Consider the following 97,838-nt stretch of genomic DNA (forward strand, 5'->3'; position numbering starts at 1 on the left):
TCACCCCGGAGTTGCTCGATCTCCCCCAAGTCCACACGGGCAGCCTGCCGGACTCGGCACCCAAGATCAAATCAACCTAACGAAGTACTACTAGAGGGAGATGAACCAAGATGCAGACCCTGGCGAGCTGGGACGGCGGCCCCGGGCCGTGGATCCTCTTCTTCCCGCTGTTCTGGGCGACCGTCGCCGTCGGCGTCGTCACCCTGCTGCGCCGTACCGTCCGGCGCGGCCGCGGCACCCCCTGGCGCGCCCCGGACGGGCGCCCCGCCGCCGACTCACCGCTCGCCGTCCTCGGCCGGCGCTTCGCCTCCGGCGAGATCGACGAGGACGAGTACTGGCGCCGCCTGTCGGTGCTGGAGGAACACTTCGGCCACACCGGAAACAGCGGCGCCCGGTGACCCGGTCACAGCCCCACCGCCCCCGCCGCCGCCCGGCTGGGCGACGGCGGGACGTGGTCAGCCGACTGCGGCTGAGCCGGCCGGGGCGTGGACGGGTAGGACGGGGCGTACGCCGTCGAGCGCGGAGGCGGCTTCGGCCAGGCGGCGTGAGGGGTGCTCCCCGGTCACGAGCGCCGGTACCCGGGCCGGCACCGCGATCGAAGGGGCGGCGGTCGGCAGGGTGAACCAGACGACCTTCCCCTGCTCGCCCTCCGGCCGCGCGCCCCAGCTCTCGCTCATCGCGGCCACCATCGCCAGCCCCCGACCTTCGGTGGCCAGCGGCGCGATGGCGCCCATCTCCTCCACCACGGGAAGACGCGGGTCGTGGTCGCGCACGGAGACCGTGAGCCGCTCCAGCAGCAGTTCGAGCTCCACGGTGCACAGCTTGTCGGGCCGGGCGTGCTGGTGGACGTTGGTCAACAGCTCCGTCACACCGAGCGCGGCCCGGTCTATCAGAGCGTCCAGATGCCAGTAGCGCAGATGCGCCGATACGATTCTGCGGACCTGGCCGATCCGCGACGGCAGGGCTTGGAGCTCCACCGTGCAGTGCCTGCTTGGGTGACTGATCACGGCTGCGACTCCCCGACGTTGAAGGTCCGGAAGAACACGACGTTTCGGATGCAGCAGGACGCCTGCGTGACATTGCCGCCTGCTGTCTGACCGGCGGGCTGGTTCGCAGCGTTATCGCCGGTAAACCCTGAGTGACGTGAGACCAGCGTGACCCACGGGGTGATGTCACGCAACTCGCCTCACTCAGCCGCCGCGCCCGGCCGCCCGGCGGACGGCCTCGACGAACCGGCGGGCCGCGGGCGGCCCCGGTTCGCCCGGTGCGGGGTCGTGGTCGCCCAGGGTCAGCAGGTAGCGGTTGCCGTCCAGGTCGGCCAGCGCCCGGTCGTCCGGGGCGTACCAGGGCTGGGACGCGCGCACCGACTGCACCGGCGCGCTGTCGATCTCGCTGCCGTAGCTGGTCAGCAGCTCCAGCCTGCCGTCGCGGATCCGGACCCGTCCGGCCCGGGTGAGTGAGCGCAGCCGCTTGTCGATCCGTACGCCCGTGGCCGTGAACTCCGGTTCGGCCATCTCCTCGCCCCTTCGTGCGTGTCGCCGGCTCCCGTCCCGCCCGGTCCACGAGCCGGCCCGGCTCGGTCGAGATTGCTGTGCCCGCCGGGCCCTTTGTCCCGACGCGGTGCAGTCTGCACGCCTTCGGCACGCAGCACCAGATGCGCGGGGAGCGCTCGCGGGCGGCACCCGGAGCACTCCCGCGAACGCGCCCCCCGGCCCGTGCGCCCCCGTGCCGTCGGCCAGTCCGGGCGAGAGGTGCTCCCAAGCATCGCCTTGAGCCGCTCAAAGGTGCGTTTATGCAGGTGAGAAGCGTGTTGAAGGTGTCTATCATCGAGGGCGTCCGGCCGCGCGGGCCGCCGCCGGCGCACAGCGTAAGGAGCCCCGCCGTGAGCACCACCGAGCAGCGCCGGACCGGCGCCACCCTCGACGTCGACCGCAGCGACAACGGCTACCGGGACTGGCTCAAGGAAGCCGTCCGCAAGGTGCAGGCCGACGCCAACCGCTCGGCCGACACCCATCTGCTGCGCTTCCCGCTGCCCGAGGAGTGGGGCATCGACCTCTACCTGAAGGACGAGTCCACGCACCCGACCGGCAGCCTCAAGCACCGGCTTGCACGGTCGCTGTTCCTGTACGGCCTGTGCAACGGCTGGATCCGTCCGGGCCGCCCGGTCATCGAGGCATCCAGCGGCTCGACGGCCGTCTCGGAGGCGTACTTCGCGAAGCTGATCGGCGTGCCCTTCATCGCGGTCATGCCGCGCACGACCAGCGCCGAGAAGTGCCGCCTGATCGAGTTCCACGGCGGGCGGTGCCACTTCGTGGACGACCCGCGCACCATGTACGAGGCCTCCGCAGCCCTCGCGGCCGAGACCGGCGGCCACTACATGGACCAGTTCACCTACGCCGAGCGGGCCACGGACTGGCGCGGCAACAACAACATCGCCGAATCCATCTTCCGGCAGCTCGAGTTGGAGCGCTTCCCGGAACCGGCGTGGATCGTCGCCACCGCGGGCACCGGCGGCACCTCCGCGACCATCGCGCGCTACGTCCACTACATGCAGTACGACACCCGTATCTGCGTCGCCGACCCCGACAACTCGTGCTTCTTCGAGGGCTGGACCACCGGCGATCCGGACGTCACCTGCGACAGGGGCTCGCGCATCGAGGGCATCGGGCGGCCGCGCATGGAACCGAGCTTCGTGCCCGGGGCCGTCGACCGCATGATGAAGGTGCCGGACGCCGCCGCCGTGGCCGCCGTACGCGCCCTGGAGGGGGCCATCGGCCGCAAGGCGGGCGGCTCCACCGGGACGGGCCTGTGGAGCGCCCTGAAGATCGTCGCCGAGATGCTGCGGCAGGGCCGCAGGGGCAGTGTCGTGACCCTCCTGTGCGACCCCGGCGACCGCTACCTCGACAAGTACTACTCCGACACCTGGCTGACCGAACAGGGCCTGGACAGCGCCCCCTGCACGCGGACGCTGGAGTCGTTCCTGGCGACCGGGGTGTGGCCGGCCTGACGGGGCCCTCGACGACGGGCCCTCAGACGCCGGTCTCGTCCTCGGGCTCGCCCGCCACCACCAGCCGCAGGTGCTCCGCGATCTCGGCGCGTGCCTCCGCGGGCAGCCCCGCGTCCGTCACCAGCGTGTCGATCCGGTCCAGCGCGGCGAAGGAACTCAGTCCCACCACACCCCACTTGGTGTGATCGGCGACCACCACCACCCGGCGCGCGGACTGCACGAGGCGCCGGTTGGTCTCGGCCTCCGCCAGGTTCGGCGTGGACAGGCCCGCCTCGGCCGATATCCCGTGCACCCCCAGGAACAGCACGTCGAAGTGGAGCGCGGCGATCGCCTGGTCGGCCACCGGACCCACCAGCGAGTCGGACGGCGTACGCACCCCGCCGGTCAGCACGACCGTCGCCGCGCCCTGCCGCTGACCGGAGGTGCGCTGCGCCGAGTGGAAGATGTCGGCGACCCGGACCGAGTTGGTGACCACCGTCAGATCCGGCACGTCGAGCAGATGCTGGGCCAGCGCGTACGTCGTCGTACCGCCCGAGAGGGCGATCGCCGTGCCCGGTGCCACCAGCCGGGCCGCCGTCCGCGCGATGTCCTCCTTGGCCGTCAGCTCCAGACCCGACTTGGCCTCGAAGCCCGGCTCGTGCGTACTGGCCTCCACCACCGGGACCGCGCCGCCGTGCACCTTCTCCAGCACGCCCTGCCGGGCCAGCGCGTCCAGGTCGCGGCGCACCGTCATGTCCGACACGCCGAGCTTCCGGGTCAGCTCGTTCACCCGGACACCGCCGCGGCGCCGGACCTCGTCCAGGATCAGTGCGCGCCGCTGCTCCGCGAGGAGGTTCTGATTCTCACTCACGTGTGCTCCGGTTCCTTTCGCCTCAAGCCGTCCGACCCGCCCGCGCGCCCGCCGGCGACGAGGAGGCCCGTCATGTCCTCCGGGGCGTGGACGTCCCATCCTGTCATGGGGCGGTTCCCACCGCGCCGCCGCCCGACCGGCGCGCACTTCCGCTCCCCTCCACATCCGGCTCCCGTCACCCGGATCGGGGAGATTCGGTGACGAGGGGTGTGCCGTGTGCCGTGCGAGGCGATCCTGGTGTCCGCACGGACACGGACCGACGGACGCGGCATGGGAGAAGTGCGAACAGTGGAACGTGCGCAGCGGCACCCGGAGACCGCCGGGCCGGACGCCCCCGCCGCACCCGGCGAACCGACCGGACGCGCCCTGGAGCTCCTGGTCCACGGCGTCGGCGGCACCACGCCGGAGAAGATGCTCGACGCCTCGCGCACGGTGCGGATCACCGGCGCCTGGGGCCGGCGCGCCTACAAGGACGCCTCCGCCCGGCGCACCATCGGGATCCTGTGGGACGTCGGCACCTTCTGGCCGCGCGCCGCCCACCCCTTCGCCCCGCCCTGCTACGCCGAACGCGCCGTCCCCGACCTCACCTGGCGGATGGCGACCTGGATCCGGGCCACCGGCGGACGCCTCGTGCTGTCCGGGCACTCCCAGGGCAGCGTGCTGGCCGCCGCCGCGGCCTGGCAGCTCACCCCGCCGGTCCGCAAGCGGGTCGCCCTGCTGACCTACGGATCCCCGCTGGAACGGCTCTACGGCCGCTGGTTCCCGGCCCACTTCGGCTCGGCCGCGCTCGGCGCCCTGCACCGGGACGTGGACTGCTGGCGCAACCTGTACCGGCTCACCGACCCCATCGGCGGCCCGGTCCGGCTGCCCGGCGACTGCGGCCCCGAGGTGGACCGCGCCCCGCTCGAGGACCCGCTCGCCTATGGCCGCACCGCACGCCATCCGCTGCCCGCCCCGATCCTGGGCCACTCCGACTACCAGGCGGACCCGGCCTTCGACGAGGAACGCCGGCGACTGCTCGCCCGGCTGCGCCCGGACCTGCCGGCACCCCGCGGCGGACAACCAGGCGACCCGGCCGGAGCACCGCGCACCGGCCCCGAGCCGCCGGACGATCCCGCCGCTCAGGGCAGCGCGGGCAGGTCCTCGGCGTAGAGCAGCGTCAGATCGTCCGTGCTCGGCTCGGCGAGATGGGCGACCCGCCCGGCGTGCCGCTCCACCATCGCCTCGAAGGTCTGCCGCGCCGTGCGGCCGTTGCCGAACGCGGGGCCCTTGGGGACCGCCGAGAAGTACGCCAGCAGGGCCTCGGCGGTGTCCGGGGCCAGCCGGTACTCGTGCTCCTCCGCCTGCTGCTCCACGATCCTCAGCAGTTCGTCGGGGCCGTAGTCGCTGAAGGTGATGGTGCGGGAGAAACGGGAGGCCACGCCCGGGTTGACGGACAGGAAGCGCTCCATCTCCGCCGTGTAGCCGGCGACGATCACCACCACCGCGTCCCGCTGGTCCTCCATCAGCTTCACCAGCGTGTCGATGGCCTCCTTGCCGAAGTCGCGCCCGGCGTCCTCCGGGGAGAGCGCGTACGCCTCGTCGATGAACAGCACGCCGCCACGGGCCCGTTCGAAGGCCTCCTGGGTGCGGATCGCGGTGGAGCCGATGTGCTCGCCGACCAGGTCGACGCGGGACACCTCCACCAGATGGCCCTTCTCCAGGACACCGAGGGAGGCCAGGATCTCGCCGTACAGCCGGGCGACCGTGGTCTTGCCGGTGCCGGGGGAGCCGGTGAAGACCAGATGGCGCTTGACCGAGGCGGCCTTCAGACCGGCCTGCTGACGGCGTCGGCCCACCTCGATCATGTCGGTCAGGGCGCGCACCTCCCGCTTGACGCTGTCCAGGCCGACCAGTGTGTCGAGTTCGCCGAGGACGTCCTTCGCCGTCCGCGCGGGCGCCGCCGGCTCGGCGACGGCCACCAGCGGCTCCTGCTCGGTGGTGCGCTGTCCCGGGATCGCGCCCAGCAGGCCGGTGGTCGGGAGCGCGGTCTGCACGGCCGTCTCCCTGGCCGCGGGCGGACGCACGCCGCCGCTCTCGTCGCTGGTGCAGTCCTCGACCACGGGGCCCGACCCGTTCCCGGCGTCCGGCCCGCCGTCCGCGAACTCGTAACCCCCGCGGGCGCATCGCTCCGTACGGCACTTCCTGAGCGTCGTACGGCAGCCGTCGATCACATGGAAGCCGTAGCCGCCGCTGCCCGTCACCCGGCAGTCCAGGAAACTGCCGCGGCCCCCGGCGGAGACGTAGAAACCGGCCTCGGCGGGAGAGGCGACCGTGCACCGCTCGATGGTGGGGTCGGCGCCCTTGGTGACGATCACTCCGGTCTGGATGTCGTCCAGGGTGCAGTTGTTGAGGGTGCCGCCGCTGCCGTGATCACGGAACCAGGCGCCCGTGGCAGCGTCCTTGATCCGGCAGTCGTCGAGCTGCGCGGTGGCGCCGTCGCTCACCGACACCGCCGTGTTGCGCACCTGCGACAGGTCGCTGTCGACGACGTCCGCGCGGGAGCCGCGGTCCAGCACGAACAGCGCGTCGGGCACGTCGTGCACCCGGCAGGAGTCGAGCACCGCGGTGGCGCCGTCGCTGACCCACACCGCCGGGTAGTCGCCGGTGCTGTCGAAGATCTCGCACTGGTTGGCGTCCACGCGCGTGCCCGGGTCCCACACCGAGAGGCCGTTGCGCCCGAACTGACGCACCGTCGTCCTGGTCAGCGTGAGCACGGAGCGGGAACGCAGGTCCACCGCGTTCTCCGGGATGTCGTGGATGCGGCAGTCGGCCAGGGTCAGCACGGCGTCGGTGTCGAGCGTGACGCCGTCCCCTGCGATGCGGTGCACATCGCAGTCCGTGAGATGCGCGGTGGCGCGGCCGGTGATCTGGACACCGCTGCCCCGAACCTCGTAGACCTCGCAACCCACCGCCTCCAGGGCGGAGTTGTCGCCCGTCGCGGTCAGGCCCGCGCCGGATACATGGTGGACACGGCAGTTCTCCAGCCGGGGGTGGGCGCCCCCGCGGACCGTCACGCCCGACTGCCCGGCCGCGACGACCTCGCACTCCTCGTACACCCCACCGGCCCCGTCGAGTACGGCGATGCCGATGCCGGCCGGGTTGTCGACCGTGCAGCGGCGCACGGTGGGCCGGGCGCCGCCGCGCACCTCGATACCGGCGGCGGAACGGGTCACGATCCGCACGTCCCTGAGTTCCGGGGCGCCCTCCTCCACCAACAGGGCGGGCGCGGCGGCGTCCTGGCCCTCGACGTGCAGGTCCTGGACCACCGCCGAGGCGCGCACGGTCAGCGGCACCCCCTCCGTGGGGGCGATGCGCACCGAGCCCGGGGCGCCCTCGGGGCCGCGCAGGGTCACCGCCCGCTGTACGACGAGGTTCTCCCGGTAGGTCCCCGGGGCGACGGTGAGCACGTCACCGTCGGCCGCGGCCTCCAGGGCGGCGGCGAGCGATGCGTACTCACCCGTGCGGCGCCGCCACCGCGATGTACCGGTGTGCGTCACCTGGACCGTGCCCTGTGCCATGGCGCTGCTGTGCCCCCACCTCGTGGTACGCGGGTTGGTTGATGCCGATTGCGTCGGCCGGTCCACCGTAGCGTGCGAGCGGACGCTCGGTTGACCAGAGCCCAAAGGCCGTCAGCTGCCGGTGCCGGTACGGCCCCAGTCCGGGCCCGCGCGGTCCCAGGCCTGGTCCCAGAGCGCGTACCGCCGGCGGTCCAGGCGCCAGACGATCAGCCGGCGTATCCCCTCCACCAGGAGCGCGGTCAGCATGCCCGCGCCGCAACCGGCCAGCACGGCGTGGGTCGTGGCCGTCGTGGAGTCCAGGGGGCGGGTCACCATCCGGCCGTGCTCGTCCGTCCACAGCGTGAAGTGGTCGCCGGGGCGGGGGGATCTCAGGGACGTCGTGACCGGGCCGTGCTGCCGGGTGCCGTCGGGGGCGGTCCAGTCGGCGAGGACGCGGCTGCGCGGGTCCCGCCCCGTGGTGATCTCCGGGTCCGGGTCGAGCCGGTTCAGCCTCTGCACCACCGTCGCCGCCACCGGGTGCCGGGACCGGACCTGTTCGCGCACGGACTGCTGAAGGGCGTCCTGGGCGAGGAATCCGGCCAGGCAGCCGATCACGGGGGCGGCGACGAGGACGAGCAGCAGCGCGACCAGGGCCACCCAGGCCTCGGCGAGATCGGTCCCGCGCCGCAGCGGGTTGCGCCGCCAGCGCCAGAGTCCGCCGATCACCCGCACCGTTGTCGCACCCCCCTTCCCCTCCGCGATGCCTCCGGTCCGTGATAACCCCGGCCGGAACCGTTCGCCCCCTCGTCGGCCGAAGAGAGAGGGAAATCACCTCGGGCCGGTGAATCCCCTCCATTCCTCACGAAAGCCCAACGGCCGGGCCCCGCTCCCGGGTTCCCGCCCGCGGCCGCCGATCATTCGAGGACGGTGACCGGATCGCCGAGCCGGATGGTGCCGGTGGACTCGGGCACCAGGTTCTGGCCGAAGATCAGCTCGCCGCCGAAGCGCCGGTGGCGGCCGAGGGTGCGCAGCGGCTCCTTGCCGCGGACGCCGGTGGCCTGGTCGGTGGTGGTCACCACGCAGCGACCGCACATCTTGACGACCCGGAAGGCGACCTCCCCGATCGCGATGCGCGTCCAGTCGTCCTCGGCCCAGGCGGGGGTGCCGGCCACCACCACGTTGGGCCGGAAGCGGTTCATGGGGAGCGGGCCCTCGGCGGCGTGATCCCCCTCGGCGATCAGGGAGTTGAGGGAGGCCAGGGAGGAGACCGCGGTGAGCAGCAGCGGGAAGGCGTCGGCGAAGCTCACCGTCTCGCCCGGCAGGGCGAAGTCCGGGTCGACGGGCCGGCGCGTGGCGGGGTCGTCCAGGTGGACCAGGCGGACTCCGTCCCCGGCGAGGGCGGCGCACCAGGCGTGCGCGGCCTCGTCCGCCGGGACGGCCTCCACCTTCTCGCCGAAGATCTCCACGGTCACCGTCTCGCCCGGTGAGGGGACGGCGACCGTGACCGGGGCCCGTCCGGGCGCGGAAAGACGCAGACCGCCGCCGGGCTCGGGCTCGGCGGCGGCCAACGCGATGTGTGGCTGCTGGCGTTGCGTGACGACCTTTCCCCCGTCGTCGATCAGCGCCCAGCGCCGGTCCCCGGCCAGCCCCCAGGGCTGGACGACGGCCTCCGCGAGCGCGACGGCTCGCAGCGCCTTGACCGGGTGGATGTGCAGCGCGTGCAGGTCCGCGTTCCCCATGACCTCATCCTGCCAGGAGACACGGACAGCCGGGGAGCGGATCAGTAGCCGCGGTACTGCTGGTTCTGGTTCCCGTACGGGTCCTGGTAGGGCGCCGGGGCGGGCCGGGGCGTGGCGGGACGCATGGCCTCGTAGCCGGTGCCGTTCCCCATCGGGCGCGGTGGCTGCGGCTGCTGCTGGCCGGGGTACCCGCGCGGCGCGGAGGCCTGTTGCGGGATGTAGGCCGTGGGCGGCTGCGGGGGGACGGGCTGCGCCGCCTGCGGGTAGCCGTAGGAGGGCTGGGACGGGGCCGCCGGGAGGGCGGGCAGCGCCGAGGGCAGCGCGGGCAGGTGGCTGCCGGTGCTCATCTGGCTGCCCGGGCTCAGGTGGCTCCCCGTGTCGTACGGGGCCGGAACACGGATGGGGGCGATCTGCGGGGTTCCTCGCTCGGCCACGAGCGAGTCGTAGATCGGGGTGTCCGGGAAGGAGGCGGAGTAGTAGCCGCCGCCATAACTGGAGCGGGGGGAGGTCATGGCCATAAGTAAAGCCCACGATGTGCTGGTTGGGGAGACCGATAAGAGGGTTGTTTTCCGTGTCGGCGGTGACGTGAGGTCGCCAATCTGAGCGAACTTGGCTAAAAAGGGGCATCGGGTGATGGCCGGATGGTGTATGGGCCGATCTTGGGGCCGGGTTACCGGCGGTCGGCCAGCGAGTTCCGGTGCTTGTCATGGGAGTTCGGCGGGACCGGGACTAGGTTGGTCGGGTAGCGAGCCGACGGACTGCCGGGCACGGCCTGTCCGACACGTGATGGGGGCGAAGGATGTCCATGCCGAAGGGGTCGAACACGCCGGTGCCCGCCACCGCCCTGCGCGTCGAGGTGGGCTGGCGCCGCGGTCCCGGCGTTCCCGACGCGGACGTCTCGGCGCTGCTGCTGGCGGGCGGAAAGGTGCGTTCCGACGCGGACTTCGTCTTCTACAACCAGCCGGCCCACCCCTCCGGCGCGGTCCGGCACGAGGGCAAGGACACCCTCGGCGACCAGGTGACCGACACCCTGCTCGTGGACCTCGCGCGCGTGGAGCCCTCGATCGAGAAGGTGGTGCTCGCCGCCTCCGCGGACGGTGGCACCTTCGGACAGGTGCCCGGCCTCCACATCGAGGTCCGGGACGCCGCCGCGGGGACGGTGGCCGCGCGGTTCGACAGCACCGGCGCGACCGTGGAGACCGCGTTCGTGCTCGGTGAGTTCTACCGCCGTCAGGGCGCCTGGAAGTTCCGGGCCGTGGGCCAGGGCTACGGCAGCGGACTGGAGGGCCTGGCCACGGACTTCGGCATCACCGTGGACGAGCCGCAGCACACGCCGCCGCCCCCGGCGCCGGCCACGCGGGCACCCGGCATGGCGCCGCCGCCACCCGCGCCGGCCCCTTTCCCGGTCACGCCCCCGCCGCCGGTCGGCCCGCCCGTTCCCCTGCCGCCACCGGCCGCGGCCCCGGTCACCATGCCGGCCTCCGGCACTCCCACGTTCCCGGCCGGCACCCCCGTGCCCGCCGTGCCCGTATCCCCCGCGCCCGCGCCTGCCGCCGCTCCGGTCCGCCTGAGCAAGGTCACGCTCACCAAGGCTGCCCCCACGGTGTCGCTGGCCAAGCAGGGCGGAACCGGGGGCGCCATGCGCGTGAACCTCAACTGGCAGGTGCGCAAACAGTTCTCCGGCTGGGGCAGCAAACGCGGCCGGGCGGTCGCCATGCACAGCGATCTCGACCTCGACCTGTGCGCCCTCTACGAACTGTCGGACGGCCGCAAGGGCGTCGTCCAGGCCCTCGGCAACGCCTTCGGCGCGCTGCACCGGCCGCCGTACATCCACCTCGACGGCGACGACCGCACCGGCGCCGCCGCCGACGGCGAGAACCTCACCATCAACCTCGACCACAGCGGCGACTTCCGCCGCATCCTCGTCTTCGTGACCATCTACGAGGGTGCCCGCTCGTTCGCCGACCTGCACGCCACGGTCACCCTCCAGCCGCAGCACGGCGCCCCCGTCGACTTCTCCCTCGACGAGTGCACGGTGCCCTCGACGGTGTGCGCCCTCGCCCTGATCACCAACAACGGCGGCGACCTCGTGGTCCAGCGGGAGGCCCGCTACCTGGTCCCCGAACGCGGGGTGAGCCCGCAGCGCACCATCGACCGCGCCTACGGCTGGGGCATGAACTGGACCCCCGGCCGCAAGTGAACGGCCGGCGGCTCACCCCTCGTCGGGCACGGCGTCCGGACGCGCGTACGTGCGGCCCTTCCAGGCCGCACCGCGGCCCCGGTAGTGCTGCACCGCCGAGTCGACCGTCATCAGCAGATAGAGGAACGCGGTGAACGGCAGCAGGGGAGCGAGCCACAGGCGCTGCCGGTAGTGACGGAGCATCGGGACGTACGTCGCCGTCATCACCAGCCAGGCCGCGCCGCCGGCGCCCGCCGTCACCACGTCGCCCGCCGCCAGGCCCACGGCCAGGGCCACCGGCGGCACCAGGTACACCAGCGCCAGTCCGGCGACCGTGCCGAGCACCAGCAGCGGGTTGTGGCGCAGCTGCGCGTACGCGCTGCGCGAGACCATCCGCCACAGGTCGCGCAGCCGCGGATAGGGGCGCACACTGTCCACCCGCTCGGCCAGCCCCAGCCAGATGTGGCCGCCGCCGGCCTTGACGGCCCGGGCGAGGGCCACGTCGTCGATCACCGCCTGCCGGATCGCGTCCGGGATCCGCGCCCGCTCGGCGGCCTCGGCGCGCAGCAGCACACAGCCGCCCGCGGCCGCCGCCGTCCGCGCGCCGCGGCGGCCGATCCGGCGGAACGGGTACAGCTGCGCGAAGAAATAGACGAAGGCCGGTACCACCAGCCGCTCCCACCGGCTCTCCGCCCGCAGCCGGGCCATCTGCGAGACGAGGTCGAAGCCGCCGGTGCGCGCCGCAGCGACCAGCTCGCGCAGGCTGTCCGGGGTATGGGCGATGTCGGCGTCCGTCAGCAGGAGGTAGGCGGGGCCACGTGCGCGTGCCAGGCCGATGCCGTGCCGTACCGCCCACAGCTTGCCCGTCCAGCCGGCGGGCGGCTCACCCGGGGAGGCCACGGTCAGCGGCAGCCCGCCGTGCCGCCGCGCCAGTTCGCGGGCCAGCTCCCCGGTGCCGTCCTGGCTGCCGTCGTCGATCAGGAAGACCTCCGCGCGACCCGGATACTCCTGGGCGAGCAGGGAGGGCAGGCTCTCCGGCAGGACGGCGGCCTCGTCCCGCGCGGGGACGACGACGCACACCGACGGCCAGTCGCCGGGCGGTGGGTCCTCGCGGGGCGGGAGCCTGACGTCCGTACGCCAGAAGAAGCCCTGGCAGAGCAGCAGCCACAGCCAGGCGGCGAGTGATCCGACGGCACTCCACTCGATCACGCTCACCCGCGCAGTCTGCCCCACCCGGGCGGCCGGTTCGAGGGGATCGACTATCGTGGCCGGGTGAAGATCGCGCTCATGGACTCCGGGATCGGGCTGCTGGCGGCCACGGCCGCGGTACGGCGGCTGCGCCCCGACGCGGAACTCGTGCTCTCCCTTGACCCCGCGGGCATGCCGTGGGGCGCGCGCACGCCGGAGAACCTGACCGAGCGCGCCCTGGCCGTCGCCGAGGCCGCCGCCGCGTACGGCCCGGATGCCCTGATCGTCGGCTGCAACACCGCGACCGTGCACGCGCTCACCGCCCTGCGCGCCGCCCTGGAACCGGACCTGCCGGTCATCGGCACGGTGCCGGCGATCAAACCGGCCGCGGCCGGCGGCGGACCCGTCGCCATCTGGGCGACTCCCGCCACCACCGGCAGCCTCTACCAGCGGAACCTCATCCGCGACTTCGCCGACGGCGTGCCGGTCACCGAGGTCCCCTGCTGGGGCCTCGCCGAGGCCGTGGAGCAAGCGGACCAGACGGCGATCGACGAGGCCGTCGCCGCGGCCGCGGCGCTCACCCCCGGGGACGTGAGGACCGTGGTCCTGGGCTGCACCCACTACGAACTGGTCGCCGAGCGTATCCGGGCCGCGGTCCGGCGACCGGACGGCCAACCGCCCGCCCTGCACGGCTCGGCGGACGCCGTCGTCGCCCAGGCGCTGCGCCGGATCGGAGCCCGGCCCGAACCGGAGGACCGGACCGAGGGCCGGGTGACCGTGCTGCTGAACGGGCGGGAGAGCGCCCTGCCCGCCCCGGCCCTGGCCTACGCGGAAGGCCGCCTCCTCCAGCAGGCCGCCCCCGTCCGCTGACCCGGGCCGGCCACCGGGCGCGTCCGTCCGGGCGCGGCCGCCCCTGTCCGGTCACTCTGTGCGACACGCTACCGGCGCAGCGAAACCTGAGTAACCTCATGGGTATGAGGGACCACCCCCAGAACAGTTCCCATTCCGAGGTGTGGACCGGACGGGCCACCAATCGGATGCAGTGGCTGCTGGCGCTCGTCGGCGCCGCCTGCATGGCGCTGGGCATCGAGCTGGCCGTCGACTCCGCCTGGACCTCGGGCGTCGCCCCGCTGGTGATGTCCGTCGTGGGCTGCATCGCGGCCGGACTGCTGGTCCTCTTCGGCACCCTCGCCTTCGTGCACGTCGCCGTGCGGGTCGATCACGAGTCCCTGGAGGTGCGCTGCGGGCACATCGGCCTGCCGCGCCGTCGCATCCCGCTCGCCCAGGTCGCGGGCGCCGAGTTCGTACCCCACGTGACCCCGCGCCACTGGGGAGGCTGGGGCTACCGGTGGCGGCCCGAGAAGGGCACCGCGGTCGTCGTACGACGCGGCGAGGGCGTCGTGCTGCGCCTGTGGGACGGCCATACGTTCACGATCACGATCGACAACGCCGAGACGGCGGTGCACGTGATCAGGGACCGTCTGCACCCGTCGGCCTCAGGACGGGCCTGACCTGCCTGACCAGCAGCGGACGACGACCGGCCTGACCGGAACGGCGAGGACGGGCGGCCGTACACTCCCGGAGTGACCGTCACCGCAACTTCCGTCGACGCGTCGGACCCGCTGCGACCGCAAACCGCGCCCGCGCCCCTGAGGGCGAGGCTGCTCCGGCTCGTGCCCGCCGCCGTGTCCGCCCTGTCCGGCGTCCTGCTCTACCTCAGCTTTCCCCCGCGCCCCCTGTGGTGGCTGGCCCTGCCCGCCTTCGCGGTCTTCGGTGGGGTGCTGCGCGGACGCACCTGGAAGGCGGCCCTCGGCCTCGGCTACCTCTTCGGCCTGGGATTCCTGCTGCCGCTGCTGGTGTGGACCGGCGTGGAGGTCGGTCCCGGTCCGTGGCTGGCGCTCACCGCCGTCGAGGCGGTCTTCGTCGCGCTGGTGGGAGCGGGTGTCGCGGCCGTGTCCCGGCTGCCCCTCTGGCCGCTGTGGGCGGCGGCCCTGTGGACCGCCGGCGAGGCGGTACGCGCACGCATGCCGTTCCACGGCTTCCCCTGGGGCAAGGTCGCCTTCGGGCAGGCCGACGGCGTGTTCCTGCCGCTGGCCGCGGTGGGCGGCACCCCGGTGCTGGGCTTCGCGGTCGTCCTGTGCGGCTTCGGCCTGTGCGAGGCCGTGCGCCTCGCGGTGCGCGGGCGGCGCGGAGACGCGGTACGGGGTCCGGCCGCGGCCGCGGCCCTGCTGAGCGTCGCCGTCCCGGTGGCGGGCGCTGTGGCCGCCCGGCCGCTGGTGAGCGACAAGGCCGAGGCGGGCACCGCCACCGTCGCCGTCATCCAGGGCAACGTGCCCCGGGCGGGCCTGGAGTTCAACGCCCAGCGACGCGCGGTCCTCGACTACCACGCGCGTGAGACGGAGCGGCTGGCCCAGGCCGTGAAGGCGGGCAAGGCCCCCAAACCGGACTTCGTGCTCTGGCCGGAGAACTCCTCCGACATCGACCCCTTCGTCAACCCCGACGCGAGTGCCGTGATCAGCATGGCCGCCAAGGCGGTCGGGGTGCCGGTCTCCGTCGGCGGCGTCGTGGAGCGGAACGGCGAGCTGTTCAACGAGCAGATCCTGTGGGATCCGGCCAAGGGGCCCGTCCAGACGTACGACAAACGGCAGATCCAGCCCTTCGGCGAGTACCTTCCGCTGCGCCCCCTGCTCGGGGCGATCAACAAGAACTGGACGTCGATGGTCCGTCAGGACTTCAGCCGGGGCACCAGGCCGGGGGTGTTCACCATCGACGGCGCGAAGGTGGGCCTGGCCACCTGTTACGAGGCGGCCTTCGACTGGGCCGTGCGCGACACCGTCACGTCCGGCGCGCAGATGATCTCCGTACCGAGCAACAACGCGACCTTCGACCGCAGCGAGATGACCTACCAGCAGCTCGCCATGTCCCGGATCCGCGCGGTCGAGCACAGCCGCACCGTCACCGTCCCGGTGACCAGCGGCGTCAGCGCGATCATCATGCCCGACGGGCGGATCACGCAGAAGACCGGCATGTTCGTGCCCGGCTACCTGGTCCAGAAGGTGCCGCTGCGCTCCTCCGAGACGCCCGCCACCCGGCTGGGCACCCTGCCGGAGATCGCCCTGGTACTGGTCGCGGCCGGAGGACTGGGCTGGGCCGCCGGCGCGGGACTGCGTCGGCGCCGCGCCGGGACCGTGTAACACCGAAGCGGGGGGCGGCGTGCCCGGAACGTGCAGCGTGCGCCGGACTGCGCCGGTGGCGTGCCGAGCACGAGTTGCGCGCTGGACCGTGCGGTCGCGTGCCCGGAACGTGTGGCGCGTTGGACTGCGCGGGTGGCGCGCCCGGAACGTGTAACCGTACGCCGGACGTACGCCCCCCCGGATGCCCCGGACCAGGCCAAGGCCCGGAGCGCCCGCCCGTTAGGGTCGGCCCCATGGCCATTCCCGACTTCATCCGTACGCTCCGGGCCTCGGCCGGCAGTCAGTTGCTGTGGCTGCCCGGGGTCACCGCCATCGTCTTCGACGACGACGGCAGAGTGCTGCTGGGCCGCCGCTCCGACACCGGCAGGTGGTCGGTGATCGGCGGCATCCCGGACCCGGGCGAGCAGCCGGCCGCCTGCGCCGTGCGGGAGGTCCACGAGGAGACCGCGGTGCACTGCGTCGTCGAGCGGGTGGTCCTCGTCCAGGCGCTGCAGCCCGTCACCTACGGCAACGGCGACGTCTGCCAGTACATGGACATCACCTTCCGCTGCCGTGCCGTGGGCGGCGAGGCACGCGTCAACGACGACGAGTCGCTGGAGGTGGGGTGGTTCGCGGTGGACGCGCTGCCCGACCTGGACGAGTTCAGCGTGTTCCGGATCAAGCAGGCCATGTCCGACGCACCCACGTGGTTCAACTCCATGGAATTGGCCTGAAGTATGGGCCGTGCCCATATGTGGTGCGGCGGACGACCTGCCTAGGGTCGCCCTATGACCTCGCCGCTCCCCGCCCCGCACACTCCCTCGCTCGACCTCGGCGGCCGCACCGCGCTCGTCACCGGTGCCGCCGGCGGCATCGGCCGCGCCTGCGCGCTGCGGCTGGCCGCCGCCGGGGCGAGGGTCAGAGCCGTCGACCGGGACGCACCGGGCCTGGACGCGCTCGCCGAGCGAGCGGACGGGCTGGCCGGCTCCCTGGAACCGCTGGTGCTCGACCTCACCGACCTCGACGCCGCCGAGCGGGCGGCCGCGGGCACCGATGTGCTCGTCAACAACGCCGGGCTGCAACTCGTGCGCCCCATCGAGGAGTTCCCGCCCGAGGTCTTCCACACCGTGCTCACCGTGATGCTGGAGGCGCCCTTCCGGCTCATCCGCGGCGCTCTGCCGCACATGTACGGGCAGGGGTGGGGCCGGATCGTCAACATCTCCTCGGTGCACGGCCTGCGCGCCTCCGCCTACAAGTCGGCCTACGTGGCGGCCAAGCACGGCCTGGAGGGACTGTCCAAGACCACCGCCCTCGAAGGCGCCCCGCACGGCGTCACCTCCAACTGCGTCAACCCCGGCTATGTGCGCACGCCCCTGGTCGAGGCGCAGCTCGCCGACCAGGCGCGGGCCCACGGCATCTCCGAGGAACGCGTGCTGTCCGAGGTGCTGCTGAAGGACAGCGCGGTCAAACGGCTGCTCGAACCGGAGGAGGTCGCCGAGGCCGTGGCGTACCTGTGCGGCCCGCAGGCCTCCTTCGCCACCGGCACCTCGCTGCTCCTGGACGGCGGCTGGACCGCGCACTGACCGGCCGCCCGCCCGCTGACGGCCCGCCCGCTGACGGCCCGCCCGTTGACGGCCCGCCCGGCTCTCCGACCGGCCGCCCCGGTTCCTCTGCGCGGCCGGGTTATCCACAGGCTCCAGCGGAGAACCGACCGATGGGTGATCCTGTGGGCATGTCCAGCGATCACGTGCAGTCCGCCCGGCCCCCCGTCGCCCGGACTCCGGCCGGCAGCGCCGAGACCCCGTTTCTCGAGCTGCTGGCCCGGGGCGCGCCCACCGCCGCCTACGAACAGCCCATGCTGCTCGCCCGCGCCGAGGGCCGGCCGGCCGAGTGGATCGACGCGCTGGAACGGGCCGGACGGCTCGCCCTGCGCGTCCGCGCGGAACTGGAGGGCAGGCGGCGCCGCGAGGCGGAGCTGTCGGCGCTGTTCGAGACCGCCCACGACCTGGCCGGCCTGCGCGACCTGGACGCGGTTCTCCCGGCCATCGTGCAGCGCGCCCGCTCGCTGCTCGGCACCGACGTCGCCTACCTCACCCTCAACGACCCCGCACGCGGCGACACCTACATGCGCGTCACCGAGGGCTCGGTGGCCGCCGGCTTCCAACAACTGCGCCTGGGCATGGGGGAGGGGCTGGGAGGCCTGGTCGCGCAGACGGCCCGCCCCTACGTCACCGACGACTACTTCAAGGACGCCCGCTTCCAGCACACGGGAACCATCGACGCGGGCGTGCGGGACGAGGGCCTGGTCGCGATCCTCGGTGTGCCGCTGATGCTCGGACCGCAGGTGATCGGCGTACTGTTCGCGGCCGACCGGCGGGCCCGCGTCTTCGAACGGGAGCAGATCGCCCTGCTCGGCTCCTTCGCCGCCCTCGCCGCGGCGGCCATCGACAGCGCGAACCTGCTCACCGAGACCCGCTCGGCACTCGCCGGGCTGGAGCGGGCCAACGAGATCATCCGCGACCGCAGCGGCGTCATCGAGCGCGCCTCGGACGTCCACGACCGGCTCGCCGAACTGGTCCTGCGCGGCGGCGGAGTGCACGACGTGGCCGCCGCCGTCTCTCAAGTGCTCGACGGCACTGTCGAGTTCACCGAGGCCGCTGCCGCACCCGCCGACGCCCTGGAGGCGTCCCGGGCCGAGGGACACGCGGTGCCGCACGGCCCGGACTGGATCGCCGCCGTCGCCGCGGGCGGCGAACTGCTCGGGGCGCTCGTGCTGCGCGGCCACCCCGGCCTCGATCCCGTCGACCAGCGCACGCTGGAGCGAGCCGCGATGGTCACCTCGCTGCTGCTGCTCGCCCGGCGGTCCGCCGCCGAGGCCGAACAGCGCGTCCGCGGCGAACTGCTCGACGACCTCCTGGACGCCCGCGACCGCGATCCCCGCCTGCTGCGCGAGCGCGCCGCCCGGCTGCACGCCGACCTCGGCGCCACGCACGTCGTGCTCGCCGCCCGCCTCGGCGCCCCGTCCGGCGACGCCGAGCAGGAGGCCGCCGCCCGCCACCGGCTGTCGTCGGCGGCCTTCCACCTGGCCGCCACCCGGCACGGACTGGCAGCCGCCCGCGACGGCGGCACGGTCCTGCTGCTGCCGCTCCGCCACGGGGACAGCGCGACCCAGCTGGCCCGCCGCACCGCCCGTCACCTCGGCACCACGGTGCGCGAGGCGGTCACCGTGGGCGCCTCCGCCCCCGTCGAGAACCCCGCCGCGTGTCCCGAGACCGTCGCCGCCGCCTACGAGGAGGCGCGGCGCTGCCTCGACGCCCTGCGGCTGCTCGGCCGCACCGGCGACGGCGCCGCCGCCCGGGACTTCGGCTTCCTCGGCCTGCTGCTGGCCGGCGACCGGGACATCGCCGGCTTCGTCGACCGCACCGTCGGCCCGGTCGTCGCCTACGACGAGCGGCGCGGCACGGAGCTCATACGCACCCTGGAGGCGTACTTCGCCTGCGGCATGAGCCCGGCCCGCACCAAGGACGCACTGCACGTCCATGTGAACACCGTGGCCCAGCGCCTGGAACGCGTCGGCCGGCTGCTGGGCCAGGACTGGCAGACCCCGGCCCGCGCCCTGGAGATCCAGCTCGCCCTGCGCCTGCACCGCCTGTCGGCACCGACGCGGAGCTGACCCCCCGTACGCGGGCGGGCGTGCGTGTGGAGGGCGGCCGGCCCGGGGGAGCGGGCGGGATCAGACGGGACCCGCGCCCGCGACGCGGTCGGCCGACGGCGGGGAGTGGCCGGCGTCCGGCGGGTTCAGCAGATGGGCGACGTCGCGGGCGGCGGCGGTGACCTGCTCGTCGGTCGCGTCCAGTCCCTGGGCCGCGAAGAAGGCGAGGTTGACGCTGAACAGGGCCATGCGGATGCGCAGCGCCTCCTCCACGGAGGCGTCCGGGCCGGTGAGGGCTTCGAAGAGGGCGGTGAGCCGCTCGAAGACGTTCTCCCGGCCGGGGTGCAGTTCCTTGACGACGTGCTGGTTGGCGAAGGCGAAGCGGACGGCCTGCAGGCCCTGCCGGGAGACCAGGTCGATCATCCGGTCGATGACCTGTTCGCGGAGCCGCCGGCCGGGAGGCTGTGTGCGGGCCCACTCGACCAGGTCGTCGAGGGCCTCCAGGTGTTCGGTGAACAGCGAGCGGACGATGTCTTCCTTGCCGTCGAAGTGGTAGTACAGCGCCGCCTTGGTGATGCCCAGGCGCTCGGCGATCTCCCGCAGGGAGGTGGCGTCGTAGCCCTGGGCGGCGAACAGTTCCAGGGCCACCTTGCGGATCTCGGCCTTGGTGTCGCTGCCTCGCCGGTGTCCCGCGCCCGCCATCTCCATCCGCCTTCTTCCTGCTGTGCCGCGTCCGCCGATCGTCGCTGCCGGGGGATCTCGCTTGCCAGCTTACCGCCCGGCAAGTAAGTTACTTGACGGCCGGTAGGTGACTCGTCGTCGGCCGCCGCTGTCGCACACCGACGCTCCCCCCGGCCCTCCCCAGGCCCCGGGAGCGAGGTTCTCCCCGTGCGCCGTCCGTCTTCGCGGGCGCTGAGGGCGGTGTGCCGCGTGTGGCCCGCTACCTGCCAGAACTCCAGCTTTCAAGAAAGGCAGTCCCATGTCGTCGACCGCAGCCACTCCCGACCAGGAGTCACCGCCCCGCTTCACCCACCGCGAGATCATGGTGACGATGAGCGGTCTGGTCATCGCGCTGCTGCTGGCCATGCTCGACAACATGATCGTGGCTCCCGCCCTGCCGACGATCGTGGGCGACCTCGGCGGGCTCAATCACCTGGCATGGGTGACCACCGGCTACATCCTGGCGTCCACCGTCGCCACCCCCATATGGGGCAAGCTCGGCGACCTGCTCGGCCGCCGGATCACCTTCCTGTCCTCCATCGTGATCTTTCTTGTCGGCTCGGCGCTGTGCGGCATGTCGCAGAACATGGGCGAGCTGGTCGGCTTCCGCGCGCTCCAGGGTCTGGGCGCGGGCGGCCTGATGGTCGGCGTCATGGCGGTGGTGGCCGAGATCGTGCCGCCGCGTGAACGCGGCAAGTACCAGGGCGTGATGATGGCCGTGATGCCGGTCGCCATGATCGGCGGTCCGCTGGCCGGCGGTTTCATCACCGACCACCTCAGCTGGCGCTGGGCCTTCTACGTCAACCTGCCGCTGGGCGTGGTCGCCCTGCTGGTGTGCTGGTTCACCCTGGCCAGGCTGCCGCGCGGCACCGGCCGCGTGCGCATCGACTGGACCGGCGCCGCCCTCCTCACCGTCTGGATCACCGCGCTGGTCCTGATCACCAGCTGGGGCGGCAACGAGTACGACTGGTCCTCGGCGATGATCATCGGCCTGGCGGTGGTGACCGTGGTGGCCTTCGCCGCCTTCGTGCTCGTCGAACGCCGTGCCGCCGAGCCGATCATGCCGCTGTCGGTCTTCGGCAATCGCAACTTCTCCCTGGCCGGGGCGCTCAGCTTCATCGTCGGCTTCGCCCTCTTCGGCGGCGTGACCTTCCTGCCGCAGTTCCAGCAGTTCGTGCAGGGTTCCTCCGCCACCAACAGCGGTCTGCTGCTGATGCCGATGATGCTCGCCTCGATGGTGCTCTCGCTGGCCGGCGGCGCCGTGATCAGCCGCACCGGCCGCTACCGCGCCCTGCCGATCGCCGGCAGCGTCCTGATGGCCGTCGGTCTCGGCCTGTTCGCCACCATGGACACCGGCACCTCCCGCACCGTCACCTCGCTGTACATGGTCGTCCTCGGCGCCGGCATGGGCTGCCTGATGCAGACCACCATGCTGATCGCGCAGAACAACGCCCCGCTGAAGGACATGGGCGCCGCCACCGGCGCCGCCACCTTCCTGCGCAACATGGGCGGTTCCCTGGGTGTCTCCCTGCTGGGCTCGCTCTACGCCACCACCCTCACCGACTCCGTCGTCTCCCACGGCGGCATGACGGCCGGGTCCGGCGGCTCGGCCTCGGTGTCGCAGATGACGCCGGAGGTGCTCAAGAGCCTGCCCGAGGCGGCCCGCCATGTGTTCCAGCAGGCCGTCACCGACGGTGTCAGCTCCGTCTTCACCTGGGGCGCCGTGGTGGCCTGCGCGGGTCTGCTGATCGCCCTGTTCATCCGCCACGTGCCGCTGCGGGGCTTCGACGCCCCGGCCGGTGGCGACACCGCCGGAAAGCCCGGCGCGGCCCTGGACGACCAGGCGGCGACGGCCGGCGCGGCCCCGGCCGGCGGCTGAGGGTCCCTCACCGTCGCACGGTGACGCACCAGCGCGAGAGCCCTGCGGTCCGAAAGGAACCGGCAGGGCTCTCGCACTTCCTGCCCGCTCGACGGGGGCGGTCGCAGGGGGGGGCGGAAACTCGGAGGCGCCGCCGCCCGGTGTCTCGTACGATCGGCGCGCACCGACCGTCGAGTGCCACGCCGAGCACCACCAAGGATTTTGTGAACCACTCCGATCTCCGCGCCAAGGTCCCTTCGCTCGCCGCCGGCATGGCCGCCGCCGAGCACAGCCCGGACGTCCAGTTGTCCCAGACGCGCCACCGCGCCGCGCTCGTGGCGAGCTGGCACATCGCCCCCGGCTCAACCGTTCTCGAACTGGGCTGCGGGCAGGGCGACATGACCGCCGTCCTCGCGGAGGCGGTCGGACCCGAGGGGCGCGTCGTGGCCGTCGACGTGGCCGAGCCCTCCTACGGGGCGCCGGTCACGCTCGGGGAATCGGCGGCCCGGCTCATGGCGGGCCCCCTCGGACCGCGTATCGACTTCCGCTTCGCCACGGACGTACTCGACCCGTCGGTCGGCTTCCCCGAGGGCTCCTTCGACCACGTGGTGCTCGCGCACTGCTCCTGGTACTTCGCCTCACTCGGGCAGCTGCGGGACACGCTGGCCCGGGTGCGTCCGTGGGCGCGTCGGCTGTGGTTCACCGAGTGGGACATGACGCCGGCCTCCGACGTCCAACTGGCGCACCTGCTCGCCGTGCTGATCCAGGGCCAGGTCGAGGCGGCGGGCTCGCGTGGCCAGGGCAACGTCCGCACGCCCTTCTCCCGTGAGGCGCTGCTGCGGCTCCTGCCCGAGGTCGGCTGGACGGCCGACGGCAGCGTGCCGGTGGACACCGCGGAGCTTCAGGACGGCGACTGGGAGGTCGCGGCCTGCCTCGAACTGGTCCGATCCGAGGAGCGCCTGGCCGTGCTGCCCGAGCCGGTGCGGCAGCTCGTCCTGAGCCAGACCGACGTCCTGCGGGCCCTCGCCGAGCCGCGCGGCAACCGTGCGCTCGCCGCGTACGCGGTCACCGCGCACTGACAGATCGCGTTTTCCTCAACTCCGCCGCGTGTCAGTCCCGTTGACGCCCCCTGTGCTCAGCACTACCGTTTGAGAGCGCTCTCACGCCGCGTCCGCCCGCATCCCCCAGCACCGCATCGCACCGCACCGGGCGGGATGCGGGATCACGACCCAGACAGGGACACCCCTCCGGCGAGTCCGGACCTCCGTCGTCGCACGGGAGTGGGTCGACCTGCCGCTCTGAATGTCATGTGCAGGACATCGCTGGCGCATCAACCCCCACAGCACACACCGGGAGTGACAACCGTGGCGAGACGCCCGACCCCCCTGAGGTTCCCGTTCCCCCGCCCGCGGCAGGCTCTGCGGCGCCTGGCGGCCTGCGGCGCGGCGCTGCTGGTGGCCGCCGCCGTGCTCGTCGTGGACGGCGCGGCGCCGAGCCGTGCCGCCACCGCGGCCTGGTCCCCCAAGACCGCCCCGATGACGACACCCTGGACCAACCAGGTCCCGGTCGGCACCCCGCTGCCGGAATACCCCCGGCCGCAGCTCACCCGCCCCGACTGGCTCAACCTCAACGGCATCTGGGACTTCGCGGTCACCTCCCGCGACGCCGGACAGCCCGCCGTCTTCGGTGAGCAGATCCGGGTCCCCTTCGTCCCCGAGTCCGCGCTCTCCGGTATCCAGCGCAAGATCACCCAGAACGACCGGCTCTGGTACCGGCGCACCTTCACGGTGCCCACGGGCTGGAACGGCCGGCGCGTCCAGCTCAACTTCGGCGCCTCCGACTGGGAGACCACGGTGTGGGTGAACGGCCAGCAGGCCGGATCCGTCCACCGCGGCGGCTACGACGCCTTCACCTACGACATCACTCCTCTGCTCAACGGCGGCACCAACACCATCGTCGTCTCCGCCTACGACCCGACCGAGGCCGGTGGCCAGGCCATCGGCAAGCAGCGCATCCAGGACGTCACCCCGCACTCCGGGCACAGCATCGTCTACACGGCCTCGTCGGGAATCTGGCAGACGATCTGGCTGGAGCCCACCGCGGCGGCCCGGATCACCCGGCTCGACATGGTGCCGCGCCTGGAGGACAACACCCTGCGGGTGACCGTGCGCGCCGGCGGAGCCGACGGGGCCGGCGTCAAGGTCACCGTCTCCTCCGGCGGAACACCCGTCGGCAGCGCCACCGGCACGGTCGGCTCCGAGTTCGCCGTGCCCGTACCCGGCGCCCACCTGTGGACGCCCGAGGACCCCTTCCTCTACGACGTCACCGCCGAGCTGACCGGCAGCGCCGGCGGCGACCGGGTCGGCAGCTACACCGGAATGCGGTCCATCGCCGTCAAGGACGTGAACGGCGTGCGCCGGCCGGTCCTCAACGGCCAGTTCGTCTTCCAGACGGGCACCCTGGACCAGGGCTTCTGGCCGGACGGAATCCAGACCGCGCCCACCGACGACGCCCTCCGCTTCGACCTCCAGAAGCACAAGGACCTCGGCTTCAACATGGTCCGCAAGCACATCAAGGTCGAACCGCAGCGCTGGTTCTACTGGGCGGACCGGCTCGGGCTGCTGGTCTGGCAGGACATGCCCTCCATGGACAGCTCCAAGAGCCCGGACAGCGCCGCCCGCACCCAGTGGGAGAACGAGTACCGCGCCATCATCGACCAGCACCGCAGCTCGCCCGCGCTCATCCAGTGGGTGGACCAGAACGAGGGCTGGGGCCAGTACGACCAGGCCCGCATCGCCGACATGGTCAAGGCCTACGACCCGTCCCGCCTGGTCGACAACATGAGTGGCGTCAACTGCTGCGCCGCCAAGGACGGCGGCAACGGCGACGTGATCGACAACCACAACTACGTCGGCCCCGGCAACACGCCCGCCGAGACGGTGCGGGCCGCGGTGCTCGGCGAGTACGGCGGCCTCGGCTACCGGGTCTCCGGCCACGAGTGGTACCCCGGCGGCGGCTGGGGCTACGAGGACCAGCCGAACCAGGCCGCCCTCAACGACCGGCTGGTCGGGCTGCTGGACGGAATGCGGGAGAACTCCATGCCCGCGGCCGGTCTTTCGGCGGCCGTCTACACGCAGATCACCGACGTCGAGAACGAGACCAACGGCCTGATGACCTACGACCGGCAGGTCGTCAAGGTCGACCAGGCCCGCGTCCGCGCCGCCAACCAGGCGCTCATCGCGGCCTCCCGCACGGCGGGTCCGCCGGTCGGGCTGCCGGTGGGGCAGTACGTGTCGATCCGCGTCACCACCAGCGGCTACACGAACCGCTACATCCGGCACTACGACGGGCTCGGCTACACGGAGGCCGTGGACGCGGGCAGCGGGACCGTGCTCAAGCAGGACGCCACCTGGAAGGTGACGCCGGGACTGGCGAACAGGCTCTGCTACTCCTTCGAGTCCCGCAACTACCCGGGCGAGTACCTGCGCCACCGCGACTTCCGCGTCCGGCGCGAGGGCGGCGGCGACACCGTCTACCGGGAGGACGCGACCTGGTGCCCGGTCCGCAACGGCAGCGGCGTCCGGCTGGCGGCGTCCAACTTCCCCGGGCAGTACCTGCGGCACATCAACGCCGAGCTGTGGCTGGCCCAGGCCGGCGGATCGCACACCTGGGACAACCCGGCCACCTTCACCGAGGACACGACCTGGGCGATCGAGGCGCCCTGGGCCCCCTGAGTCCGGCCACCGCCCCGACGCGAAGAGGACGGAACCGACATGTCAGTAAGTCAACACCGCGTGCTCTGCGGGCTGGTGGCCCTGGTGCTCGCCCTGTCCGGGCTGCTCGCCCTGCCCTCCCAAGCGCGGGCCGCGACGCCGGTGTGCGCGCTGGCCTGCGACACCCTCGACCCCTCCAAGGCGGCCCAGGAGACCTTCCCGGTGCCCGACCGGAACATCAACGGCCGGATCCTGAGACTGCACGTCTCCGAGGCCGACGACATGGCCTGGGCCAGCATCGACAACGGCGTCACCGGTGACGCGGTCTGGCTGGACCGCTCCTGGGACCGGGGTGCCACCTGGGACGGACTGCTGGGCAAGGCCGCCGTCCCCGGCACCTGGACCGGCACGCGCACCCTCATGTACAACGTCACCGACCCGGTGGGGCACCGGCGCGGCTGGCTCCGGGCCTGCGGCGACGCGAACGCGGTCACCTGCACCGACTGGTTCCGCCCGCAGGTCTGCGACGGCAACTCCTGCGACGGCGCCGACCCGGCCACCGCGGCCGGCGACGAGCAGCCGGTGCCGGCGACGACCCTGTTCGGGCGAGCCATCAGCCTGCACATGGACCAGCGGGGCGGCATGGCCTGGGCCGTCATCGGCAACGGTGGCGCGGGCGACGAGATCTGGCTGGACCGCTCCTGGGACGAGGGCGCGAGCCGGCCCGAGGGCTCCTCCCTGGGCCGCACCTCCGTACCGTCGGGGCGTACGGGCACCCGGACGGCCATGTTCGCCACCCGCGACCCGCGCGGCCTGCTCTACGGCGGAGCGGTCCGCGCCTGCGGCCGTGAGGCCACGCACCAGGAGGGCAGTTGCACGGCGTGGGCCAGGCCGGTGCCCACCCGGGCCGGTGCGGCGGCCGATGCGCTCATGGCCTCGTACCAGACCAACGAGGGCTGGTGGCGGAGCAGTTGGTGGAACTCGGCGGTGGCGCTCACCGCGGTGGTCGACTTCGCCGAGCACACCGGGCGGCACGACTACGACTGGGCGATCGCGCGCACCTTCGAACAGAACAACGGCGTCTTCCCCGCGGGCGGGCGCAGTTCGGACCCGGTCGAGGGGCACTTCGTCAGCCGGGCCGTCGACGACGCGGCGTGGTGGGCGGTGGCCTGGGTGGCGGCCTACGACCACACCCACCAGCGGCGCTATCTGGACGAGGCGGTCACCATCACGTCCTACGTGCAGCAGTACTGGGACCCGGGCACCTGCGGCGGCGGTGTCTGGTGGGACCGGGAGCGCACCTACAAGAACGCGGTGACCAACGGGCTGTACCTGTGGCTGACGACGGCGCTGCACCAACGGCTCGCCGGTGACGCGCTGTGGGGCGGCCGGTCGCGCACGGCGGCGGACTGGTACCTGAACAGCGGGCTGATCAACGCCTCCGGTCTCGTCAACGACGGACTGACCTCGGGCTGCGTCAACAACGGCCAGACCGTGTGGAGTTACAACCAGGGACTGGCCATCGGCGCCTTCACCCAGCTCTGGCGCAGCACCGGCGAGAGCCGGTACCTGACCACCGCCCGGCGCCTCGCCGACGCCGCGCTGTCGGCGCCGGAGCTGACGCGCGACGGGGTGCTGACCGAGTCCTGCGACACCGGCACCCGCGCGTGCGACGACAACCAGAAGCAGTTCAAGGGCATCTTCGTCCGGCACCTTGCCGACCTCGCGGACGCCACCGGCTCGGCGGCCTACCGGGCGTACATCGCCAAGCAGGCCGACTCCCTGTGGCGCAGCGACCGGGACCCGCTGAACCGGCTCGGGCAGCGCTGGGCGGGCACCGGCCCGAACCAGTCGGACTGGCGGACCCAGGCCAGTGCCCTGGAGGCGCTCACGGCGGCGCAGTAGGACCGGCCCGGCGCGGTCCGTCCACCCATGACGGGCCGCGCCGACCGTCGCACGGCACCGCGGCCTTGTAGCGTATGCGGGTAACTGCACGGAGTGATCACGGCCGGTGAGTCGCACGGAGACCCACGGCCGGAAGAAACGAGGTTGCGATGAGCCTGACGAAGCCCGAGGTCGACTTCCCCGGAGGCGACGCTCCCGACGACCTGCAGATCAGGGACATCGTCGTCGGTGACGGGGCCGAGGCGAAGGCCGGCGGCATGGTCGAGGTCCACTACGTCGGCGTCACCTTCGCGTCCGGTGAGGAGTTCGACGCCTCCTGGAACCGGGGTCAGTCCTTCAGCTTCCCGCTGGGGGCCGGCCGGGTCATCAAGGGCTGGGACCTGGGCGTCGAGGGGATGAGGGTCGGCGGCCGACGCGAACTCATCATTCCCCCGCACCTCGCCTACGGCGACCAGTCGCCCAGCCCGCTGATCCCGCCGGGCTCGACGCTCATCTTCGTCGTGGACCTGCTCGGCGTCTGACGGGCCGTCACCACTGCCCTGTCACCACTGCCCGGTCCCCGCGCTTCGAGCCGGGCCGGGCAGTGCCGTGCCGGCCCGTCGCGAGGCGGGCCGGCCGGACCGCTCCTCAGCAGCAGGGGGACCGACGCGGCCTTGAAGATGGTGGTCATCCGGAGTTCCTCTTCCTCACTGGTGGGTGTTCGAACGCCCATGTGCACCAGGCGATCGAGGCCGGTGTCCCCCGGGCCGCGGTCGAGGCGATCGCCGCGAAGCGCGAGGCGGACTTCGGCGACGAGGCGGACCAGGCCTTCTACCAGTTCTGCCGGGAGGTACTGGAGGAGCACTTCGTCTCCGACGAGACGTTCGCCCGCGCCTGGAGCACTTCGGCGCGAAGGGGCTGGTCGACACCATCGGCGCCCTCGGCAACTTCACCATGCTCGGCATGTGCCTGAACGCCTTTCAGGTCGACCTCCAGGCCGACCGTGAGCCGCCCTTCCCGGACGTACGCGGCTACGCCCGGGTGGCCGCGGCCGGCGGGGACGGACCGCGGCCGTGACGGCGGCCGGGAAAACCCAGGGAGGCGCCGTCATGACCTCGGCCGACCGCTCCGCCGGCCCGGCGGCTGTGCTCCGCGTCCGCGGTGTCACCAAGAGCTTCGGCGGGGCGGCCGCGCTCAAGGGCGTCGACCTCGACCTGTATCCGGGCGAGGTGCACGCGCTGATGGGCATGAACGGCGCCGGCAAGTCGACGCTGGTACAGGTCCTCTCCGGCGTGCACCAGCCCGACGGCGGGACCGTCGAGACGGGCGGCCACCTCCACCCGGGACTGACCGTGCGCCGGGCCCGCCGCCTCGGCATCGCCTCGGTGCCGCAGCGCCGGGAACTGGCCATGGGGCTGACCGTCGCGGAGAACATCATGCTCGGCGACCTGCCCGCCACCGGCGGCGCCGTGCGCTGGCGGACGCTGCGTGCCGAGGCGCGCGAGGCTCTCGCCGGCCTGGGCATCGACATCGACGTCACCCGTACCGCGGGCTCGCTCACCGTCGCCGAGCAGACGATGGTGGAGGTGGCCCGGGAGGTCCGCCGCGGCGGCCGGGTCCTGATCCTCGACGAGCCGACCGCATGTCTGAGCGCCAAGGACGCCCAGCAGATCGCAACCTGGTACGTACCCTGCGCGACGACGGCGTGGCCGTGGTCTACAACAACTTCGCCAGGACCGTCACGGCCGAGTCGCACCAGAACGCCGCAAAGGAACTGTCCAACATCGAGGACATGATCGCGCGTCACGTCGACGTGATCATCCTGCAGACCGTCAGCACCCAGGCGCTCAAGAAGGACATCGCCAAGGCCGAGGAGGCCGGCATCCCGGTCTTCCTGACCTCGGTCGGCGCCGATCCGTCCGGCATCCTCGGCGCCGTCGTGGTCGACCTGAAGGCGGTCGGAAGGCTCGACGCCGAGTGGATCCGCCATGACGCTGCGGGGCGCGGGACCGAGGCCGGCGTCATAGCCGGAGCACCCGGCGCCGCCTCCGACCTCCTCGTCGAGGGATTCACCGGGGCGTCGCCGGCCAATGTGCGGGTGGTGGACAACCAGCCGGCCATGTTCGACCCGGCCAGGGCGCGGCAGGTCGCCGCGGCCATGATCCAGGCCCACCCCGGCCTGGACTACGCCTTCGTCGCCAACGAGGAGATGGCCTTCGCCGTCCGCAAGGCCTTCGACGAGGCCGGAGCGAAGGGCGTCAAGATCGTCACGGTCAACGGCACCGACGAGGGCCTGGCCGCGCTCAAGGACGGGCGTTTCGCCGCTACGGTCGCCAACTCCGCAGCTGACACGGGCCAGTTGGCGGTCGAGAACGTCATCTCCCTGCTGCGCCAGCAGAAGGCCGAGAAGATCGACAAGACGCCGATCCGCCTGGTCACCAAGGAGGACGCCGACACGGCCCCGCTGTACTGCCCCCGGCACGAATAGGCCGACTACCGCCGCCCGCGGTCACCGGCCGGCTCCGGAGTGGGTGTGGCCGCCGGTTCGGGGGCTGCGGCCACCACACTCAGTCGTTCGCGTTACCTCGGGTGACGGTCGGGCGCTTTCCGTGGCTCACCGGCCGCCGGGCGGGTCGCGGACGCCGCCGCGGCCTCGCGTCGGCGTCTGATGGGTTCTCCCACGCGGTGCAGGTGGGTGAGTGCCTCGCGGTAGGACCGGAGCAGGCCGGTCTCGTGGTACGGCACGCCGATCTCCGCGCAGTACGCGCGTACGACGGCCTGGGCCCGCCGCAGATGAGGGGTCGGCATGCTCGGGAACAGGTGGTGCTCTATCTGGTAGTTGAGCCCGCCGAGCATCACGTCGGTGAGCCGGCCGCCCCGCACGTTGCGGGAGGTGAGCACCTGGCGGCGCAGGAAGTCGGAGCGGTCGTCGCCGGTGAAGGTGGGCATGCCCTTGTGGTTCGGGGCGAACGTGCAGCCGAGGTACACACCGAACAGGCACTGGTGCACGACGACGAACGCCACGGCCCTGCCGGGGGAGAGCGTCAGGAACAGCGCGGACAGATAGGCCGCCATGTGCAGGAAGAGCAGAATGCCCTCCAGCAGGCGGCTCTTCATCGACGGTGAGCGCAGTGCCCGCACGCTCGCCACATGCAGGTTGAAGCCCTCCAGCGTCAGCAGCGGGAAGAACAGGAACGCCTGGTGGCCGCCGACGAGACGGGCCAGGCCGTTGCTGCCGCGGGCCTGCTCGGTGGACCACACCAGGATGTCCGGGGCGACATCGGGGTCGAGTTCCTCATGGTTGGGGTTGGCATGGTGGCGGGTGTGCTTGTTCATCCACCAGCCGTAGCTCATGCCGATGCCGAGGTTGCCGAAGAGCCGGCCCCAGATCGCGCTCGCGCGACGCGTCCGGAACACCTGCCGGTGCGCCAGGTCGTGGGCCACCAGGGCGACCTGGCCGGACATCAGGGCCATGAAGGCGGCGACCGCCAGCTGCCACCAGGTGTCGCCCAGCACGGCGAAGGCCGCCCAGCCCGCCGCCAGCAGCCCGATCACCAGACCGAGCCGCACCGTGTAGTAGCCGGGGCGCCGCCGCAGCAGACCCGCCTCGGTGATGCGCTGCGACAGCCGGGCGAAGTCGCTGCCGGCGTCGGGGCGGGCTCTGCGGGGGCGCACGGCGGCCGGTGCGGTCGTGACCGGGGCGTCGGGGGAAATCGTCATGCGGGCGAGTCTGGCTACGACCGACCTGTCGTCACCAGCCTGTCAGCCGTAGACCTCGTGGGGGGCCGGGCCCCCGTCACCCCGGGGGGTTGTCCCCACCCCTGCACGCCCTGAGCTGGGCATTCGCCGGTCCGTCCGGGTCACGGGGGCCGGTCTGGCGGACCCGGGCGATCAGCAGCGCGACGTCGTCGTGGGCGTCGGGGCGGCGCAGGGCGTCCAGGAGCAGGTCGCAGCGGGTCGTGCCGATGCGCGCGGACGCGTCGGCGATACGGGCCAGACGCTGCCGCGCCGCGACGGAGCGCGCCCGACAGCGAGGGTAGGCCTCCGACCGGCCCGAGGTCGGCCCGGACGGATTCGGCGACACCCATGCCACCACTCCTTCCGCCCGCCGCGGCGGGGGCTCTCGTGCTGGTCGGCCCGTTCCGGCCCGACACCTCCCTTCGTCCCTCCGGACCGGCCGCCCCGCGGTTTCCCCGAAGCCGTCCCACGGCCGCCGCACGGTCGGCCGGGCCGGGGAGCGCACGGGGAACGCGCCGCGACTCCATGAGACCGTGGACGTCAGGGCGCCGGACCCCGGCCGCCGCGCGCCGAACTCACCCTTCTCCGGAGCGACATGGTGACGACGCCCCTCCGACTCTGGCGGCTTCTGGCCGCCGTCGACCTCTCCCGTCCCGACGGCCCCCGGGAGGCACTACGGCTCGTGGAGGACCTCTACCACGGCGGGGACTGCGGCGACCTCGGAGAAGATCCGGGCCCGGACCCGCGCGACGACGGCCTGCGCGTCGCCCGGGCCCTGCTGGACCGTGAACTGCCTCCGGACGAAAGGGCGTTGGTCACCGACTTCTGCGTGGGAGCGCTGCTGGAGCGCTACCAACGGCACCACGCGCTCCAGGACCTCGCCCGGGCGTTGGACGTCCAGCGCGGGACGGCGGAGACGGCCGACCCGGCGGGAGCCTGCGCGGCCTGGGTCAACCTGGCCGTCGGCACCCAGGGCGACCATCGTCTGCGACCCGGGGGAGGGCGACGGCCATCTGCCCGCCGTCGAGGCCGAGGCCCATCGGATCGCGTCCTGCTACGTGGACGCGAAGAAGCATGTCGCCGCGTCGGCGGGTGCGATGAGGCACGGACGCGCACTGCGTCGCGCCGAGGTGTCCGAACCGGGCGCGGACCCCCGCCCCACCGAACGCCCGGACGGCGAGGCCGCCGCCTTCCTCTCCGGACCGCTTGGCGTGAGCACGGCGGTCCGACGGGTCCCGGTCAGGCGGTCGACCGGCCGGGGCTGTGGGGGTCCGGTTCCTCCTGCTCCGGCTCCGCCTGGTCCCGATCGCACACGGTGGTTCCGAACAGGCGCCCGGACTTGTCCTCCTGGGCGAGGCGGCGCAGGGCGAGCAGGGCGGGCTCCAGGAGGACGGACACCACCACCGCGCGTTCGGCCTGCTCCAGCGGGCCGGACATGCCGCTGAGCTGCTCCAGGTCGAGCTTCGACATCTTGTCGACCAGTTCCGCGTACGGCAGCAGCGTCCGCCAGTCGATGCCCGCCCCGAGGTCGGCGAGGGCGGCCAGCACACCGCCCAGCTCCCCGATCGCGGACGTCTCCTCGTCCACGTCCCACCCCATCTCGGCCACCAGCCGAAGCGCGTCGGCGGCGCCGGGCGGCGCGGGCTGCGGCAACTGTTCCTCCTCGGCCGTGAGCTCGGCGGGACGGGCGTTGATCACGATCCCGAGGACCTGATGCAGGTCGCCCTCGTGCGTGACCGCCGACAGGATCTCCTTCGTCGCGCCGACCGACAGGTGCCGCACGGTGATCAGGGTGCGGATCAGCCGGAGCCGGCGCAGGTGGTCCTCGTCGTAGACGGCCTGGTTGGCGGCCGTCGCGTGGCCCGGGGGCAGCAGCCCGTCCCGCAGGTAGTACTTGATCGTGGGGATGGTCACCCCACTGCGTCGGCTGAGTTCCGAGATCTTCATCGAGCCACTCACTCACGGATTGAACGGGACAACGGATCGCGCGACTATCCAGTATGGCGGTGATCGCCGGGGGAACTGTTCGGCGCGGATGGGGCACATTGGAACCATGCACATCCGGCAGCACCTCGCCCAGCCGCGGCAGCCGTGGCGGTCGCGGCCCGCGTTGGTGGCGATTCCGCTGGTGCTGATCGTCGCGATCACCCTGGCGGACATCCACTCGCCGGAATCCGTCCACCTCGGCCCGCTGCTCGTCGTGGCCCCTGCCCTCACCACCTCGTTCGGCGGCTACCTGCTGACCGGGCTGATCGGGGTCCTGGCGCTGGGGGCGCAGATTCTTCTCGCCGTCCTCCACGGGGGAATGACCGCCCCCAACCACATCTCGCAGCTCATCGCGCTCACGATCCTCTCGGCCTTCTGCATGGTCGTGTGCTTCTTCCGGGACCGGCGGGAGGCGGAACTGGCCCAGGTGCGGTCCGTCTCCGAGGCCGCCCAGAGAGCCCTGCTCCGCCCGCTGCCCGACCACCTCGGCGACCTGCACATCGCGTCCTCGTACCTGGCGGCCGAGAAGGAGGCGTGCATCGGCGGCGACCTGTACGCGGTGGCGCGCACCGGTGACCGTACCCGTGTGATCGTCGGTGATGTACGGGGGAAGGGGCTGGCCGCGATCGGGGAGGCGGCCACGCTGCTCGGCGCGTTCCAGGAGGCCGCCCACCACCACCCCACGCTGCCCGCCCTCGCGGAGGCCCTGGACCGCAGCGTCTGCCGCTACCTCACCGAATTCCCGGAGGCCGACGGGGAGGGCCAGGAGCACTTCATCACCGCGCTGCTGCTGGAGATCCCCGAGCACGGCCCGGTGGCCCGGGTCGTCCACTGCGGGCACCCGCCGCCCTTCCTGATCAGGCAGGGTCACATCGTCTCCCTGACGAGTCCCCGTCCGGCGCCTCCGCTGGGCATGTCGGGACTGCGGCCGGGCGCCTACGACACGCACGCCTTCTCGTTCCGGCCCGGTGACACGCTGCTCCTCTACACCGACGGTGTGGTGGAGGCCCGCGACAGCAGCCGCGCCTTCTACCCGCTGGAGGAACGGATCGCCCAGTGGGCCAGGTGCGGTCCCAGGACCCTGGTGCAGCACGTGGAACAGGACCTTCTCGCCCACGCCGACGGGGCTCTCGGCGACGACGCCGCCCTCCTCGCCATCCGGCGCACCACGGCGGCGCACAGCGGTCTGCACCTCAGCCATCGGGAGCACGGCACCGTCTGACGTGGCCCACCAAGGATTCCTGGACGGACAGTCATCTTCTGGGAAAGTCTCCGCGCGATCCGCGCCCCATGGGAAAAATCCCCTCCGCCCGCCTGTTGGCACAAGCAGGCGGTGAACGATGGGCCGGGCCGGTCCCGCCGCCGACGGAATCCGCCGTCGAGGATGGGAGTTCTCCGATGCCGCTGACGTCGATGGGTCCGCGTACGGGTCGCGCGTCCGGGGGGAGGACCGGTGGGGCCGGGAGTCCGGGCTTCGTACTCCGGTACGGCACGGGGTTCTGGACGGTCGCCGCGGTGTTCGTGACGGCCATGGCGTTCTCCACCGTTCCCACCCCGCTGTATCCCCTGTACGAGGCCCACGACGGGTTCTCCACGTTCACGGTCACCGTCGTGTTCGCCGTCTACGCGGTCGGAGTGCTGATCAGCCTCCTGCTCGCCGGGCACGTGTCGGACTGGCTGGGCCGCAAGAAGGTCATGGCGTCGGCGCTGGGGCTCGAACTGCTCGCTGCGGCCCTGTTCCTGTCCGCCACGGCCCTGCCCGTACTGGTCGTCGCCCGGCTGGTCACCGGTCTCGGCGTCGGCATGCTGACGGCCACCGCCACCGCGTACCTCCAGGAGCTGCACAGCGCCCACCGACCCGGCGCCTCGGCACGGAGGTTCGAGATCGTGTCGACCGCGGCCAACATCGGCGGACTCGGCCTCGGGCCCGTCGCCGCGGGAGTGCTCGCCCAGTACCTCGGTGCGCCGCTCCGGCTGCCGTACGCGGTCTTCGTCGTGCTGCTGCTCACCGGGGCGGCCGCCATCGCACTGATGCCGGAGACGGTCGCCAAGCCCGCGGTCAGGCCCGCCTACCGCCCGCAGCGAGCCGGGACCGCTCTCGGCGACCCCGGATTCCTCGCCCCCGCCGCGGCCGGTTTCACCTCCATGGCCGTGTTCGGCCTGTTCACCTCGGTGGTGCCCGGATTCGTCGGCGGCACCCTGCACCACCCCTCCCGGGCGCTCGCCGGGCTGGTCGTGTCCGCGGTGTTCGCGGCCGCGGCGGCTGCCCAGACGGGCACCGGCCGGCTCGGCGCCCGCACCCGCTGGTACACCGGGCTGCTCGCCCAGGCCGTGGGCATGGCCGTCCTCGTGGCAGGCATCCGTCTTGCCAGCCTGCCCGTGTTCCTGCTCGCCGGGATCATCGCCGGAGCGGGCGCCGGCCTGCTGTTCAAGTCCGCCGTCGGACAGGTCGCCGACACAGCGGCACCGGCCCGGCGCGGCGAGGCCCTCGCCGGTCTGTTCCTCGCCTCCTACCTCGGCCTGGCGCTGCTGCCCGTCGGCCTCGGCGCGGCCAGCAGCGCCCTGAACCTGTCCGACGCCACGACGTGGTTCACCGCCGTCGTCCTCGCCCTGCTCGCGGCCATCGCCCTGCGCGGCCGCCGCCACGGCCCGTACCCGGTGACGGCCGGGGATCCGTCAGCCGGACGGTGAGCCGGTGCCCTCGCGGGGGCAGGGGAAGGTGTCGGGCGGGGTGCCCCACCTCTCGGGGTTCTGCCGCTCGGGCAGGATTCCGCAGCTGAGCAGTGTCGTCGTGGCGCCGCCCGGCTGGGCGATCCCACGGATGTAGACGGCCTTGTCGGGCGGGAACTTGTTCCTGTCGTCCAGTCTCAGCACGCCCGACGCGCCGGGGTACTGGGCCACGCCATGGGCGGTGAGCCACAGGTAGATGTCGTTGGGCTGGACGTCGTGGGAGGCGGGCATGAGGTTCTCGACGACCTTGGAGACGATGCCCACGGTGTCGAAGCCGCTGGCCGCGTCGGCGTCCGCGCTGCGGCGGCCGAAGACGACGGAGAAGTCCTGGGTGAACTGGGCGTAGGGATCCCGGGGGTCCCGCGTGGGTGCGTTCGTCGTCTCGTAGAAGAGGGTCATGTACGGGTAGGCGCGCGCCGTCTCCGCGGGACGGAGCTGGAAGTCGAGGGGGGCGCTTTCCGAGATCAGGGGAATGGTCGTGCCCTCCGGTGGCTGGCACTGACCACCGGCACTCCGCATGGCGTTGAGAAGACTGGGCAGGACGCCGGACTGTGCCAGATAGGCGACGATGCCCTGGGTCGCGGTGACCTTGTTGCAGATGTCGGTGGCGATGCTGCCCGGCGTCGAGCCCCTGAGGCCGGAAGAGTTGGGCACGCGTGCCTCCGGGGAAGAAGTGGGGAGGTCAACATGCCATGAGCAAATGGCTGGAAAGTGCTATGTATTCGCCAATGGCCCGTACTGAGTGGTTCGGATCGTTTCGGGGTCGCGGATCGCCTGCTTCGTGACGTGATGCGCCCGCGCGTTGACGGCGGTACGTCATGCGCGCGGGCTTTGGCCGGCGACCGGGAGTCCCGCGGCGCCGTCAGCCGTGGACCGGCGAGTTCCCGCCGGCGGCACGGGCGCGGGAGGCGTCGATCTCCGCGTAGGCCTGCTCGCGGCCCTCCCAGTGCGACCCCTCGACGGACTTGCCGGGTTCCAGGTCCTTGTACACCTCGAAGAAGTGGGTGATCTCCAGCCGGTCGAAGAGGGAGATGTCGTCGATGTCCTGCACGTCCGCGTACCGGGGATCGTGGGCGGGGACGCAGAGGATCTTCTCGTCGGGGCCGCGTTCGTCCTTCATGGCGAACATGCCCACCGCCCGGCACTCGACGAGGCAGCCGGGGAACGTCGGCTCGCCGGTCAGCACGAGCGCGTCCAGCGGGTCGCCGTCACGGCCCAGGGTGCCGTCGATGTAGCCGTAGTCCGCCGGATACTGGGTGGACGTGAACAGCAGCCGGTCCAGCCGGATGCGGTGCAGTTCGTGATCCATCTCGTACTTGTTCCGGGACCCCTGGGGGATCTCCACGATCACGTCGAACTCCATGGTGTCCTCCTGAGGGCGCACGCCGTACGGGCCGGGCAGGCACGGGCGCACAGGCGGACCGGCGGCCGTGGCCGGGGGAGCGGGGCCGGTCGGCCCGGGCACCGTTCCTCCTGGTCACCTCCGTGGACCAGGGACCGTCAGCGGCATCATGCCCCGGTCGCGGTGGACCCCGTCATCGACGCGCTCGGCGCGCTCCGCACGGGCCCGGCGGATCGCCGTGGCAGGTCTCCAGCGTACGCCGGACGGAGCACCGCGTTCCGGCCGCGGCGAACCGGTGCGGCGGCCGGTGGACCGGGTACTCGGAAGGCCTCCCGGTGAGAGGAGTGATGGGCTCATGGCAGGAGACGACGACTTCTACACCCGGGATCGTCCTGAGAACACCGACCTCGAGGAGGACCGCCCACGCGGTGGCGGCAGCGAGCCCGCCGGCAGGGGTGCTCTCAGGTCCTTCTGGGTCCTGTACCTCGTGGTGGCGGTGGTGATCGTGATCATGTTCGTGACCCTCATCTGACGCGGGCGGCCTGCTCACGAACGACGTTCCGCGGCCGTCAGAAGGCCGTGGGTGACCAGCCCGTACAGCAGGTGAGGCACCGCGTCCGACAGCCAGTCCCCGGCCCGCCAGCCGGCCGGGTCACTCACTCCCAGCCGGGCCATCGGCACGTCCGTCGCCGCCATGGCCAGGGCGCCGGTGACCACCCCTCCCAGCCACCAGGGCATCCGGACCCCCGCGCGACGGGCCAGCGCGACGGCCGCTCCCGTGCCGACGCCCACGGCGATACCGGACAGCGCGCCGAGGCCGGAGAGCCGGTTGTCCCGGCCGTCGTCCGGACCGGCGACCGGATGACCCAGGTCCTCCGCGAGCCTGTCCACCACCTGGGCGGGGACCTCGCTGGCCGGCCTTCCCCGCCATGCCATGTCGGCGTAGGTCACGGCGTTCAGTACGGTCGTCCCGGCGGCACCGGCCGCGCCACCACGCACCATGCTCCCGAACATGTCGGGCCGGGTTCCCCCCGCCCCCTGGTGCGAATCGCACCAGGGCGAAGTGCCCTCCGCGAGGCAGTGCGTGGCCGGGAGGTGGCATATCCCTTCCCGCCCTTGGGCACTCGGGCATCGTCATCGAGAGGGGCGGACGGCCGAGGCCGCTGACCGCGCCACGGACCGTGACGATCACCGGCCGCGGACCCGGCCCCACGGATTCCGACGGTGGAGGAGAGCGTGATGGCGAGGAACACCGAGACCGGCAAGGTCACCGGCACCCTGGACAAGGACTACAACCTGCTCTGGTACGTCGAGGAGTGCCTGGGCAACGCGCTGCGTCTGGAGACCTACATCGACGACGCCGAGCGCGAGCACGACGCCGACCTGGTCGAACTCTTCCGCAAGGCGCAGGCCGACAGTCGCAAGGGCGCCGAGATGGGCAAGGAACTGCTCCGCGGCCGGCTCGCCGGCTGACCCCTGACCCCGTGACTCCCGCACCTGGGCAGCCGGCCGCGTCGAACGCGGCCGGCCTGGCAGCCGCCCTGCTCGCCGAGACCGACGCCGAGGTCCGCTTCGATGCCGGCAGCAGGGGCGCGTACGCCACCGACGGCTCCAACTACCGGCAGGTCCCGATCGGGGTCGTCGTCCCGCGCGACGTCGAGTCCGGTGCCCGGGCCGTCGAGGTGTGCGCGCGGTTCGGCGCCCCGGTCCTGTCCCGGGGCGGCGGGACCAGCCTGGCCGGTCAGGCGACCAACGCGGCGGTGGTCCTCGACTGGACGAAGTACTGCCACCGGCTCGTGTCAGTCGATCCCGGCGCCCGCACCTGCGTCGTGGAGCCAGGGATCGTCCTTGACGACCTCAACCGCCAACTGTCCGGCCACCGGCTTCAGTTCGGTCCCAAGCCGTCGACGTACACCCACTGTGCGCTGGGCGGCATGATCGGAAACAACTCCTGCGGCGCGTCCGCGCAGGCGTACGGCAAGACCGTGGACAACGTACGCCGCCTGGAGATCCTCACCTACGACGGCGCACGGATGTGGGTGGGGCCCACTCCGAAGGACGAGCGGGCGCGCATCGCGGCGGAGGGCGGCCGCAGAGCCGAGATCTACGCCGGCCTCGACCGCATCGTCACCGAGTACCTCGCGGACGTGCGGCAGGGCTACCCGGACATCCCGCGCCGCGTCTCCGGCTACAACCTGGACTCCCTGGGCCCGAACGTCTCGCGCAGCGCCCCGCGAAGCCGTCACGGGCCGGCGGGCGGGCGGCCACCGCCGTCGCCACCGCCGTCGCCGCCGCCCTCGCGGCCACCGCCGCGACAGTGGCCGGCCGCGGAGCGGTGCACCGCCTGCACTGCACCCCCTAGCCCCCGCACCACCCCGGACCGGAAAGGCTCCCCGTATGTCCCTCAAGGTCTCCGACTACCTCCTCCAGCGCCTGCGCGAGTGGGGGGTCGAGCACGTCTTCGCCTACCCCGGCGACGGCATCAACGGCCTGCTCGCCGCCTGGGGGCGGGCCGACAACCGGCCGAGGTTCATCCAGGCCCGCCACGAGGAGATGGCCGCCTTCGAAGCCGTCGGCTACGCCAAGTTCTCCGGCAACCCCGGTGTCTGCGCGGCCACTTCGGGACCCGGGGCCATCCACCTGCTCAACGGCCTGTACGACGCCAAACTGGACCACGTCCCCGTGGTCGCCGTCGTCGGCCAGACCAACCGCAGCGCCATGGGCGGCTCCTACCAGCAGGAGGTCGACCTGCTGACCCTCTACAAGGACGTCGCCTCCGACTTCTGCGAGATGGTCACCGTCCCCGAGCAACTGCCCAACGTGCTCGACCGCGCCATGCGCACCGCCATCGCCCGGCGTTCGGTGACGGCCGTCATCGTCCCCGCCGACGTGCAGGAACTCGACTACACACCGCCCGAGCACGCCTTCAAGATGGTGCCCTCCAGCCTGGGCCTGTCCCACTACGCGCCGGTGCCCTCCGAGGAGGCCCTCGCCCGGGCGGCGGAGGTCCTCAACTCCGGGACGAAGCCGGCGATCCTCGTCGGCCAGGGCGCCCGCGGCGCACGCCAGGAGGTCATGCGGGTCGCCGAACACCTCGGCGCCGGCGTCGCCAAGGCACTGCTGGGCAAGGACGCCCTCGACGACGAACTGCCCTACGTCACCGGCGCGATCGGGCTGCTGGGCACCCGCCCCTCGTACGAGATGATGCGGGACTGCGACACGCTCCTGGTCGTCGGCTCCAGCTTCCCGTACACGCAGTTCCTGCCCGAGTTCGGCCAGGCGCGGGCCGTGCAGATCGACATCGACCCCCACATGATCGGCCTGCGCTACCCCTTCGAGGTCAACCTGGTCGGGGACGCCGCCCTGACGCTGCGTCGGCTGCTGCCATCGCTCAAGGTGGCCCGGGAGCACGGCTGGCGCCAGAAGATCGAGCAGAACACCGCGGCCTGGTGGGAGGTCATGCGGCGGCGCGCCGCCGTCGAGGCCGATCCCGTCAACCCCGAGTACGTCGTCCACGCGCTGAACGACCTTCTCCCCGACAACGCCGTCCTGGCCGCGGACTCCGGGTCCGCCGCCAACTGGTACGCCCGCCACCTCAAGCTGCGCGGCGCCATGCGCGGTTCGCTCTCGGGCACCCTCGCGACTATGGGGCCCGGCGTGCCGTACGCCATCGGCGCCAAGTTCGCGCACGGCGACCGGCCGGCGATCGCCCTGGTGGGCGACGGGGCGATGCAGATGAACGGCATGGCCGAGCTGATCACCATCGCCAAGTACTGGCGGGACTGGGCCGATCCGCGACTGGTCGTCGCCGTCCTCAACAACCGGGACCTGAACCAGGTGACCTGGGAGATGCGCGCCATGGAGGGCGCACCGCAGTTCCTGCCGTCGCAGTCCATCCCCGACGTCGCCTACGCCGACTTCGCCCGCTCGCTCGGTCTGGAGGGCATCCGGATCGAGAAGCCCGGCGAGGTGACGGGGGCGTGGGAGGCCGCCCTCGCGGCGGACCGGCCCTGCGTGCTGGACTTCGTGACCGATCCGGCCGTACCGCCCATCCCGCCGCACGCCACTCTCCACCAGATCGAGGCCGCCGCGACCTCCGTCCTCAAGGGCGACAGCGACCGCGCGGCCGTGGTCCGCCAGGGCTTCAAGGCCAAGGTCCAGGAACTCCTCCCCACCCACCGCGACCGCGGCTCCCGCCCCCACACCGGCCACTGACAACAGGGCCGCCGCCCCACCGTGCAAGGAGCGCCCCGATGGTTGGTGACACGCTGCCGTATCCCCGGAACCGGGCGTCCGTGACCGGTGGAGCCGGTTTCCCCGGCCCCCACCTGTGCGAGCGGCCGGTGCCGCATGCCCCGGACCCCGGCGCCCTGCCGGCCGGTGTGCCCGCGCCGCGCGGTATCAGAGCGGAGGCCGCCCGTGTCCACTGAACCGCTCACCGCCACGACCCCCGGCACCGCTCCCGGACCCGATCCCCGGGTCACGGTGGCGGTGATCACCCGCGACCGGTGCGCCGGCGTGCTGCGCACCCTCGACGCGCTCGCCGCACTGCCCGAACGGCCACCGGTCGTCGTGGTCGACAACTCCGGCGGCGACAGCACCTGGAGAGCCGTACGGGGCCACCCGGCGATCACCCGCCTGCTGCGCCCCGACGCGAACGCCGGCGCCCTCGGCCGTAACCTCGCCGCCCGCCACGCCCGCACCCCCTACGTCGCCTTCAGCGACGACCACTCCTGGTGGACGGCCGGATCCCTGCGCCACGCGGCCGACCTCCTGGACCGGCATCCGCGCCTGGGCCTGCTCGCCGCCCGCACCCTGGTGGGCCACGAGGCCGCCGACGACCCGCTGAACGCCGTCCTCGCCACCTCGCCCCTGCCCTGCGAGCCGGACCTCCCCGGCCGCCCGGTGCTCGGCTTCCTCGGCTGCGCCTGCGTGGTGCGCCGGGAGGCCTTCCTGAGCGTCGGCGGCTACCACCCGCTGCTGTTCTTCGGCGGCGAGGAAACCCTGCTCGCCTACGACCTCGCCGCCGGCGGCTGGGGCGTCGTCTACGAGCCGGGCCTGCGCGCCTGCCACCACCCGGACCGGGGCGCACGCACGGGCCGCTCGGCGGTAGTCCGCCGCAACCAGGTGCTGACGACCTGCCTGCGCCGTCCCTGGCCCGTCGCCCTGCGGGCCGGCGCCGGTCTGGCCCTGGCCGCCGCCCTGGGCCGGCCCGGCGCCCGCCGGGCGTTCAAGGAGACCGCCGTCCGGCTGCCGGCCGCCGTCGCCCGGCGCCGCACCCTGCCGCCGCACGTCGAACGGGCCGCGCGCCTGCTGGACGGGCGGGCGCTCGGAGGAGGCGCCGGATGACCGAGCGCGGCCGGGACCGGACCGACGCCCGCACCACTGGGTGCGGCGCGAGCGTGAGCCCGTGCGCCGCCGCGGGTCAGCGGCCGGCGCCGAAGTCCTGCGTCCAGTAGTTGCCGGGCTGGGCGAGACCGACGCCGATCTCCTTGAAGGAGCAGTTGAGGATGTTCGCCTTGTGTCCGGCGCTGGACATCCAGCCCGCCATGACCTGCTCGGGGGTGGCGTAACCGTAGGCGACGTTCTCGCCGTAGCTCTGCCAGCCGTAGCCGGCCCGCGTGATCCGGTCGCCCGGGTTGGACCCGTCGGACCCGGTGTGCGACATGTTCTGGTGGGACGCCATGTCCTCGCTGTGCGCCTGGGCGGCCTTGGTCAGCTTGTCGTTCACGGTCAGGGCCGAGCAACCGACCTTGGCACGCTCGGAGTTGACGAGCTCCACGGCGCGGGCCGTGGCCTGGGACGAGGCAGAGGTGTCCTTGGACGCGGCCGGCTCGGAAGGCGCACTCGCGTCGGGCGCGCTCGGCTGGGTGGGCGCACCGGCGTCGGGCGCACTCGGCTGGGCAGGCGCACCGGCGTCAGGGGCACTCGGCTGCGCGGGGGCACCCGCGTCCGGCGCGCCCGGCTGGGCGGGGGCGGCCGGGTCGGCCTGGGACGCCGGTGCACCGGGGCCGGTCGGGAAGGAGTGGCCGTCGTGCCGGCCCCAGCCGGGACCGCCCGGCTGGAAGACGCCGAGACCGCCGGACCGGAGTCCACCGGCTCCACCCGGCCCGCTCCCGGCGCCGTGGGAGGGGCTGCCTCCGGGGGCGGACGGACCGCCGTTGCATGCCAGTGCGGTGGAAGGGACGGCGACGGCGCCCACGGCGACGGCGGCGACGACTATGCGCCGGTAGTGCTGCTGCTTGCGGTGCGTGCCCATGCGTTGACCTCGCTCGGGGTGGGGGGTCGTCATTCTTGGGACGCCTCCGCAAAGGGCGCAAAGGGCCCCTCGTACTACCCCACCTCGTACTTTCGCGAGACCCTTGCGAAAGCGAACGCGAGCGTGCTGTCGGCGGTTCCCGTGGACTCCCCGTTCCTGACGTGACGTCAGAAGGCCCTGACGGGAGTGGCACGAGCGGCGGTGGTGGGGGAGTCGCGCGCCGGAGGGCCCGTCGGGACGCACGCCCGCACGAAGGTGGACATGTCCCCTATGTCGCCGGAGTGGCATCTACTAGGCAGGATGCTTAGTTGCGGGATGGAGTGTGACGGATATCACGGAACCGCCGGTTCCGGGAGCCCGTCCCCACGCGATCTCGGCCACGGAGACACGGCAAGACTTTGACCCTTCGTTTTCTTGAGTCGTTCGTGTCTGGCGCGTAGGTTCGGCGCATGACCGGACCTCGGACCGAGGCCACCGCCGGTGAGCTGCGCGGCGCAGGACTGCGCGTGACCGCCGTGCGGGTGGCACTGCTCGAAACCGTACGGGCGGGTGATCACCTCGATGCCGAGGCGATCGCCTCCGGGGTGCGCGAACGCGTGGGTCACGTCTCCCTGCAGGCCGTCTACGAGGCGCTGCGCGCGCTCACCGCGGCGGGGCTCGTGCGCCGTATCGAACCGTCCGGCAGCCCGGCCCGATTCGAGGGGCGCGTCGGGGACAACCACCACCACGTCGTGTGCCGCTCGTGCGGTGCCGTCGCCGACGTCGACTGCGCCGTGGGCGACGCCCCCTGTCTGACCGCGTCCGAGGACCACGGCTTCTCGATCCACGAGGCCGAGGTCATCTACTGGGGCCTGTGCCCCGCCTGTTCCACCTCCGGCAGTACCTGAGCTCGCGATCCGCACAGTCCGGAAGGAAGACCATGTCCGAGAACCCCGATGCAATCGTCACCGACGCGAAGACGGAGGGCGCAGGCGGCTGCCCGGTCGCGCACGGCCGTGCGGCGCACCCCACCCAGGGCGGCGGGAACCGCCAGTGGTGGCCGGACCGCCTCAACCTGAAGATCCTCGCCAAGAACCCCGCGGTGGCCAACCCCCTCGGCGCGGACTTCGACTACGCCGAGGCGTTCCGGAGCCTCGACCTGCCCGCCGTCAAGCGGGACGTCGCCGAGGTGCTGACCACGTCGCAGGACTGGTGGCCCGCGGACTTCGGCCACTACGGCCCCTTCATCATCCGGATGGCCTGGCACAGCGCCGGCACCTACCGGATCAGCGACGGCCGGGGCGGCGCGGGCGCCGGCCAGCAGCGTTTCGCGCCGCTCAACAGCTGGCCGGACAACGGCAACCTGGACAAGGCCCGCCGCCTGCTGTGGCCGGTGAAGAAGAAGTACGGCCGGAGCCTCTCCTGGGCCGACCTGATGATCCTCGCGGGCAACGTCGCCCTGGAGTCGATGGGCTTCAAGACCTTCGGCTTCGCCGGTGGCCGCGAGGACGTGTGGGAGCCCGAGGAGGACGTCTACTGGGGCCCCGAGACCACCTGGCTCGGCGACGAGCGCTACACCGGCGACCGCGAGTTGGAGAACCCGCTCGGCGCGGTCCAGATGGGCCTGATCTACGTCAACCCGGAGGGTCCGAACGGCAACCCGGACCCGCTCGCCGCGGCCCGCGACGTCCGTGAGACGTTCCGCCGGATGGCGATGAACGACGAGGAGACGGTCGCCCTGATCGCGGGTGGCCACACCTTCGGCAAGACCCACGGCGCGGGCCCCGCCGACCACGTCGGCCCCGCCCCCGAGGGCGCCACGATGGAGGAGCAGGGCCTGGGCTGGCGCAGCACCTACGGCACCGGCAAGGGCGGCGACGCGATCACCAGCGGCCTGGAGGGCATCTGGACGGACACGCCGACGACCTGGGACAACAGCTTCTTCCAGATCCTGTTCGGCTACGAGTGGGAGCTGTTCAAGAGCCCCGCCGGCGCCCACCAGTGGCGGCCGAAGGACGGCGCGGGCGCGGGCACCGTCCCCGACGCCCACGACCCGGCCAGGCGGCACGCCCCCACGATGCTCACCACGGACCTCTCCCTGCGGGTCGACCCGGCCTACGAGCCGATCTCCCGGCGCTTCATGGAGAATCCGGAGGAGTTCGCGGACGCCTTCGCGCGCGCCTGGTTCAAGCTGACCCACCGCGACATGGGCCCGGCCGTGCGTTACCTCGGCCCGGAGGTCCCCGCCGAGACGCTGATCTGGCAGGACCCGCTGCCCGAGGCGGACCACGAGCAGATCGACGCCGCGGACGCCGCCGAGCTCACGACCAAGGTCCTCGACTCGGGCCTGTCGACGGCGCAGCTCGTGTCCACCGCCTGGGCGTCGGCCTCCACCTTCCGTGGCAGCGACAAGCGCGGCGGCGCCAACGGCGCCCGCATCCGGCTCCAGCCGCAGAGCGGCTGGGAGGTCAACGACCCCGACGAGCTGGCGACGGTGCTGCGCACCCTGGAGCAGGTCCAGGAGTCCTTCAACGCCGCCCAGGGCGGCGGCAAGCGGGTCTCGCTGGCCGACCTGATCGTGCTCGCCGGCGGCGCGGCCGTCGAGCGGGCCGCCGGCGAGGCCGGCTTCGACGTGAAGGTGCCCTTCACCCCGGGCCGCGTGGACGCCTCGCAGGAGGAGACCGACACGGAGTCCTTCGCCGCGCTCGAACCCACCGCCGACGGTTTCCGCAACCACCTCGGGAAGGGCAACCGGCTGCCGGCCGAGTACCTGCTGCTCGACCGCGCGAACCTGCTCACCCTGAGCGCCCCCGAGATGACGGTCCTCGTCGGTGGCCTGCGCGCCCTGGGCGCCACGTACAACGGGTCGCGGCTCGGTGTGTTCACCGAGACGCCCGGCGTGCTGACGAACGACTTCTTCGTCAACCTGCTCGACCTGGGCACGACGTGGCACGCGGTGTCCGAGGACGCCGGCACCTTCGAGGGCCGTGACGCCGCCACCGGCGAGGTCAGGTGGACGGGCAGCCGTGCCGACCTGGTCTTCGGATCCAACTCCGAGCTGCGCGCGCTCGCGGAGGTCTACGCGAGCGACGACGCGAAGGAGCAGTTCGTCCAGGACTTCGTCGCGGCGTGGGTCAAGGTCATGAACCTCGACCGGTTCGACCTCGTCTGACCGCGGAACCCGATCGCGGGTGATGACAACCGAACACATCTGATCACGCCCCGTATCGGCTGATCATGGCGTCGAGGCCGGCCGGCCCGCTCCGGCCGGCCTCGACGCGTGTTCGCCTCCCTGGATCGCGGAATCTTGTTTCGTCCTACACCTAAGTGCATAATGCAGTTATGCATAAGCGGGTTATGGACCCAGCGGGCCCCGAGGCGTCGCCCGAGGACCTGATGATCGCCGTCGAGCAGATGGTCCGGTACGTGCGCCGCAGCGCCACCGCCGGCGGACTGAGCACGGCCGCCTCCTCGGCGCTGTCCCGGCTCGGCCGCGAGGGCCCGTACCGGCTGACCGAGCTGGCGCGGGCCGAGAGCGTGTCCCAGCCCAACATGACCCAGCTCGTGACCCGCCTGGAGCGGGCGGGCCTGGTACGTCGTACCGCGGACCACAGCGACGGCCGGGGCGTTCTCGTGGAGGCCACCGATGCCGGTCTCGAGGTCTTCCGGCAGCGCCGCTCGGAACGTGCCCTGGCCCTCCAGCAGCTCATCGAGGAACTGCCCGAGGCCGAACAGCGCGCGGTGCGTGTCGCGCTGCCGGCCCTGGCCCGCGTCATCGAGAACCGCCAGGCCGGCTCCTGACCCGCCCACGCCACCGCCGACCACCCCAGCCCGTCCCACAGGAGAGGCGCACATGAGTGCACCGCACGCCAAGTCCGCCGGCCACGGAAAGGCCGCCAGTCCTTTCAAACAACCCAAGGCCGTCTGGGCCGTCGCGTTCGCCTGCGTCATCTCGTTCATGGGCATCGGCCTGGTCGACCCGATCCTGCCCGCCCTGGCCCAGAGCCTGCACGCCTCGCCCAGCCAGGTCTCCCTGCTGTTCAGCAGCTACCTGATCGTCACCGCGGTCGCGATGCTGATCGTCGGCTGGTTCTCCAGCCGCTTCGGGGCCAAGCGCACCCTCGTCACCGGCCTGGCCATCATCGTCGTCTTCGCCGCGCTGGCCGGAACGTCGGGCTCCATCGACGGCATCGTCGGCTTCCGCGCCGGCTGGGGACTGGGCAACGCCCTGTTCATCGCCACCTCGCTGGCCGTCATCGTCGCCTCGGCCAGCGGCGGCTTCGGCGGCGCGATCATCCTCTACGAGACCGCGCTCGGCCTCGGCATCGCCGTGGGCCCGCTGCTCGGCGGCGAACTGGGCGCCATCAGCTGGCGCGGCCCCTTCTTCGGCGTCGCCGTCCTCATGGCCATCGCCCTCGTGGCCACCCTGGCCTTCGTCCCGAACCTGCCGAAGCCCGAACGCCGCACCTCGCCGCTCGCCCCGCTCAAGGCACTGCGCCACCGCGGCCTGCTGACCATGGGCATCATGGCCCTGCTCTACAACTGGGGCTTCTTCACCATGCTCGGCTACGCGCCGTACCCGATGGAGCTGGACGCCCACCAGCTCGGGCTGGTCTTCACCGGCTGGGGCCTGCTCGTGGCCGCCTTCAGCGTCTTCTTCGCCCCGCGCCTCCAGGCCCGCTACGGCACCGCCCCCGTGCTCTACGCCAACCTGGCCTGCCTGAGCGTCGTGATGGCCGTCATAGCCACCGGTGTCGCCACCCCGACCGTCGTCATCGTCGCGGTCATCGCCAGCGGCGCCTTCATCGGCATCAACAACACCCTGACCACCCAGGCCGTCATGCTCGTCTCCCCGGTCGAGCGGCCCGTCGCCTCCTCCGCGTACGGCTTCCTGAGGTTCATCGGCGGCGGTCTTGCCCCCTACGTCGCCGGCAAGCTCGCCGACGCCACCGACCTGAGCGTCCCGTTCTACCTCGGCGCCGCCACCTTCCTCCTCGCCATACCCGTGCTGGCCTGCGGCCACCGGCTGCTGCGGCAGGCCGAGACGCGCGACGAAGGGGAGTCCGTCACGCCGACGTTCACGCCCGTCGGCCCCGCACCGTCCACCGGCACGCCGCCCGTGGTCGTCGCCGTCGGAGCCCACGAAGGCGCCGCAGTGATCGTCGACGCCGCGGCGCGGCTCGCCCGGGAGTCCGGCAGCCCCCTGGAGGTCGTGCACGTCCAGCAGACCGCCGTCGTCGAGGAACAGACGGCCGACGCCGAGGACCTGGAGCAGGCCCGCGCCACCGTCACCGCCCACCTCGACCGCCTCGCCGCCCACGGCGTCGTCGCGCGGGGCCAGATCCTCGGCAGCGTCGGCGACCACGCGGCGGCCGGCCGCGCCCTGGCCCGGCACGCCGCCGAGGTGGGCGCGCGTGCCGTGGCGGTGGGCCGCTCGCCGCGCGGCCCGCTGGCCCAGTTCGCCGACGGCAGTCTCACCGCCGCCCTGACCCACGCCGCCACCTGCACGGTGGTCCTGGTCGACCCCGGCAGCGAGCCCCGGCCGCTGACCGCGGCCACGCTGTCCGAGCTGCGCGGCGCCGCGAGCTGACCGCCCACCACACGCGCGGGGACCGCGGGGCGGACGTCCGCCCCGCGGTCCCCGCGCGTGTGGTGGGCGCTACCGCTCGCGGGACCCGCCCTGCGCGCGCGAGCGGGGATCGACGGCCACGGATCCCGCGGTGACCTCCTCCGGGTCGGGTTCCCCCTGGCCGCGCCGGTCGCCGAGGAGCAGGTCGCCGTACAGGTCCTCGAGCCAGGAGGTCTGGTAGATCGTGTCGAGGTAGCGCTCCCCGAGGTCCGGGGCGATCGCCACGGCGGTCAGATCGCGGGCGTCGTTGCGCGACAGCCACTCCACCGCCCCGCTGACCACCGTCCCGGTGGATCCGCCGAAGAGGAAGCCGCGCCGGGCCAGCCGGTGACAGGCGCGGATGGTGTCGGCCTCCTCGACCCGGATCACCTCGTCGACGAAGGACTCGTCGAGCAACGGCGGGCGCATGCTCATCCCCAGTCCGGGGATCATCCGCCTGCCCGGCTTGCCGCCGAAGGCGACCGAGCCGACGGTGTCCACCGCGACGACCCGCACCGGCCGGTGCCACTCGCGGAAGAAGCGGGCGCAGCCCATCAGCGTGCCCGTGGTGCCCGCGCCGACGAACAGCACGTCGAGACGCGGGAACTGACGGGCGATCTCCGGACCCGTCCTGCGGTAGTGGGCCCCCCAGTTGTTCGGGTTGGTGTACTGGCTGAGCCACACGTACCGCTCGTCGGAGGCGCACAGCGCGCGGACGTAGTCGATCCGGGCGCCGAGGAACCCGCCGTTGGCGTCCAGGTCGGCGATGACGTGCACCTCGCTGCCCAGCGCCTCCATCAGTAGCCGGGCGGACAGGTTGCAGCGGGAGTCCGTCACGCAGAGGAACCGGTAGCCCTTGCTGGCGGCGATCATGCTGAGCGCCACACCGAGGTTGCCCGACGAGGACTCGATGAGGGTCGAGCTGGGTGTCAGGAGGCCGTCCCGCTCCGCGGCCTCCACCATCTCTGTCGCGGCCTTCATCTTGATCGAGCCGGCGAAGTTGAAGCCCTCGCACTTCAGGTAGAGCGAGCGCCCGAATATCGACCGGAGATCAACGTAGAGTTGGCCTTCGTTGAAGGCGTGAGGGGCTGATATGACGGGCACGCTGGCCTCCTGATGCCTGAGCCGAGGGAAGGAACGTTCAGCCGTACCGGCGCAGCTCGTGGAAGAAGTCGTCGATGACGTGCAGGTCTCCGGCGCGGGCCACCTCGTCGTAGACGTACTTGCCGACCGCGAGGTCGAGGACCCCCAGGCCGAACGGTGAGAAGATCACCGGCCGGTCGGTGGGCGGGGCGACCCGGCCGGTCATGACGTCGTCGAGGGTGCCGTTCAGGAAGTCCCGGCCGCCGGTGAGCTGCTCGGCCAGGTGCGGCGAGGTGTCGGCCTTCAGACAGTGCTCGACGTCGTCGACGAAGTTGGCCGCCGAGAGCAGCACCTGCGGGGCGAGGTCGCGCAGCGACACGTGCAGGACGACCGGGTGGTGGGTGAACCAGGCCGGGTCGGTGACGTGCGGCTCGCCGGCGATCGTCGCGAAGACCACCAGGTCGCTGGAGCGGATCAGGTCCTCGGCGCTCTCGTGGACGGTGATCTCCGGGGCCTCGCCCTCCGCGCCGGACTGGCGCAGATAGCCGCAGAACCCGGCGGCGCTGTCGGCGGACAGGTCGTACACGCCGACGCTGTCGAAGCCGAAGCCGTTGCCCGTCAGGAAGGTGTGGATGTAGCGCGCGATCAGACCGGTGCCGAAGAAGCCGACCCGGGTGGGGCGGGGCCGGTTGCGGGTGAGCCAGTCGGCGGCGAGCGCCGCGGACGCGGCGGTCCTGGTGGCGCTGATGATGGAGCTCTCCAGGCAGGCGATGGGGTAGCCGGTGTCGTGGTCGTTGAGGATCAGGACCGCCGAGGCCCGGGGGAGTCCCGCGCCGACGTTGTCCGGGAAGCTGGAGATCCACTTGAGTCCGTCCACGCCCGCCGGGCCGCCGACGGAGGCAGGCAGCGCGATGATCCGCGACGTGGGGCGGTCGGAGAAGCGCAGGAAGTACGACGGCGGGTTCACCGTGCTGCCGGACCCGTGCAGCCGGTACGTCGCCTCGACCAGTTCGGTGAGCTGCTTCTCGCGGCCTTCGAGTGCGTGCCGTACCTGGGCGCCGGAGATCACGGCGAAGGTGGGCACGGAGGCCGGCCGGGAGGCGGTGCGGCCGGTGGCGGGGGAGGTCACGGAGGTCATCGCCGGTTTCCCTTCGTGGTCGGGCCGTACTCGGCCAGGCGCTGGGGCTCGGCCATGGCGACGAGTACCTGCCGGTCACCGGTGAAGGCCTCTCTGCTGTGCGCGGTGCGTATGTTGTCGACCAGCAGCAGGTCGCCGGACTGCCAGGGTTCGCGGCGGGTGTGCGCCTCGTAGGTCTCGTTGAGCAGCTGGATCACCTCCTCGCCGATCGGTCCGCCGTCGCCGAAGCGGGTGTTGAACGGCAGCCCGTCCGCGCCGTACTCGTCCACCAGGTACTCGCGCACCTCCGGGGCCAGCGTCCACTCGTTGAGGAAGGCGATCTGGTTGAACCAGCAGCGCCGGCCGGTGACCGGGTGCCGCACCACGGCGCAGCGGCGCTGCCGGGTGCGCAGTCCGCCGTCGGGCTGCCAGGAGAACTCGATGGCGTGGGCGCGGCAGTAGTTCTCGACGGTCTCGCGGTCGTCGGTGCCGAACGACTCCGCCAGGGACGCCCCGATCTCGTCGTTGTAGCTGCGGGTGAGCAGCCAGCCCTCGCGCTCGAAACGCTCGGTCAGTCCGGCGGGCAGCGCGTTCAGGACGGCCTCCGCGTCGGCCACCGCGGTCGCCCCGCCCTCGGCGGGCGCGGTCGGGCACGCGAACAGCATCAGGCCGGGCACCTTCAGCGCGTAACTCAGCTCGTGGTGCATGCACATGGGCTGGTTGGCGGGCCAGGCGGTGGAGGAGTACAGACCGGGGCCGTAGGACTCGCGGGGGGCGAAGGCCTCCCGCTCCGGCATGAGGGGGCCGGCCAGTTCCGTGAAGACGGAGGATATGTGCTCCGCCTCCCGCAGTCCCAGGCCGCGCACGAACAGTGCTCCGTGCTCGGCGACCTGCGCCCGCAGTGCCTCGCGGTGCTCGGCCGCCCATCCGGTCGCGTCCGGGGGGGTGTCGACGCGCAGGACGGGCGGTCTGTCCGGGCGCAGCTCCACCTCCAGCACCGAAGCCGGGGATGAGAACGACATCTCGGTTTCCTTTCGTTCGTCACCAGCGAGGCTCGAAGACGGCGCCTCGGCGGTGTTCAGGAGGAGGCCAGCAGTCCGGCGGCGTCCAGTACGGCCGCCGCCGCGGCGGCCGGGCAGGTGCGGGGGAAGTAGTGGCCGCCGTCGGTGAGTTCCCGCAGGTCCACCTGTTCGGCCAGCAGCTCCCAGTCCCGCCAGTGGTCCCGGAAGCCCGCGGTGCTCGGGTCGTCGTCGGCGACGACCACGGTGACCGGCGCGGCCAGTCGCACCGCGGGTGGGCTGTCCAGGGCGTCGGCGAAGCAGCGGTGCGCCGCGACGCAGTCGTGCCGGTAGGCGGCCCCGACCCGTCCGGCGTGCTCGGCGTTCAGCTCGCCGAGTTCCAGGTAGCCGCCGTCCGTACCGAGCCGGGCGGCGATCTCGGCGTCGTCGCGCTCGGTCAACTCGGCAGCGGCGGCACGTCGTTCGGCGGCGGTGCCGAGCAACTGGGCACCGAGGAACACCCGTGTCACCTCGACCCCGAGCGCGGAGAGTCTCCGGGCGGTCAGCAGGGCGGGCGCGGTCCCGGAGGAATGGCCCCACAGCATGACCTGCTTCAGGCCGCGCCCGGCGATCTCGGCGGCGACCCGCTCCACCACCTGTTCCAGCGGTGCGAACGGCTCCTCGCCGGCGGCCAGGTCGTGACCGGGCAGGTCCACCGCGAGGACGGCGACGCCGCTTCCGGACAGGGCGCCCGCCAGCGGCTGGAAGTTGACCGCGTTGCCGCCCGCGTGCGGGAAGCACACCAGCGCGCACGCGGGGGTGTCCTCGTCCGCCGACAGCGGCTGGAGCAGCCCCGGCTGCTGCCGGTCCGTGCCGTCGAGGCACGCGGCGAGTTCGGCGAGCACCGGATGGCGGGTGATGTCCTTGAGGGACACCTCGCGGTTCAGGGCGATGGTGAGCTTCACCGCCGACAGGGAGGTACCGCCGAGGTCGAAGAAGTGGTCCAGCCGTCCGATCGTCCGCCCGGGCAGGCCCAGCAGCTCCGCCCACGCGGCCGCCAGCCGCCGCTCGGTCGGGGTGCGCGGGGCGTCCTCGGTCTCCCCGGTACCGGCCTGCTCCGCCGCGGGCGCGCTGCGTTCGGCCAGCGCGGTCAGCGCCTTGCGGTCGATCTTGCCGTTGCCGGTCAGCGGCAGCGCGTCCTGCCAGTGGAAGGCCGACGGGACCATGTACGCGGGCAGCGCGGCACCGAGAGCCTTGCGCAACTCCTCGGGCTGGAGCCGCCGGCCGGTGTGGAAGGCGATCAGATGTGTGCTGCGGCCCGCGAGTTCGGCGACGACCACCGCGCCGTCCCGGACCCCGGGAACGCGCAGCAGGGTGTTCTCGATCTCCCCGATCTCGATGCGGAACCCGCGGATCTTGACCTGGCTGTCCCGGCGGCCGAGGAACTCCAGCTTCCCGCCCGGGTGCCAGCGGCCCCAGTCGCCCGCCAGATACAGCCGCTCGCCCGGCCGGTGCGGATCCTCGCGGTAGGCCTCACGGGTCCGCTCGGGATCGTTGACGTATCCGCGTCCCACGCACACGCCGGAGAAGGCGATCAGTCCGGGCGCGCCGAGCGGCACCGGCGCGAGGTGCTCGTCGACGACGTAGACGCGCACGTTGTTGACCGGGCGTCCCAGCAGCACCCGTTCCGGCACCGCGTCCATGACCTCGTGGTTGGTGTCGTCCGAAGTCTCCGTCAGCCCGTAGGCGTTGACCAGTTTGATGCCGGGCTGAAGGGCGAACCAGCGCTGGACGAGCTCCCGCTTCAGCGCCTCGCCGGTCACCGACACGCAGGCCAGGTCGGGCAGTTCGCGGGGGTGCCGTTCCAGGTAGGTGGCCACCACCTCCAGATAGGAGGGGACGACCTGCGCCACGGCGACCCGGCCGCGCACGAGCGTGTCCAGGAAGCGCTCCACGTCCACGACGGCGTCCTGCTCGACCAGCAGGGTCCGCCCGCCCACCAGGAGCCCGGCCAGCAGCTGCCACAGCGAGATGTCGAAGCACTGCGGAGCCGTCTGCGCCACCACCCGCCCGGGGCCGATCCCCAGGTCGTCGATCTTGGCGTACAGGTGGTTGAGCATCCCCGCGTGCTCGCACATCGCTCCCTTGGGCTCACCGGTGGAGCCGGAGGTGAAGTAGATGTACGCCAACTGGCCGGGGGATACCTCCACTTGGAGGTCGTCGTCCGCGTGCCGCTCCGCGTACGCCGTCTCGATCAACAGCTTCTCGGTCTCCGACGGCAGCGCGGCCCGCGCCTCGTCCAGGGTGGCGCTGCTGCCCGGCTCGGTCAGCACCAGCCGGCAGCCGGCCCGCGCGAGCGTCGCCTCGATCCGCCCGGCCGGGAAGTGCGGCTCGATCGGCAGGTAGGCACCCCCGGCCTTGAACACCGCCAGGACCGCCGCCAGCCAGTCGAGATTGCGTTCGGTGACCACGGCCACCACGTCCTCCCGGCGCAGACCGCGCGCCAGCAGGGCACGGGCCAGCCGATTGGCCCGTGCGTTCAGCTCCCCGTACGTCCACGACCGCTCGCCGTGCACCGCGGCCACCGCCTCGGGGTGGGCACGTACCCGCTCCTCGAAGAGTTCGTGCGCCCGCGCGGACGGCAGTTCCCGGTGCGGCCCGGCCAGCCCCTCCAGCTGGTCGCGCCGCTCCTCGGGCGACAGCAGGCTCTCCCGGGTGTGCTCGGTGTCCACGTCGGAGGTCATCAGGCGCAGCGCGGTCAGGTGGTAGCCGCAGATCCGGGCCGCGGCGCCGGCGTCGAGCGCGTCCGTGCGGTACCGCAGCCGTGCCGTGAGCAGCCCGTCCGGCTCGCCGAACGCCACCCGCAGCACCGCCTCGGCGGGCAGGGCACCCGCTCCGGTGCCGCCCCCGGTGTCCGCCGGGTCGAAGACGACCTCGAACGGCGGCCCCGAGAGCCCCAGCTCCCGGCGCAGCTCGTCCACGGGGAAGTCGCGGTGCGCGAGCAGGTCCGCCGCGACGCGGTGGGCTTCGAGCACCAGCCGGCGCCAGGACGACGGCGCGACGGCCAGCCGGCAGGGCAGTGGGCCGCAGTCCGGGCCCGGGACATGGCCGGTCACCACGTCCGGCTCACCGGACAGCACGGCCAGCACCTTGGCGTGCGCGGCCAGCAGGACCGCGCCGGGCGGCACCTCCAGCTCCGCCGCCAGGGCGCGCACCGCCCGCGCCGTCCCGGCCGGCACGATCTGCTCGTGCTCGGCCTCACCGGTCACCGGCTCGCCTGCCCACCGCGGAACGGCGGTGAAGCCGCCGGCGGTCAGCACCTCGCTCCAGAACTCCCTGTCCGCTGCCACGAGCGCTCCCATTGACTGGCCCTTCCTCACTTCGCCGTCGGCGCGGCGGGGTTTCCGCCCCATTCCGCGTTCGCAGGAACTTCCTCGCCCTTCATGAGGAAGGAATCGGGCGCCAGTACGGCCCCGTCGCCCAACGTCACGCCGTAGTGCACGTGGGCGCCGACCCCGAGCGTGCAGTCGGAGCCGAGCATGGTGCGGTCCGACTTGAAGGTGCCGTCCTCCTGCGAGTGGCACTGGATCTTGCTGCCCGCGTTCAGCACGCAGTCGTCACCGATGACGGTGAGCGTCCGCTCCGTGATGTAGCAGCCGTCGTCGAAGACCCGGCGGCCGACGCGCACGCCCATCAGGCGCCAGACGAGAGCCTTGAACGGGGTCCCGTTGAACACCTCGAGCCATTCGTCCGGCACCTTCCACAGCCGCTCGTGCCACCAGAAGTACGGGTCGTAGATGGAGCACAGGCGGGGGCTCAGGTCACGGAAGACGGCGATGACCCGCTCCACCAGGATGAAGTAGCCGGCCGTGAGGGTCAGGGTGAGCGCCAGATAGCCGGCGATCACCACGTGGCCCAGCGTGCCGTACAGGTCGACGCAGGCCAGGCCGAGTCCCGTGAGCACGGCGGCGAGCACCCAGCGCAGCAGCAGGAAGAGCGCCATGGAGCGGAGGTTGTAGCGGTTCTTCGCGGCGAGGCTGCGGTGCAGGGCGTCGCCCGTCCTGAGGTGGTCGAAGCGGGTGTCGCGCTCCACCGAACGGGGGATCTCGAAGCACGGTGAGCCGAGCAGCCCGACCCCTTCGCGCAGTTCGCCGTCGAGGGGGACCATCACCTTCGTCGCGAGCAGGCAGTTGTCGCCCGTCCTGGCCCCCGCCGGATAGGCGATGTTGTTGCCCAGGAAGTTGCGCGCGCCGATCGACGCCCGGCTCACCTTGAAGGACGTGCTGGAGTATTCCGCGTTGATGACGGAGAGCCCGTCGGCCACCATCGTGCCGCTGCCGACGGACACCAGGTACGGCGTCTCGTGCTGCACCTCGGTGCCGAAGTTCGAGCCGGTCTGCTCCACCTGGGACAGGTCGTATCCGAGCCGGCGCAGGTAGGGGACGATGTACGAGCTGTCGCCGAAGAGCCAGGGGAAGAACTTGATGTTCGTCAGGCCGCCCACCGTCCGGTGCAGCGCGTACTGGAAGCCGTAGAGCGGATAGACCCGGTCGGGCTTGACGGCCAGGCTCAGCAGCCGGGGCACCGTGAACAGCACGGCCAGGCCCACGACGAGCCCGCCGAAGAACAGCACGGCGGACACGACCAGGGTGTCGGTGAGGAACTCCGGCACCGTGGACAGGCTCGTCCCCGCGTCCAGGCGGTCGCGCAGCGCCGGCACCTGCGAGAACAGTATGTAGACGCCACCGACGGCGAGCGGCAGGTACAGCAGGAAGAGCTGGAGCAGGGAGGTCAGTGCGAAGACCGCCCGCCGCAGGGTGCCGCACCGGGCCGGTTCGACCCTGATGTGGTCGACCGAGGTGGGCTGCGCCGGGGAGCCGTGCCGGCGTTCGCCGGCCGGCACGTGCTGGCCCCGGTACAGGGCGGAGGAGTGGCCGAGCTGTGAGCCGTCGCCCATCGAGGTGTCGATGTCGAGCACCGACTTCTCGCCGATGAAGACGTCCCGGCCGAGGTCGATCCGGCCGGTCTGGATGTGCCCGGCGTGCGCGCGGTAGCAGAGGAAGAAGGTGTCCTTGCGGATCACCGTGCCCGCGCCGATGGTGAGCAGGTCGGTGCAGACCGGCACGGAGTGGGAGAGGATCGTGACGTCCCGGCCGATCCGCGCGCCCAGGGCCCGCAGGTACATCACGTACACCGGATTTCCGATGAAGAGAACCATCGGATTCGCGTGCAGGAGCACCTTGATGATCCAGAAGCGGAGATAGGCCGCACTCCACACCGGGAATTCTCCCGCTTTCCAGCGGCCGACGAGAATCCACTTCGCCGCGACCGGGAAGAGGCACAGAAGGATGAATCCGCCGGTCCCGAAGAGCAATGACCGCAGATAGATGTCGACGAGGCCCGACCCCGAGGCGACCCACTCGTACGCCCGGGCGGTGAACATTCCGACGAGAACCGAATACCCGAGGAAAATGACCAATTGGGCCGCTCCGCACAGCACGTAGCGCACCGTGCTCGGTGCCGTCCCGGCCGGTGCGGGCGTCTCGCCCGCGGGTGCCGCCGGTGCCGCCGTCGCGGGTGTGCCGACGGGGTCCGGAGCAGCGACCGCGAGTGCTTGCGCCAGGCTGCGGACCGTGGGGTTGCGGTAGATGTCCCTCATGGACACCGACGGCAGATCGGATCTCTTCCGGACCCGTGCGCAGAACTGCGCCATGACAAGGGAGTTGGCGCCCAGGTCGTCGAAGAAGTGACCGTCGGGCGGGACGTGTTCGGCGTGTACGACGTCCGCCAGGATTCCGGCGAGTTCCCTTTCGGTCTCCGTCGCCGCCGGGATGGTGCCTGCGTGCCCGGCGATCACGGGTTCGTCCGGTCCGGGCATCAAGATGTCGGCAGACTTCTCCACCATGCGAGCTCCCTGAAGGAAAGGTCGAAAACCATCGGCCAGCGGTGCCCGGTCTCCGGGACCGTGCGTTTTCGCCTGATCACGAAACCATGGCTCAGTCTTGTTCGGCCGCCGCGGGGTTGCCACTCGGATCGGGTGGCGCCGAGGCGGCCGGAGCGTTCTGCGAGCCGCTATTCCTCGGTTCTTCGCACTGCCCGGATGAGTAATCTCACCCGTATGGGGGTTCACTCTCCAGGGGGACACGGCCCGCGGTCCGCCACCTCGCGCCGCGTGCCGGGGCGCGGCGGCCGGTGTCCCGCACCGCGCCGAGTGGCCTCGGTCCGCACCGGCGCGCAGACTGACGGTGAGGCGGTGCCGCCCGGGAGCGGGCGGTAACGCCGGGCCGCCCTGTCCGGGGCCGTGCCGGGCGTTCGCCGGACCGTTCGTCGAGGGGGCCGATATGGCCGTGGAAATCCCGCCCCTGCTCAGACCCTCACGGTTCAGGAGCCGTGCGGGCCTCGGGGGCGAATGCATGGCAGAGTTCCTGGGGACGCTGGTCCTCATCGCCTTCGGGTGCGGCTCGGTGGCGATGACGGTCGCGGCGCTGCCCGGTTCGGGTCGCACGTCGGGGCCCACGACGTTCTTCCTCGGCGCCGCCGACTGGCTGGTGATCGGCTGGGGATGGGCCTTCGCGGTGGCCTTCGGCGTGTACGTGGCCGGCGGCGTCAGCGGGGCGCACATCAACCCCGCGGTGACGCTGGCGTTCGCGGTGCGCCGCAAGTTCCCCTGGGCGAAGGTGGTTCCGTACTGGATCGCGCAGGTGGCGGGCGCCTTCGTCGGGGCCGCCCTGGTGTACGCCGTCTACCACGATGCGATCAACACCTTCGACAGCATCTCGAAGCCGCCGAAGACGCACGGGCACACCCTCGCCACCTTCTCGATCTTCGCGACCTTCCCCGCGCCCTACTTCCACGGCGGTTACTGGGGGCCCCTCGTGGACCAGATCGTCGGCACCGCCTTCCTGGTCATGCTGATCGCGGCGGTGATCGACCTGCGCAACACGGCGGTGAAGGCCAACCTCGGACCGCTGGTCATCGGTTTCGTGGTGGCCGCCATCGGCATCTCCTTCGGCGCGAACGCCGGGTACGCCATCAACCCTGCCCGTGACTTCGGGCCGCGCCTTTTCACGTTCTTCGCGGGATGGGGAGACCTGGCTCTACCCGGCAGTCTGGCGGGGTCGTTCAGCCACTACTGGTGGATCCCGATCGTCGGGCCGCTGATCGGCGGGGTCGTCGGTGTCCTCGTCTACGACCTGTTCATCGGCGACGTGCTGCACGCGCGCGCCAAACAGGGCGAGTTGCCGGAGCCCGGACGCGCCCGCCCGGCCGAGGAGAACGGCCCGTAGCCGCTGCCGCCGCCGGACGGACGCGTCCGCCTCACTGACGACCCGTCAGGAATAGGTCCAGCGCCAGGCGTTGGACCGGTACGAGCACGTGATCCGTGTGCCGCTCGCGGTGGTGGTGCTGGCTCCGTGGTCGCCGTTGCGGCAGTACTGCCCCGCCTGGTAGCAGTTGCCGGCGTTGGAGCGGATCGAGCAGGTGCCGGCCGCGCTGCCGCCGCCACCGCCGCTGCGGGTGGTCCCGGTTCCGGCGGCAGCGACCGACTTGGTGACGGTGACCGTCGGACCGGGCGTCCTGACGGTCTCGGTGGCGGTGACCGTCGCGGTGGGCGCGGGTGTGACGGTCTCGGTGGCCGTGACGGTGGCTGTGGCCGTGACGGTCACGCTGGGCTGCGGTTTCGCGGCCTCGCCGTCCGACTGTCCGCAGCCGAAGGCTCCCACGGCGAGCAGGGTGATGCTCGCCGCCCGTGCGAGTCCGCGCCGGTGCGATGGACGGATGCCGGATCTGCCGCGCGGTCGCGGCTGGTCGTGCTGGTTCATGGTCCCCCCTGGGGCCGGTACGAGGACGGGCCGGCTCAGCCGTGGTAGCGGATGTAGCCGTCGCCGTCGCGGTCGTCGCGGGCCTTCGTGTAGGAGTGGACGTCGGCCGGGGCACCGGAGGGCTTGATCAGGTGGATGGTGTCCTTGTCGTTGTTCCAGAGGAAGTTGCAGTTCTGGCGGTAGACGACGTTCTTGGCGTCGGAGTCCGTGCCCTTGCCGCCGCGCAGCTTCACGTAGTCGCCGGGCTCGAGGTAGTGGTTGGCGCGGAACGTGAACCGGTTGCCGGAGGCGTCCTTGACCACGTAACCCTTGAGGTTGACCGTCGCCGTGCGCGAGTAGTTCTTGATCGTCAGGTACTCGTCCTTGGTGTTGCCGGTGCGGCAGTTGTTGGAGTCCCGCCCGGGCGCGTCGTACTGGACGCCCTTCACCTTGAGCGCGGACGAGTATTCGGCGGCCTGCGCCGGAGCCGCGCCGACGGCGGCGACGGTCCCGGCCGCGGCGGCCACGGCCAGCACGGAGCGTATTCGCATGAGGTTCCCCCCTCAGTGGAGCCAATGGAGCGTCAGGAGCATACACAGGAAGTGAGGATGAGATGACAGGAAGGTGGAGAAAGTGTGAAGGCGGCCGTGTCTCCCCGACACGTGAGCCGCCCTCACCATCCCCGTGCGGCCGGGCCGACCGGCCGTGCTCCTGAGCCTGTCGGTCAGCCGGTCGCGAGCACCATGCGGAACCGGGCGGCGCCGGCGAGCATCTTCGCGTATGCCTCGCCGGCCTGGTCCAGCGGGACGGTCTCGGTCATCGGACGGATGCCGTGCAGGGCGCTGAAGGCCATGGTGTCCTGCACGTCCTGCGCGGTGCCCGACGGGTGGCCGCGGATGACACGGGCGGCCGTGATCAGCTGGAGCGGGCTGATCCCCAGCGGCTCGGGCACCGCCCCGATGACCACCAGCTCACCCCGGTGCGACAGCCCGTCGACGGTCGCCGCGATCGCCTCGGAACTGCCGGCCGTGGCCAGGACGACCTTGGCACCGCCCAGCGACTGCAGCGCGTCGCCGACCGGGGTGTCCGTCGTACTGTCCACGTAGTGGTGCGCGCCGAGCCGCTTGGCGAAGTCCGCCTTGTCGGCCCCGCGGGCGATCGCCACCGTCTCGAAGCCCATGGCCACCGCGTACTGCACCCCCAGGTGCCCCAGGCCTCCGATGCCGAGCACGGCCACCAGGTCGCCCGGCCGCGCGGAGCTGCGCCGCAGCCCGTCGAACGTGGTCACGCCCGCGCACGCCATGGGCCCGGCGTCGACCGCCGCCAGCGCGTCGGGGATCCGGGCCAGCGCGTCGACCGGCGCGATCACCCGCTCGGCGAAGCCGCCGTCGTACGACCAGCCCGGCACCTTGAGATTCGGGCACACGATGAAGTCGCCCTGCCGGCACGGGACGCAGTAGTGGCAGCTCCCGCCGAACCAGCCCACCGCCACCCGGTCGCCCACCTGCCATCCCTGGTCCTGCGTGCCCTCGCCGAGCTGTTCGATCCGCCCGGCGATCTCGTGCCCCGGCACCACAGGGAAGCTGATCCCGGGCAGCGCGGCGTCCACGAAGAAGCTGTCGCTGTGGCAGACTCCGCACGCCTCCACGGTGATCGCGACCCGACCGCGGCCCGGCTCCGCCGCCTCACGCTCGGCGATCTCGAACGGACCGCCGGCGGCGGTCGCCTGCGCGACTTTGTAGGTACTCATCTGTCTCTCCCCGAAAGCGGGTACGACGGACCCCCGCAACCAGGACATCAGCTCAGCGCCGTTCGCGCGCGCCGTGCAGGAGGCGGCCCGGCCGCTCAGCCCCCCGGCATGGGACGCACGGTGAGGATCTGCTGGGCCTGCCCGACCGGACCGCGCAGATCGTGCAGGACCGTACTGGTCAGTCCGACGCCCGTCGGGCCGAAGGTCACGGTGGTGTCCAGACCGGTCCAGCGGCCCTCCGGACGGCGGTGCAGATGCACGGTCAGGTCGACGTTGGGGAACATCCACGCGGTCGGCGACTCGCGTACGGCGATGCCGTTCGCCGTGTCGACGAGGGCGAGGTAGGAGGCGAGCGGGCTGCTGGGCTCGCCGGCGACCAGGGTGAGCGGGGTGGAGATCCAGGCGGTGGTGCGGCCCGGGGACGGCGGGGCGAGCGGCCGGATGTCCAGGGACGCGATGAAGCCGCCCGGCCACAGCTCGCTCATCGCCCAGGGCGCGAGTCCGTCGGGCGGAGTGAGCGGGTCACCCGCGCCCCCGGCGACGGCCGCCGTGTCCTGGGCCGACAGCAGCCAGACCCGGGCCCGGACCACCGTGCGCCCGGCGATGCGCACGACGGCTTCCAGGAGTTCGATGGTGCGGCCGGGGCGGAGGGTCTCCACCTCGATCTCGCACTCGTCCAGGGCCGGCGCGCCCAGGATGTCGTAGCTGATCCGGGCCGGTATCAGGGGGCTGCCCCCGCGCGCGGCCAGATGGTCCTCGACGGCGTGGACGATCAACCCGCCCAGCGGGCCGAAGTGCTGCTCGCGCACGTCCCAGGCGCCACCGGCATGCTCGGTGGGCTTGAAACGGTGCTCGTCGATGCGTTCGTAGTAGCTGCCGGGAACCGGTGCGCCGGTGTTCAACGCGTGCTTCTCCTCGGTCTGTTCGCAGGAAGCCGAACCGGCACGGGTTTCTCGCGCCGGATCGGCCGGGCAGCCCCATCATGGCCCAGCCCATACATGGCATCTACACCCACCTTCCGTCAGGAGGCCGGAGATCGGCTGGATGGTGCTGCCGCGGTACCAGGGGCGCGGCCTCGGCGGCCGCGCGGCCCGCGCCCTGCTGGAACGGGCGCGGGACGAGGACCGCTGGGGAGAGGTGCACGCCTTCCCGGCCACCACCAACGCGGCCTCCAACGGCATCTGCCGCTCGCTCGGCTTCCGGTTCGTCGGTGAGCGCGAGGTGGAATTCGCCGGCCGGACGCTGCGCACCCACCACTGGGCGATCACCCCGCGCGCGGACCTGACGCCGGGCTGAGAAGAGGCGGGTCAGCCGAGGCTCACCCACCCGCGTTCCTCGGCGGAGCGGGCCATCGCGTCCAGGGCCACCGCGGCGGCCACGGCGTCGTCGAGGCCGGCGCCGTGGACCCCGCCCTCCGTGACCGAGCGCAGGAAGTGGTACGCCTCGATGACCTTGAGGTCGTCGTAGCCCATGGCGTTGGCCGCACCCGGCTGGAAGGCCCCGTACTCGCCGTGGCCGGGGCCCACGTGGACCGTGCTGACGGGCTGGTCCTGATACGAGGTGCCGCGGCTGACGCCGAGTTCGCCCATGCGCCGGAAGTCCCACCAGAGCGCGCCCCGGGTGCCGTGGATCTCGAAGCCGTAGTTGTTCTGCTCGCCCACCGAGACCCGGCAGGCCTCCAGGACACCGCGCGCGCCGGAGGCGAACCGCAGCAGGCAGTTCACGTAGTCGTCGTTCTCCACCGGGCCGAGCTCGCCGCCCGCCGCCCGGGTGTGACCGGCGGTGGCGCCGGTCGGGCGGGCCCGTTCGGGCACGAACACGGCGGTGTCGGCGGACAGCGACTCGATCTCGCCGAGCAGGTGGCGGGCCAGGTCGACCCCGTGCGAGGCCAGGTCGCCCAGCACCCCGCTGCCGCCGCGTTCACGTTCGTAGCGCCAGGTCAGGGCGCCCTCCGGGTGGGCCGCGTAGTCGCTGAACAGCCGGATGCGGACATGGGTGACCGTGCCGATCTCACCGGCCGCGATCATCTCGCGGGCGGCGGCGACGGCGGGCGCGTTGCGGTAGTTGAAGCCCACCGTGCCCCGCACACCGGCCCGGGCGGCGGCGCCGGCGACCGCCCGGGCGTCGTCGGCGCCCAGGCCCACCGGCTTCTCGATCCAGATGTGCTTGCCCGCCCCGGCCATGGCGAGGCCGATCTCGCGGTGCAGGAAGTTCGGCGCGGTGATGCTGACCGCCTCCACCCGGGGGTCGGCGGCGATCTCCCGCCAGTCACGGGTGGCGGACTCGAAGCCGTACCGCTCGGCCGCCTCCTCGGCCCGGCCGGGCACCTCGTCGGCGACGGCGACCAGGTGCGGACGTACCGCGAGCCCGGGGAAGTGGTGGGGCACGCGGGCGTACGCCTGGGTGTGCACCCGTCCCATCCAGCCGAATCCGACGACGGCGACGCCGAGCGCAGACACCATGAGAGCCCCTCGTTTGGACCGATCCAAAACCTGGTGGCTCACGATGGGGCCGCCTACCGTCGGGTGTCAAGCCACCGGCTGAAGCTCTCTTCGGGCTCCCTTCAGGCACTTCCGGACCCGTCTCCGGCCCCTTTACAAGAGCCCCTCCCTCATGGAACGGTCCACAGCGTGCCACCGCCCACCATCCGTGACGTCGCCGCCCGTGCCGGTGTGTCCAAGTCCCTGGTCTCGCTGGTGCTGCGGGGCTCCGGCAGCGTGCGCCCCGAGAAGAGGCAGGCGGTCCTCGCCGCGGTCGAGGAACTCGGCTACCGGCCCAACGCCGCCGCCCGCAGCCTCAGCGAGCGCCGCACCCGCACCGTCGGCGTGCTCCTGAACGACATGCGCAACCCCTGGTTCGTGGAACTCCTGGACGGTCTGAACTCCCGCCTCCACGACGCCGGGCTGCACATGCTGCTCGCCGACGGCCACCTCAACCGGCGCCTGGGCGAGGACCTCACCCGCACCTTCACCGAACTGCGCGTCGACGGCCTGGTCGCCGTCGGCACCCTGCGCGATCCGCGCGCCCTGCGCGTCGCGGCCGGCCGGGTGCCCACCGTCGTCGCCGGCACCCGCGAACCCGAACTGCCGGGGGTGGACGTCGTCGCGGGCGACGACGAGCGCGGCGCACGGCTGGCCACCGAGCACCTCATCGCCCTCGGCCACCGGCACATCGCCCACATCGCCGGCCTGGGCGCGGTCGGCGAGCTGCGCCGCCGCGGCTACGAGGCCGCCCTGCGCGCACACGGGCTCGCCGGCACGGCGCTCGTCGAGCAGGGCGACCTCACCGAGGAGGGCGGCTACCGGGCCACCGTGCGGCTGCTCAGCCGTACCCGGCGGCCCACCGCCGTGTTCGCGGCCAACGACATGGCCTGCGTCGGCGCGCTGTCCGCCGCCGAGGAGAGCGGCCTCCGGGTCCCCGGCGGCCTCTCCCTGGCCGGCTACGACAACACCTACCTGTCGCGCCTGCGCCACCTGTGGCTGACCACCGTGGACAACGCCAGCCACGACGTGGGCCGGCGCGCGGCCCAGCGACTGCTCGACCGCATCGACGACCCCCACCTGCCCCGGACCGTCGACCTGACGAGCCCGGTCCTGGAGGTGCGCGGCACGACCGCGCCGCCCGCCGCGCCCGACTGACGAGCACTGTCCGGGACCCCGCCGGGGCGAGCGTCCTTCGAGGGCGCTTCCCGGCCGCCCCGACCCTGCATCGCCCCCCGGCCCGCCGGGTTACCCGGACCCAGGGGTTCGGAAGGGAGCCCCCGGGGTCCTTCGCGCCTCGCGCGTCGCGGAGGGCCCGCGCTCCGGTCCGCTCCGGTCCCGGTGAACCGGCCCGCGCCGGAAGTCGGCGCCCTCGCCCGGCCGGGCCAGGGGTGAGAACATGACGTGTGTCGCTCATGGACCTACGGCGTTCACCATCGGGACGGGTGCTGGTCCTCATCCCCCTGCTGCTGATCGCTGTGGTGGGCGTTGTGGACGCCCTGACCCCGCCCGACGTGCACCTCGGCCCGCTGCTGGTCGCGGCCCCCGCCTTCACCGCCGCGTTCTCCGGTCCCTGGCTCACCGCGCTGATCGGTGCGCTGGCCGTCGGGACGGAACTCTCCATCGGCGGCGTCCAGGGCACCCTGGGCACCCAGAACCTCCAGGCGGAGGTCGCGTCACTGATCATCGTCTCCGGTCTGATCGTGGTGTTCTGCCTGTTCCGGGACCGGCGCGAGCACCAGCTCACGCAGAGCCGGGTCGTGGCACGGGCCGTCCAGGACGTGCTCTTCCCGCCCCTGCCCGAGCGCAGCGGCCCCTTGCGGATCGCCTGCCTGTACCTCGCAGCCCAGGACGAGGCCACCATGGGCGGGGACCTCTACGCCGCCGCCCGCACCGGACACAGCACCCGGCTGCTCATCGCCGACGTGCGGGGCAAGGGACTGCCCGCGATCAGCCATGCCGCACTGCTGCTCGGCGCCTTCCGCGCGGCCGCGCACCGCCGGCCCTCACTGCCGCGCCTGGCCGTGCACCTGGACGGCGCCATGCGCTGGGAGTTCCAGCAGTGGCAGACCGCGCAGATGCTCGACATCGACGAGTCCTTCGCCACCGCCCTGCTCGTCGACATCCCCGACAGCGAGCCCGTGCTGCACCTCCTCAACTGCGGCCACCCCGCCCCGCTGCTCATCGGCGGGGGGACGGCCGAGCCCCTGGCCGCGCGGGCCGTGGCCCCACCGCTGGGCCTCGGGGAACTGTCCGACGCCGCGGACTACGAGGTCGCCTCGTTCCCCTTCCCGCCCGGGGACACACTGCTCCTGCACACCGACGGCGTCCTGGAGGCCCGCAGCCCGCGCGGCGACTTCTACCCCCTGGCCGACCGGGCCGGCGCCTGGTCCACCGGACCGCCCGAGACCGTGCTGAGCCGGCTCCACGACGACCTCCTCGCCCACACCCACGGCCGTCTGGACGACGACGCCGCGGCCGTCGCGATCCGCCGCGGCCCGTCGTGACCGGCGCCGGGGGCCCGGGGACTCTCCGGCACCTCGTGATTGTGCCGTGTGCGTTCGGGTACGCGAGCAGAACCCGTGCCCGGCCGGTCAAGCTTCCGGGCGGGCCGTTCGACTGCCGCGACCAGGGAATCCGCCATGCAGACACCAGCGAACGACAACACCCCGACGCCCGCCCAGCAAGCGCTGGACGTGCTTGCCGACAACGCCGAGGACACGGTGGCACTGGAGACGCTCGCGAGCAGCGACGTACTGGTCCCCGTGCCCGACGACGCGAGCGAGGAGGACGCCACCAACCCCACGGCGGTGGCCCTGCCCGTTCTCGAACAGCCGGGCGGTGCGCCGGTGGTGCCCGTGTTCACCTCCGAACTGGAGATGTCCGACCTGCTGCCGTACGTCTCCCGCTATCGCCTGGTTCCGCTCGGCGCGCTCGCGTCCCAGTGGCCGGCCGACGATCTGTCGCTGACCATAGACGCCAATTCGCCGCACGGTCTGACGCTCACCTCGGAGGGAGTGCGCAACCTGCTGGCCCGGCCGCACGGCTGAGCGGCACCGCGACGACCGGCCGGAACGGCCGCCGCGGTGGGCGCGGCTCGCACCACCGCGGCACGCATCACCGCGGCGGCCGGCTCTCAGGCGTCCTGGAGAAGGCCGACGAGGTTGCCGTCGGCGTCCCTCGCCGAGGCGATCAGCCGGCCACCGCCCACGTCCTGCACGTCCTGGAGCACTTCGGCGCCCGCGGCCACCAGCGCCGCCAGCCGGCCCCTGATGTCGTCGACGTGCCAGTACGGCACCGGTCCGGTCATTCCCTTGGCGTGCCCGTTGGGGTCGAGCCCCACGTCCTGCCCGGCGTCCTTGAACCCGACGTAGTAGGGCGCGTCGGCGTACGGCTCGACCTCCAGCAGCGCCTTGAACAGGGCCTTCGCCCGGTCGAGGTCCTTCACGGGGTAGATGATCGTCTTCAGGCCGGCGGTCATGGCGGACTCCTCGCTGTTCGGCTTTGTCCGGTGGTTCCACGCTAGAACGGGCGGGTGCCGTGCGGCTTCTTCGATCCTGACCGGTTGCCGGTCGCCCGACGGGGTGACGTCACCCGGCTCGCCGTACACACCCCGCCGGGCGTGTGCGGTGCTGGTCCCCTCGCGTTAGCCTGTAGCCCGGCCGCGAGGGATTTTTCGCGGCGCGGCGGTGGGGCCCGCCGTACCGAAACCGTGGCACTGGTGCCGCCAACGGTCCCTACTCGCGTAAAAGGAGCGCTCCGGCATGTCCGAGCGCGGGCGAGCAGGAGACGTACGAGCATGACAGTCCCGGAAGCAGAGAGCTTTCGAGCGCGGACCGGGCCCAGGCGAGGGCGAGCCTGGCGGGCGCAGACACCGGTGGTCGCCATGGTGGCGCTGGGCGGAGGGCTCGGCGCCACCGCCCGGTACGCCGTCTCGCTGCGGCTGCCGACACCGGCCGGGGGCTTCCCCTGGGCGATCTTCTGGGTCAACGCGTTCGGCTGCGCGGTGATGGGCGTCTTCATGGTGGTCATCACCGATGTGTGGGCCGCCCACCGGCTGGTCCGCCCCTTCTTCGGCACCGGCGTGCTCGGTGGCTTCACCACCTTCTCCACCTACGCCGTCGACTTCCAGCGACTGGTGGACTCCGGCCATGCCCGTACCGGGCTGGCGTACCTCGCCGCGACACCGTGCGCGGCACTCGCGGCGGTGTGGCTGGCCATGACGGCGGCCCGCCGTGTCCTGAAGTGGAGGCAGCGATGACCAGGCTCACCGGCAGCGCGCTGCGCGTGACCGTCTTCATCGGAGAGAACGACACCTGGCACCACCGGCCGCTGTACTCGGAGATCGTCCACCGGGCCCACGCGGCGGGCCTCGCGGGCGCCAGCGCCTTCCGCGGCGTGGAGGGGTTCGGCGCGAACTCCCTGATCCACACCTCCCGGCTGCTGTCCCTGAGCGAGGACCTGCCGGTGGCGGTGGTGATCGTGGACACCGAGGAGCGGGTGCGGGCCTTCCTTCCGCAACTGGACGAACTGGTCGCCCAGGGACTGGTGATACTCGACGACTGCGAGGTCATCCGGTATGTCAGCCGCGCGGCCGGACTCGGCGGCGCGGACGCCGGGAGCGGGAAGTCCCCGTGAACTGGCTGCTGGTGGTCCTCGGGGCCGTGGTCGGCGCACCCCTGCGCTACCTCACCGACCGCGCGGTGCAGTCCCGGCACGACTCGGTGTTCCCCTGGGGCACCTTCGTCGTGAACATCACCGGCTGCCTGATCCTCGGCCTGCTGACCGGCGCGGCGGCCGCGGGTGTCGCCGGACCGCGTCTGCAACTGTTCCTGGGCACCGGACTGTGCGGGGCCCTGACCACGTACTCGACCTTCTCCTACGAGACGCTGCGGCTCACCGAGACCGGCGCGGGCTTCTACGCCCTCGCCAACGTCGTCGCCGGCGTCGGGGCGGGCCTCGGCGCGGCTTTCGCCGGGGCGTGGATCGCCGGCGGCTTCTGACGGTCGCCGCCGATTCCGCTGCCCGTCACCGGTCCGTCACCTCAGCACCGTAAGTGTGTGTCCACCACTGTCGATCACCATCCTCAGAACTGGATCCCATGAGCGCCATCTCCGTCGGTCAGGCCGTCGTCCTCGGAGTCGTCGAGGGGGTGACCGAGTTCCTGCCCGTGTCCTCCACCGGCCACCTGAAGATCACCGAGGGGCTCATGGGCATCCCCGTCGACGACAAGTCGGTCGTCGCGTTCTCCGCCGTCATCCAGGTCGGCGCGATCGCCGCCGTGCTGGTGTACTTCTTCAAGGACATCGTGCGGATCATGTCCGCCTGGTTCCGGGGGCTGGCCAACAAGCAGGAGCGCTACCACCACGACTACAAGTTCGCCTGGTGGGTCATCTTCGCGACCATGCCGATCGTCGTGGTGGGCCTGGCCGCGAAGCCCTTCATCGAGGGGCCGCTCGGCTCCCTGTGGGTGGTCGCCGGTTCGCTGATCGGCGGCAGTGTCGTGATGTGGTGCGCGGACCAGATGGGCCGGCACAAGCGCGGTGAGGACGACACCTCGTTCAAGGACGCGATGCTGGTCGGCAGCTCGCAGATCCTCGCCCTGCTCTTCCCCGGCTTCTCCCGCTCCGGCGCCACCATGTCGACCGCGCTCATCCTCGACCTCGACCGGGTCGCCGCCACCCGCCTGTCCTTCTTCCTCGGCCTCCCGGCCCTGACCGGCGCCGGCATCTACGAGCTCAAGGACGCGCTCGGCGAGAACGTGGGCGCCGTCCCGCTGGCCGTCGGCACCGTCGTGTCCTTCGTGGTCGCCTACGGCTCCATCGCCTGGCTGCTGAAGTTCGTCGCCAAGCACTCCTTCAACGCGTTCGTCGTCTACCGGATTCTGGTCGGCCTGCTGCTGTTCGGCCTGCTCGGCACGGGCGTCCTCAGCAGCTGAGCACCGGGCGGCGGCCGAGGCCCGCCGCCCTGCCGTTCCCACCGTCGCGGAGCACCCCGCCCGGAGGCAGAATGGCGATCATGACGTCGTCCCCGACCTATCTTCCGGTCCTTGAGCGCATCGCCGAGGAGATCGGGCACACACCGGGCCGCGGGCGCCCGGCCGACTACATCCCGGCGCTCGCGGCCCGGGACGCCCGCGCCTTCGGCATGGCCGTCGCCGAACTGGACGGCACCGTCTACGGGGTGGGGGACTGGCGGGAGCCGTTCTCCACGCAGTCCATCACCAAGGTGTTCACCCTCGCCCTCGACCTGGCGCGCGAGGGTGACGAACTGTGGGAGCACGTGGGCCGCGAGCCCTCCGGCAACCCCTTCAACTCCCTGGTGCAGCTGGAGTACGAGAACGGCATCCCGCGCAACCCGTTCATCAACGCCGGCGCCCTGGTGGTCACCGACCGGCTCCAGACCCGCACCGGCGACGCGGCGGGCGAGCTGCTGGGCTTCCTGCGCGCCGAGAGCGGCAACCCGGAGCTGGACTTCGACGAGGAGGTCGCCGCCTCCGAGTCCGCGCACGGCGACCGCAACGCCGCCCTCGCCCACTTCATGGCGTCCTACGGAAACGTCGACAATCCGGTGCCGGTCCTGCTGGACCAGTACTTCCGCCAGTGCTCGATCGCGGCCTCCTGCGCCGACCTGGCACTGGCCACCACGTTCCTCGCCCGGCACGGCATAAGGGCGGACGGCTCGCGGCTGCTCGCCAGCAGCCAGGCCAAGCAGGTCAACGCGGTCATGCTCACCTGTGGGACGTACGACGCGGCCGGCGACTTCGCCTACCGCGTCGGCCTGCCCGGCAAGAGCGGCGTGGGCGGCGGCATCATCGCCGTCGTACCGGGCCGGTGCGCGCTGTGCGTGTGGAGCCCCGGCCTGGACGAGCGGGGCAACTCCGTGGCCGGCGTGGCGGCCCTGGACCGCTTCACGACCCTCACGGGCCTGTCGGTGTTCTGAGGGACCGCCCGGCGCGGGTCGTCCGCTCGCGCGCCGGTCATGTGCGGAGGGGACGGCGTCCCGGCGTCCCGGCCCGGTCGGCGTCCGCCGCGGTTCGTGCCGCGACGGCGTCCGGGGGCGGCACCGACGTCCGCGGCCCATGCCAGGGCCGGCGGCCCGTCAGACGCGCGAGGCCCGCTTGCGCCGCAACCGCAGGCCGATCAGGAGGGCCCCCGCGCCCAGACCGGCGGCGCCCGCGATCGTCCCCGTCCCCGGCCAGTCCGACTCCTCCGGCCGGGGCGCCCCGGCGGACGCGACGACCGCCGCTCCCGGCTTCGTACCGGGGGGCTTCGCTCCTGGCTTCGTCCCCGACTTCGCTTCCGCCGTCGCCTCGTGGGAGACGGGCCGCAGGGCGTCGAGCGAACCCACCGGATCGACATGTCCGGCGGCGTCGAATCCCCAGTCCAGCAGCGCGCGCGCCTCCTCGTAGACGTTGCCCTCCTGGGGGTTCATCAACGTCACCAGGACGGTGCGCCCGTCCCGGTGGGCCGCAGCCACGAGCGTGTTGCCCGCGTTGGTGGTGTAGCCGTTCTTGATGCCGATCAGACCCGGATACGGCTCCACCCCGTTGGCGCCGGTCAGCAGGCGGTTGGTGTTCGCGATCTGGAACGTGCCGTCGTTGCCGGGGAAGGCGGCGTGCGCGGTGGAGCAGTACCGCGCGAAGTCCGGGTTGCGCAGCCCGGCCCGCCCGAACACGGCCAGGTCGTACGCCGAGGAGTCCTGCCCCTCGGCGTCGTAGCCGTCGGGGGAGACGACCGTGGTGTCCAGGGCACCCAGGGAGCGGGCCTTGGTCTCCATCTGCCGGGCCGTCTGCTCCCAGCCGCCGTTCAGCGCGGCGAGCACGTGCACGGCGTCGTTGCCGGAGTTGAGGAACACCCCGCGCCACAGGTCGGCCACCTGGTACGTGTGCCCCTCGACGACCCCCACCAGGCTGCTGCCCTCGCCGATGCCCGTCAGCTCCTTGGCGCTGACGGTGTGCTGGATGCCCGCGGGGAAGGACGGCATCACGGTCAGGGCGAACAGCGTCTTGAGGGTGCTCGCGGGCGGCAGCCTGCGGTGCGCGTCGTGCGCGGCCAGCACCTCGCCCGACGCGGCGTCGGCCACCACCCAGGACAGCCCGGAGACGGCCGGAAGGTCGGGCGCCCCGTCGCGGAGCCGGACCTGGGTGCCCTCACCGTCCAGCAGGGCCGGCTGCGGCACCGTCGCCCTCGGCTCCACTATCGCTCCCCGGCCCCCGACGGCCGCGCCGGCGACCGCGACCGGAGGGGTCGGCGCCAGCAGACTCGCGGCGCAGAGCGCGCAGGCCGACACAGTGGTGCGGCTGGAAAATCTGATCTTCATATCGCAAACGTAGGGACAAAACGGTGCAGGCGGGACGCTGCCCAGAGCCGAACGGGGTCCACGAGCACCCGGATGTCCTAGCGCTTTCCTCGACGGGCGCACAGCGGGCGTGGTGCTGAGGGTGTGTCGGATACCCGCCTGGCGGTCGTGGCTCAGCCGGCGGGCAGGGTCGGCCGGACGCGGCGCAGGAACGTGGCGTTGTCGGGCGTGTCGCGCAGCCGCTCCAGCAGCGTCTCAAGACCGGTCCTGCCCTCCCGGCCGCGCAGGGCCCGCCGCAGACCGCGAACCGCCGTCAACTCGGCCGGGGTGAAGAGGAGTTCCTCACGGCGGGTGCCCGAGGGGTCGAGGTCGACGGCCGGGAAGACGCGGCGGGAGGCGAGTTCGCGGCTGAGTCGCAGCTCCATGTTGCCGGTGCTCTTCAGCTCCTCGAAGAAGAAGTCGTCGGCGCGGGATCCGGTCTCCACCAGCGCGGTGGCGAGGATGGTGAGCGAGCCGCCCTCCTCGGCCGACCGCGCTGCCCCGAAGAACCGCTTGGGACCCAGCAGCGCGCCCGCGTCGACCCCGCCGCTGAGGGTGCGGCCGCCCGCCGCGGCCGCGTTGTTGTGGGCCCGGCACAGGCGGGTGAGCGAGTCGAGGAGAACGACCACGTCCTCACCGGCCTCGACGAGCCGTTTGGCCCGTTCGACGACGAGTTCGGCGAGCGCGATGTGCTGCCTCGGGGACCGGTCGAAGGTGGAGGCGTACACCTCGCCGCGCACACGGCGGCGCATGTCGGTGACCTCCTCCGGGCGTTCGTCGAGCAGCACCACCATCAGCCGGCACTCGGGGTGGTTGCCCGCGACGGCGGCGGCGATCTGCTGGATCAGCACGGTCTTCCCGGTCTTGGGCGGTGCCACGACGAGACCGCGCTGCCCCTTGCCGACGGGCGCGATCAGGTCGGCGACACGGCCGGTGAGCCCGGCGGCGGGGTGTTCGAGGCGCAGCCGCTCGCTCGGGTGCAGCGGGGTGAGGTCGTGGAAGCGGCGCCGGGACCGGGTCTCGTCCGGCGAGCGGCCGCCGATGCCCGTGAGCTCGGTGACGGCGTGCTGCTGCCCGAGCAGGCCCGCGACCGTGTCGCCCTTGCGCAGGCCGTGGCGGCGGATCAGGGCGGGGGAGACGTGCGGGTCGAAGGGCGTGGGCAGGAAGTCCGCGCCGCGCAGATGTCCCTTGCCGGTCGCGTCGATGTCCAGGACACCGGTGACGGGCCGGGGGGCCGCGGACGTCTGCCGCGGTGCGGCGGGGCGTTCGAGTGTGGTGGTCATAGGGGGGAGGGTCCTTTCGCGGACGGACGGCACGGGATGTGCGGAGCGGAAGCCGCGACGGGGAGGCGTGGAGTACGGGGCCTCCGACGGCGGAAGACACCACCTCGGCCGGACGCGCTGCCCGGAAGGCGCAGAGCGCCGCTCACGGAGAAGGTGAGGAGAAGCAGATCGCGTCGACCGCGACAGACGCGGCGACACGCCGAGCTGATGAAGAACCGCACCGGCGCTCACAACGGGGCGTACACGAGTGCTGACGCCAGGGTACCACCCGGTTCGCGGGCGTGGGCCACTTCAAGTAACCCGCCACTCGTACCCGGTGTGGGAACACCGCGGGCCCGGCAGCCGACCACACACGGCTGCCGGGCCCGCGGGCATGTCAGGGATGCCCAGAGGTGTCAGGCGTACGACCGCAGCCAGCGGAGCTTGGCCGCGTCCTGGTACGGACCGCCACCCTCGTGGTCGTTGAAGTCGTACACCTCGATCTGCTTGTCCTGGTGCGCCCAGGCGTTGAACGCGGCGAACACCGTGGAGGGCGGGCAGGTCTGGTCCTCCAGGGCCGCCGAGAAGAGCGCGGGCGCGCGGCCGCGCGCGGCGAAGTGCACGCCGTCGAAGTACGACAGCGTCCGCAGGGCGTCCTCGGTGCGGCCGCGGTGCGTCTTCAGGTAGAGGCCGATCTCCCGGTACGGGTGACGGTCGGTCAGCGTCGTCCCGCGCGGGAAGTCGCACAGGAACGGCACGTCCGGCGCGATCGCGACCAGGTCCGGCACCAGACCGCCCACCGCGATCGTGATGCCGCCGCCCTGGCTCGCGCCGATCGCCGCGGTCCGGCCCGCGTCGGTCAGCGGGTGCGCGCGGGCCGCCTCTGTCGCCCGCACCGCGTCGGTGAACACCCGGCGGTAGTAGTAGTTCTCCGGCGCGTCCAGACCGCGGGTCATGAAGCCGGGGTACGCCGGCGTGCCGCCGACCGGGTCGGAAGTGCCGCCACCGCCGCCCCACGCGCTGCCCTGCCCGCGGGTGTCCATCACGAAGTGCGCGCGGCCCGTCGACGCCCACAGCAGGTGTTCGTGGGGCAGGCCGCGCCCGCCGCCGTAGCCGACGAACTCCACGACCAGCGGCAGCGGCGCGTCGACCCGCGCGGGCAGCGTCAGCCAGCCCTTGACCGGATGTCCGCCGAAGCCGGCAAAGGTCACGTCGTACACCTTCACCGTCGCCAGACCCGTGTCCACCAGGTCGAACCGGGCGTCCAGGTCGTGCTCGCGGGCCTCCTGGAGCGTCTTGGACCAGAAGGCGTCGAAGTCCTCGGGCTCGGCGGACGAACTGCGGTACTCGCGGAGCTCGTCGAGGGGAAGGTCGAACAGGGCCATCAACAACCGCCTTCGTGAAGAGACTGAGGAGAGCGTGGGCCACACGCTACGGCCCCGGCGCGGTCCGCCGTCGGCGGAGGTGTTCGTTCCGGACGCGGCGCACGACGTCCCCGGGTGCGTCAGGTGCCGGCCTCGGCCCGGCCGGGCCACGCGTTGTAGCGGGTGAGATAGCCCGCGAACCGTTCGAGGTCGTCCTCCGGCCAGCCCGCCAGGCGCGCGTGGAACGCCGCACGGCGGCTCTCGGTGACCCGGGCGAGGATCCGCCGCCCGGCGGCCGTCAGATGGAGCACCTGGACCCGGTGGTCGCCGGGATCGGTACGGCGCTCGACGAGGCCGGCCCGCTCCAGGGCCGACACCTGGCGGCTGACGGTGGACTTGTCCAGCGCGTAGTGCGCGGCCAGGTCGGTGGCCCGGCAGCCGCCGCTCTCCTCCAGATGCCCGAGCAGCGTGTACGACACCAGCGACAGCTCGGGGTGCATACGTCCGGCCGAGGCCCGGGCCCGGCGGGCGAAGACCGTCATCTCGCGGTGGATGGTCTCGACGGCCGTCTCTCCCGCCGGCGTCCGCCGCGTGACGTCGCGCTCGTCCGGTTCTGTCACTGCGGTCACCGAATGCCTCCCCTGCTCTTCCGGTTGCATAGTACAACTGGCGGATGGAGGAGGGGGCGGCCGCCGGGCGTTGGGGTAGGGTGACCTGCGGCCGCGGAGGGTCCCGGTCGCAGGAAGCCGAGGAGGTGAGACCCATTACCGCTGTGTCAGGTCGGGTGCTCTCCCCTCGCGGTGGCGCGGATCGCCGTCAGTAGGTGATCGCGGGAGCGCCCTTCGGCTCCCGAAAGGTCCCGGCATTCCATGCCCGTACTTCCTCCCCCCTCCGCTTCTTCCTCCTCTTCCCCCTCTTCCGTTTCTCCGCCCCCACGTGCCGCGGTGGTCGCCGCGCTGCGCGCCGCCGGCTGCGTGTTCGCCGAGGAGGAGGCCGGACTGATCCTCGCCGGCGCCCGCACGCCACGGGAGATCGCCGCGCTGGTGGAACGGCGCGCCGCCGGATTCCCCCTCGAACAGGTGCTCGGCTGGGCCGGGTTCCACGGTCTGCGGATCGCGGTGGAACCGGGCGTCTTCGTCCCGCGGCGCCGCACCGAGTTCCTGGTCGACCAGGCGGTGGCCCGGTCCCCGGAGGCATCCGTCGTCGTGGACCTGTGCTGCGGCTCGGGCGCGGTGGGCGCGGCGCTGGCCGAGGCGCTCCGCCCGGCCGAACTGCACGCCGCCGACGTCGACCCGGCCGCGGTGCGCTGCGCCCGGCGCAACATCGTCCCCAGGGGCGGCACGGTGCACCAGGGCGACCTTTTCGACGCGCTCCCCGGCGGGCTGCGCGGCCGCGTCGACATACTCGCCGCCAACGTGCCCTACGTCCCCACGGGCGAGGTCGGCCTGCTGCCGCCCGAGGCCCGCGACCACGAGCCGCTCGTCGCCCTGGACGGCGGCCCCGACGGCCTCGATATCCTGCGCCGCGTCACCACCGAGGCCCCCACCTGGCTCGCCCCCGGCGGCTGCCTCCTGGTCGAGACCAGCGAACGCCAGACCCCGCTGGCCCTGGCCGCCTTCACCCGAGCCGGTCTGACCGCCCACGTCGCCGTGTCGGAGGACCTCAACGCACACGTGGTGACAGGAACCAGACAGTGACCGCACCCAGCTGACCCGGACCGGTCGGCGGCCCCGGCCGGGCGGGTCGCGTGACCCGCTCCGGCGGGCGGGGTGTCACGGCAGTGACTGGGCGCGGGCGGTCGACTGGTCGGCGGCGAGCCCGAGCGCGCAGGCCTCCCCGCGGTCGTCCGCAGCCGCATGTTGCGGAACTCCACCAGTTGGGTGTCGCCGTCCTTGTGCCGGACGGGAAAGGCGCCGGCCCAGCCCCGGCCGGTCCGCAGCACATCGGAGAACGGCTCGATCACCAGGTCGAGGTGCCGCTCGTGGACCATGAGCTGGGCCGCGTACCTGCCCAGCGCCTCCTGCGCCGAGTACCCGAAGAGCTCCGCGGCCTGCGGGCTCCACAGCACGATGCGCCCCCGGGCGTCGAGGACCACCGGGGCCACGCCCGGGACCGGTGCCCCGGGCGAAGGCGAGCGGGCGGGCGGCGGTGGTGCTCCGGCGGTGAACGGTGCTTTGCTGGATTTGCGAGTGGAGCGCCGCGCTGAGGGAACTTCGTGCGGTACCCAGGCCCCAGGCCACGAGAGGAGTGATCGCGATGGCGAGCGAGCCGGAGCACCCCGAATCCGTCTCGGTGGAGCTGAGCGGATGCACCAAGGAAGACGCCCGGACCGTGTTCGACGCCCTGTGTTCCTGCTTCTCCTCCGACCGGTGCGCGGACGACGTGCCCCGGGACTACCACGAGGTGCGCCCGACCGTGTGGCTCGGCACGTTCGACGTGGCCGAGGAGCACGGGGCGGACTGCGGGCCCACCAGGCTCGACGCGTCCGTCACGGCCGACGTGCAGGGCGGCTACTGGGCGATCGACCGTTTCTGCACCACCCTGGGCTCCCTGTTCACCGTCGAGGACCTGAGCATGGCCTCCGGCGACCAGGAGCGCGAACTCCACGTCCGTCTGGAGAGCCGCTGACGGCGGACACCGAGGCCCCCGGCCCTTTATGCAACTAGTTGCATAAAGGGCCGGGGGTCCTCTACAACTACAGACATGAGCCGTTACCCCCATCTGCTGCGCCCGCTCGACCTGGGCTTCACCACGCTGCCCAACCGCGTCCTCATGGGCTCGATGCACGTCGGCCTCGAGGAGGCCGAGGGCGGCTTCGAACGGATGGCGGAGTTCTACGCGGCCCGCGCCCGCGGCGGAGTGGGGCTCATCGTCACCGGCGGCATCGCACCGAACGAGGAGGGGCGGCCCTACGAGGGCGGCGCGAAGCTCACCACCGAGCAGGAGGCCGGGCAACACGCGACCGTCACCGCCGCCGTGCACCGCGAGGGTGGCCGGATCGCCCTCCAGATCCTGCACTTCGGCCGCTACGCCTACCACCGCGACCTGGTCGCCCCCAGCCCCCTCAAGGCCCCCATCAGCCAGTTCGTGCCCCGCGAGCTCACCGACACCGACGTCGAGCGGACCATCGACGACTACACCCGCACCGCCCTCCTCGCCCGCCGGGCCGGCTACGACGGCGTCGAGATCATGGGCTCCGAGGGCTACCTGGTCAACGAGTTCATCGCCGCGCGGACCAACCACCGCACCGACCGCTGGGGCGGCTCCTACGAGAACCGGACGCGCTTCCCGGTCGAGATCGTGCGCCGGGTGCGCGAGGCCGTCGGCGAGGACTTCATCATCATCTACCGGCTGTCCATGCTGGACCTTGTCCCCGACGGCTCGACCCTCGACGAGGTCGTGACACTCGCCAAGGCGGTCGAGGCCGCCGGGGCGACCCTCATCAACACCGGCATCGGCTGGCACGAGGCGCGCATCCCGACCATCGCCACCTCCGTGCCGCGCGGCGCCTACGCGTTCGCCACCAAGCGGCTGATGGGCCGGGTCTCCGTCCCCCTCGTCACCACCAACCGCATCAACACCCCCGAGATCGCCGAGCAGTTGCTCGCCGACGGGTACGCCGACATGGTGTCCGTGGCCCGCCCGATGCTCGCCGACCCCGACTTCGTCGCCAAGGCGGCCGCCGGCCGCCCCGAGGCCATCAACACCTGCATCGGCTGCAACCAGGCCTGCCTCGACCACACCTTCAGCGGCCAGATCACCTCCTGCCTGGTCAACCCGCGCGCCTGTCACGAGACCGAACTGGTCCTGTCCCCGACCCGGCGGCGCAAGCGGGTCGCCGTCGTCGGCGCCGGACCCGCAGGTCTCGCCTGCGCGGTCTCGGCCGCCGAACGCGGCCACCAGGTCACCCTGTTCGACGCGGCGGACGAGATCGGCGGACAGCTCAACGTGGCCCGCAAGGTCCCCGGCAAGCAGGAGTTCGGCGAGACGCTGCGCTACTTCCGCCACCAACTCGACGCCCACGGCGTGGACGTACGGCTGAACACGCGGGTGAGCGCCGTCGACCTCGCGGGCTACGACGAGACCGTCGTCGCCACCGGCGTCACCCCGCGCACCCCCGACATCCCCGGCGTCGGCCACCCGAGCGTCCTCGGTTACCTCGACGTACTGCGGGACGGCGCACCCGTCGGCGAGAGGGTGGCGATCCTCGGCGCCGGCGGCATCGGCTTCGACGTGGCCGAGTACCTCACCGACGGCGGTGACGGGGCGAGCGAGGACCCGGCGGCGTACTTCCGGCTCTGGGGAGTCGACATGGACCAGCGCGAGCCCGGCGGACTCACCACGCCGCGGCGGCCCGCGCCACCGCGCGCGGTGCACCTGCTCCAGCGCAGGACCACCAAGGTCGGCGCAGGACTGGGCAGGACGACCGGCTGGATCCACCGCACCGAACTCAGGCACCGCGGGGTCACCATGGTGCCCGGCGTGCGCTACGACCGGATCGACGACCGGGGCCTGCACATCACCGTCGACGGCACGAGCACGGTCCTGGAGGTCGACACGATCGTGCTGTGCACGGGACAGGAGCCACGGCGCGACCTGTACGAGGAACTGGTCGCCGCCGGGCGCCGCCCGCATCTGATCGGCGGCGCGGACGAGGCCGCCGAACTCGACGCCAAGCGCGCCGTCAAACAGGGCATGGAACTGGCGGCGGTCCTGTAGGGGACGACCGGGGGCACTCTCTCGGGGCCGGGCGCGTATGGGCCCGTCCCTAGGATGATCCCCATGTCACTTCCGCACGCGATCCTCACCGCGCTGCTCGAAAAGCCGTCGTCGGGGCTCGAGCTGACGCGACGCTTCGACAAGTCCATCGGCTACTTCTGGTCGGCGACGCATCAGCAGATCTATCGCGAGCTGGGACGACTGGAGGCCGCCGGCCTGATCCGCGGCCTGCCGGCGAAGGAGCGGGCCCGCGGGCAGAAGAAGGACTACGAGGTGCTGTCAGCGGGCCGGGCGGAACTGGCCCGCTGGACCGCCGCCTCCCAGGACCCGAAGCCGTACCGCGACGCCCTGCTGCTGCGGCTGCGCGCGGCGGCCGTGGTCGGCACCGCGGGCCTTCGCGCCGACCTGGAGCGCCATCTGGAGCTGCACGAAAGGCAGTTGGCGGAGTACCGGGAGATCGAGGAGCGTGACTTCCCGCCAGGCAAGGACAGCCCCGAGGACCGGCTGAGGCACCTGGTCCTGCGGGGCGGTGTCGACCTGGAGACCTTCTGGACGCAGTGGCTGCGTTACGCGCTGGACGAGTTCACCGAACTGCACGGCGAGCAGACGGAATTGGGCGGGCAGAATCCGGGGTGAGGTCGGTCCCGGCGGGGCGGTCGGTGCGGGTGCGGCCCCGGAGGGAGCGGGGAGTGGTGCGGCCGCGGCGGGCCGTCAGTACCGGTGCGCCTTCGAACGGCGGCGCAGCACCCACCCGGTGGCGACCAGAGCCGCCCCGACCAGGGTTCCGCCGGCCGCGAGCGTGAGGGTGCCGTAGTCCTTGACGCCGCCGCCCAGGCCGCCCAGCACACCGCGGGTCGGCGCCGCCGTGGGCAGGACGTTCGGCGCGTACGTGCGTACGCCGTTCGGCGCGTAGGTGGGGACGCCGTTCGGCGCGGCGGGCTGCCGGTACGTGGGTGCGACCGGCTGCCGGTACGTGGGCGCGGCCGTGGGGGTGGCGCGGCCGCCGGTGACGAGGACGGACTGCGTGCCCGCCGAGATGTTGTTCGCGCAGACGACAGCCACGGTGTAGGTGCCCGGGCTCACGCTCTGCCAGGCGGCGGACTGGCCACTGGCCGTCCCGGTGAGCGCCACCTGGCGTCCTTGGGTGAAACTCGTCTGGCCGGCGGAGAGCAGCGAGGCCGTGCCCCAACTGCCGTTGACCTGGCTGCAGACGCTGGTCGTCACGGACACGGTCGAGCCGTTGGCGGTCACGGATATCCCGGCAGCGTGCGCGGCGCCGGTGGCGAGACCGAGTGAGAGTGCGGCGGCCGTAGCGGCCACGGTTATGGAGCGGGAGGGTGGCTGAGTGTGGCGCATGGGACTGTCCTCCGGCGGCACGGTCGGCGGTCCATCCCATGTGCCGCCGGAGATAGGGGAATCGCCCGTGCTGCCTCGGAGCCAGCCAACGTCTTCGTGTCGCTGCCCGCATGCGGGGCGCGGCCGTACGGGTGGGCCCCGCCCGAGCGGCCGACACCCGGTCGGGTGCACAGGGCATCCCCGCTGTTTTCGCGTGGCCGGGTGCTCATGACTTTCCGGTCGTCACCGACCGTTCGGGTGAGAAGCCGCCCCAGGTGCCGTCCGGGAGCATCGCCCGGATCCGTACCCGGTGGCCGACCCCGGCCTCGCGCCCCAGGTAGAAGCTGTACGAGGCCTTGTCGCGCGGAGCCGTGCCGCCCCAGACGAGGGAGGTGGCCGGCTGACCGTCCAACTGGATCTGGTACTGCGTCACCACACCGTCGGTCCGCGGAGGGACCCAGCTCAGGTCGAGGTAGTACGCGCCGTCCGCCTGATGGGTCGCGGCGCGGAAGGAGGACGGAGCGGTGGCCCCTCCGTCGTCGGAGCCCGGCGCGGTGGTCAGCCGGACGGCGGCGCTGGCGGGGGAGAGGTTGTCGGCCGCGTCACGGGCCCGCACGGTGAACGCGTAGGAGGTGCCCGGCCGCAGGCCGGTGACCACGGTGGCGGTCTGGCTGCCGCCGACACTGTGGATCTTCGTACCGCCCTGGTAGACGTCGTACGACACCACACCCTGGTCGTCCGTCGAGCGGGACCAGGACAACTGGACGGCCCGGCTGCCCACCGCGCGGCCACGGACGTCGAGCGGGCGGCTGGGGGCGGAGTGGTCGGCGGCGACGGCGGCCGGTGTCCTCGCCCGCACCGGCCGGCTGCGCGGACCGAGCCGGCCGTCGGTGCCACGGGCCCGGACGGTGAAGACGTACGTGGTCGACGGGCTGAGCCGGGTGATGTCCACCATGCGCTCATGGGCCGGTACGGCCGTCACCTTCGTGGCGTCGCGGTACACCTCGTACCCGGCGATGCCCGGGGTCGCGGGCAGCGCGTTCCACATCACGTGCACGCTGGTCGCGCTTCCCGCGGCGGCGGTGATGCCGGTCGGCGCACCGGGCAGGCGGCCGCCCTCCCCGTCGTCCGCGGCGCTCCGGCCGCAGGAGACGAGCAGCAGCAGCGCACCGCACAGCACCACGACACGCCCGGGCGCGCGGAGACGGCGGGAAGCGGGGGCGGGAACGCGTCGCACGGGTCTGCCTCCCAGGAGCGGCGGCGTGGGCGGCCCCGCACATTGCGCGGGACAATGGTCCGGACCAATATGGCGTGTTGGCCGGAGCGCATCAAGGGGGCCGGGGTTGGTGGGAGTCCCGGACCGTTACGTATGCTGAGACCACTTCCGGGCTGAAATCCCCTTCTTTACAGGGGAGTTCATGCCGTGGCGCGGACAGCTGTCGTCGCTGCCTCCCGCGTCGTGACGGGCGGTCCGGGGGCCGGGCCGGTAGGGACCCGGGCCCCGGCCGCCCGATGGGTGGTACGGGCCATGCGCCGCTCGTTCCCCTAACGTGGGCCGCGCAACCGATTGATCCGCGTTTCATCCCCCATGGGGTGAATGCCCGTCATGTCCCCGAGGAGAGGGGTCCCTCATCGTGCGTGCCCAGTCGCTGACGCTCGCCGCGGCGAGCGCCGCCCTGCTCGCTCCCACGACGCTGCCGACGCCCACCGTGCCGTACGCGTACCGCACCCGCGGGGAGCCCGCGCCCCACGACGACGGCGATGTCCAGGCCGCCGACCTGCTGGCCAGGGTGCGTGACTGCACACCGGTCTCCCGCGGACGCTACCGCCTCGGCGCCGGGAAGCCCGCCACCGTCCCGGTGTGCGGACTGCCCGGCGCCGTCTTCTGGAAGGCCGACATGGACATCGACTGCGACGGACGGCCCACCGTGCGCTGCAACCGCCGCACCGACCCGCAGTTCTCCCCGACCGCCGCCTACGAGCAGTCCAACGGGCACCGCCTCGACGCCGCACGGCTGCCGTACGTGGTCCTGCCCGCTCCCAGCCGCATCTGGGACCACCGCGCGCACGGCGTGGGCGGGGGATCGGTCGCGGCCGTCGTCTACCGGGACCGCGTGCAGTACGCGGTCGTCGGCGACATCGGGCCGCGCGAGGTGATCGGCGAGGCCTCCTACGCCACCGCCCGGCGCCTCGGCATCCCCGCCGACCCCCACGGCGGCGGCGTCCGCTCCGGCGTGACCTACATCGTCTTCAAGCACTCCCGGATCGGCGCCATCGAGGACCACGCGGCCGCCGTCGCCACCGGCGAGCGACTGGCACGCCGACTGGTGAACGAGGGGACGACGACGGGACAGACGGACGCACCGGGAGGGCCGCCAGTGGTGAGTGACGGGAGGGTTACGCCGCAGGCGGGCGGATCACGGGGGGACGGCGGCACGACGGGCGAATGACTTGCGCTGCTCGACTGCGGTGGACGGCGGGAGGGCGGCGCTGCGGGCGGACGACCTGCGCCGCCGGTGGCGGACGGTGGGACTGCGACGCTGCCGGCGGACGACACGCGCCGCCCGCCTCTGGTGGACGGCCGGACGGCGAGGCCGCGGGCGGATCGCTTGCGTCGCCCGCCTATGGGGGACTGCCGGACGCCGGGGCAACGCGTCGCCCGCCGGCGGTGGGCGACGGGACGGCGACGCAACGGGCGGATCGCTTACCTCGCCGCCTGCGGCGGACCGCAGGACGCCGGAGACACTGCGTCACCCGGCTGCGGTGGACGGCCGGAGGCCAGAGGCACCGTGCTGCCTGCCTGCCTGCCTGCCTGCCCGCCTCGCATCGCCCCGGCCGACGGCCCTCACACCTTCCGGTAGCCGTACGCCTCCGAGGCCGCCGCCTCCACGGCGTCCAGGTCGGCTCCCGCCGCCGCGGTGACCACCGCGGCGACCGCGCCCTCGACGAACGGGGCGTCCAGCAGCCGTGTGTTCTCAGGCAGTTCGTCTCCCTCGGCGAGCAGCGCCTTCACGGTGAGCACCGCGCTGCCGAGATCGGTGAGCAGGGCCACCCCGGCACCTCGGTCCACGGCCGCGGCGGCCGCGGCGACCAGTTCGGCACTGGTGCCCAGCCCGCCGTCCTCCCGGCCCCCGGCGGCGGCCACGGGTACGCCCGCCGCGCCGCCCGCCAGTCCCTTCGCCAGCTCGAGAACCGAGGACGCCACCTCGGCGCTGTGCGACACCAGTACGATCCCGACCGCCTTCTCGCCGCTCATGTCACGCCTCCGCCGCGGTGGATTCGGCCAGTGCGGCGATCAGCAGGGCGGACGAGGTGGCCCCCGGGTCCTGGTGCCCGATGCTGCGCTCGCCCAGATAGCTAGCCCGGCCCTTGCGGGCCAGCAGGGGCGTGGTCGCCTCGGCGCCCGCCTCGGCGGCGGCGCGGGCCGCTGCGAAGCCGTCACCGAGCGCGTCCACCGCGGGGAGCAGCGCGTCGATCATGGTCTTGTCGCCCGGTGCGGCCCCGCCCAGCGTCATGACCCCGTCCACCCCGGCCCGCAGCGCCTCGGCGAACTGCTTCTCGCTCACCTCGGCGGCGTCCCCGAGGGCCTTACCGGTGCGCCGCAGCAGCGTCCCGTACAGCGGCCCCGAGGCGCCGCCGACCGTCGAGATGAGCTGCCGCCCAGCGAGTACGAGGACCGCGCCGGGTGTCCGCGGGTCCTCCTTCTCCAGCGCGGCCCGTACGGCCGTGAACCCGCGCTGAAGATTGCTGCCGTGGTCGGCGTCCCCGATGGGCGAGTCGAGGGCGGTGAGCCATTCCGCCTCGCGGGCCACGGACGCGGCGGTCGCCGTCATCCAGCGGCGGAAGAAGTCGGCGTCGAGCACTGGATCTCCCTTGCGTGGTAGGTACGGTCGATGCGCTCGCCGGCTCACCTGCCCCAACGCAGGCCCGGTGTGCTCACCGGCGCGTCCCACAGCCGCAGCAGTTCCTCGTCGATCTGGCACAGGGTGACCGAGGCGCCCGCCATGTCCAGGGAGGTGACGTAGTTGCCCACCAGAGTGCGGGCGACGGGCACGCCTCGCTCGGCGAGCACCCGGTGCACCTCCGCGTTGAAGCCGTACAGCTCCAGCAGAGGGGTCGCGCCCATGCCGTTGACCAGCAGCAGCACGGGGTTGCGCGGGGTCATGTCCTCCAGGATCGCGTGCACCGCGAAGTCGGCGATCTCGTGCGAGGTCATCATGGGCCGCCGCTCCCGGCCCGGCTCGCCGTGGATGCCGATGCCGAGCTCCAGCTCACCGGCGGGCAGGTCGAAGGTGGGGCTGCCCTTGGCCGGGGTGGTGCAGGCGCTCAGCGCGACGCCGAAGCTGCGGGAGTTCTCGTTGACCTGCCGGCCGATCGACTCCACCCGCTCCAGCGGCTGCCCCTCGTCGGCGGCGGCGCCCGCGATCTTCTCCACGAAGAGGGTCGCGCCGGTACCGCGCCGCCCGGCCGTGTACAGGCTGTCGGTCACCGCCACGTCATCGTTTACCAGCACTTTCGCGATCTGGATGCCCTCGTCCTCGGCGAGTTCGGTGGCCATGTCGAAGTTGAGTACGTCGCCGGTGTAGTTCTTCACGATGAACAGGACGCCGGCCCCGCTGTCCACGGCCGCCGCGGCCCGCAGCATCTGGTCCGGCACCGGCGAGGTGAAGACCTCCCCCGGACAGGCCGCCGAGAGCATCCCGGGCCCGACGAACCCGCCGTGCAGCGGCTCGTGCCCGGACCCGCCGCCGGAGACCAGCGCGACCTTCCCCGCCACGGGTGCGTCCCGCCGCACGACGACCCGGTTCTCCACATCGACCGTCAGCTCGGGGTGGGCCGCCGCCATACCCCGCAGCGCGTCCGCCACGACGGTCTCGGCGACATTGATGAGCATTTTCATCGATACCTCCCAGTGATCTTAGCGGGTGCGGCTCCGACCTGCGGCTTTGCTGGTCGGAGCACATGACGGCTGTCGTTGATCTCGGCGGTCCGTGACGGTCGGAAGCGGGGCGGTACTGACGCTGACTCTACTGAGGGGTCATCAATGACATCGGACGGACGGACAAGGGAAAACCGCAGCGTTCCTACCGGCAGTATCGACCTTGCGGCACCGAAGGTCACCTGTGACGGCCGTACAGGCGAACGAGGAGAGGCGCGCCCACAGGCTTATCAGCCATTCCGCTTACTCGGCCTGCACCTGTCAGGCCGGGGTGGGTGGAGGCTGGTCGAGTGTTGGATCTCGGTGCAGTGGACGGGCTCTTCAGCCGGGTGGCGTACGAGTCGTGGTCTCTCTTCTGCTGGCTGCGGGTGCAAGCCTGTGAGGTGACGGCCTCGGTGATCCGCTGCCTCGACTGCACTTCGGGATCGCTGCTGCGGGTGTCCGAGCCGACTCGCCAGGCCGTCTGCAGCGCTTCGGCTTCGCCGGGGCGGGGGTGAGAGTGGCTTGGCTTCACGGCGCCCTGGACGAACCCGGTAGCCGCAAGCCTTCCACGAACTGCTGCGCTGCCAGGTCCGCGAGAGGGCCCTCCGCTTAAAATGGAGGCTCCGCGACCGTCGAGCAGGGCGAGGCCCACAGGTGTGACGGTGTGGAGGACATGGCGGTTGCGGCGGACGCTGACCAGCAGGCCGGCCTCCCGCAGGACGGCGGTGTGCTGGCTGGCGGCCGCGCCGGAGATGCCGATGCGCTCGGCGAGTTCGCTGGTGGTACGGCCGGTGACGACGTCCTCCAGGATCGCGGCCCGGGTCCGGCCGACCAGCCCGCCCAGCTCGGCACCACGCCGCGCGGCCGTGCGGCCGCGGGCAGCTCAGCCCGGAACGTGCTGGATCGGGTAGCCGAGAACCGGAACGCGGTCGGGATCGCAGACGGCCAGTACGACGGGTCTGCGGACGCAGAAGAACGACGGCTGGAGAACCAGCCCCCTGCCGTCCAGGTGGATCTCGTGCTCGACCGGGTAGTCGGCGGTCAGTACCGGCCTCTGCCAGAGCAGTACCGGCCCGAACCCGGCGAGCAGCCCGGCGGTGCCGCCCGCCGCTCCTACGCGGACATCGGGCGATGGATCCAGAGAGTGACCCGGTCCCCTTTGTGCGGACAAGAGTGGCAATCAGCCACTGAATCTTCGTATGGGGGGACTTTCGAGCGGGCGCGAGTGGTCCCGTCACGTCGGCCCAGTCGCTACGGAAGAGGTCAGCCGGCCGCTGGGAGGCCGTGCTTCCCCACCACTGGAGGCTCCGACTCTGCTCGCTCACACGGCCGGCGGGACTGCGGTTCATCGATCCTTGAGGGCCTTGGGAGTGGCCCTGCGCATCGGGGACGGCGATCGGACAGGACCGCCGTCCCCCCGCTACCGATGGTTCAGAGAATCCTGATCCCGGTTAAGTTGACCCCACCCGACTGATTCGGCCAGGTGAAGACCGTCCACTTATTGATCGGGGTATCGGGCTGCCACCTTCCGTCCCCCTGCCACTGGACCCGGTTGTTGCCGGTCGAGATCTGCGTGATCCACCAACCGCTGCCGAATCCCACGGTTCCGGCGTTGGCGTAACACAGGTGTTGGGTGGACCCATTGGTCGGGTGAATATAGACCTGCAGGAACTCGTCTCCGCATGAGACCTGGTTGATCGCGGACGCCTGCGTCGTGGTGGCGAGGGTGAGTGAGGCCGCCGCCACGACGGTCGTCAGCGCGGACAGGACCACTCGTTTGACTCTCTGGTTCATGGAACTTCTCCTTTTGGTGTCGTGCTGGAGGGCCGGACGGTGGTGCGGTCTGGCACAGTGCCGTCCGGAGTCGAGGGGTGAGGCGTTGGTTCAGGTCGTGTCAGATGCGGCCAGGAGGTGTGCGGCCAGGTCGACCTGCGCCTGAACCTGTTTCTTGTAGCCGGTCAGGACGTTGGTGTTGGCGGATATGAGCTGCTGCTGGTATCCGGTGAGGACGGCGAAGTAGACGTCGGCCAGATGCGATGACCGCGTGCAGGACTCGTCGGCCGTGGCCGCGGCGATCTCCTTCGCGGTCGCCTTCTTGGCGTTCAGGAAGCCGTTGGCCAGCTGCTCGGGATCGTCGGCCGGGCGTCCCGCCGTGCTCATGCAGGCCGACCAGCGTTCACGCGCGGCGCCGACCCGGCTGTCCGCGGCCGCCTGCTGGAACGACTGGCCGAACAGGTCCTGGGTGAGCTTCCAACCCTGGGTGCCGGCGAGAGACGGCACTTGCTTGTCCGCCTTGTCCCAGCAGGCGTTGTAGTCCTTCAATTCCCGGCCGGTCGGGCCTTGGGTGGCCGGAAGGGGAACTGCGACGTGGAAACCGATGCGCTTGGCGGTCGCACTGCCGATGTAACCCCAGGCGCCGGCCGGGCGGATCGCTTCTTTCTCTTCCTTCGTCTTCGCCGCGGTCTGGGTCTTCTTCCGGCCTGAATAGCTCGTGTATCCCCGGCTTTGCATGCAACGGGCGACCAGCGCCTCGTTTGTCCGGTACAGCAGGACGTCGTCCTGCTCGGAGGTGCCGTAGGCGGACAGCGGCAGCCGTGTCAGACCGTCGTATCCGGTGGCGGGCGCTGTCGGAGTGGCCGCGATGGCCGGCGGAGTCGGTGTCACATGCGCCGCGCTGTCGGCGAGGCCCGAGGAGCAGCCGGTGACCAGCAGACCGGCAGCGATCGCCGTGATGGAGGTCATGCTCACGAGGGGTCGTACAGCTCGCCGCGCGCCGGGGGCGACTCGAACGGATCTCATGCTGGACTTGCCCTTTCCGGGAGCAGGAGCGAATTGCGGTCGCAGGGAGGCCAACCGGTTCTCGTCGGACCAGTCGGCCCGCCGGCCCTGAGATCCGCGCCCCAGGGCGCGGCGCCAGGTACGCGGACGGCGAGCATTGGGGTGCTTTATGGACAGATGCAGCCACCACCCGATCGGGGCGGATGTGACAAGTAGACTGCTCGTCACGATCGATGCCCAGGCAGAACAACAGGCACAAGTACCGCGGGTACAAGATGCCCGCGCAAATATTCGGCGGGGGAAGCGGACGTTGGACAGCTCGTTAGGGGCGTTCTTACGGCGCCTGCGGCATGCGGCCCATATGACCATTGAGGAGTTGTCGAACGCTTCCGGGGTGAGCGTGCGGGCGATCGGCAACCTGGAGCGCGGTAAGAGCCTCGGGCCGCAGCGCGCCACCATGATCGCACTCGCGGACGCACTGCGACTGACCGGCGATTGCCGCGACGAGCTGCTGCGAGCCGCCCGCGTCGGCCAGCGCCGCAGCCCGGCACCGGCCCCGGGGCTGATGGCGATGCCGCGCGCGGTGCCCGACTTCACCGGCCGTGGCCAGGAGGCGGGCTGGCTGGCCTCGCTCACGGACGGTTCGCTGGACGAACCGGCGCCCACCGTCGTGATCTCGGGCAAGCCGGGGGTCGGCAAGACCAGCTTGGCGGTGCACGCCGTCAGTGAGCTGTCGCACCGTTTCCCCGACGGGTACTTCTTCGTCGACCTGCGCGGCCTCGAGGCACGGCCACTGGACCCCGGCGTCGTTCTGGAACGGCTGATCCGCACCCTGGCACCGACCCATAATCGGCTGCCGCTCGATTTGGGCGACCGGGCAGCCCTGTACCGGTCCGTGGCAGCCGAGCGCCGGATTGCCGTGGTGTTGGACGACGCGGCGGACGAGGCCCAGGTACGTCCCCTGCTGCCGTCGACCGGCGCAGTCCTGACAGTGATCACCAGCCGTCGGCTGCTCACCGGCTTGGAGGGGGTGGCCCGGCTCCCACTGCCGCCACTGCCTGACGCGGAAGCCCGCGACCTGCTGGAGCATCTGATCACCGGCCCACCCGCTGCCGGCCGTGCCGCCGACGCGATATCGCGACTGGCGCACTCCTGCGGCAACCTCCCGCTGGCCCTGCGGATCGTCGGCAACCGCCTGGCCAGCCGCCCCGACTGGTCACCCGACCGGCTCGCCGCCCGTCTCGAGGACGAGGAACGCCGTCTGGACGCACTGACCGCCGGCGACCTGAAGGTCACCGCGGCTTTCGAGCTGTCCTACACACAGCTGTCCGGCGCCGCGCAACAACTCTTCCGACGACTGTCCCTGATGCCGGGACCGCACTGTGGCCCCCAACTGGCCTCAGTGTTGGGAGGGCTGCCGGACGCCGACACGGAAGACGCCTTGGACGAGCTGGTCGAGCTCGGTCTGGTCCAGTCAGGTTTCACTGCGCGCTACCGGCTGCACGACCTCATTCGGAACTTCGCCCGGCGGCGACTGGAGCAAGAGGAGCCCGAAGTCGAGCGCGCCGCCGTCGAGGCACAGGCGGTGGACTGGCTGCTGGACACGGCGATCGCGGCCGGCCGCTGGTTCGAACCAGCCCACTACGAGGCCCTCCCCGAGCACGGGGACGACCGCGTGCAGCTGGACACCCCTGAGGCCGCACAGCAATGGTTGATGACTGAGGCTGACAGCTGGCTCGCCGCGCTGGAACTGGCCGCGGCCACCGGAGGGTGGCGACGGGTGGTCGACGTGGCCGAAGCCATGCACTGGTTCTCCGACCGCTGGATCCACTGGGCCTACTGGCCCCGGGTGTTCACCCTGTCCAGCAACGCCGCCGCCGAGCTGGCCGACCACACCGTCGCCGCAACGCATCTGAACTACCTCTCCTGGGCGCACAACACCTGCCTCGACGACACCGCGGGAGCGAGCGACTGCGCCCGTCGAGCCCACGCGGAAGCGGTCATGGCCGGGGACCTGCGACAACAGGCGTGGGCCGACTCGTACCTGGCGGTGGCGCTGTTGAAGGCCGGGGACGCCCACGACGCGCTGCCGCTGGCCGCCCGGGCGATGAGAGGCTTCCGTACCGTGGACGACCGAGAAGGCATGGTGATGCACGCGCTGTCCACCCTGGGCAGGGCGCTCGAGCGCACCGGGAAGCCCGACGAGGCGCTGCGGGCCTACAGGCACAGGCTCACAATGGCGTCTGACCCGGCCACCGCGCCGTCGCCCGTGATCGCGGGAATGACGCGGGTATCGGCGGCACGCGACATCGGCCTGCTGCACATCACGCAGGGAAGGTGGCGGGAAGCGATTGAAACACTCGAGCCGGCCGTTGCCTGGGAACCGGCCTCGAACATTCCCCAATGGCAGGCGCAGATGTACGCCGCGCTCGGCCGGGCACGCCGGGAACTGGGGCAGACCGGAGGCGCGTTGGCCGACGTGGACCGCGCCATCGCGATCTACCGGCAGATCGGTGACGACAACGCCGTAAAGGCCATCCAAGCCCTGCGCAACGGTTTGGGCCCGGACCCGAGCACTCGATCGACAATCGAAACGACATCACGAAGCAGTCGACGGACCACCTTCCATCCATGCCGGCCTCGCTGATCAACGCCTGCTCCAAGCCGTCGCCGGACTACTCTCCTACCAACAGACATGACAGCCGCCTGGTCTTCGGAGGTGAGGGTGCCGGGCGCGTTGCCGCGGCGACGGAACCCACGACGGATGATCGCGGCCTTTGAACTCGGCTTCCCGCTCACCGTCCGCGGGCTCTTCGAGCATCCGACGATCCAGGAACTCGGTCGGCTGATCGACGGGACCGGCGAGGAGAACCGACCTGTCCGGGAGAGATCACTCGGGGCGCGGAATCTCCTCGGTCCGCGGGGCCTGCCGTATCACGGGAAGCGCGGTGACAACGGCGGCCGGCACGACCATGAAGGCGGCGTACGCCACCAGCGTGCCCCGTGCCCCCAGCGACTGGAGCAGGCCCCCGGCGGCCAGCGAGGCCAGAGGGACCACCCCCCAGTTGATCAGCCGGGCGGCGCTGACGGTGCGGGCCTGGAGACGGTCGGGGGCGAGCGCGTAACGGTACGACGTGGCGACCACGTTGAAGGCCGGTTCGGCCAGCGCCGTCACGGCGACTACCGCGCCCAGTGCCAGAGGCGAGGACAGCCACACCAGCACCGCCATGCCACAGGCCCACAGCCACAGTGACCCGATCACCACGGTCCGCGGCCGCAGACGCCGGTGCAGCCACGGAGCGGCGAAGGCGCCGGCGATCGCAGCACCGCCGGGTAGCGCCAGCATCACCCCGATCAGCGAGGGCGAGGCACCGAACTCCTGGGCCCGCACGATCATGACGAGGGCGAGTGCGGACAGGACGAGGTTGACGGCACCGGTCAGGGCCACCAGGGCCCGCATCGGACGCTGGTGCCACAGCCACACCGGCCCCTCGGAGATGTCGGCGAGCAGCCCCCGCCGCCGGTGGTCGACGTCGCTCCGGTTTGGAGGCCGGGCCGTACGAAGAGCATGGCCAGGAAGCCGAGCACGTAGGACAGCATGTCCGCCACGAACGGCAGGATGTGGCCGACGGCGAACAGGGCGCCGCCCAGCGGGCGTCCGGCCAGGTCGGCGCCGAGTTCGCGGGCCTGATTCCGGGCGACCGCGGTGGGCAGTTGGTGCCGCGGGACGATGTTCGGCAGTGCGGCGGACTCCGCGAGCTGGAAGAGCACGAAGCACGCGCCGTCCACGAAGACGACCGTGAACAGGGCCGCCACACTCAGCCTGTCGACCGCGAGCGCCAGCACGACGAGACCGAGCAGCATCGCCCGGACACCGTCGGCCGCCAGCATCACACGCCTGCGGTCCCAACGGTCGACCAGTGCCCCCGCGGGAAGGTACAGCACCAGGAACGGCAAGGTCTGGGCGAACCCCACGAGTCCCGCCTGGAACGGCGAGCCCGTCAGCGCAAGCACCAGTAGCGGGTAGGCGAGTGCCGTGACCCGCATGCCCACGGTCGAGACGACCTGGCCGCTCCACAGCAGCATGAAGTCCCGGTTGCGCCACAGCGGTCGCGCGACAGCCGACGAGGCGAGGCTCTCGCTCATCGTCGGCCGGGTAGGTCACTCAGCGCCCTGCTGGACCTCAGTATCCGGCTGTCCCTGCCGCTGTCCGGATCTGGGGCCTGCTTGCGGCGGGCCCGCTCAAATCGGTGGCACAGACCTGACATTGGACACCGGCCTCTCTCCGGACCGGGCAGCGGCAGTTCGGTCCCGGCGGCCGCATGCCGTACGACGTGCGACCCGCCGTCCTGGCCCACTCCCCACTGGTCCGCCGATACTTGATCAGCCGCACTCGGATGGGGCGAAGCGGTCATCAGACTCCAGCACAGGACAACGGACCACCACCGTCCCGGCTCTGCCTCTGTCCGGTGGAGTCGTCTCATCGGGCGACGCGGAGCCGTTCGATCGCCTTCCTGAGATCGTCGAAGGCCCGTTGTTCCTCCCGAGGGGAGACCCGATTGGTCGGCAGCAGGCTGTCGTGCGCCCTGCGGACGCGGTCATAGGCGTCGAAGCAGGCGAGAACCTGCTGAACAGGGTCCTGAGAAGCCGGAATCGGATTTTGCGGAGACATGGCTGGACTCTCGTCTGGTCGGAGGCTACTGGCCAAGAGGAAGGGGCGCGTCGATCACGGGCTCCAGCCCGAACCTTCCGGAGCACGTCAAGGTTCTGAAAGCTTCTTCCGGACGCAGCCGGCCCTTCGGTGGTTCAGCTCACCACGCGACCGAACGAGTTCAACGGCACGAGGGCGAACACAAAACGAGAGCGGCACGGCAAGCCTTCCGGGCACGACGGCGACGACGCCGACCAGACTTCCCGGCACACCACCCGCCCTCACAATGACAAGGCGAGCCAGCGTCCATGCTAGCCCCCCCCGGCCCCGCCACCCGTCGGAGCGGTGCTGCCCGGCGCTGCCTGTCACGATGAATCTGCGGCTCAGGAGACCTGGCCGCGAGCGTAGCGCTTCAAGAGGGTGGCGAACCTCGATCCCGGCGCCGCGGCCGCCACCTCGGCCGCGTCGGGCGCCGTGTCCACGTCGCGGAGGAGCGGCAGGTCGCGCACCCGAAGGCCCGCCCCGGTGAGGCGGTCGCGTTGGGCGGCGCCGGTGTACCCGGTGGACATCGGGATGCCTCGCAGCAGCGCCGGGTCGGGCGCGGCCAGGCCGAGCGCCCAGAACCCGCCGTCCTCCGCCGGGCCGAACCACGCGTCGTACTCCCGCCACGCGCCGGGAGCCAGTACGGGGGCGAGGAGCTTCGGGGTGAGCTGTGGGGTGTCCATGCCGATCAGTAGGGCTGGGCCGTCCGCCACTGCGGCGAAGGCCGCGGACAGCCGCTCGTCCAGGCCGCCGGACGCCTGCGGGATCACCTCGATGCCGGGCGGCAGCCAGCGTCCGGGCGCGCCGTCCAGGAAGAGCATCCGGTGGCGGGCCGGGCAGCGCAGCGCGGTCTCGAGGGTGTCGGCGAGCGCCGCCTCCGCGAGGGCAGCGGCCTGGGCTGGGGTGTACGGCGGGGTGAGCCGGGTCTTGACGTGCCCAGGCCGCGGTTCCTTGGCCATCACCAGCAGCGCGGTCAGCCCGACCGGACCGCTCATCGGAGTGCTCCCGCCGGACGTCGCGGCGGCTCGCTGAGCACCGCGCGCACGTCGCGCACCGCATACCAGGTCCCACGCCAGATACCCGTGACCTTGGAACGGCCGGCGCGCGGGTAGTACGGCACGTCGGCCTCGCGCACCCGCCATCCGGCGTCGGCAGCGCGGACGACCATCTGCAACGGGTAGCCCGACCTGCGGTCGGTCAGGTCCAGGTCGAGCAGGGACTTCCGGCGGGCCACCCGCATCGGGCCGAGGTCGTGCAGACGCAGGCCGGTGCGGCGGCGGATCAGCCGGGCCAGCTCGCGATTGGCGAGCCGGGCGTGCATCGGCCAGGCGCCGCGCCTCGTCGGCCTGCGCCGCCCGAGCACCAGGTCCGCCTCACCGTCCAGAACGGGCAGGGCGAGCGACGGCAGCAGCCCCGGGTCCAGGGTGGCATCGCAGTCGCAGAGGCAGACCACGGGCGCGGTGGCGGCGCGCAGCCCGGCCGCGCAGGCGGCACCGAAGCCGCGCACCGGTGCACCGACGACGTGCGCTCCCAGCGACGCGGCGAGTTCGGCGGAACGGTCGGTCGAGCCGTTGTCGACGACAATGGCCCGCCAGCCGGGCGGGATCCGCTCCAGCACCCAGGGAAGCGCGGCTGCTTCGTTGAGACACGGGAGCACGACGTCCGCAAGGGGCCGATGCCTGTCGGTCACGTCTTTCAGCGTACGGAGAGAAACGGGATGGCGCGCCTGGATCTCACCTGATTCGCGCCACCGCACCGTATTCGATGTTGGTTGGCGCGGTTCGGACGCCCGTCGCTTCCGTCCGACGAGGGCCGCAACGTATCCGGCGGCCGCGGGTTCGAGGCCATCTCCCGCAAGCGCCTTACCGAGGCGCCGATGTCTGGCCGCGCAGGGGAGCCTCCGCGAACTCCCGCACGCCGTCGGTGAACGGTACCCGGGGCAGCCAGCCGAGTTCCTTGCGCAGCCGCGCCGAGGAGGCGGTGATGTGGCGGACGTCGCCCAGCCGGTACTCGCCGGTCACCACCGGCTCGGGCCCGTCGCAGGCGCCCGCGAGCGCGGTGGCCATCTCGCCCACGGTGTGCGGGCTGCCGCTGCCGACGTTGTAGGCGCGCAGCGTTCCCGCCGGGATTGCGGCGCCGGCCGCGTCGAGCGCCGCCAGGTTGGCGGCGGCCACGTCGGCGACGTGGACGAAGTCGCGGAGCTGGCAGCCGTCCTCGAAGACCCGGGGCGGCTCGCCGCGCGCGAGCGCGGAGCGGAAGAGCGAGGCCACCCCGGCGTACGGGGTGTCGCGCGGCATGCCCGGCCCGTAGACGTTGTGGTAGCGCAGGGCGACCGCCCGGCCGTCGGTGTCCCGCGCCCAGGCGGCGGACAGGTGCTCCTGGGCGACTTTCGTCGCCGCGTAGACGTTGCGCGGGTCGGGTGGCGCGTCCTCCGGCACCAGGCCGGGAGTGAGCGGATCGTTGCAGCGCGGGCAGACGGGCTCGAACTGCGCGGCGTCCAGGTCGGTGACCCGGCGCGGGCCGGGCCGGACGGTCCCGTGGCGGGCGCATGCGTAGCGGCCCTCGCCGTAGTACACCATCGAGCCGGCCAGGACGAGTTCGCTCACGCGCAGCCGGGCCATGGCCGTGAGCAGTACGGCGGTGCCCAGGTCGTTGCACCCCACGTAGGCGGGCGCGTCGTCGAAGTCCCGGCCCAGGCCGACCATCGCCGCTTGATGACAGACCGCGTCCACCCCGCGCAGCGCCTCCTCGACCACCGCCCGGTCCCGCATGTCGCCGCGCACGAACGCGACGCCGGGCGGGAACTGCGGCGGCTCGGGGGACCGCACGTCCAGCACGCGTACCCCGTGCCTGGCCTCGACGAGAGCCCGGACGACATGGGAGCCGATGAACCCGGCCCCTCCTGTGACAAGGACGAGCATGCCTTCGAGGCTACGGCCGGATCGGGACACGCGGCGCCGAGAGGCCTGCCTGCGCGTTCGAGACTGCCACTGTGGCGGGTGTGGGAGTACGTACGCTCTGCGCCACGGCACTGCTCGCCGCCCTCGTTGCCGTCGTCGCCGCGACGGTCCGCTTGGGCGGTGATCTCGGCCATCCGGCTGCGCTGCTGTACTGGTATGCCGCCGCGTGGGTGCTGTTCGCCGGAGCGGCGTGGATGGTGCGCCGCGTGCCGGTGCGCACCGCCGTGGTGCTGATCCTGGCCGGGGGGATCGCCCTGTGTGTGGCGGCGCTGTCGGCTCCGCCGCGCACCAGCGACGACATGTACCGCTACGCGTGGGACGGCCGCGTGCAGGCCGCGGGGATCTCCCCGTACGCCTACCCGCCGGACGCGTCACAGCTTGCCCGGTTGCGTGATCCGTGGCTCTTTCCCGCCGGGACCGCGTGCCGTGGGTGGGACCTCCACTCAGTGGCGGGTGGGTGCACGCACATCAACAGGCCGTCCGAACACACGATCTATCCACCCGTGGCCGAGGGGTGGTTCCTGCTGGTGCACGCAGTCTCCCCGGCAGGCGGGCGGCACAAGCCACTGCAACTCGCCGGTGCGATGCTCGCCGTCGCCACTACGGTGGCGCTGCTGCTGGTGCAGCGGCGTACATGTGGTGACACGCGGCGGGTGGCACTGTGGGCATGGTGTCCGGCGGTGCCGTTCGCCGCGGTCAACGACGCCCATGTGGACACGCTCGGAGTGCTGCTCACGGTGGCCGCGCTTGGCACGGTCGCGGGAGCACGCCGTGGAGCGCTGCTCGGGGCGGCGATCGCCGTCAAGCTGCTCCCCGTGCTCACCCTCCCCGGTGCGCTGTCGGGAGTACTGGCTCCCGGGCATGACCCGCGCGCCCGGCTGCGGGAGACGGCGAGCGTGCTCCTCACGGCCGTTGGCGTTGTGGCACTCGCCTATCTCCCGTACCTGCCGGCGTCCGGTTCCGCGGTCCTGGGTTATCTCCCCGGCTATCTGCGAGAAGAGGGGTACGAGCCGGGCAACGTCAGCCGGTTCGCGCTGCTGCGGCTGGTGCTGCCGGACGCGTGGGCCGGTCCGGCCGTCGTCGCACTCGTGGCGC

General features: G+C 72.3%; 91 protein-coding genes and 3 pseudogenes. 47 read left to right on the plus strand and 47 right to left on the minus strand.

Annotation, left to right across the window (positions count from 1 at the left end):
* Positions 1-110: 110 nt before the first annotated feature.
* A complete protein-coding gene (locus ACIP4X_RS32335) occupies positions 111-398 on the plus strand; it encodes an SHOCT domain-containing protein (protein WP_358732889.1) in 288 nt (95 codons plus the stop codon).
* Positions 399-455: 57 nt separating this feature from the next.
* Here the strand turns inward: ACIP4X_RS32335 and ACIP4X_RS32340 are convergent, their stop codons facing one another.
* Positions 456-1,007: an ATP-binding protein gene (locus tag ACIP4X_RS32340; RefSeq protein ID WP_358732891.1), complete on the minus strand. Its 552-nt coding sequence runs from the start codon at positions 1,005-1,007 to the stop codon at positions 456-458.
* A 183-nt stretch (positions 1,008-1,190) separates the two neighbouring features.
* Positions 1,191-1,514: a hypothetical protein gene (locus tag ACIP4X_RS32345; RefSeq protein ID WP_358732893.1), complete on the minus strand. Its 324-nt coding sequence runs from the start codon at positions 1,512-1,514 to the stop codon at positions 1,191-1,193.
* 368 nt (positions 1,515-1,882) lie between these two features.
* Between ACIP4X_RS32345 and ACIP4X_RS32350 the strand changes: the two genes are divergently transcribed.
* On the plus strand, positions 1,883-3,007 hold the full coding sequence (locus ACIP4X_RS32350) for a PLP-dependent cysteine synthase family protein (RefSeq protein ID WP_358732895.1): 1,125 nt from the start codon (positions 1,883-1,885) through the stop codon (positions 3,005-3,007).
* A 22-nt stretch (positions 3,008-3,029) separates the two neighbouring features.
* Here the strand turns inward: ACIP4X_RS32350 and ACIP4X_RS32355 are convergent, their stop codons facing one another.
* Positions 3,030-3,857, minus strand: a complete 828-nt coding sequence (locus tag ACIP4X_RS32355; protein ID WP_358732896.1) for a DeoR/GlpR family DNA-binding transcription regulator — start codon at positions 3,855-3,857, stop codon at positions 3,030-3,032.
* A 450-nt stretch (positions 3,858-4,307) separates the two neighbouring features.
* Between ACIP4X_RS32355 and ACIP4X_RS32360 the strand changes: the two are divergent.
* Positions 4,308-5,009 (plus strand): annotated as a pseudogene (locus ACIP4X_RS32360) (hypothetical protein); the annotation flags it as partial.
* Here ACIP4X_RS32360 and ACIP4X_RS32365 read toward each other — a convergent pair.
* From ACIP4X_RS32365 to ACIP4X_RS32380, 4 genes are all read right to left on the minus strand, one after another.
* The gene (locus ACIP4X_RS32365; RefSeq protein WP_401351737.1) at positions 4,979-7,417 is read right to left on the minus strand and encodes a right-handed parallel beta-helix repeat-containing protein; all 2,439 of its coding nucleotides are present in this window, start codon (positions 7,415-7,417) and stop codon (positions 4,979-4,981) included. The pseudogene ACIP4X_RS32360 and the gene ACIP4X_RS32365 sit on opposite strands and share 31 nt — an antisense overlap.
* Positions 7,418-7,528: 111 nt before the next feature.
* On the minus strand, positions 7,529-8,128 hold the full coding sequence (locus ACIP4X_RS32370) for a hypothetical protein (RefSeq protein ID WP_358732900.1): 600 nt from the start codon (positions 8,126-8,128) through the stop codon (positions 7,529-7,531).
* A gap of 182 nt (positions 8,129-8,310) precedes the next feature.
* Positions 8,311-9,135, minus strand: a complete 825-nt coding sequence (locus ACIP4X_RS32375; RefSeq protein WP_401351741.1) for an MOSC domain-containing protein — start codon at positions 9,133-9,135, stop codon at positions 8,311-8,313.
* Positions 9,136-9,176: 41 nt separating this feature from the next.
* Positions 9,177-9,647: a DUF6643 family protein gene (locus tag ACIP4X_RS32380; RefSeq protein ID WP_358732904.1), complete on the minus strand. Its 471-nt coding sequence runs from the start codon at positions 9,645-9,647 to the stop codon at positions 9,177-9,179.
* Between the two features lie 293 nt (positions 9,648-9,940).
* Between ACIP4X_RS32380 and ACIP4X_RS32385 the strand changes: the two genes are divergently transcribed.
* On the plus strand, positions 9,941-11,335 hold the full coding sequence (locus ACIP4X_RS32385) for a TerD family protein (protein ID WP_401351744.1): 1,395 nt from the start codon (positions 9,941-9,943) through the stop codon (positions 11,333-11,335).
* 12 nt (positions 11,336-11,347) lie between these two features.
* On the opposite strand, the gene ACIP4X_RS32390 is transcribed toward ACIP4X_RS32385, so the two are convergent.
* A complete protein-coding gene (locus ACIP4X_RS32390) occupies positions 11,348-12,547 on the minus strand; it encodes a glycosyltransferase (protein WP_401351746.1) in 1,200 nt (399 codons plus the stop codon).
* Between the two features lie 39 nt (positions 12,548-12,586).
* On the opposite strand from ACIP4X_RS32390, the gene ACIP4X_RS32395 reads away from it, so the two are divergent.
* The 6 genes from ACIP4X_RS32395 (at position 12,587) to ACIP4X_RS32420 (ending at position 19,348) form a co-directional block, all read left to right on the plus strand.
* Positions 12,587-13,372 (plus strand): aspartate/glutamate racemase family protein, encoded by a 786-nt coding sequence (locus tag ACIP4X_RS32395; RefSeq protein WP_358732909.1) that lies wholly within the window; start codon positions 12,587-12,589, stop codon positions 13,370-13,372.
* Between the two features lie 104 nt (positions 13,373-13,476).
* Entirely contained in the window at positions 13,477-14,013 is a 537-nt protein-coding gene (locus ACIP4X_RS32400; protein ID WP_358732911.1) for a hypothetical protein, read from the plus strand.
* A gap of 72 nt (positions 14,014-14,085) precedes the next feature.
* Positions 14,086-15,696, plus strand: coding sequence for an apolipoprotein N-acyltransferase (lnt, locus tag ACIP4X_RS32405; protein ID WP_401351751.1), 1,611 nt, complete (start codon positions 14,086-14,088; stop codon positions 15,694-15,696).
* A gap of 233 nt (positions 15,697-15,929) precedes the next feature.
* Positions 15,930-16,409: an NUDIX domain-containing protein gene (locus ACIP4X_RS32410; protein ID WP_358732914.1), complete on the plus strand. Its 480-nt coding sequence runs from the start codon at positions 15,930-15,932 to the stop codon at positions 16,407-16,409.
* A gap of 54 nt (positions 16,410-16,463) precedes the next feature.
* The gene (locus tag ACIP4X_RS32415) at positions 16,464-17,258 is read left to right on the plus strand and encodes a 3-hydroxybutyrate dehydrogenase (RefSeq protein WP_358732915.1); all 795 of its coding nucleotides are present in this window, start codon (positions 16,464-16,466) and stop codon (positions 17,256-17,258) included.
* A 149-nt stretch (positions 17,259-17,407) separates the two neighbouring features.
* Entirely contained in the window at positions 17,408-19,348 is a 1,941-nt protein-coding gene (locus ACIP4X_RS32420; protein ID WP_401351754.1) for a helix-turn-helix domain-containing protein, read from the plus strand.
* Between the two features lie 60 nt (positions 19,349-19,408).
* Here ACIP4X_RS32420 and ACIP4X_RS32425 read toward each other — a convergent pair whose 3' ends face one another.
* Entirely contained in the window at positions 19,409-20,035 is a 627-nt protein-coding gene (locus ACIP4X_RS32425) for a TetR/AcrR family transcriptional regulator (protein WP_401351757.1), read from the minus strand.
* 271 nt (positions 20,036-20,306) lie between these two features.
* Between ACIP4X_RS32425 and ACIP4X_RS32430 the strand changes: the two genes are divergently transcribed.
* From ACIP4X_RS32430 to ACIP4X_RS32465, 8 genes are all read left to right on the plus strand, one after another.
* Positions 20,307-21,926 (plus strand): MDR family MFS transporter, encoded by a 1,620-nt coding sequence (locus ACIP4X_RS32430; protein ID WP_358732921.1) that lies wholly within the window; start codon positions 20,307-20,309, stop codon positions 21,924-21,926.
* 203 nt (positions 21,927-22,129) lie between these two features.
* Positions 22,130-22,984: a class I SAM-dependent methyltransferase gene (locus ACIP4X_RS32435; protein WP_401351760.1), complete on the plus strand. Its 855-nt coding sequence runs from the start codon at positions 22,130-22,132 to the stop codon at positions 22,982-22,984.
* Positions 22,985-23,212: 228 nt separating this feature from the next.
* Positions 23,213-25,639: an AbfB domain-containing protein gene (locus ACIP4X_RS32440; RefSeq protein WP_401351763.1), complete on the plus strand. Its 2,427-nt coding sequence runs from the start codon at positions 23,213-23,215 to the stop codon at positions 25,637-25,639.
* Between the two features lie 39 nt (positions 25,640-25,678).
* Positions 25,679-27,523, plus strand: coding sequence for a glycoside hydrolase family 76 protein (locus ACIP4X_RS32445; RefSeq protein ID WP_401351765.1), 1,845 nt, complete (start codon positions 25,679-25,681; stop codon positions 27,521-27,523).
* Between the two features lie 149 nt (positions 27,524-27,672).
* Positions 27,673-28,044, plus strand: coding sequence for an FKBP-type peptidyl-prolyl cis-trans isomerase (locus ACIP4X_RS32450; RefSeq protein ID WP_358732927.1), 372 nt, complete (start codon positions 27,673-27,675; stop codon positions 28,042-28,044).
* Between the two features lie 191 nt (positions 28,045-28,235).
* Positions 28,236-28,475 carry a hypothetical protein gene (locus tag ACIP4X_RS32455; protein ID WP_401351768.1) on the plus strand — a complete coding sequence of 80 codons (240 nt, stop codon included), beginning with the start codon at positions 28,236-28,238 and terminating at the stop codon, positions 28,473-28,475.
* 136 nt (positions 28,476-28,611) lie between these two features.
* The gene (locus ACIP4X_RS32460) at positions 28,612-29,298 is read left to right on the plus strand and encodes an ATP-binding cassette domain-containing protein (RefSeq protein WP_401351771.1); all 687 of its coding nucleotides are present in this window, start codon (positions 28,612-28,614) and stop codon (positions 29,296-29,298) included.
* The gene (locus ACIP4X_RS32465; RefSeq protein ID WP_358732932.1) at positions 29,208-29,990 is read left to right on the plus strand and encodes a sugar ABC transporter substrate-binding protein; all 783 of its coding nucleotides are present in this window, start codon (positions 29,208-29,210) and stop codon (positions 29,988-29,990) included. The genes ACIP4X_RS32460 and ACIP4X_RS32465 overlap by 91 nt, the downstream gene beginning before the upstream one ends.
* Before the next feature lie 92 nt (positions 29,991-30,082).
* Here ACIP4X_RS32465 and ACIP4X_RS32470 read toward each other — a convergent pair whose 3' ends face one another.
* From ACIP4X_RS32470 to ACIP4X_RS32485, 4 genes are all read right to left on the minus strand, one after another.
* Positions 30,083-31,222, minus strand: a complete 1,140-nt coding sequence (locus tag ACIP4X_RS32470) for a fatty acid desaturase (RefSeq protein WP_391454781.1) — start codon at positions 31,220-31,222, stop codon at positions 30,083-30,085.
* A 76-nt stretch (positions 31,223-31,298) separates the two neighbouring features.
* Positions 31,299-31,586 carry a hypothetical protein gene (locus tag ACIP4X_RS32475; RefSeq protein ID WP_401351775.1) on the minus strand — a complete coding sequence of 96 codons (288 nt, stop codon included), beginning with the start codon at positions 31,584-31,586 and terminating at the stop codon, positions 31,299-31,301.
* Positions 31,587-31,913: 327 nt separating this feature from the next.
* The gene (locus tag ACIP4X_RS32480) at positions 31,914-32,222 is read right to left on the minus strand and encodes a hypothetical protein (protein ID WP_401351778.1); all 309 of its coding nucleotides are present in this window, start codon (positions 32,220-32,222) and stop codon (positions 31,914-31,916) included.
* Positions 32,223-32,479: 257 nt separating this feature from the next.
* Positions 32,480-33,187, minus strand: coding sequence for a MerR family transcriptional regulator (locus tag ACIP4X_RS32485; RefSeq protein ID WP_401351781.1), 708 nt, complete (start codon positions 33,185-33,187; stop codon positions 32,480-32,482).
* 106 nt (positions 33,188-33,293) lie between these two features.
* Here ACIP4X_RS32485 and ACIP4X_RS32490 point away from each other — a divergent pair, with 106 nt between their 5' ends.
* Entirely contained in the window at positions 33,294-34,448 is a 1,155-nt protein-coding gene (locus tag ACIP4X_RS32490; protein ID WP_401351784.1) for a PP2C family protein-serine/threonine phosphatase, read from the plus strand.
* A gap of 191 nt (positions 34,449-34,639) precedes the next feature.
* On the plus strand, positions 34,640-35,917 hold the full coding sequence (locus ACIP4X_RS32495; RefSeq protein ID WP_401351853.1) for an MFS transporter: 1,278 nt from the start codon (positions 34,640-34,642) through the stop codon (positions 35,915-35,917).
* On the opposite strand, the gene ACIP4X_RS32500 is transcribed toward ACIP4X_RS32495, so the two are convergent.
* Together ACIP4X_RS32500 and ACIP4X_RS32505 are read right to left on the minus strand one after the other, a co-directional pair.
* Positions 35,903-36,610, minus strand: a complete 708-nt coding sequence (locus ACIP4X_RS32500) for a hypothetical protein (protein ID WP_401351787.1) — start codon at positions 36,608-36,610, stop codon at positions 35,903-35,905. The genes ACIP4X_RS32495 and ACIP4X_RS32500 overlap by 15 nt on opposite strands.
* Positions 36,611-36,818: 208 nt before the next feature.
* Positions 36,819-37,319: an inorganic diphosphatase gene (locus tag ACIP4X_RS32505; RefSeq protein WP_358732944.1), complete on the minus strand. Its 501-nt coding sequence runs from the start codon at positions 37,317-37,319 to the stop codon at positions 36,819-36,821.
* A gap of 334 nt (positions 37,320-37,653) precedes the next feature.
* Here ACIP4X_RS32505 and ACIP4X_RS32510 point away from each other — a divergent pair, with 334 nt between their 5' ends.
* Positions 37,654-37,830: a hypothetical protein gene (locus ACIP4X_RS32510; RefSeq protein WP_358732945.1), complete on the plus strand. Its 177-nt coding sequence runs from the start codon at positions 37,654-37,656 to the stop codon at positions 37,828-37,830.
* A gap of 14 nt (positions 37,831-37,844) precedes the next feature.
* On the opposite strand, the gene ACIP4X_RS32515 is transcribed toward ACIP4X_RS32510, so the two are convergent.
* Entirely contained in the window at positions 37,845-38,312 is a 468-nt protein-coding gene (locus ACIP4X_RS32515) for a hypothetical protein (RefSeq protein WP_358732946.1), read from the minus strand.
* Between the two features lie 225 nt (positions 38,313-38,537).
* Here ACIP4X_RS32515 and ACIP4X_RS32520 point away from each other — a divergent pair, with 225 nt between their 5' ends.
* From ACIP4X_RS32520 to ACIP4X_RS32540, 5 genes and pseudogenes are all read left to right on the plus strand, one after another.
* Positions 38,538-38,771 carry a hypothetical protein gene (locus ACIP4X_RS32520; protein WP_100567552.1) on the plus strand — a complete coding sequence of 78 codons (234 nt, stop codon included), beginning with the start codon at positions 38,538-38,540 and terminating at the stop codon, positions 38,769-38,771.
* 11 nt (positions 38,772-38,782) lie between these two features.
* A pseudogene (locus ACIP4X_RS32525) lies at positions 38,783-39,556 on the plus strand (FAD-binding oxidoreductase); the annotation flags it as partial.
* 139 nt (positions 39,557-39,695) lie between these two features.
* Complete coding sequence (locus ACIP4X_RS32530; protein WP_391454775.1) at positions 39,696-41,513, plus strand: thiamine pyrophosphate-requiring protein; 1,818 nt, start codon at positions 39,696-39,698, stop codon at positions 41,511-41,513.
* Between the two features lie 38 nt (positions 41,514-41,551).
* Positions 41,552-41,728: a hypothetical protein gene (locus ACIP4X_RS32535; RefSeq protein WP_391454923.1), complete on the plus strand. Its 177-nt coding sequence runs from the start codon at positions 41,552-41,554 to the stop codon at positions 41,726-41,728.
* The gene (locus ACIP4X_RS32540) at positions 41,718-42,647 is read left to right on the plus strand and encodes a glycosyltransferase (RefSeq protein ID WP_391454774.1); all 930 of its coding nucleotides are present in this window, start codon (positions 41,718-41,720) and stop codon (positions 42,645-42,647) included. The genes ACIP4X_RS32535 and ACIP4X_RS32540 overlap by 11 nt, the downstream gene beginning before the upstream one ends.
* Positions 42,648-42,723: 76 nt before the next feature.
* Here the strand turns inward: ACIP4X_RS32540 and ACIP4X_RS32545 are convergent, their stop codons facing one another.
* On the minus strand, positions 42,724-43,590 hold the full coding sequence (locus ACIP4X_RS32545) for a CAP domain-containing protein (RefSeq protein WP_391454773.1): 867 nt from the start codon (positions 43,588-43,590) through the stop codon (positions 42,724-42,726).
* 416 nt (positions 43,591-44,006) lie between these two features.
* On the opposite strand from ACIP4X_RS32545, the gene ACIP4X_RS32550 reads away from it, so the two are divergent.
* The 4 genes from ACIP4X_RS32550 to ACIP4X_RS32565 all read left to right on the plus strand — a co-directional run bounded on the left by ACIP4X_RS32550 (position 44,007) and on the right by ACIP4X_RS32565 (position 49,126).
* Positions 44,007-44,444, plus strand: coding sequence for a Fur family transcriptional regulator (locus ACIP4X_RS32550; protein ID WP_358732952.1), 438 nt, complete (start codon positions 44,007-44,009; stop codon positions 44,442-44,444).
* 32 nt (positions 44,445-44,476) lie between these two features.
* Positions 44,477-46,708 (plus strand): catalase/peroxidase HPI, encoded by a 2,232-nt coding sequence (gene katG, locus ACIP4X_RS32555; protein ID WP_391454772.1) that lies wholly within the window; start codon positions 44,477-44,479, stop codon positions 46,706-46,708.
* 170 nt (positions 46,709-46,878) lie between these two features.
* Positions 46,879-47,337, plus strand: coding sequence for a MarR family winged helix-turn-helix transcriptional regulator (locus ACIP4X_RS32560; protein ID WP_401351794.1), 459 nt, complete (start codon positions 46,879-46,881; stop codon positions 47,335-47,337).
* Between the two features lie 52 nt (positions 47,338-47,389).
* Positions 47,390-49,126 (plus strand): MFS transporter, encoded by a 1,737-nt coding sequence (locus tag ACIP4X_RS32565; protein WP_391454771.1) that lies wholly within the window; start codon positions 47,390-47,392, stop codon positions 49,124-49,126.
* A 69-nt stretch (positions 49,127-49,195) separates the two neighbouring features.
* Here ACIP4X_RS32565 and sbnA read toward each other — a convergent pair whose 3' ends face one another.
* The 5 genes from sbnA to ACIP4X_RS32590 are packed head-to-tail and all read right to left on the minus strand — an operon-like array spanning position 49,196 to position 58,247.
* Complete coding sequence (gene sbnA / locus ACIP4X_RS32570) at positions 49,196-50,248, minus strand: 2,3-diaminopropionate biosynthesis protein SbnA (RefSeq protein WP_391454770.1); 1,053 nt, start codon at positions 50,246-50,248, stop codon at positions 49,196-49,198.
* A gap of 37 nt (positions 50,249-50,285) precedes the next feature.
* Positions 50,286-51,365, minus strand: a complete 1,080-nt coding sequence (gene sbnB, locus ACIP4X_RS32575) for a 2,3-diaminopropionate biosynthesis protein SbnB (protein WP_391454769.1) — start codon at positions 51,363-51,365, stop codon at positions 50,286-50,288.
* A complete protein-coding gene (locus tag ACIP4X_RS32580; protein ID WP_391454768.1) occupies positions 51,362-52,366 on the minus strand; it encodes a TauD/TfdA family dioxygenase in 1,005 nt (334 codons plus the stop codon). Before ACIP4X_RS32580 ends, sbnB begins: the two co-directional genes overlap by 4 nt.
* Positions 52,367-52,422: 56 nt before the next feature.
* Positions 52,423-55,704 carry an amino acid adenylation domain-containing protein gene (locus ACIP4X_RS32585; RefSeq protein WP_391454767.1) on the minus strand — a complete coding sequence of 1,094 codons (3,282 nt, stop codon included), beginning with the start codon at positions 55,702-55,704 and terminating at the stop codon, positions 52,423-52,425.
* 14 nt (positions 55,705-55,718) lie between these two features.
* The gene (locus tag ACIP4X_RS32590) at positions 55,719-58,247 is read right to left on the minus strand and encodes a Pls/PosA family non-ribosomal peptide synthetase (protein WP_358732968.1); all 2,529 of its coding nucleotides are present in this window, start codon (positions 58,245-58,247) and stop codon (positions 55,719-55,721) included.
* Positions 58,248-58,683: 436 nt separating this feature from the next.
* Here ACIP4X_RS32590 and ACIP4X_RS32595 point away from each other — a divergent pair, with 436 nt between their 5' ends.
* Positions 58,684-59,628 (plus strand): MIP/aquaporin family protein, encoded by a 945-nt coding sequence (locus ACIP4X_RS32595; protein WP_358732970.1) that lies wholly within the window; start codon positions 58,684-58,686, stop codon positions 59,626-59,628.
* 45 nt (positions 59,629-59,673) lie between these two features.
* Here the strand turns inward: ACIP4X_RS32595 and ACIP4X_RS32600 are convergent, their stop codons facing one another.
* From ACIP4X_RS32600 to ACIP4X_RS32615, 4 genes are all read right to left on the minus strand, one after another.
* The gene (locus tag ACIP4X_RS32600) at positions 59,674-60,162 is read right to left on the minus strand and encodes a hypothetical protein (RefSeq protein WP_358732972.1); all 489 of its coding nucleotides are present in this window, start codon (positions 60,160-60,162) and stop codon (positions 59,674-59,676) included.
* Positions 60,163-60,197: 35 nt separating this feature from the next.
* Positions 60,198-60,692 (minus strand): lamin tail domain-containing protein, encoded by a 495-nt coding sequence (locus ACIP4X_RS32605; RefSeq protein ID WP_358732973.1) that lies wholly within the window; start codon positions 60,690-60,692, stop codon positions 60,198-60,200.
* A 173-nt stretch (positions 60,693-60,865) separates the two neighbouring features.
* The gene (locus ACIP4X_RS32610; protein ID WP_358732975.1) at positions 60,866-61,891 is read right to left on the minus strand and encodes an alcohol dehydrogenase; all 1,026 of its coding nucleotides are present in this window, start codon (positions 61,889-61,891) and stop codon (positions 60,866-60,868) included.
* A 95-nt stretch (positions 61,892-61,986) separates the two neighbouring features.
* Positions 61,987-62,793 carry a thioesterase family protein gene (locus ACIP4X_RS32615; protein ID WP_358732977.1) on the minus strand — a complete coding sequence of 269 codons (807 nt, stop codon included), beginning with the start codon at positions 62,791-62,793 and terminating at the stop codon, positions 61,987-61,989.
* Here ACIP4X_RS32615 and ACIP4X_RS32620 point away from each other — a divergent pair.
* Entirely contained in the window at positions 62,786-63,187 is a 402-nt protein-coding gene (locus ACIP4X_RS32620) for a GNAT family N-acetyltransferase (protein ID WP_358732979.1), read from the plus strand. The two genes, ACIP4X_RS32615 and ACIP4X_RS32620, sit on opposite strands and share 8 nt — an antisense overlap.
* A gap of 11 nt (positions 63,188-63,198) precedes the next feature.
* Here the strand turns inward: ACIP4X_RS32620 and ACIP4X_RS32625 are convergent, their stop codons facing one another.
* The gene (locus ACIP4X_RS32625) at positions 63,199-64,353 is read right to left on the minus strand and encodes a Gfo/Idh/MocA family oxidoreductase (protein WP_358732981.1); all 1,155 of its coding nucleotides are present in this window, start codon (positions 64,351-64,353) and stop codon (positions 63,199-63,201) included.
* 168 nt (positions 64,354-64,521) lie between these two features.
* On the opposite strand from ACIP4X_RS32625, the gene ACIP4X_RS32630 reads away from it, so the two are divergent.
* From ACIP4X_RS32630 to ACIP4X_RS32640, 3 genes are all read left to right on the plus strand, one after another.
* On the plus strand, positions 64,522-65,529 hold the full coding sequence (locus tag ACIP4X_RS32630) for a substrate-binding domain-containing protein (RefSeq protein ID WP_391454763.1): 1,008 nt from the start codon (positions 64,522-64,524) through the stop codon (positions 65,527-65,529).
* 287 nt (positions 65,530-65,816) lie between these two features.
* Positions 65,817-66,878 carry a PP2C family protein-serine/threonine phosphatase gene (locus tag ACIP4X_RS32635; protein ID WP_401351804.1) on the plus strand — a complete coding sequence of 354 codons (1,062 nt, stop codon included), beginning with the start codon at positions 65,817-65,819 and terminating at the stop codon, positions 66,876-66,878.
* 135 nt (positions 66,879-67,013) lie between these two features.
* Entirely contained in the window at positions 67,014-67,421 is a 408-nt protein-coding gene (locus tag ACIP4X_RS32640; RefSeq protein ID WP_358732987.1) for an SseB family protein, read from the plus strand.
* Between the two features lie 86 nt (positions 67,422-67,507).
* Here the strand turns inward: ACIP4X_RS32640 and ACIP4X_RS32645 are convergent, their stop codons facing one another.
* Entirely contained in the window at positions 67,508-67,852 is a 345-nt protein-coding gene (locus ACIP4X_RS32645; RefSeq protein ID WP_358732988.1) for a VOC family protein, read from the minus strand.
* Positions 67,853-68,170: 318 nt separating this feature from the next.
* Between ACIP4X_RS32645 and crcB (ACIP4X_RS32650) the strand changes: the two genes are divergently transcribed.
* From crcB (ACIP4X_RS32650) to ACIP4X_RS32670, 5 genes are all read left to right on the plus strand, one after another.
* Positions 68,171-68,632, plus strand: a complete 462-nt coding sequence (gene crcB / locus ACIP4X_RS32650) for a fluoride efflux transporter CrcB (protein WP_358732990.1) — start codon at positions 68,171-68,173, stop codon at positions 68,630-68,632.
* On the plus strand, positions 68,629-69,009 hold the full coding sequence (locus ACIP4X_RS32655; protein WP_358732992.1) for a DUF190 domain-containing protein: 381 nt from the start codon (positions 68,629-68,631) through the stop codon (positions 69,007-69,009). Before crcB (ACIP4X_RS32650) ends, ACIP4X_RS32655 begins: the two co-directional genes overlap by 4 nt.
* A complete protein-coding gene (gene crcB, locus ACIP4X_RS32660) occupies positions 69,006-69,374 on the plus strand; it encodes a fluoride efflux transporter CrcB (RefSeq protein WP_391454761.1) in 369 nt (122 codons plus the stop codon). The genes ACIP4X_RS32655 and crcB (ACIP4X_RS32660) overlap by 4 nt, the downstream gene beginning before the upstream one ends.
* Before the next feature lie 98 nt (positions 69,375-69,472).
* Entirely contained in the window at positions 69,473-70,309 is an 837-nt protein-coding gene (locus ACIP4X_RS32665) for an undecaprenyl-diphosphate phosphatase (protein ID WP_391454760.1), read from the plus strand.
* 71 nt (positions 70,310-70,380) lie between these two features.
* Entirely contained in the window at positions 70,381-71,313 is a 933-nt protein-coding gene (locus ACIP4X_RS32670; RefSeq protein ID WP_358732998.1) for a glutaminase, read from the plus strand.
* Positions 71,314-71,472: 159 nt separating this feature from the next.
* On the opposite strand, the gene ACIP4X_RS32675 is transcribed toward ACIP4X_RS32670, so the two are convergent.
* The 4 genes from ACIP4X_RS32675 to ACIP4X_RS32690 all read right to left on the minus strand — a co-directional run bounded on the left by ACIP4X_RS32675 (position 71,473) and on the right by ACIP4X_RS32690 (position 75,966).
* Positions 71,473-72,693 (minus strand): D-alanyl-D-alanine carboxypeptidase family protein, encoded by a 1,221-nt coding sequence (locus tag ACIP4X_RS32675; RefSeq protein WP_401351811.1) that lies wholly within the window; start codon positions 72,691-72,693, stop codon positions 71,473-71,475.
* 152 nt (positions 72,694-72,845) lie between these two features.
* On the minus strand, positions 72,846-73,994 hold the full coding sequence (gene rho, locus ACIP4X_RS32680) for a transcription termination factor Rho (protein WP_358733001.1): 1,149 nt from the start codon (positions 73,992-73,994) through the stop codon (positions 72,846-72,848).
* Between the two features lie 395 nt (positions 73,995-74,389).
* A complete protein-coding gene (locus tag ACIP4X_RS32685; RefSeq protein ID WP_358733003.1) occupies positions 74,390-75,358 on the minus strand; it encodes an acetylxylan esterase in 969 nt (322 codons plus the stop codon).
* Positions 75,359-75,477: 119 nt separating this feature from the next.
* Complete coding sequence (locus ACIP4X_RS32690; protein ID WP_391454759.1) at positions 75,478-75,966, minus strand: MarR family transcriptional regulator; 489 nt, start codon at positions 75,964-75,966, stop codon at positions 75,478-75,480.
* 240 nt (positions 75,967-76,206) lie between these two features.
* On the opposite strand from ACIP4X_RS32690, the gene ACIP4X_RS32695 reads away from it, so the two are divergent.
* Entirely contained in the window at positions 76,207-77,034 is an 828-nt protein-coding gene (locus tag ACIP4X_RS32695) for a putative protein N(5)-glutamine methyltransferase (RefSeq protein ID WP_401351815.1), read from the plus strand.
* Positions 77,035-77,127: 93 nt separating this feature from the next.
* Here the strand turns inward: ACIP4X_RS32695 and ACIP4X_RS32700 are convergent.
* Positions 77,128-77,441, minus strand: a pseudogene (locus ACIP4X_RS32700) (PAS domain-containing protein); the annotation flags it as partial.
* A gap of 152 nt (positions 77,442-77,593) precedes the next feature.
* Between ACIP4X_RS32700 and ACIP4X_RS32705 the strand changes: the two are divergent.
* From ACIP4X_RS32705 to ACIP4X_RS32715, 3 genes are all read left to right on the plus strand, one after another.
* A complete protein-coding gene (locus ACIP4X_RS32705) occupies positions 77,594-77,965 on the plus strand; it encodes a hypothetical protein (protein WP_358733006.1) in 372 nt (123 codons plus the stop codon).
* A gap of 75 nt (positions 77,966-78,040) precedes the next feature.
* The gene (locus ACIP4X_RS32710) at positions 78,041-80,056 is read left to right on the plus strand and encodes an FAD-dependent oxidoreductase (protein ID WP_401351818.1); all 2,016 of its coding nucleotides are present in this window, start codon (positions 78,041-78,043) and stop codon (positions 80,054-80,056) included.
* 63 nt (positions 80,057-80,119) lie between these two features.
* A complete protein-coding gene (locus ACIP4X_RS32715) occupies positions 80,120-80,692 on the plus strand; it encodes a PadR family transcriptional regulator (protein WP_401351821.1) in 573 nt (190 codons plus the stop codon).
* Positions 80,693-80,767: 75 nt separating this feature from the next.
* Here the strand turns inward: ACIP4X_RS32715 and ACIP4X_RS32720 are convergent, their stop codons facing one another.
* Together ACIP4X_RS32720 and ACIP4X_RS32725 are read right to left on the minus strand one after the other, a co-directional pair.
* A complete protein-coding gene (locus ACIP4X_RS32720; protein WP_358733009.1) occupies positions 80,768-81,412 on the minus strand; it encodes a hypothetical protein in 645 nt (214 codons plus the stop codon).
* 205 nt (positions 81,413-81,617) lie between these two features.
* The gene (locus tag ACIP4X_RS32725) at positions 81,618-82,628 is read right to left on the minus strand and encodes a fibronectin type III domain-containing protein (protein ID WP_401351824.1); all 1,011 of its coding nucleotides are present in this window, start codon (positions 82,626-82,628) and stop codon (positions 81,618-81,620) included.
* Positions 82,629-83,025: 397 nt separating this feature from the next.
* On the opposite strand from ACIP4X_RS32725, the gene ACIP4X_RS32730 reads away from it, so the two are divergent.
* Positions 83,026-83,841, plus strand: coding sequence for a glycoside hydrolase family 75 protein (locus ACIP4X_RS32730; protein ID WP_358733012.1), 816 nt, complete (start codon positions 83,026-83,028; stop codon positions 83,839-83,841).
* Between the two features lie 395 nt (positions 83,842-84,236).
* Here ACIP4X_RS32730 and ACIP4X_RS32735 read toward each other — a convergent pair whose 3' ends face one another.
* The 7 genes from ACIP4X_RS32735 to ACIP4X_RS32765 all read right to left on the minus strand — a co-directional run bounded on the left by ACIP4X_RS32735 (position 84,237) and on the right by ACIP4X_RS32765 (position 89,054).
* The gene (locus tag ACIP4X_RS32735; RefSeq protein WP_100567584.1) at positions 84,237-84,647 is read right to left on the minus strand and encodes a PTS-dependent dihydroxyacetone kinase phosphotransferase subunit DhaM; all 411 of its coding nucleotides are present in this window, start codon (positions 84,645-84,647) and stop codon (positions 84,237-84,239) included.
* Between the two features lies 1 nt (position 84,648).
* Positions 84,649-85,254: a dihydroxyacetone kinase subunit DhaL gene (gene dhaL, locus ACIP4X_RS32740; protein ID WP_358733014.1), complete on the minus strand. Its 606-nt coding sequence runs from the start codon at positions 85,252-85,254 to the stop codon at positions 84,649-84,651.
* A gap of 44 nt (positions 85,255-85,298) precedes the next feature.
* The gene (dhaK, locus tag ACIP4X_RS32745; RefSeq protein ID WP_358733016.1) at positions 85,299-86,291 is read right to left on the minus strand and encodes a dihydroxyacetone kinase subunit DhaK; all 993 of its coding nucleotides are present in this window, start codon (positions 86,289-86,291) and stop codon (positions 85,299-85,301) included.
* Positions 86,292-86,508: 217 nt separating this feature from the next.
* Positions 86,509-87,156: an ArsR/SmtB family transcription factor gene (locus tag ACIP4X_RS32750; RefSeq protein ID WP_401351856.1), complete on the minus strand. Its 648-nt coding sequence runs from the start codon at positions 87,154-87,156 to the stop codon at positions 86,509-86,511.
* Positions 87,157-87,195: 39 nt separating this feature from the next.
* Complete coding sequence (locus ACIP4X_RS32755; RefSeq protein ID WP_401351828.1) at positions 87,196-87,483, minus strand: hypothetical protein; 288 nt, start codon at positions 87,481-87,483, stop codon at positions 87,196-87,198.
* A gap of 260 nt (positions 87,484-87,743) precedes the next feature.
* On the minus strand, positions 87,744-88,106 hold the full coding sequence (locus ACIP4X_RS32760) for a beta/gamma crystallin domain-containing protein (protein ID WP_391454755.1): 363 nt from the start codon (positions 88,104-88,106) through the stop codon (positions 87,744-87,746).
* Between the two features lie 90 nt (positions 88,107-88,196).
* Entirely contained in the window at positions 88,197-89,054 is an 858-nt protein-coding gene (locus ACIP4X_RS32765; RefSeq protein ID WP_358733022.1) for a hypothetical protein, read from the minus strand.
* Between the two features lie 346 nt (positions 89,055-89,400).
* Between ACIP4X_RS32765 and ACIP4X_RS32770 the strand changes: the two genes are divergently transcribed.
* Positions 89,401-91,737: an ATP-binding protein gene (locus ACIP4X_RS32770; protein ID WP_401351832.1), complete on the plus strand. Its 2,337-nt coding sequence runs from the start codon at positions 89,401-89,403 to the stop codon at positions 91,735-91,737.
* Positions 91,738-91,980: 243 nt separating this feature from the next.
* Here the strand turns inward: ACIP4X_RS32770 and ACIP4X_RS32775 are convergent, their stop codons facing one another.
* From ACIP4X_RS32775 to ACIP4X_RS32795, 5 genes are all read right to left on the minus strand, one after another.
* A complete protein-coding gene (locus ACIP4X_RS32775; RefSeq protein WP_401351835.1) occupies positions 91,981-92,550 on the minus strand; it encodes an MFS transporter in 570 nt (189 codons plus the stop codon).
* Positions 92,529-93,236, minus strand: a complete 708-nt coding sequence (locus tag ACIP4X_RS32780; RefSeq protein WP_401351838.1) for an MFS transporter — start codon at positions 93,234-93,236, stop codon at positions 92,529-92,531. The genes ACIP4X_RS32775 and ACIP4X_RS32780 overlap by 22 nt, the downstream gene beginning before the upstream one ends.
* A gap of 888 nt (positions 93,237-94,124) precedes the next feature.
* The gene (locus tag ACIP4X_RS32785) at positions 94,125-94,778 is read right to left on the minus strand and encodes a DUF2064 domain-containing protein (protein ID WP_401351841.1); all 654 of its coding nucleotides are present in this window, start codon (positions 94,776-94,778) and stop codon (positions 94,125-94,127) included.
* Complete coding sequence (locus ACIP4X_RS32790) at positions 94,775-95,473, minus strand: glycosyltransferase family 2 protein (protein WP_401351844.1); 699 nt, start codon at positions 95,471-95,473, stop codon at positions 94,775-94,777. Before ACIP4X_RS32790 ends, ACIP4X_RS32785 begins: the two co-directional genes overlap by 4 nt.
* Positions 95,474-95,645: 172 nt before the next feature.
* The gene (locus tag ACIP4X_RS32795; protein WP_401351847.1) at positions 95,646-96,704 is read right to left on the minus strand and encodes an NAD-dependent epimerase/dehydratase family protein; all 1,059 of its coding nucleotides are present in this window, start codon (positions 96,702-96,704) and stop codon (positions 95,646-95,648) included.
* Between the two features lie 80 nt (positions 96,705-96,784).
* On the opposite strand from ACIP4X_RS32795, the gene ACIP4X_RS32800 reads away from it, so the two are divergent.
* Positions 96,785-97,838: glycosyltransferase 87 family protein (locus tag ACIP4X_RS32800; protein ID WP_401351850.1), on the plus strand; the 1,054-nt coding region annotated here is incomplete at its 3' end.

Source organism: Streptomyces sp. NPDC088817, assembly GCF_044750345.1.
Taxonomy (GTDB): Bacteria; Actinomycetota; Actinomycetes; order Streptomycetales; family Streptomycetaceae; genus Streptomyces.

Excerpts from the sequence above, each read along its gene's own strand:
- ACIP4X_RS32335 (WP_358732889.1), top strand. The coding sequence starts at position 111 with ATGCAGACCCTGGCGAGCTGGGACGGCGGCCCCGGGCCGTGGATCCTC.
- ACIP4X_RS32345 (WP_358732893.1), bottom strand. The coding sequence starts at position 1,514 with ATGGCCGAACCGGAGTTCACGGCCACGGGCGTACGGATCGACAAGCGG.
- ACIP4X_RS32365 (WP_401351737.1), bottom strand. The coding sequence starts at position 7,417 with ATGGCACAGGGCACGGTCCAGGTGACGCACACCGGTACATCGCGGTGG.
- ACIP4X_RS32375 (WP_401351741.1), bottom strand. The coding sequence starts at position 9,135 with ATGGGGAACGCGGACCTGCACGCGCTGCACATCCACCCGGTCAAGGCG.
- ACIP4X_RS32380 (WP_358732904.1), bottom strand. The coding sequence starts at position 9,647 with ATGACCTCCCCCCGCTCCAGTTATGGCGGCGGCTACTACTCCGCCTCC.
- ACIP4X_RS32385 (WP_401351744.1), top strand. The coding sequence starts at position 9,941 with ATGCCGAAGGGGTCGAACACGCCGGTGCCCGCCACCGCCCTGCGCGTC.
- ACIP4X_RS32400 (WP_358732911.1), top strand. The coding sequence starts at position 13,477 with ATGAGGGACCACCCCCAGAACAGTTCCCATTCCGAGGTGTGGACCGGA.
- ACIP4X_RS32410 (WP_358732914.1), top strand. The coding sequence starts at position 15,930 with ATGGCCATTCCCGACTTCATCCGTACGCTCCGGGCCTCGGCCGGCAGT.
- ACIP4X_RS32415 (WP_358732915.1), top strand. The coding sequence starts at position 16,464 with ATGACCTCGCCGCTCCCCGCCCCGCACACTCCCTCGCTCGACCTCGGC.
- ACIP4X_RS32420 (WP_401351754.1), top strand. The coding sequence starts at position 17,408 with ATGTCCAGCGATCACGTGCAGTCCGCCCGGCCCCCCGTCGCCCGGACT.
- ACIP4X_RS32425 (WP_401351757.1), bottom strand. The coding sequence starts at position 20,035 with ATGGAGATGGCGGGCGCGGGACACCGGCGAGGCAGCGACACCAAGGCC.
- ACIP4X_RS32430 (WP_358732921.1), top strand. The coding sequence starts at position 20,307 with ATGTCGTCGACCGCAGCCACTCCCGACCAGGAGTCACCGCCCCGCTTC.
- ACIP4X_RS32440 (WP_401351763.1), top strand. The coding sequence starts at position 23,213 with ATGTGCAGGACATCGCTGGCGCATCAACCCCCACAGCACACACCGGGA.
- ACIP4X_RS32445 (WP_401351765.1), top strand. The coding sequence starts at position 25,679 with ATGTCAGTAAGTCAACACCGCGTGCTCTGCGGGCTGGTGGCCCTGGTG.
- ACIP4X_RS32450 (WP_358732927.1), top strand. The coding sequence starts at position 27,673 with ATGAGCCTGACGAAGCCCGAGGTCGACTTCCCCGGAGGCGACGCTCCC.
- ACIP4X_RS32460 (WP_401351771.1), top strand. The coding sequence starts at position 28,612 with ATGACCTCGGCCGACCGCTCCGCCGGCCCGGCGGCTGTGCTCCGCGTC.
- ACIP4X_RS32470 (WP_391454781.1), bottom strand. The coding sequence starts at position 31,222 with ATGACGATTTCCCCCGACGCCCCGGTCACGACCGCACCGGCCGCCGTG.
- ACIP4X_RS32480 (WP_401351778.1), bottom strand. The coding sequence starts at position 32,222 with ATGGTCGCCCTGGGTGCCGACGGCCAGGTTGACCCAGGCCGCGCAGGC.
- ACIP4X_RS32485 (WP_401351781.1), bottom strand. The coding sequence starts at position 33,187 with ATGAAGATCTCGGAACTCAGCCGACGCAGTGGGGTGACCATCCCCACG.
- ACIP4X_RS32490 (WP_401351784.1), top strand. The coding sequence starts at position 33,294 with ATGCACATCCGGCAGCACCTCGCCCAGCCGCGGCAGCCGTGGCGGTCG.
- ACIP4X_RS32495 (WP_401351853.1), top strand. The coding sequence starts at position 34,640 with ATGGGTCCGCGTACGGGTCGCGCGTCCGGGGGGAGGACCGGTGGGGCC.
- ACIP4X_RS32505 (WP_358732944.1), bottom strand. The coding sequence starts at position 37,319 with ATGGAGTTCGACGTGATCGTGGAGATCCCCCAGGGGTCCCGGAACAAG.
- ACIP4X_RS32510 (WP_358732945.1), top strand. The coding sequence starts at position 37,654 with ATGGCAGGAGACGACGACTTCTACACCCGGGATCGTCCTGAGAACACC.
- ACIP4X_RS32515 (WP_358732946.1), bottom strand. The coding sequence starts at position 38,312 with ATGTTCGGGAGCATGGTGCGTGGTGGCGCGGCCGGTGCCGCCGGGACG.
- ACIP4X_RS32520 (WP_100567552.1), top strand. The coding sequence starts at position 38,538 with ATGGCGAGGAACACCGAGACCGGCAAGGTCACCGGCACCCTGGACAAG.
- ACIP4X_RS32530 (WP_391454775.1), top strand. The coding sequence starts at position 39,696 with ATGTCCCTCAAGGTCTCCGACTACCTCCTCCAGCGCCTGCGCGAGTGG.
- ACIP4X_RS32535 (WP_391454923.1), top strand. The coding sequence starts at position 41,552 with ATGGTTGGTGACACGCTGCCGTATCCCCGGAACCGGGCGTCCGTGACC.
- ACIP4X_RS32545 (WP_391454773.1), bottom strand. The coding sequence starts at position 43,590 with ATGACGACCCCCCACCCCGAGCGAGGTCAACGCATGGGCACGCACCGC.
- ACIP4X_RS32550 (WP_358732952.1), top strand. The coding sequence starts at position 44,007 with ATGACCGGACCTCGGACCGAGGCCACCGCCGGTGAGCTGCGCGGCGCA.
- katG (WP_391454772.1), top strand. The coding sequence starts at position 44,477 with ATGTCCGAGAACCCCGATGCAATCGTCACCGACGCGAAGACGGAGGGC.
- ACIP4X_RS32560 (WP_401351794.1), top strand. The coding sequence starts at position 46,879 with ATGCATAAGCGGGTTATGGACCCAGCGGGCCCCGAGGCGTCGCCCGAG.
- ACIP4X_RS32565 (WP_391454771.1), top strand. The coding sequence starts at position 47,390 with ATGAGTGCACCGCACGCCAAGTCCGCCGGCCACGGAAAGGCCGCCAGT.
- sbnB (WP_391454769.1), bottom strand. The coding sequence starts at position 51,365 with ATGACCTCCGTGACCTCCCCCGCCACCGGCCGCACCGCCTCCCGGCCG.
- ACIP4X_RS32580 (WP_391454768.1), bottom strand. The coding sequence starts at position 52,366 with ATGTCGTTCTCATCCCCGGCTTCGGTGCTGGAGGTGGAGCTGCGCCCG.
- ACIP4X_RS32585 (WP_391454767.1), bottom strand. The coding sequence starts at position 55,704 with ATGGGAGCGCTCGTGGCAGCGGACAGGGAGTTCTGGAGCGAGGTGCTG.
- ACIP4X_RS32590 (WP_358732968.1), bottom strand. The coding sequence starts at position 58,247 with ATGGTGGAGAAGTCTGCCGACATCTTGATGCCCGGACCGGACGAACCC.
- ACIP4X_RS32595 (WP_358732970.1), top strand. The coding sequence starts at position 58,684 with ATGGCCGTGGAAATCCCGCCCCTGCTCAGACCCTCACGGTTCAGGAGC.
- ACIP4X_RS32600 (WP_358732972.1), bottom strand. The coding sequence starts at position 60,162 with ATGAACCAGCACGACCAGCCGCGACCGCGCGGCAGATCCGGCATCCGT.
- ACIP4X_RS32605 (WP_358732973.1), bottom strand. The coding sequence starts at position 60,692 with ATGCGAATACGCTCCGTGCTGGCCGTGGCCGCCGCGGCCGGGACCGTC.
- ACIP4X_RS32610 (WP_358732975.1), bottom strand. The coding sequence starts at position 61,891 with ATGAGTACCTACAAAGTCGCGCAGGCGACCGCCGCCGGCGGTCCGTTC.
- ACIP4X_RS32625 (WP_358732981.1), bottom strand. The coding sequence starts at position 64,353 with ATGGTGTCTGCGCTCGGCGTCGCCGTCGTCGGATTCGGCTGGATGGGA.
- ACIP4X_RS32640 (WP_358732987.1), top strand. The coding sequence starts at position 67,014 with ATGCAGACACCAGCGAACGACAACACCCCGACGCCCGCCCAGCAAGCG.
- ACIP4X_RS32645 (WP_358732988.1), bottom strand. The coding sequence starts at position 67,852 with ATGACCGCCGGCCTGAAGACGATCATCTACCCCGTGAAGGACCTCGAC.
- crcB (WP_358732990.1), top strand. The coding sequence starts at position 68,171 with ATGACAGTCCCGGAAGCAGAGAGCTTTCGAGCGCGGACCGGGCCCAGG.
- ACIP4X_RS32655 (WP_358732992.1), top strand. The coding sequence starts at position 68,629 with ATGACCAGGCTCACCGGCAGCGCGCTGCGCGTGACCGTCTTCATCGGA.
- ACIP4X_RS32665 (WP_391454760.1), top strand. The coding sequence starts at position 69,473 with ATGAGCGCCATCTCCGTCGGTCAGGCCGTCGTCCTCGGAGTCGTCGAG.
- ACIP4X_RS32670 (WP_358732998.1), top strand. The coding sequence starts at position 70,381 with ATGGCGATCATGACGTCGTCCCCGACCTATCTTCCGGTCCTTGAGCGC.
- ACIP4X_RS32675 (WP_401351811.1), bottom strand. The coding sequence starts at position 72,693 with ATGAAGATCAGATTTTCCAGCCGCACCACTGTGTCGGCCTGCGCGCTC.
- rho (WP_358733001.1), bottom strand. The coding sequence starts at position 73,994 with ATGACCACCACACTCGAACGCCCCGCCGCACCGCGGCAGACGTCCGCG.
- ACIP4X_RS32685 (WP_358733003.1), bottom strand. The coding sequence starts at position 75,358 with ATGGCCCTGTTCGACCTTCCCCTCGACGAGCTCCGCGAGTACCGCAGT.
- ACIP4X_RS32695 (WP_401351815.1), top strand. The coding sequence starts at position 76,207 with ATGCCCGTACTTCCTCCCCCCTCCGCTTCTTCCTCCTCTTCCCCCTCT.
- ACIP4X_RS32705 (WP_358733006.1), top strand. The coding sequence starts at position 77,594 with ATGGCGAGCGAGCCGGAGCACCCCGAATCCGTCTCGGTGGAGCTGAGC.
- ACIP4X_RS32710 (WP_401351818.1), top strand. The coding sequence starts at position 78,041 with ATGAGCCGTTACCCCCATCTGCTGCGCCCGCTCGACCTGGGCTTCACC.
- ACIP4X_RS32715 (WP_401351821.1), top strand. The coding sequence starts at position 80,120 with ATGTCACTTCCGCACGCGATCCTCACCGCGCTGCTCGAAAAGCCGTCG.
- ACIP4X_RS32720 (WP_358733009.1), bottom strand. The coding sequence starts at position 81,412 with ATGCGCCACACTCAGCCACCCTCCCGCTCCATAACCGTGGCCGCTACG.
- ACIP4X_RS32735 (WP_100567584.1), bottom strand. The coding sequence starts at position 84,647 with ATGAGCGGCGAGAAGGCGGTCGGGATCGTACTGGTGTCGCACAGCGCC.
- dhaK (WP_358733016.1), bottom strand. The coding sequence starts at position 86,291 with ATGAAAATGCTCATCAATGTCGCCGAGACCGTCGTGGCGGACGCGCTG.
- ACIP4X_RS32760 (WP_391454755.1), bottom strand. The coding sequence starts at position 88,106 with ATGAACCAGAGAGTCAAACGAGTGGTCCTGTCCGCGCTGACGACCGTC.
- ACIP4X_RS32765 (WP_358733022.1), bottom strand. The coding sequence starts at position 89,054 with ATGACCTCCATCACGGCGATCGCTGCCGGTCTGCTGGTCACCGGCTGC.
- ACIP4X_RS32775 (WP_401351835.1), bottom strand. The coding sequence starts at position 92,550 with ATGCGGGCCCTGGTGGCCCTGACCGGTGCCGTCAACCTCGTCCTGTCC.
- ACIP4X_RS32780 (WP_401351838.1), bottom strand. The coding sequence starts at position 93,236 with ATGAGCGAGAGCCTCGCCTCGTCGGCTGTCGCGCGACCGCTGTGGCGC.
- ACIP4X_RS32785 (WP_401351841.1), bottom strand. The coding sequence starts at position 94,778 with ATGAGCGGTCCGGTCGGGCTGACCGCGCTGCTGGTGATGGCCAAGGAA.
- ACIP4X_RS32795 (WP_401351847.1), bottom strand. The coding sequence starts at position 96,704 with ATGCTCGTCCTTGTCACAGGAGGGGCCGGGTTCATCGGCTCCCATGTC.